The following is a 97,765-nucleotide window of genomic DNA, read 5'->3' on the forward strand; positions in this document are numbered from 1 at the left end:
CGGCGCCCAAGCCCGCGGCCCAGTCGCCGGGCCTGAACGCGCCCTGGGACCAGATGGACGTGCGCGAGCTGCAGGCCGCCATGCGCGAGGGCAAGCTCAGCTGCGAGCGCCTGACCCGCCACTACCTGCACCGCATCGAGATGCTGGACCGCCGCGGCCCGCAGCTGCGCTCGGTCATCGAGCTGAATCCGGACGCCCTCTCGCAGGCCCGCCTGCTGGACGCCGAGCGGCACAAGGCCGAGCGGGGGCCGCTCTACGGCATCCCGGTGCTCCTCAAGGACAACATCGCCACTGCCGACCGCATGGCCACGACGGCCGGCTCGCTGGCGCTGGCCGGCCTCCATGCGAAGCGGGACGCCTTCCTCGTGAAGCGCCTGCGCGAGGCGGGCGCCCTGATCCTTGGCAAGACCAACCTCAGCGAGTGGGCCAACATCCGCTCGAGCCGCTCCACCAGCGGCTGGAGCAGCCGCGGCGGCCAGACCCGCCATCCCTACCTGCTGAACCGCAACCCGAGCGGCTCCAGCTCCGGCTCCGCCGTGGCGATGGCCGCCGGCCTGTGCGCCCTGGCCGTCGGCACCGAGACCGACGGCTCCATCACCTCGCCGGCCAGCATCTGCGGGGTCGTCGGCCTCAAACCCACGCTCGGGCTGATCAGCCGCGACGGCGTCATCCCCATCGCGGCCTCGCAGGACACCGCCGGGCCCATGACCCGCTCCGTGCGCGACGCCGCACTGCTGCTCCAGGGCATGGCCGGCGTCGACACCCGCGACGCTGTCACGCAAGGCCTGCCCCCCGGCACCGCCCTGAACTTCGAGGCCGCCCTGCGCAAGGATGCGCTCAAGGGAGCCCGCATCGGCGTCATCCGTGCGGCGATGCCGCCGCAGCCCCAGGTCATGGCCCTGTTCGAGCAGGCGCTCAACGTGCTGCGCGAGCAGGGCGCCGTGCTGGTCGACAAGCTGGAGATTCCCCACCAGGCCAAGTACGCCGAGACCGAGCTGACCGTGCTGATGCACGAGCTCAAGGCCGGCCTCAAGGACTACCTGGCGGACTTCCAGCCCGATGCGCCCGTGAAGAACCTGGGTGAGCTGATCGCCTGGAACCGCCAGCATGCCGGCACCGTGATGCCCTTCTTCGACCAGGAGCTCTTCGAGCAGGCCGAGGCCACGGACGGGCTGCAGTCGACCGTCTATCAGGAGGCCCTGGCCACGAACCGTCGCTACAGCCGGGCCGAGGGCCTGGACGCGCTGTTCGCCGAGCACCAGCTGGACGCCATCGTGGCGCCGACCGGCAACGTGGCCTGGCTGACGGACCCGGTGCTGGGCGACCACTTCACGGCGGGGGGCTTCACCACGCCCTTCGCGGTGGCAGGCTATCCGCACATCACGGTCCCGATGGGCATGGTGGCGCGCCTGCCGGCGGCCCTGTCCTTCGGCGGGCTGGCCTGGCAGGACGCCAAGCTGCTGGGTCTGGCCCACGCCTACGAGCAGGCCAGCCGCCGCCGCGTGCTGCCCGCCTTTCTGAAAGACTGATAACCTGATGGATGGTGGGGTTTCGCCAAGGGTCAGTCCTTGCCTTCAGACCTGACCCGTGGCGTTTGGATCACACCGTCTGTCCGCGAAACCCCTGGGAAAACCGTGTTAACCCTGTCTCGATTTGGTCCAGATCAGAAGGGTGGGTGTAAGACTTTGTGTATGTTGTACGCGGCGTTGCATTTCACGTTTTTGATCCGGATTCGTCGCTAGACTGCGTCGACCTTGAATGAATTGAGGGAGTCGTTGGATGTTTACTGACAATGCAGGTTTCCTAGCCGCCGGGGCCGTTGACGCCCTGCGCGCGACCCTGCTGTCCGGGGGCGCCAACAGCATTGCTCCCGTGCGGGCATTCCGTATCAGTGCCGCCATGTCGGCCAGCCAGCGCCTGCAGGCCCGCGAGCTCGTGGGCCGCAAGTACGCCGCCCGTGGCTACGCCTTTGCCGCCAAGGCAGGGCAGGCCGCCGCGGCCCGCGACGGGCAGGAGGCCGACCTCCTGACGCTCACGGCCGCCCGCGAGGGGGCCGTGCTGGGCACGCTGAGCGTCCGTTTCGACGGCAGCCAGGGCCTGGCTGCAGACCAGATCTTCAAGACCGAGATGCGCCAGCTGCGCGCCGGCGGCCGCCGCCTGTGCGAGTTCACCCAGCTCGCCATGGACATCGACGAAGCCTCCAAGCGTGTCCTGGCCTGTCTCTTCCACATGGCCTATCTGCAGGCCTATCGCCAGCGTGGCGCGGAGCTGCTGGTGGTCGAGGTCAATCCCCGCCACGTCGGCTACTACCAGCGCATGCTGGGCTTCCGCGTCTGCAGCGAGGAGCGCATGAATCCCCGCGTCAACGCGCCGGCCGTGCTGATGTGCCTGGATTTCCACCACGCCCAGCAGCAGATCCTGCGCTACGGCGGCCAGCCGCATCTGGGTCCGGTGGCACGCTCGCTGTACCCGTTCGGCTACTCGCCGTCCGAAGAGGCCGTGCTGCTGGAAGAGATGGCGGCCTCCCGTCAGTAAGCGCCTCCGGCGCTCGTCCGGCCTGCGTGGCCAAGGCCGGCATCCCCCCCCGCGGCCAACGTCCCGCGCAGAGGACCATGCGCTGATGTCTGCGCGGTGATGCGGCGCGGTGACGCAGCGCCCTGATGCAGCGCCCTGATGCAGCGCCCTGATGCAGCGCCCTGACGCGCCCGATACGGGCCGGTGCGCGCCAGTCGCCCTCCAGGATCAAGTCGGCCGAGGCCGGCTTTTTCGGCCCGTCCCTGGTCGGCGCCTTGCCAGCGTCCAGTGCCTGGAACCGACCGCGCCGAGGCTCAGGCCGCCGGCGTCATGGTCTCGGGCTCTCGCCAGCCGAGCTGGCGGGACAGCTCGCGTGCGACGCGACGCAGCTCGCGGGCCGGCGTGTGGTGCTCGTCCAGCTCGAAATGGCCGCTGGGGCCGATGGCGGTGAGGCTCAGCACCATGCGTCCGCCGTCGTCGAACACGGGCGCCGCCAACGCGGAGACGCCCGCCACGACGCCGTCCCGCGACTGGGCCAGGCCCGTCGCACGCGTCTGGGCCAGGATGGCCTCGAAGGTCGGCGTGAAGCGGGCGGGCTCGGCGTCAGCGGTCTCGTTCAGGCGCAGGGCCTCCAGCACCTGGGCGGGCGGCAGATAGGCCGCGAAGAGCCGGCCTGAGGCCGTGCCCCGCAGGCTCATCACCGTGCCGTGACGCATGCTGATGTGGACGGGCGAGGGCGCCTCCGCGACCCGCACGATGGTCGGCCCCCGGTTGCCCCAGACCGCGATCGCCACCGTGTGCCCCAGGCTCAGCGCCAGTTCCTCGATGCGCGGCGTCGCCAGGCGCACGGGGTCGTACTGCTGCAGGCTGATCAGCCCGAGCTGCAGGGCCAGCGGCCCCAGCCCGTAGCGTCCGCCGCCGTTTTCCTGCTCCACGAGACCCAGCTTGATGTAGCTCACGAGGTAGGGGTGTGCCTTCGCGGGCGTCATGCCGGCCTCGCGGGCGAGGTCCTTCAGCGCCAGCGGCCGCCCGTGATGAGCCAGGGCCACCAGCAGCTGGCCGCCCACCTCCACGCTCTGGATGCCGCGCGGGCCACGGGTGTCGCTGTCTTTGCCGGGGAGGTCGAGGTCGTCAGGCATGGTGTCCGGGAAGGGGTGGCGGCGCATTATCTGCTGCGCTGGTCAGATGATTGCAAATTAGATATAGTCAAACGCATTCGCAAGGATTGAATTGACCATGAGCAAGACCTTCGCCTCGCAAGCCGACCTGGAAGAGAAGCGCGTCAGTTTCGACAAGCTCTCCGAGCACGCCTATGCCTACACCGCGGAGGGCGATCCGAACACCGGCATCGTGATCGGCGACGACGCGGTCATGGTCATCGACACGCAGGCCACGCCCGTGATGGCCGAGGACGTGATCCGCCGCATCCGCGAGGTGACGGACAAGCCCATCAAGTACGTCCTGCTGTCGCACTACCACGCCGTGCGCGTGCTGGGCGCCTCGGCCTACGAGCCGGAGCACATCATCGCGAGCCAGGACACCTACGACCTCATCGTCGAGCGTGGCGAGCAGGACAAGGCCAGCGAGATCGGCCGCTTCCCGCGCCTGTTCCGCAATGTCGAGTCCGTGCCGCCCGGCCTGACCTGGCCCACGATGACCTTCACCGGCAAGATGACCCTGTGGCTTGGCAAGCTCGAGGTGCAGATCCTCCAGCTGGGCCGTGGCCACACCAAGGGCGACACGGTGGTGTGGCTGCCGCAGGACCGCGTGCTGTTCTCGGGCGACCTGGTCGAGTTCGACGCCACCCCGTATGCCGGCGACGCCTACTTCCAGGACTGGCCGCAGACGCTGGGCAACCTGGCGGCACTGAATCCCGCCAAGCTGGTGCCCGGCCGGGGCGCCGCGCTGCAGACGCCCGAGCAGGTGCAGGCGGGCCTCGAAGGCACGCGCGCCTTCGTGTCCGAGCTCTATGCCGCCGTGAAGGCCGGCGTGGCGGCGGGCCGCGACCTCAACACCGTCTACCGCGAGGCCTACGCCGCGCTGGAGCCCACGTACGGCCGCTGGGTGATCTTCGCCCATTGCATGCCCTTCGACGTGACCCGCGCCTATGACGAGGCCAGCGGCCATACCCATCCCCGCATCTGGACCGCCGAGCGCGACGTCGAGATGTGGCGCGCCCTGGAAGGGCAGTGAGCTCGCCGCCTGCCCCTTCTGCAAGACCTGACCCCACCCGGCGCAAGACCTGACACCCCAACGAGGACCCGAGGAGAAGCCATGAAGATCGAACGCATCCACCACGTCGCCTACCGCTGCAAGGACGCCAAGACCACCGTCGAGTGGTACGTGAAGCATCTGAACATGGACTTCGTGCTGGCCATCGCCGAGGACAAGGTGCCCTCCACCCAGGCGCCGGACCCCTACATGCACCTGTTCCTGGACGCCGGCAACGGCAACATCCTGGCCTTCTTCGAGCTGCCCAACTCGCCCGACATGGGCCGTGACACCAACACGCCGGAATGGGTCCAGCACATCGCCTTCAAGGTGGACAGCGTGCAGACGCTGGAAGACACCAAGGCCCGCCTGCAGGCCGCCGGCATCGACGTCATCGGCGTGACCGACCACACCATCTTCAAGAGCATCTACTTCTTCGACCCGAACGGGCACCGCGTCGAGCTGGCCGCGGACGTGGGCACGCCCCAGATGTACAAGGCGCTGGACGCCTGCAAGTGGGAGATGCTGGAAGAGTGGAACCAGACCAAGCGCGCGCCCAAGCAGGCCGCGTGGATGCACGACAAGTCCCTGGCCGCGCCGCAGTAAGCGCCGCCCCTGTCCGGACGTTCCGCCGCCGCCGCCATCGCCCCGAACGACCATGCTCAGCACCTACCAGTACCCCAGCTTCGACTACCGACAGAGCGACGAGCAGCGCACGGGTCACCCCGAGCGGCACACCGTGGTCGTGGTGGGAGCCGGCCCCATCGGGCTGAGCCTGGCGCTGGACTGCGCGTCACGCGGCCTGCGGGTGGTGGTGCTGGATGACAACAACAGCGTCAGCATCGGCTCGCGGGCCGTCTGCTATGCCAAGCGCACGCTGGAGGTCTGGGACCGCCTGGGCGTCGCGGAACCGCTGGTGCAGCAGGGCGTGAAGTGGAAGGTCGGCAAGGTCTTCCACGGCGAAGGTCTGGCCTACCAGTTCGACCTGCTGCCGCAGGACCGGCACAAGCTGCCGGCGATGATCAATCTCCAGCAGTACTACCTGGAGGAGCGCCTCGTCGAGGCCTGCGAGGCCTCGCCGCTCGTCGAGCTGCGCTGGAAGCACCGGATGACGGCGCTGGCGCAGGACACGGCCGGCGTGCGCCTGCAGGTGGAGACGCCCGACGGCAGCTTCGAGATGCAGACGCAGTGGCTGCTGGCCTGTGACGGCGCCGGCAGCGACACCCGCCGCATGCTGGGGGCCGAGTTCCGCGGCCAGGCCTTCCAGGACCGCTTCCTGATTGCCGACGTCGTGGTGGAGCCGCAGGCGGCCGATGCGGCGGACACGGCCATCCGGGGCCACGGCGCCACGCTGCGCCGCCTGGGCGCCGAGCCGGAGCGCTGGTTCTGGTTTGATCCGCCTTTCCATCCCGGGCAGTCGGTGCTGCTGCACAAGCAGTGTGCCAATGTCTGGCGCATCGACTTCCAGCTCGGCTGGGACGCCGATCCGCAGGTCGAGAAGCAGCCCGAGCGCGTGATGCCCCGCATCCAGGCCATGCTCGGGCCGGACGTGCCCTTCGAGCTGGAGTGGGTCTCGATCTACCAGTTCGCCTGCCGCCGCATGGAGCGCTTCCGCCACGGCCGGGTGCTCTTCGCCGGCGATGCGGCGCACCAGGTGTCGCCCTTCGGCGCGCGCGGCGCGAACACCGGCGTGCAGGACGCCGAGAACCTGGCCTGGAAGCTCGCGGCCGTCGTGCACGGCGACGCTCCGGAGCGGCTGCTCGACAGCTACGACGAAGAGCGCATCTTCGCGGCCGACGACAACCTCCTGAACTCCACCCGCTCCACCGACTTCATCACGCCCAAGAGCCGCGCCTCGCGGCGCCTGCGCAATGCCGTGCTGGAGCTGGCGCGCACCGAGCCCTTCGCCCGGCCGCTGGTCAACAGCGGCCGGCTCTCCACGCCCACGCCCTATCTGGCCAGCCGCCTCAACACGGCCGATGCCGGCGATGCCGCCTTCGCACCCGCGGCCCCGCGCCCCGGCTGCCCGCTGCTGGATGCGCCCGTGCGTAGCGGTGACGCGCCCGGCTGGCTCAGCGAGCAGCTGGGCCTGGGCTTCCAGCTGCTGAGCTTCGGCCCGGCGCACACGCTGCAGGTCGACCGTCTCGCCGTGGAAGTGCTGGAGGTGGGGCGCGACCTCGTCGACACCGAAGGCCTGCTCGCGCAGCGCTACGACGCCCGTCCCGGCACCGTCTATCTCTTCCGCCCCGACCAGTACGTGGCCGCGCGCTGGCGGCAGTTCGACCCGGCCGCCGTCGAGGCCGCCGTCCGCCGGGCCCTGGCCCAGGAGCAACAGGCATGAGCGACGCCCTTCTCATCCGCGAGCCGAACCTGCCCGATCCGGACGGCTTCTACGAGCAGCTGATCGACGCCCAGCGCGAGCTCTCCGACGAACAGGCCGACCTGCTGCTCGCCAAGCTGGTGCTGATCCTGTCCAATCACATCGGCGACCGCCGAGTGCTGGCCGAGGCCCTGCAGCTCGCGCGCACCAACACGCTGGAGTCCTGAGCCCCGGCACCCGTCTCCCCGCTGCCGGACCGAGGGCCGGCGCACATGAAACCGGGCTGGGTCTCCAGCCCCATAGAACCAAGACCGACATGAGCCACATCGACCACACCCACGACCCGGCCGCCCTGAGCTGGGTGGCCAGCGCCAATGCGCCCGACACCGACTTCCCCCTGCAGAACCTGCCCTACGGCCTGTTCCGCCGCGCTGGCAGCAACGACGGCGCCCGCGTGGGCGTGGCCATCGGGGACCAGATCCTTGACCTGCGCCTGGCCGCTGCCGCTGGCAAGTGGAGCGCCGCGGACACCGTGCTGCTGCACCACCTCGCTCAGGGCGACCTGAACGCCGTGATGGCCAAGCCTGCCGCCCAGCGCCGCGCGCTGCGCCAGGCGCTCTTCGCGGCGCTGCAGGCCGGCTCGAAGCAGGAAGCCGCGCTGACGGCCTGCCTGGTGCCCCAGGCCGATGCCCAGATGGCCGTGCCGTGCCGCATTGGCGACTACACGGACTTCTACACCGGCATCCACCACGCCACCACGGTGGGCAAGCTCTTCCGCCCGGACAACCCCCTGCTGCCCAACTACAAGTGGGTGCCCATCGGCTACCACGGCCGCGTCTCCTCTATCGGCGTCAGCGGCCAGGCCGTGCGCCGCCCGCTGGGCCAGCTGAAGGCGCCCGACGCTGCCGTGCCCGTGCAAGCGGCCTGCAAGCGCCTGGACTACGAGCTGGAACTCGGCCTCTTCGTCGGCCCGGGCAACGCGTTGGGCGAGCCCATCCCGATGGCGGATTCGGAATCGCACCTCTTCGGCGTCACGTTGCTGAACGATTGGTCCGCCCGGGACGTGCAGGCCTGGGAGTACCAGCCGCTCGGTCCCTTCCTGGCCAAGAACTTCGCCACCACGATCTCCCCGTGGATCGTCACGATGGAGGCGCTCGAGCCCTTCCGCTGCGCCTTTGCCCACCCGGCCGAGGACCCGCAGCCGCTGCCCTACATCGACAGCGAGCAGAACCGCCGCGAGGGCGGCTATGACATCGAGCTGGAGGTCTGGCTGCAGACCGCGACCATGCGCGCCGCCGGCCAGCCCGCGACGCGCCTGATGCGGTCCAACTTCAAGCATGCCTACTGGACCCTGTCCCAGATGCTGACCCACCACGCCAGCAACGGCTGCAACCTGCAGCCGGGCGACCTGCTGGGCACGGGCACGCAGTCCGGCCCGAATCCGGAGGAGGGCGGCTCGCTGCTGGAGCTGAGCCTCGGCGGGAAGCAGGCACTGACCCTGCCCAACGGCGAGACGCGCACTTTCCTGCTGGATGGCGACACGGTCATCCTGCGCGGCCATGCCGTGAAGGACGGCGCCCGCCGCATCGGCTTCGGCGACTGCGCAGCGACGATCACGCCGGCGCCGGTGCTTTGATCGGATCGCCCGCACGCGCGCCAGCCCGGCGATGGCGGGCCCTGGTGCTCGGGGCGGGCGTGGCGGCCTCGGTGGCGACCCCGGCCACCCCCGCGAACCCCGTCCACGCGTCCGGCACCTGCACAGCGCCCGTCGCGTTCGCGCGCCGCGTGTTTGAGCGGCACCGCGACTTCTACGGGGATGAGGCCCCTCACGACCCCGCCCTGCTGACGCCCCGTCTCGACGCCGCACTGCGGCACGAATGGGCGGGCACGACGGGCGAGCTGGGCCCACTGGACGTCGACCCCTGGATGGGCGCGCAGGACGGGGAGATCGGCACGCCTGTCACGTTCCGGCTCCTGGCGGCGAAGGGTGGGGCGGCGACCGTGCGGATGGACTATCCCTTCCTGAGCGAACCGGGCGCCCGGCCGCAACGGCGCACGGTACGCCTGCTGCTGCGTCGTGAGATGGGCGGCTGCTGGCGGCTCGATGACCTGATCACGCCGGCCGGGCAGTCGCTGCGAACGCTCGACGCGCTCCGCCGGGGGGCTGAGCCCGCAATCCCGTGAGCCCGTGAGCTCATGCCGTCACGCCCCAGCGGAGGCAGGGCCATCGACAGCCCGGACCGGGTGGTGTCCAGACGAGCCCCTGCGCCCCAGCGCAGGGGGCCGGTGCGTCAGTCTTTGGGGGGAGTCCTGACGAAGCAGGGGCACGGCAGAATGGCGTCGCTCTGAGGAGGAACCATGAACGACGCAGCGGCCGCGGGGGCCGACGATTTTGTGCGCGTGGCCCGATGCGCCACGCCGACGGAGGCGCACCTCCTGAAGGGCGTGCTGGAGTCGGCAGGCCTGGCCCCCGTGGTGGCGGATGCCCATGTCGTCCAGGCCAATGCCTGGATGACGCAGGCCGTGGGCGGCGTCCGGGTGATGGTGCCTGCGCGCCAGAGGGAGACGGCGCTGGAGGCCATCGCCGCCTACGAGGCGGGCGCCTATGCGCTGTCCGACGAGCCGGCGGCGGCGCCCCGGTTCTCGGAGCAGCCCTGGCGGCTGTTCAGCCCCGACCGTGCGGTGGTGCTGAGCCTGGCACTCACGCCCGCCTTCGGCGCGGCGGTGCAGATCGCGAACGCCCACCGGATGGGCGACCGCGCCCATCCGGTGGGCCTGTGGGCCTGGTTCGTGGTGCTCCTGGCGGCCAGCGTGGCCGGCGTCGCGCTGATCCATGCCATCAGTCCCGGACCCACGGTGGTCTTCCGGGCGAGCTGGGGCCTGCTGTTCATCACGGCGCTCTGGTACTTCGCCTATGGGAAGGACCAGAGCAGCCGGCTGCTGGGCACCTTCGGCCCGCACTATCGCAAGCGCAGCCTCGCCCCGGCCGCCCTGCTGACCGGCCTGGGCCAGCTGGCGATCGGCTGGATCCTGAGCGAGCTGGCCTGAACCAGCGGTGGCGGTCCGGCCGGCTGCCAGTCGAGTGGCGACATCCTGAAAGATCCCGATGACTTCGAATTTCATGAGCAAGGACCCGGCAGCCGATCCGTCCGAGGGCAACGCCGTGCACGACACACCCCAGTTGTTCCGCTACCTGGGCTGGATGACGCTGGCGCAGGCCCTCGTGACGGCCTGGCTGGCACCGGTCTTCCTGGAACTGGTGCGGCTGGGCGCGGTGAACGTGCTGACCCTGCTGGCGGCGGTGCTGGGATGCGCCACGCTGTACGCGACCGTTCTTCGTGCCGTCATGAGCGGCACGTCCGGCAAGAAGGCCTTCGGGGCAGCGGCCGTCCTGTTGGGCCTGTCCTGCTGGAAATGGGGGGTGCCCTTTCTGATGGCCCTCATGGGCTATGGCGCCTTGCTGGCGGTCGGGGGCCTGCGGCTGAGTGTCCTGCGTGAGGAGCACCTGTCCGCGCCGAGTGCGTCGGATGTGCGGGCGGCAGGCCTGGACGGCGCGCCGCTGCAGGAGTGAAGGCGGACGCCCGCGGCGTCGGTCCACCTGGGGCCTGCAAAAGAAGACGCCCGATCCGCGGGGCCGCGGTCGGGCGTTGGACAGCGGGTGTTGCGGCCCTCATGTCCTGCCCTTCATGTCCTGCCATGTGAGGGCCTGGATCCGGCCTCGGGTGCTAGGCATCTGACAGACCGCCTTACATCGTGGCCACGGCCCGCATCGTGCCGTCGTTGGTCGGCTCGAACTCGCCAAAGGCGGTGGAGCCGTCCGCGAACAGGACGAGCAGGCGCGAGCCCTGGAAGTCGCCGACCCGAACGCCGGAGGAGACGTCGCCCTGGAAGTCGGGGTCGATGCCCGAGAACATGACGGTGTCGTTCGGCGAGAAGTTGGAGAAGCGAGCCGTCACCACTTCGGTGTCGACGCCGTCCGTGCCGAGCAGGACGGCCGGGCCCGAGAAGCCGCCGAACGAGTCGAACAGGATGGGGAACTTCGCCGTCCGTGCGCTGACGCCCACCTCTCGAACGTCCGAGCTGCTGGCGTTCTGCAGGGTCAGATTGATGCTGAAGCTGTTGAGCGGCCCGCTGAAGGTCGCGACAAGTTCTTGTGCCATGGTAGGTGCCTCACTGAGTTGAACAGTCGGGGCGGGGCGACCGCCCCCCCCCACCTTGCAAACAGCGCACCGTGCGCTGCGCACCCTAACTATTCAGTTCCTGTCCCTCGATGACATCCCCAAACATGCGTAGGGGGTGCAGGTTTTGACCCGCATGTGAGGGGGCGTCTGGCGGTGAACTGCGCCGGGGTGCCCGGTGTGCGAACAGGCGGCGCAGGGGGCCAAGACCCGAGGCGCGATGCCGTGCATGCGGCGCCCACGAAAAAGGGCCCCGCAGGGCCCTGTGAGGGGAGTCTGGGCTCGGCGCTCAGCGCGCGATCCATGCATCGGCCCAGGCCGCGCCCACGCCCGGTTCGTAGGCATTCGCGGAACTCGTCCAGATGTTGCACCAGCCGCTGTACGGCGCCGGGCGGCATTCGTAGACCTTGCCGTTCTTGCTCTGCAGGACGCGGGTGCCGGCCTTGTAGCTGCCGATGCCGTTGGGGAAGACGTAGTCGTAGGTCGTGCCGCCAGCGGATTTCAGCGTGAAGCCGTAGGTCTTCTGCACCACGGCGCCACCGCTTCGGGGCGTGCCCTTCACCACCAGCTGGTAGACGCCGGCGGCAGGCTTGCTCAAGGGCAGGGCGAGGGTCTGGCCGCTGTTGTTCAGCGAGGCGTTGGCGCTGGCCTTGGCGACGCCGCCGGCATCGAAGACGGTGGCATTGACGTCGAGCTGACCGACCGCCGTGACATTGACGCTCAGTGCCACATTGCCGTCGCTGCCGACGGTGTACTCGCTGGCGAGGCCGCTCACCAGCACGTCGTTGGCCGGCGGCGGGGCCTTGTCGATCTGGATCTCGACGCGCGCAAGGCCGCTGTCATCGCGCACGAAGACCTCGTTCTGGCCGTAGGCCGGGTGGATGCTCCCGTCCGCGGCCTTCTGGCCCGCCTTCAGCAGGGTCTGCTCGGCATTGACGCGGGTGGCGAGCAGGTAGGGCCAGGTGGTCTTGGCGCCGTCCCCGGCGCTGCCGATCGTGACCTTGGTGGCGAACTCCGGGCGCTCGCCCTTGGCATCGAAGACGCGCGTCGAGGCGCGGTCGCCCACGGCGAGGTCCACGCTCGGGTAGATGGTGCCCTTGGCGCTCCAGCTGTAGGTGGGCGGCGTGCCGTCGAACTGCAGGTCCAGCAGGTTGTAGAAGCTGTTGGTCGTGTCGGCCACTTCCCAGACGGCCAGCACGATCTGGTAGCCCGAGCGCGCCGGCACATGGCAGCTGTGGGTGACGGTCGAGGGCGGCTGCCGGCCGCCGCCGTCCACCTGGCAGAAGGGCGTGGACTCGAAGCTCGCGCGGCTGAGCTTCACGTTCGGGTTCCAGTCCGCACGGGTGATGTAGTAGCGCCAGTTGCGCGTGGCGTGATTGGCCGTGAAGGACCAGCTGAAGCCCTGCAGTCCGGACTTCATCGGTCGTTTGGTCCAGCGGGTGGCGGTCTGCTCGTCCAGCTCGGCGAACTGGGCCAGCCCGGCACTGGCGATGCGGCCGTCCGCCGGGCCGGTCGCGGGATAGCCGGACGGCGCCTCCAGGCTCTGGGGCTCGTACTGGATGGCCCCGCAGTTGCTGTTGCCGCCCTGCTTGCACAGCAGGGAACGCGATTCAGGGCCGCTGACGTAACCATGTGGATACGCGCTCAGCGGCAGGCCCAGTGCCAGCAGAAGTCCCCAGAGCTTTGTCCTCATCATTGCCTCCATCGTTGTGGGGACGATTGTGAAAATGGGGCGGATATCGCGCAAGTGGATCTTTGTTGGTATTTATCCGGTATTTGTTTCGGTCCGTATCGCCTAAGACCAGCACGCGCTTTCAAACAAATGACACGGAGGCTGTCTAGGCTGTTTGCTCATCGCCAAGGGAGGGCACATGAGGGAGCAGGCACAGGAGTGCGTCGACGCGGCCATGCAGCGCCAGGCCGAGGCCTTCTGGCACTGCGCCGAGACGGCGCAGGCGGTGCGGCGGCGCCACCAGTTCTTCATCTGGACGCAGGCCAGCCTCCAGCGCCTGCTGCCGCATTCATTGATGCTGTGCTGCGGGTGGTCGCCGGCCCGGCGCCAGCTGCAGCCGGAGCTGTTCAACAGCCTGCCGCTGCCGGATGCCCTGCTGCAGTGGCTGCAGGAGCCCGGCACGCAGGCCTGGCTGCAGCAGACCTGGCTGAGGCGCGGTGGCGTGGCGCTGACGCTGCCGCTGGCGCAGCCGCCTGAGCCAGCGGCCGCGCCGGCGGACCTCGTGCTGCCGGCCACGGACGCCCGCGCCCGGCAGATGCTGGCGCTGCTGGACGCCGCCGGGCTGCGCCACGTCTCGCTGGCCGGCGTCTCGCGCCCGCAGCGCGCCGAGGAGCTGGAGAGCTTCTTCGTGCTGATGTCCCGCGAGCCGCTGCCGGCGCCGCTGCTGGGCCTGTTGACGCCCTTGCTTCATGCCTGCTGGCGTCGGGTGATGGCCCAGGAGCTGCAGCTCGTGCAGGGCCAGGCGGCACAGGCGGCCTCCTCCACGCAGGGCGTCACGGCGCGCGAGCGCCAGGTGCTGGCCTGGATGCGCCAGGGCAAGAGCAACCAGGAGATCGGCCTGCTGCTGGGCATCAGTGCGCTGACCGTCAAGAACCATGTGCAGAAGATCCTGCGCAAGCTCTCGGCGAGCAATCGCGCCCAGGCGGTGGCTCAGGCCATGAGCCTGCAGCTGCTCAACGAGTCCGGTTCGTACTGAGGCGGCGCAGCGCTGCCAGGAGCGCGAGGCCGATCAGGATGCCGATGCCGTCGGCCAGCAGGTCCGCCCATTCGGCGGCACGGCCGGGCACCTGCGTCTGCAGCAGCTCGATCAGCCCGCCGTAGGCCAGCAGGCCGAGCGCCCCCAGCATCCACCGGCCGGGCCAGACGCGGCCGGCGAGCACCATCAGCGTGCCGAAGGCGCTGAAGTGGTTGAGCTTGTCCCAGCCCAGATCCGCGGCCTTCGGGGGCGTCGGGGTGAGCGCCAGATAGCTCACGGCCATGAGCACGCCCACCAGCATGACGAGAGTGCGGCGGTGAAGAGGAGGGGGCGGACGCGTCATGGCACGGCACGGGCAAGAAAAAAGCCAGGCCCTTGCGGGACTGGCTTGTTTCATTTTTTGGTGCCGGTGAAGAGAGTCGAACTCCCGACCTTCGCATTACGAATGCGCTGCTCTACCAACTGAGCTACACCGGCGAAAGACTGCGACTATAGCAGAATTTATCGGCCTTGTTCAAGATGGTATCGCGTCACGCGCTCCACCTCGTTCTTGGAGCCCAGCACCACCGAGACGCGCTCGTGCAGCTGGCTCGGCTTCAGGTCCAGGATGCGCTCGCGGGCGTTGGTGGCGGCGCCGCCGGCCTGCTCCACGAGGAAGGCCATCGGGTTGGCCTCGTACATCAGGCGCAGCTTGCCGGCCTTGTTCGGCTCGCGCTTGTCCCAGGGGTACATGAACACGCCGCCGCGGGTGAGGATGCGGTGCACGTCGGCCACCATGGAGGCGATCCAGCGCATGTTGAAGTTCTTGCCGCGCGGGCCTTCCACGCCGGCCAGGCATTCGTCGATGTAGCGCTTCACCGGGGCGTCCCAGTGGCGCATGTTCGACATGTTGATCGCGAACTCCTTGGTGTCCTCGGGGATCTTCACGTCCTCCTGCGTCAGCACGAAGCTGCCCTGCTCGCGGTCCAGCGTGAACATCGCCACGCCGTCGCCGACGGTCAGCACCAGCGTCGTCTGCGGGCCGTAGACGCAGTAGCCGGCCGCCGCTTGCGCGCTGCCGGGCTGCAGGAAGTCGTCCTCGCTGATGCCCTTGCTGCCCTCGGGCTTCTTGAGCACCGAGAAGATGGTCCCGATCGACACGTTGACGTCGATGTTGGACGAACCGTCCAGCGGGTCGAACATCAGGAGGTACTCGCCCTGCGGGAAGCGGTTGGGCACCAGGTAGATGCCCTCCATTTCCTCGGACGCCATGGCCGCCAGGTGGCCGCCCCACTCGTTGGCCTCGATCAGCACCTCGTTGGCGATGATGTCCAGCTTCTTCTGGACCTCGCCCTGCACGTTCTCGCTGCCGGCGGTGCCCAGCACGTCGCCCAGGGCGCCCTTGTTGACGCTGATGGCGATGCGCTTGCAGGCGCGGGCCACGACTTCGATCAGCAGGCGCAGCTCCTGCGGAATGTGGCCGTGCTGGCGCTGCTGCTCGATCAGGTACTGGGTGAGGCTGATGCGACGGGTCATGGGATTACCTTGGAGTTGCTGATGAGGTCGCGGCTCAGGCGGCGCTGCCGTCCGACGCCAGCGCGCGTTCCACGATCTCGCGCACGTCGTTGGACAGCTCGGGCTTGGCGGCCACGCGGGCGATGGCTTCGCGAGCGGCGCTGCGGTAGGGCTCGGCCAGTACCGTCCAGCGGTCCATGGCGCGGGCCACGCGGCCGGCCAGCTGCGGGTTGATGCCATCGAGCAGCAGCACCTGCTCGGCCCACAGCACGTAGCCGGCGGCATCGCTGCGGTGGAAGGCGGCGGGGTTGAACATGCACAGCGAGGCCAGCAGGCTGCGCGCGCGGTTCGGGTTCTTCAGCGTGAAGTCCGGATGCTGCAGCAGCTGCTTGACGCGGGCGAAGGTCTTGCCGCCGTCCTCGCTCGCGCGGGCCTGCAGGGCGAACCACTTGTCCACCACGAGGGCCTCGTGCTTGAACAGGGCATGGAAGCGCTGCAGCGCGGGCTCGGCCAGCTCGGCGTGGGCGTTCACCAGCGCGGCGAGGGCGCCGAGGCGCTCGGTCATGTTGGTGGCGTCCTTGAAGCGCTGGTAGGCGCGGCCCGGCCACACGGTGTCGCCCGTGCGCGTGGCGTGGAGCACCAGCATGGACAGGGCCAGGTTGGCCAGGGCGCGCTGGCCGGACTGCACCGGGCTCGGCTCGTAGCCGGCCTTGACCTGGTGGGCCTCGTAGGCCGCGGCCCAGTCGTCCGCCAGGGCGGCGGCGAGCTGCTGGTAGGCGGCCTCGACGGCGGCGTGGATCTCCTGCGGGTCGACCACGTCAAGCTGCTCGGCCACATAGCCTTCGCCCGGCAGCGTGAGGGCCAGCTCCTTGAAGGCGGCGTCCAGCTGCGGATCGCGCAGCACGGCGCGCATGGCCTCGAGGTAGTCGGTGTCCAGCACCAGGGCCTCGCCGGTGCGCACGGCCTGCAGGATGCGGTTCAGCGCCAGGCGCTGGCTGGCTTCCCAGCGGTTGAAGGCGTCGGCGTCGTGCTTCAGCAGGACCAGCAGCTCAGCGTCGCTCAGGCCGTCGTCCAGCACCACGGGCGCGGAGAAGCCACGCAGCAGCGAGGGCACGGGCTCGGTGGCCACGCCGGTAAACACGAAGGTCTGTTCGGCCTCGTCCAGCACCAGCACGCGCTCGGTGCCCACGGGGGCCGCCTCGCCCTGCAGCTGCAGGGGCAAGACCTGACCCTCGCGGCTCAGCAGGCCCATGGTCACGGGGATGACCTGCGGGAGCTTGCCGGGCTGGCCGGCCGTCGCCGGGTTGTGCTGCTTGAGCGTCAGCGTGAAGGTCTGGGCGGCGGCGTCGTAGCTGCCGCGGGCCTGCACGCGCGGCGTGCCGGACTGGGCGTACCAGCGCTTGAAGGCCTCGAGGCGGGTGGACAGCGCGGAGCCGGGGTTGGCGTCGGCGATGGCGGCGGCGAAGTCGTCGCAGGTCACGGCCTGGCCGTCATGGCGCTCGAAGTACAGCTTGATGCCGGCCTCGAAGCCCTTGCGGCCGACCAGCGTCTGGTACATGCGGACGACTTCCGAACCCTTCTCGTAGACGGTCGGGGTGTAGAAATTGTTGATCTCGACGTAGGAGTCCGGGCGCACCGGGTGGGCCATGGCGCCGGAGTCCTCGGGGAACTGCACGGCGCGCAGCTGGCGCACGTCCTGGATGCGGCAGACGGCACGGGCGCTCGGCGTGGCGGCCATGTCCATGCTGAATTCCTGGTCGCGGAACACGGTCAGGCCTTCCTTGAGCGACAGCTGGAACCAGTCGCGGCAGGTGACGCGATTGCCGGTCCAGTTGTGGAAGTACTCGTGGGCGACGATTGACTCGATGCGCGAGAAGTCGGCATCCGTGGCCGTGGCCGGCGAGGCCAGCAGGGCGCTGGTGTTGAAGATGTTCAGGCCCTTGTTCTCCATGGCGCCCATGTTGAAGTCGGACACGCCGACCACCATGAAGCGCTCCAGGTCCAGCGGCAGGCCGAAGCGGGCCTCGTCCCAGACGATGGAGGCGACGAGGCTGTTCATCGCGTGCTCGGTCTTCTCCAGGTCGCCACGACGGACATAGACCTGCAGCAGGTGGTCCTTGCCGGCGCGGGTGCGGATGCGCTGCTCGCGCGAGACCAGGTCCGCCGCCACGAGCGCGAACAGATAGCTCGGCTTGGGGAAGGGGTCGTGCCACTTGGCCAGATGGCGGCCGTTGTCCAGGTCGGCGGTCTCCAGCAGGTTGCCGTTGGAGAGCAGCACCGGGTACTTGGCCTTGTCGGCGCGCAGGGTGACCGTGTAGACGGCCATGACGTCGGGGCGGTCCAGGAAGTAGGTGATGCGGCGGAAGCCCTCGGCCTCGCACTGCGTGAAGAAGCCGCCACCCGAGGTGTACAGGCCCGACAGCGAGGTGTTCTTCTCGGGGGCGCAGGTGTTGCGGATCTCGAGGGAGAAGTCGGCGTCCGGGGCGCTCTCGATGATGAGCTCATGGCCTTCCTGGCGGAAGGACACGCTCTCGCCGTCGATCAGCACGCGCAGCAGGTTCAGTTCCTCGCCGTGCAGACGCAGCGGGCCGTGCGGCACGGCGGCGTTGCGCTCGACCTTCATCTTGCTGGTGACCAGCGTCTTGGCCGGATCCAGGTCGAAGGTCAGGTCGACGGTGCGGATCCAGTAGGCCGGAGCCACGTAGTCTTCGCGGCGGATCAGGGCGGCGGTGCCTTCACGCATCATGGCGGACTTCCTCGTTTTGTTTGTCGATGACCTCGGGCTCGTGGCCCCAGGCTGTTGTCATTCAGTCGGGCGAGACGCGCCTGTCGGCACGCCTCAGCCCGCATTCCCCAGCAAGTCCCGCTGATCCGGCTTTGCCGGGCAGCCGGGGCGCCCCCTGAGGGGCTTTGGTCGGACACGATCGCATCGCGATTGTGCCCAGCAAAGGGCTGGGCCTCTGGCCCAGCGCGGCCTGCAAGGCTGGCGAAGCCAGCGGGGGGGACCCTCTTCAGACGCCTTGCTTGAGCGAGGCCGTGATGAAGGCATCCAGGTCGCCGTCCAGCACCTTCTGGGTGTTGGAGACTTCCACGTTGGTGCGCAGGTCCTTGATGCGGCTCTGGTCCAGGACATAGGAGCGGATCTGGTGACCCCAGCCCACGTCCGTCTTGGTGTCCTCGAGCTTCTGCTGCTCGGCCATGCGCTTCTTCATCTCATGGTCATACAGGCGCGAACGCAGGCGGCGCCAGGCCACGTCACGGTTGCTGTGCTGCGAGCGGCCGTCCTGGCACTGCACCACGATGCCCGTGGGGATGTGGGTCAGGCGCACCGCCGAGTCGGTCTTGTTGATGTGCTGGCCGCCGGCGCCGGAGGCGCGGAAGGTGTCGGTGCGCACATCGGCCGGGTTGATGTCGATCTCGATCGAGTCATCGATTTCCGGATAGACGAACAGCGACGCGAACGAGGTGTGGCGGCCGCCCGAGGAGTCGAAGGGGCTCTTGCGCACCAGGCGGTGCACGCCGGTCTCGGTGCGCAGCAGGCCGAAGGCGTACTCGCCCTCCACCTTGATGGTCGCGCTCTTGAGGCCGGCCACATCGCCCGGCGTCTCGTCTTCCATCGTGGTCGTGAAGCCCTTGCGCTCGCAGTACTTGAGGTACTGGCGCAGCAGCATGCCGGCCCAGTCGCAGGCCTCGGTGCCGCCGGCACCGGCCTGGATGTCGATGAAGCAGTTGCTGGGGTCGGCCGGGTTGTTGAACATCCGGCGGAACTCGAGCTCCTCGACCTTCTCGGTCAGCTTGGCGGCGTCGGCTTCGATGGCCTCCAGGCCGGCGAAGTCCTGGTCGGCCTTGGACATCTCGTACAGCTCGGAGTTGTCGGAGAGATTGCTGGTCAGGTAGTTGATGGTCTCGACCACCTGCTCCAGCGAGCGCTTCTCCTTGCCCAGTTCCTGGGCGCGCTTGGGCTCGTTCCAGACGTTGGGGTTCTCCAGCGCCGCATTGACTTCATTCAACCGCAGGGATTTGCGGTCGTAGTCAAAGATACCCCCTTAGCGCGTCGGTACGCGCTGTCAGGTCGGCGAGGGTCGTGCCGATTTGGTTGATGCGTTCGATGTCCATGACGGATCCTGATGGTGCCGCCCGGGCGGGGCGCTGCGGCTCTGGCAGCGGCATGGCCGGGCAGGGTCTTTTGAGCAACCGCGCATTTTAAGCTGCGGACGGGCGATTGCAGGGCGGCTCGACGCAAGGAGGGGGTGCCCGGATGCCGGGCGAGCGCCGGCTGAGGCACACTGCGCACCGGACGCCCCCTCCCCATGGACCCCCTGCACCAGCCCCTGCCCCCCGCCCGCGAGCGCCTCCACCGGCGCTACTGGCGGGCCACGCGCCGCCTCACCCTGGCGTTGCTGGCGGGATGGACGCTGCTCAGCTTCGGCCTGACCTGGTTCGCTCGGGACCTCCGCTTCACCTTCTTCGGCTGGCCCTTCAGCTTCTGGGTGGCGTCCCAGGGGGCGCTGATCGGCTATTTGCTGATCGTCGCGCTCTATGCCTGGCTGATGGCGCGCCTGGACGACGACCACCGAGACGACGCCGGGGACTGAGCCCCGCCGGGCGCCCAGCCTTCGCGCAGGCGGTGGATCAGGGTTCCCACGGCTGTCAAGCCTGACACTTGGGCAGCTTGCCCACGCTGGCGATAGTGGATATGGGGCCCGCATGCCGGCTGCATCCGTGGTGGATGTGCGGCGCCCATTCCGGCGCCGCAATGGCCGGCTGTACTCCGTTGCGACGCTTCACCGCGGCCCTGCCGCATCTCCACCCAGAGAGACCGTCCATGAAGCGTAAGTTCACTTCCCGCGCAGTTCCCTCGACCCGCACGCCGCGCCTGATCGCGCTGCTGGCCCTGTCCCTTGGCGCCGTGGCGCCGGTCCTCGCCGCCGACGGCGCCGAGCTCGGCAGCGCCGACGCGCTGATCCGGAACCTCCGCCAGCAGCACCAGGGCCGCCAGGCGCTGAGCGTGCAGACCGCCGACGGCACCTCGCTGCCCGTGCTGGTGCGGGACTTCTTCGAGCAGGGCGGTCGGGTGTCCGTCTCGGGCCGCCACCGCGACAGCGAGGATTCGCTCTTCTTCCTCAAGGGCGACGGCAAGTCCCTGCGCGGCTTTCTCGTCCTGCATGGCCAGAAGAAGGCCTGGGAATACAGCACCGATGCGCGCGGCGTGGTCAGCGTCAAGCCCGTGCCGCTGAGCCGTGTCTACCCCGACCTGGACGAGGACTTCCAGCGCAGCAACCGCAGCACCGCCAGCCTGGCCCAGATCGCCGCGGCACACCCGGTCTACAGCCCGATGGCGCTGCGTCAGGCGCCCCACATCGGCGCCTACAACAACCAGGATGTCACCAAGCTCGAGAGCAAGCCCGGCAGTCCCTACGTCTTCTACCTGAACACCGCGGCGGTGATGAGCGGCAGCACCCCGCTCAACGGCGTGACCAAGGAGAACATGTACCGCGCCTGGCAGTCGGTGGCGGACCAGTACTCGATGCTGCAGCTCAACGTCACGACCAACAAGGCGGTCTATGACGCGGCCAAGGCGTCCAGCGTGCTGCGCACCGGCATCATCAACTTCGTCAACCAGGACGGCCGCAGCTTCGCGCCCGTCCACTCCTTCGGCACGACCTCGGCCGGGACGCTCTACCGCAACCCGGCCAGCGGCTTCGACTACGGCTACGGCATCGGCATGACCGGCGCGCACGAGGTCGGCCACCAGATGGGCATGCTGCATGACGGCGGCGGCACCGGGGGCGAGTACTACGAGGGCATCCCCGCCTATCAGTGGGGCCCCATCATGGGCAATTACTGGATGGGCGGTTCCTGGACCCACCAGCTCTTCACCTGGAGCAAGGGCGAGTACAGCACGGCCAGCAACCAGGAAGACGATCTCAGGATCATGACGGTCGATGAGGCCGTGCCCTACATGGCGGACGACAACCCCAGCGGCAAGCCCCTGGCCCTGCGCACGGGCGGCGAGATCAACCCGGCCGACAACTGGGGCCAGATCGAGCGCAACACCGACACCGACGTCTTCACCTTCAGCCTCGCCAGCGCCGGCACGCTGAACCTGCGGGTGGATCCCATCGAGTACCTGCGCATGCTGGACGTCGATGCCACCCTCACCACTGCCGCCGGCGTGCAGGTGGCGCGCAGCAACCTGGCCGTGAACCGCTCGGCGGAGTTCGTCAACCTGAACCTGGCGGCCGGCGACTACAAGCTCATCATCCAGGGCGGGGCCGAGGGCACGCCGCAGAACGGCTTCTCGAAGTACAGCTCCCTGGGCTACTACGCGATGAAGGGCACGCTGAGCGCCGGCGGCACGCCGTCGCCCATCCCGCTCACGAGCGGCGTGCCGCTGGGCAACCAGTCGGCGTCCACGGGCACGTGGACGTACTACACGATCCAGGTGCCGGCGGGCAGCACCAAGCTGGTCGTCAACCTGTCGGGCAGCAACGGGGACGCGGACCTCTTCGTCGGCGCCGGCCAGAAGCCCACGACCAGCAGCTACGCCTGCAAGTCCGATGGCTCCACGAGCACCGAGACCTGCACGGTCAATTCGCCCGTGGCGGGCACCTACTACGTGGCGGTGCAGGCCTATGCGACCTACAGCGGTCTCAGCGTCAAGGCCACCGCAAGTCCTTGACCCCCCCCTACCGGCTTCGCCGGCCCCCCCAGGGGGGCGCGCACGAGGGACCGGCGGAGCCGGATCCCCGTGCGCCGTGCGGGGCGGCTGGCTGGCGCAGCCGGAGGGGCATGCCGCGTTTGGCGCGACTGATTGGCGTGGCCGGTAGGGCGTGCGGCGCTTGGGCTGACTGCCTGGCGCGGCATCCGCGTTCAGGCGAGGAAGCCCTCCAGCACGGCGGCCAGCGCTTCCGGCGGGTCGTGGTGCAGCATGTGGGCGGCGTCGTCCAGGGGGACCGGCGGAGCCGGATCCCCGTGCGCCGTGCGGGGCGGCTGGCTGGCGCGGCTGTTGGTCGTGCGGCGCATGGGGCGGCTGCCTGGCGCGGCGTCCGCGCTCAGGCGAGGAAGCCCTCCAGCACGGCGGCCAGCGCTTCCGGCTGGTCGTGGTGCAGCATGTGGGCGGCGTCGTCCAGGCGGGCGCGCTGCAGCTGCGGCACGAGGGCGAGGCGGGCCTCGAAGTCCTCGCGCGGGTAGCGGTCGCCCCACCACTGGCTCAGTTGGGTCTGGGCGCCTTCCACCCACAGCGTGGGCGCCTGGATGGCCTGCCAGCAGGCGAGGGCCTCGGCCTTGCGGTACAGGACGGGATTGGTGCGCTTGTGGGCCGGGTCGCCGAGGATGTGGAAGGCGCCCTCACGCGGCTCCGACCAGTGCGGCGCCAGCCACGCGGCCTTGGCGGGCGCGAGGCGCGGGTTGGTCTTCATCAGCCGCTGGGCCACCGCCTCCAGGCTGTCGTAGGTCTTGAGCTGCTGCGGCTCCTTGAGCTCGTCCAGCCAGAGCCGCAGCCGCTTGGGCGCCTCCTCGCTGCGGGTCTCGGGCAGGCCGAAGCCCTCGAGGTTGACCAGACGGCGGATGCGCTCCGGCCGCACGCCGGCATAGCTCATCACCACATTGCCGCCCATGCTGTGGCCCAGCAGATCCACGGGGCGGCCGGGGCTGACGGCGTCCAGCAGGGCGTCGAGGTCGCCCAGGTAGTCGGGGAACCAGTAGGCATCGCTGGCTGTCCAGTCGCTGAGCCCGAAGCCCCGCCAGTCCATCGCCACCACATGCCGGTCCGACGGCAGGGCGTCGACCACGAACTGGAAGGACGCGCCGACGTCCATCCAGCCGTGCAGCATCACCAGCAGCGGGCGCTCGGGCGTCTCCAGCGAGGCATCGCCCCAGTGCAGCACATGGTGGTGCAGACCGCGCAGCAGCAGCATGTCGCTGCGAAAGGGGCGGCGTTCTTGGTAGGTGGCGGTGTTCATGGCGGCGACTCTAGCGCCACCCGGGCGAGGCTGCTGTCCGGGCCGGGACAAGCCCCGCGGGGCGGGCGGCTGCGTCCAGTGGAGCCGGGCTCAGCCAGAATGCCGCCATGGACTCACCGACTTTCCTCATCCGCCCCGCCGAGCCGCACGACCTCGCCGCCATCGTCGGCCTCATCCGCGAGCTGGCGGACTTCGAGCAGCTGACCCACCTGCTGCAGGTGGACGAACACCGGCTGCGGCCGCATCTGTTTGGCCCGCAGCCGAAAGCCGAAGCGATCGTCGCGGAGGCGGACGGCGGGCAGATCGTGGCCTTCGCGCTCTTCTTCCACAACTTCTCGACCTTCCTGGCTCAGCCGGGGCTCTATCTGGAAGACCTCTACGTGCAGCCCGCGTACCGCGGCACGGGGCTGGGACGACAGCTGCTGACGCATCTGGCGCGGCTGGCCGTGGCCCGCGGCTGCGGGCGCTTCGAGTGGAGCGTGCTGGATTGGAACCAGCGCGCCATCGGCTTCTACGAGGGCATGGGCGCCACGGTGATGCCGGACTGGCGCATCTGCCGCCTCAGCGGCGAGGCCCTGGCGGCGCTGGGCAAGGCCTGACCCCGGCGCGGGGACGAGGTCTCAGAGCCAGGCCTTCAGCCGCTCCGGCGGGCGTGCGATGAGCGCCTGCTCGCCGCGCACGACGATGGGGCGCTGCAGCAGCTGCGGGTGGTGCAGCAGGGCATCGAGCAGCTGGTCGTCGCCGAGCGAGGGGTCGGCCAGGCCCAGCTCGTCATAGACGGCCTCGCCGCTGCGCAGCAGCTCGCGCACGGGCAGGCCCAGCTGACGCACCAGCGCCTTCAGCGTGCCGAGATCCGGCGGGGTCTTGAGGTACTCGATGACCTCGGGCGCCTGGCCGGCCTCCTGCAGCAGTGCGAGGGCCTCGCGGGACTTGGAGCAGCGGGGGTTGTGGAAGATCTTCATGATCGCAGGGCAGGAGCAGAGGCTGCTGGTGCAAAAGAGGAAGTGTAGGCCGCCGGGCCTCGGGGAATCCATGAGCGCCGCGACGGAGCCGCTCGCTAGCATCCAACGCTCGATCGCTAGACGCAAGGAGGGCCCATGCCCCAGGTCCTGGACGCTGCCGCCGACCCTGGGCGGTCCCCGGAATTCGCGGGGGACGCCTGGGCGGCGCTGCATGCGGGCTTTCGCTGGCAGGTGCCGCCGGACTTCAGCCTGGCCGAGGCCTGCTGCGGCCGCTGGGCCCGGGAGACGCCCGATGCGCCGGCCGTGATCTTCGAGGGCGAGAGCGGCTGCAGCGCCACCTACACCTATGGCCAGCTGCAGCGCGCCGCGAACCGGCTCTCCAACGCGCTCGTGCGCCGCGGGGTCCAGCGCGGTGACCGCGTGGCGCTCGTGCTCCCGCAGCGCTTCGAGACGGCCGTCGCCCACATCGCGCTGCACCAGCTCGGAGCCGTGGCCGTACCGCTGTCCCTGCTCTTCGGCCCGGAGGCGCTGCAGTTCCGCCTGCAGGACAGCGGCGCCGTGCTGGCCATCGCTGACGGCACCGTGCTGCCGGCCCTGCGCGGCCTGCGAGAGAGCTGCCCGTCGCTGCGCGAGCTGCTGGTGGTGGGCGAGGGGGCCGCGTCGGCCGAGCCAGGTGCGGCGGCCGAATCGGCCTGGATGGGCGCGCTGCAGGCCGAGGACGCCCGCTTCACCGCCCTCGCCACGCATGCCGAGGCGGCGGCGGTCCTCATCTACACCAGCGGCACCACAGGCCCGCCCAAGGGCGCGCTGATCCCGCAGCGGGCGCTCATCGGCAACCTCAGCGGCTTCGTCGCCAGCCAGAACTGGTTCGGCTTCGATCCCTTCGATGCGGGCCGGCGCAGTGCGGCCGTGTTCTGGTCTCCCGCCGACTGGGCCTGGACCGGCGGCCTCATGGACGCGCTGCTGCCCACGCTCTACTTCGGCCGGCCCATCGTGGCCTCGCAGGGGCGCTTCTCCCCGCAGCGCGCCTTCGAGCTGATGCAGCGCCACGGCGTGACGCACACCTTCCTCTTCCCGACGGCACTCAAGGCCATGATGAAGGCCGTGCCCGAGCCGCGCCGGCACTACCGTCTGCAGCTGCAGGCCGTGATGAGCGCGGGCGAGGCCGTGGGCGATGCCGTCTTCCGCTGGTGCGAGCAGGCGCTGGGCGTCACCGTCAACGAGATGTTCGGGCAGACCGAGATCAACTACGTGGTGGGCAACTGCAGCCGCCTGTGGCCCGCGCGGCCGGGCAGCATGGGGCGCGCCTACCCGGGGCACCGCGTGGCGGTGATCGACGAGGCAGGCAAGACCTGTCCCCCGGGCGTGCCGGGCGATGTGGCGGTGCACCGGCGCGACGTGCGGGGCGACCCCGACCCGGTCTTCTTCCTGGGCTACTGGAAGCGCGACGACGCGACCGCGGCCAAGTTCACGGGCGACCCGGCCGACAGCTGGTGCCGCACGGGGGACACGGCGGTGATGGATGCGGACGGCTACCTCTGGTACCAGGGGCGCAGCGATGACGTCTTCAAGTCCGCCGGCTACCGCATCGGCCCGAGCGAGATCGAGAACTGCCTCGTCAAGCATCCCGCCGTCGCCAATGCCGCCGTGGTGCCCAAGCCCGACGCCGAGCGCGGCGCCCTGGTGAAGGCCTTTGTGGTGCTGGCGCCGGGGCATGCGGGCGATGCCGCGCTGATCGAGGCCTTGCAGTCGCTCGTGAAGGGGCAGCTCGCGCCCTACGAGTACCCCAAGGAGATCGAGTTCATCGAGGCTCTGCCCATGACCACCACGGGCAAGGTGCAGCGCGGGGTGCTGCGGCAGCTGGAGGCGCAGCGCGCCGGGCGCGCGGCCGGCTGAGGCTCAGCGGTCGCGCATCGACGCGTGCGCGCCCTTGCGCCCGCTCGGCTCGGGCGGGGGTGGTGCGGCCGGCGGCGGATTGCCCTTGGCGCACTTGCCGCTGGCCTCGGCCAGCAGGTAGAACGGGGCGCTCAGCAGGCCCATGCCGCCCCCGGCGTATTGGCCCTTGCCACAGTCGCCGTAGCCGGCCTGCTGGATCTTTCGACCGAGCTTCTCACTGGCGCTGACGCCGACCTCCTGCCCCTGCGCCTCCAGGTGCCGCTCGCCGCTCAGGGGATCGCGCGCCGACTGGCGCAGGGCGGCGCGGGTGGCGGCACTGTCGATCAGGCGATCGTGGGGCCCGGATGCGGCGGCCGTGGGCGGCAGCGCGAGGCTCGCCGGCACCTCCGCGGTGGTGGCCGGCGGCGGCGGGGCCTCGGTGGGCAGGGGCGTGGGGGCCGCGCGAGGCGGGGCGTCGGGCGCGGGCGGGCGGTCGCTGGCGCGGCGCTCGGTGACAGGCCGGGCCGGCAGGGGGGGCGTCACGGCCCGCACCCGGCGATCCGGCAGGAGCATCACCGTGACGCGCCGCGCCTCGGGGGCGGGCTCCGCCCGGCGTTTCGAGAGGCCCCATTGCAGGCCGGCCAGCAGAACGGCATGCAGCGAGATGACCAGCAGAGTCAGCGGCCACCGGCGGGGCGGGGCGGGGAGCGAAGCAGGTTCCATCGGCAGTCGCGGTCGGCACTCAGGCGGATTCGTCGGGGTCGATCGGCTCGGGGCCGGGCTCGTAGGCCAGCAGCTCGCCGGGCTGGCAGTCCAGCTCGCGGCAGATGCGGGCCAGGGTGTCGAAGCGCACGCCCTTGACCTTGCCGGACTTCAGCAGCGAGAGATTGGCCTCGGTGATGCCCACCCGCTCCGCCAGCTCCTTGGAGCGCATCTTGCGGCGGGCCAGCATGAGGTCCAGGGTGACGACGATGGGCATCAGATGAACTCCGCGTTCTCCTGCGCCACCCGCACGGACTCGCGCATGATGCGCGCCATGGCCACGAGCACGAGGCCCAGCATCAGCAGGGCGTAGTGGTCCGAGTTGATGGCCACCAGCAGCTGGCGCTGCCCCGGCGGGTTGTGCCAGCTCAGGGCCAGCACGGCCAGCGTGTGGCTCAGGGGGCGCGCCGCCGCCAGTGTCAGGAGACCCCAGCCCAGCCACTGCAGGTGGCGCACCGAGGCGAGGTCGAACACGCGTCCGGCCGCGTAGTGCCCGAACAGGCGCCACACATGCCACAGCAGCATCAGCCCGGCCACCAGCGGCAGGCTCAGCGAGACCCACAGCACGGCCAGCGTCAGCCCGTCGGGCGTGCGGTAGGGCAGCTCCGGCATCACCTCGTGCAGCACGTACTCGATCATCAGCCCCGGCGCCCAGGCCAGCTGGACGGCGTACTGCAGCAGCCCGCAGGCCCCGAGCAGGGCCAGGATCTGCACGGCACGGGCCAGGCCCTTCATGGAGAAGGGGCCGGCGGGCGGTGCGGAATGCGGGCTTGGAGAGGCAGCCATCGATCGATCCAGAGTCTGGAAATTATTGTATGACAGCAATTAATTGATGTGAAGATGAAACTCGTCAGGGGGGTGGGCGAGGCTGAGGCACACTTCCGGGCTTGCCTTGATCGCGACCGTCTGCGCATGTCCAAGAAGTCCTCCCACGTCAGCGAAACCCTCGCCACCCAGTGCCTGCGCCGCCATGGCGTCGCGTTCACCGAGCACGTCTACGACTATGTGGACCACGGCGGCACGGCCGAGTCCTCCCGCCAGCTGGGCGTGCCCGAGCACGAGGTCGTCAAGACGCTGGTGATGCAGGACGAGAAGGCGCAGCCGCTGATCGTGCTGATGCATGGCGACCGCACGGTCAGCCTGAAGGAGCTGGCGCGGCAGATCCCGTGCAAGAAGGTCGAGCCCTGCAAACCGGACGTCGCCCAGCGGCACAGTGGCTACCTGGTGGGCGGCACCTCGCCCTTCGGCACGCGCAAGGAGATGCCAGTGTTCGTGGAGTCGACGATCCTCGAGCTGCCCCGCATCTGCATCAACGGCGGGCGGCGCGGCTACCTGGTCGGCATCGAGCCCCGGGTGATCACCGAGCTGCTGTCGGCCCGTCCGGTGCAGTGCGCCAGTGCAGAATAGCGGCCCATGCAAGACCTCCTCTATCCATTGCTGGCCGCAGTTGCCGGCTACCTCCTGGGCTCGCTCTCGTTCGCCGTGATCGTCAGCCGCGTCATGGGTCTGTCGGATCCGCGCAGCTACGGCTCGGGCAACCCGGGCGCCACCAACGTCCTGCGCTCGGGCAACAAGAAGGCGGCGCTGCTGACGCTGCTCTTCGATGCGCTCAAGGGCTATGTGCCGGTGCTGCTCGTGGTGCTCTACGGCCAGCGCTTCGGCCTGGGCGAGGACAGCGCGGCCTTTGTCGGCCTGGCCGCCTTCCTGGGCCATCTGTGGCCCGTGTTCTTCAAGTTCGAGGGCGGCAAGGGCGTTGCCACCGCGGCCGGCGTGCTGCTGGCGGTCAACCCGCTGCTGGGCGGCGCCACGCTGCTCACCTGGCTGATCATTGCCTACTTCAGCCGCTATTCCTCGCTGGCCGCCATCGTGGCCGGCGTGTTCGCGCCCTTCTACCAGATGCTGATCTGGGGCGCGTCGCCCACCGTGCTGTTCGTCGGTCTGATGGGCCTGCTGCTGGTGTGGCGCCACGAGGCCAACATCAAGAAGCTGCTGAACGGCACCGAGAGCAAGATCGGCCAGAAGGCCGCCAGCGCGCCGCCCGCCGGCAGCAGCAAGAAGCACCCGCACGGCGAGGGCTACCAGGCCCGCGGGCACTCGCACCACCACGGCAAGAAGAAGCGCTGAGGATCGCGATGCGCGCCCGGCGCGCGCACGCGGCGTCTGCCCCCAGCGTCCACGCCAACGCCCGCCCATCCCCCGGCGGGCGTTGTCGTTTCAGCGCCGTCCCGCGGTGCCGGTCGGCGGTCAGAAGCGGTAGAGCCAGCCCAGGCGGGCGCCGGGGACGGTGCTGCGGTCCACCAGCGGGCTCGAGCGGATGCTGCGGCCGAGGCGGGTCACGCCCAGGTCGGCGAAGAGCGTCTGCTGGGCGTCCAGGCGCCAGTCCAGGCGCAGGCCCGCGTCGACGTTGACCGCCGAGCCCGGCGTGTAGGCGGCACGATCCGCGCGGGCCTCACCGGCCTCCACGCCGAAGTAGTACTGCACGAAGGCGGCATCGAGCCATGTCGCCGAGACCCGCGGCGTGAGGCCGAACTCACCCTGGGCGAACCGATGGTCCAGCCCCAGCTTGAGCTTGCGGCCCTTGCTGTGGCTGGCGGCGTCGCCCGACCACTCCGCCGTCAGCTGGCCGACCGGGCTGCGCAGGCTGGCGCGCAGGCCCAGCCAGGCGCTGGGGCTGCGCCGTGCCATGCCGGCGAGCACCGGCGAGTCGTCGGGCCGGTAGCCGTCGCGGGCGTAGCTGAGGGTCATGCCGAGCGCCACGGCGTCGTGGCGCAGGAGCTTGAGCTCCACGCCGGGCCCGGCCACGCGCACCCAGCGATTCTCGAAGGCGAGCAGGGGCATGAACTCGGGCTTGCGGTCGAAGTCCCGGTACGGGCGGGTGTCGGAGCTCACCCCGATGCCGAGCCCCCAGCGGGTCATGTCACCCGTCTGGCCCGCCTGGTCCGTCGAGGCGGCGGGCTCCTCGGCCTGCGCGGTCCGGGTGTGCAGCAGGCCGGCCGTGGCCAGCAGCAGGGAGAGCAGGGGCAGCAGGGCCCGTGACGAGAACCGTGTGGCGTGAGCGTGTGTGTTCATGGTCGACAAGGGGTGAAGGCAGCGGATTGTGGTGGGCGCGAGATTCCCTGCGCCGCGCGGGGGCTTTGCGGGCGCTGCCCGGTCCGGATGGCCGGGCCGCCGGCGGCATGAACCCACGCTTGCCGGCTTGCGGACCCAGCCGGGCGCAGGCGCGGGCGACAATCGGGCGAGTCCCGCTGCCTTGGCGCCTCCCTGCGCCGAGGCAGCCTGTTTGATGTCCTTCCCGATCTTTCCCAGGAGTCTTGAGAAATGAGCTCGATCGAACGCTTTGATGTGGGCGCCCGCATGTCCGAGATGGCCGTGCACGGCGGCGTGGTCTACCTGGCCGGCCAGGTGGCCTCCGATGCCAGCCTGGACATCACGGGCCAGACGGCCGACGTGCTGGCCCAGATCGACGCCCTGCTGGCGCGCGCCGGCAGCGACAAGACCAAGATCCTGCGCGCGCAGATCTACATCGCCGACGTGGCCGAGTTCGCCGGCATGAATGCCGCCTGGGACGCCTGGGTGCCGGCCGGCCACACGCCGCCCCGGGCCACCGTCGAGGCCAAGCTGGCCAAGCCGGAGTGGAAGGTCGAGATCGTCGTCACCGCGGCGGTCTGATCGCGCCTCCCGGACGACCCAAGGCAAAGGCCCCGTCAGCGTTCGCTGGCCGGGGCCTTTTTGCTGGGGCGGCTCGGACCGCTCAGGCGGGGATCTGGTACTGTGCCGAGCCCATGAGGTCGACCCCGCACTGCAGGTTCTCGGCCCAGTCGATGAACTGCTTGACGGCCGGGCCGGCCATCGGCGAGCCGTGCTGCGGCACGATCATCTTGATGTCCAGCTGGCGCACCATGGCCGCCCACAGGCGCAGGACCTTGTTGCTGACCATGTAGCGGCGGTGGAAGGCTTCCATGCGGCGCAGGTGCGGGCCGAGGTCGGTGACGGTCTCCTCGGGATTCAGGTCGGCGCCGATGGAGGCGCCCAGGTCCCCGGAGAAGAGGATGCGGGCGATCGGATCGTAGAACTGGAAGTTGCCCTCGGCGTGCAGGAAGTGGGCGGGCAGCGCGATCAGCTCGAACGCGGCGCTGCCGTCACCCAGGCGCAGGCGCTGCCCGGGGTCGGGGATGCCCACGATGCGGCCGATGGTCTTGCCGGGCTTGCAGAAGTGGGGTGCGAAGCGCTCCCAGATCTTGGAGATGTAGACGGTGGCGCTGGTCGCGGTCATCCAGCGGTCGAGCGAGGCAATGATGTCGGGGTCCGCATGCGAGGCCAGGATGGCGGCCAGCTTGTGCGGCGGGAAGTGCTGGGACATGCCGAGGTAGAGCTCGTTGTACGCCAGGTTGCCGCCCGGGTCGATGATGCAGCCGGTACCCTTGTTGACGATCAGGAACTGGTTGGACTGGACGGCCTCGCCGTCTTCGTCGCTCAGCTTGGCGAACATCAGACAGACGTGATCGTCCTTGCGGAACAACTCGATGGCCACGGGCTCTCTCCCTGCATTGGATGAGCCCCTACTCTAGGGGGGAGTTTGGGCCCCCGTCTTGAGGCATCTCAAGACGGGCGGTGAATTCTTGGCCTGGATCAAGAAGTCACGGTCGCGGGCGCCCGGGCGACAGCGCTGGGGCCCGCCTCACATGGGCAGCGATTCCCGCAGGCCGCGCGCCTGGCGCGCCGGCTCGGGGGACTTCTCCGGCGCGGGCCGGGCCAGGAGGTCGATCTTCAGCGTGCGGCCCGCCTCGCCGATCTCCACACGACCCGGCTGGCCGGCCTTGACGACCAGCCGCGGCCGGGCGACGGCCTCGGCCGCCTCGCCCTGGTAGAGCACCAGGTCCAGACGGTAGCTGGCATCGGGCAGCGCCTGAGGCGTCAGCTCGATGCGCCAGGCGGTGCCGCTGTCGGCCCCCGCCGGCTGGAAGGCCACGGTCGCCGGCTGCCCCTCCCGCGTGATGACGCGGGGCTCGCCCAGCAGCGTCTCGCCGTCGCGCACCGTCATGCGCAGGTCCACGGGCGCGCCCGTGCTCTGCGCCTGGGCCTGCCCCTGCAGGGCGTAGCCCAGCAATGACAGCAGGGCGGCGGCAACGACAGCGCCGAGGCGGATGCGCCCGGCATGGGCGACGTGGGTGCGGTGGTTCTTGAGCATCTGGACTCTCCGTTGAAGCGGATGGGAGGATTGCCAGGAGGCCGCGAGAGGCGGCCACAGGGCGGTGGAGGACGGGGCGCACCCCGTCTTGAGCAGGGCATGGGCATAGAGCGCCAGGTCGCGCGCCGGCGCGTGCTGCAGCACGACGGCATCGCAGGCGAGCTCCTGGTCCTGGGCAAAGCGGCGCAGCGCCCACCAAGCGAGCGGGTTGAACCAGTGCAGGCACACCATCAGCCGCGCCAGCAGCGTCCAGGCGTTGTCGCCACGGCGGGCGTGGGCGGCCTCGTGGGCCAGCACCAGGGCGCGCTCGGGGCCGGTGAAGCGGCGCCTGAAGTCCGCCGGCAGCACGAGCCGCGGGCGCCACAGCCCGACCAGCGCCGGGCTGCAGCCGGCCGGGCTGCGCCAGACGAGCGGCCCCCGCACGAGGCGCGTCAGCATCCGGCCCTGCGCGTGCCACTGCATCGCCAGCAGGAGGACGACGCCCGCCAGCCACATCAGCAGCACGGCGCCGGGCTCCCAGGCCTGGGGTGCCGCTGCCATCTCGCCGGCCGTGCCCGGCTGCGGGCCGAGCTGGGGGATCAGGGCCAGGACCTGCAGAGGCGGCAGGACCGTCGGCCGGGGCAGCTGCAGGGCGAGCTGCCCGAGCGGGACGGCAAGCCAGGCGGCATGCACGCCCCGCGGGCCGGCGGCCCGCATGAGCATCGGACGCAGCAGCGTCATCAGCAGCAGTGCGGCGCAGAGGAAGACCGTCTGCTGCTCCAGCCACTGCAGGCCCCGGATCGCCAGGGGCCCGGCCAGCAGCTCGATCACGGCGTCTCCCCACGGGCCTGGCGCCAGGCCCGGTCCTGCGCCTGTGTCTCCTCGCGCAGCCGGCGGAACTCGGCGGCGAAGCGCTCGGCTTCGGCCTTCTGCTCAGGCGTGAGCGCCGGGCGCGGCGTCTCGATCTCGCGCTGGAACGCAGCCGAGTAGGGGTCGCGCAGGGTGACGGTGACCTGTGCCTGAAGCGGGACGCCCAGCGGGCCAGGCAGGCGGGTCGCGAGCGTCTGCGGCCCCTGGCCGATCTGCAGCTCGACGAGGCCGGTCAACGTCTGCTGGCAGGACTTGTCGAGGATCTCGGCCATCGGGCGCACCGTGTCCGCAGGGCCGCTGTAGAAGGTGATGCCCAGACACCAGTCGCCCTGCCGGGACTGCATCGTGGTGGCGCGCGGGCTATTCAGGATGCCGTTGAGCGGCAGCACGACGCTCATGCGGCGGTGCTCCCAGGTCTGGCCGCCCTGCTGGCTGGCCAGCTCGATCAACAGGCCCTGGCCCTGCGGCGCCTCGGGCGCGGCGGCCGAGGCTGCCGATGAGCTCGATGAGCTCGATGAGGCCGGAGCGGGCACGGCGGCCTGCGAGGCGGGTGCTGCCGGCGCGGCGGTGGCGTGAGGCCCTGCGGGCGCCGGTGCGGCGGCCGGGGCCGGGGCGGTGCTGCGGACCGGTGCTGCCGGCGCGGCTGCCTGAGCCGGTGCCGCGGGCGCCAGGCTGCCGGCGGCCTGGGACAGGGCCGTCGCCCCCAGGCACAGGCCCAGCACGCCGGCGCGGCCCAGGTGGCGGCGCCAGGCCGGCTGTGCATGGCGGGCCAGCAGGCTCACGCGTTCCAGCAGGGGGTGGCGATGCGCCCATCCCGTGCTGAGCACCGGCAGATCGCGACCCGGGTGGGACTTGAGCAAGGCGTTGAGATAGACCTTCAAGAGGGACTCCTCCGAGGGCGGGTTCGTGACCGGCTGGTTGAGCACGGCGGCATCGCAGGCCAGCTCCTGGTCCTGGCGCATGCGGTGCAGCGCCCACCAGGCCAGCGGGTTGAACCACTGCAGCACCAGCAGGGCGACGGCCAGCAGGTTCCAGACGTTGTCGTGGCGCCGGGCGTGGACGGCCTCGTGCGCCAGGATCAGCGCCTGCTCGCGTGGGCTGAAGCGCTGGGTGAAGTCCTGCGGCAGCACCAGGCGCGCACGCCAGATGCCCAGCAGGGCGGGGCTGTCGCCGGCGGGCGCGATCCAGCCCTCGGGACCTCGCTGCAGGCGGGCGCCGAACCGGGCCTGGCGCCAGGCCAGCACCGCCACCACGACCAGCCCCCCGAACGCCCAGGCGCCGAGCGCGAGCCAGGGCAGGGCCGGCAGGCGCATCGCGGAGGCCACGTCGCGCTCCGGTGAAGGCGGGGCGGACGGGGCTGCGACGTCGTCGGATACCGCCACCCACGCCGGCACCAGCTCTTCCAGCATCACCGCCGGCGCAGGCAAGACCTGACCCTCGATGAAGCGCGGCAGCGCGGGGGCCAGCAGCACCAGCGGCACGAGCAGCCAGGCCAGGTAGACGGCGCCCGCATCGAAGGCGCGGCGAAGCGCCGGGCGGAGCAGGGCCATCAGCAGCACGGCGGCGCTGAACAGCAGGGTCTGCGTCGCCAGCAGGTGGAGCCAGGGATGGCAATTCATGCGAGGCCTCCTGCTTCAGCGCTGCACGCCGCGCGCCAGGCGCCAGGCACGGTCCTGGGCGGAGAGGGCGTCGGTGTTCATCGAGCTTCCTTCGATGTGCTCCAGCATGCGCTGGCGCTGCTCCGCCGGCATCTGGTCCAGCTGCCGGCGGAACATCAGCAGGAAGCGTTCCGAGCGGGGGTCTTCGACCCGGATGCTGACCTGCGCCTGCACGCCCTGCTGGGCGCCGTCAGGCAGGCGGACCTGCAGATGGGTCGGCCCTTGGCCCAGCGCCACGGGCTGGAGCTGGGTGAGGGTCTGCGTGCAGTGGGGGCCCAGAATCTCGGCCTGCGGGCGCAGATCGCCATCAGAGAACTTGTAGAGGTGCACGCCGAGGCACCAGTCTTCCATCGGCGCATGGAGATGGAACTGCGTTTGACTGTCGCGCAGGAGGTGGGCGAAGGTGAAGACCATGTCCTTGTGCTGCCAGGCCTGAGCGCCCTGCTGGCTGTCCAGCTGCACGACCAGTCCGACGGGCTTCGTCCCGGACACCGACTCCTCGCGGGCCAGGTGATCCAGCATGGCCTGGGTGAGCTCGTGGGTGCTGAGCGGCTGCGCCGCCTGCGCCAGCAGCGTCAACCCCAGGCACAGACCCGCGGCGCCGGCGCGGCCCAGCCGGCGCTGCCAGGCCGGGCGGCGGTGCAGGCGCAGGCCCTTCACGCGTTCCAGCAGCGGGTGCTGGTGGGCCCAGCCGGTGCTCAGCAGCGGCAGAGCGCGGGTGGGATGGGACTTCAGCAGTGCGTTGATGTAGGTCTTCACAAGGGGCTCCTCTCCTGAGTCGGGTGTGATCTGTTGGTTGAGGACGGCGGCGTCGCAGGCCAGTTCCTGGTCCTGGCGCATGCGGCGCAGGGCCCACCAGGCCAGCGGGTTGAACCACTGCAGGGCCAGCAAGGCCGCTGCGAGCAGGTTCCAGGCGTTGTCATGGCGGCGGGCATGCACGGCCTCGTGGGCCAGGATCAGCGAGCGCTCGCGCGGGTCGAAGCGCTGCTCGAAGTCCTGGGGAAGCACGAGCCGGGTGCGCCAGATGCCGCACAGCGCGGGGCTGTCCCCCTCGGGGGCGATCCATGCCCGCGACCCGCGCTGCAGCCGGGCATGGAACCGGGTCTGGCGCAGCGCCAGCAGCCCCAGCAGGCCGACGGCGCCGGCCATCCACAGGTCGAGCGCCAAGGGGCGACGGGCGGCCGGGGCCCGGCTGCCGGGGCCTGCCATGGCGGGGGCCGGGGCCGCCGCGGGCTCGTCGGCCTTCAGCCAGGCAGGGGCGGCCTGTGCCAGGGCCCGCGTGGGGGCCGGCAGGGCCTGACCCTGCAGCAGCCGCGGCAGGGCGGGGCTCAGCATGAGCAAGGGGACGAGCAGCCAGGCCAGGTAGACGGCGCCGGCATCGACGATGCGGCGCAGCAGGGGCCGCAGCACGGCCAGCAGCAGTACGGCGGCACTGAACAGCAGCGTCTGCGTCATGAGCAGTTGAAGGCCGGCGTGCTCAGTCATTCTCGTAGTCCCGGATCAGCTGCTTGAGGGCCTTGAGGTCGGCGTCGCTGAGCTTGCGTTCCGAGGAGAACTGGGCCACGAGCGGCGCCAGGCTCCCGCCGAAGAGCCGGTCCAGCAGGCCCATGCTCTGGCGCTTGAGCCAGTGCTCGCGCTGCAGCACCGGGCTGTAGAGATAGCGCCGGCCGTCCTTCTCGGCGCTGATCGCGCCCTTGTTGAGCAGGCGGTTGAGCAGGGTCTTGATGGTGGCCAGCTGCCAGTCCTGCCGGTCCTGCAGGGCGCTGGCAATGTCCTCGGTGCTCTGGGGGGCGCGGTCCCACAGCACTTCCATGATCTGGGCTTCGGCGTCGCTGATGTTCATGGTTAGATTACGGTTGTAAACGTTGATATTGTTTACGCGTGTAATCGATAAAGGCAAGCGCGCGGGATTAGGGAGTTACCCGAGGGTGAATGCAAAAAGCCCGCCGGGGTGGCGGGCTGGTTGAGGGGGTGGGGCGAGGGGGCTCTGGCGGCTTGGCGCCTGCATGCGCCAAGCCCTTCGGCAGGCAGCTAGGGGGCTCTGCCGCTTGAGGGCTTGCAAGCCCTCAAGCCTTCGCCAGGCACAGGACATGCCGCAGGGCATGTCCTGTGTCCGGGCTCAGTCCTCGTTCTTGAAGACGAGCTTGACTTCGTGGGTCTGCTTCTCGCCGGTGCCTTCGAAGCGCCACTCCATCAGCGCATTGGTCACGGCACGGTCGAAGATGCGCTTCGGCTCGGCCTCCAGGATCTCGACGCCCGTGACCTTGCCGTCGCCGTCGATCAGGATCTTGGCCTTGACGCTGCCACCGCTCACGCCCTTCTGCGTGGCCTCCCGCGGGAACTCGGGCGGCACCTTCTTCACGACCTTGGGGCTGGCATGGGCCGCGACGCTCAGCAGGGCCGCACCGAGAAAGGCCAGCAGCCAACGGGACAGGCCCTTCTTGTCAAACATGGAGCTCATGGCGTTGCGCTTCATCTGCATGGTTTCCCCTGAAAAATGGTGGCTCATTCGCCGGTACGGAAGAAGTCTACGGCCTGGAGCAGGCGCGTCGAGCTGTCCGTGAGGGCCTCGGTGGAGCGGGTCAGCTCGCTCACCAGGCTGGCGTTCTGTTGGGTGCTGCGGTCCAGCTCGTTCATGGCCTGATTGACCACGCCCACGCCGGTGGCCTGTTCCTGGGCGGAGTGCGAAATCTCCTCGATCAGCTGGCCCATGTTGTTGACTTCGTCGACCACACTGCGGATGGTGGCGCCGGCGTTGTTGACGTGGCCGGTGCCCTGCTCGACGCGAACCGTCGATTCCTGGATCAGCACCTTGATCTCCTTGGCGGCGGCCGCGGCGCGCGAGGCCAGGGCCCGCACTTCGGACGCCACCACGGCGAAGCCCTTGCCGTGCTCGCCGGCCCGGGCCGCTTCCACGGCGGCATTCAGGGCCAGGATGTTGGTCTGGAAGGCAATGCCGTCGATCACGCCGATGATGTCGCCGATCTTCTTGGAGCTGGCGCTGATCTCCTGCATGGTCTCGACGACCTGGGCCACGGCATTGCCGCCCGCGGAAGCCGACTGGCGGGCCTTGCCGGCGATGCTGGCCGCCTTGCGGGTCAGCTCGCTGGCGCCGCTGAGGTTGGCGGCGATCTCCTCGACGGAGGCGGCGGTGGTCTGGAGGTTGGAGGCCGAACGTGCGGTGCGTTCGGAGAGGTTGTTGTTGCCGCCGGCGATGTCGCCGGAGTTCTGGGCGACCTCGCGGGCCGCCGTGCTGACGCTGCTGACCACGCCGCGCAGCGCGCGCTGCATCTCCTGCATCGTGTCCAGCATCTGGCCCAGCTCGTCCTGACCCATGCTGCGGATGTCGTGGGTCAGGTCGCCCTGGCTGATGGCCTCGGCGGCGCTGCGGGCCTCCCGGACGGGCACGATGATGCTGCGCGTGATGAGCAGGCCGCCGCCTGCCCCCAGCACCACGGCGGCGACGACCAGCACGACGGTGATGATGACGGAGTTGCGGGCCAGCTCGCCGCCCGAGGTGGCGAGGTCATGAGCCGATTCGAACTGCAGGTCCACGAGCGACTTCAAGCCGTCCTGGTAGGCCTGCTGGGCGGGGCGGACATCGGTGATGAGGCTCTCGCGGGCCTCGTCGGGACTGCCGTCCGCCTGGATCTTCAGGAACTTGGCGACGGAGGCGAAGAACTTGGCCTGGCGCTCCTTGACGCTGTTCAGGACCTCGGTCTCCTTGGGGGTGTCGATCTGCTGCTGTAGGGCGCCCAGTTGCTTGTCGATCTCCTGCAGCGCGCCATCGATGGCGGCCTTCTGCTTCTTGATCTGGCGGGCCTCGTCCAGCAGCAGCAGGTCCCGCGAGGCGCGGGCGATGACGTTCACATTGCCTTCCAGCGCATTGGCTGCGGCGATCTTCACCAGGCTCTGGTTCGCGGTGCGGTCGAGATCCTTGGACAGCCGGTTGGCGTTGTTGGCGCCGTAGGCACCAATGATCACCAGCAGCACGATCAGCAGAAGGTAGCTGAGGGAGAGGCGCTGGCTGATGCGCAGGCTCGTCAAAAAGCTCATGTTCTTGTCCTCGCGGTTGAAGCCCGGTGGCGCTCGGAGTCACCTTCCCGGGGCGGGCACGCGATGCCGGCGGGACCGGTGCCGCATCGTGCCGTGCCTGTTGCCGATTGTGTCGGCAGCTATCCCTGCGCGGTGTGGATCAAATGCACTCAATTTGATGCGCATTTCGCAGTCCGGCGGCAAATCTGCGGCGCGCCGAGGCGTCAATCCAACTGCAGGCCCAGGCTCTGCGGGTTACCCCGCCCCTGGCGAATCAGCACCGGCTCGTCCCCGCTGAGGTCGATGACGGTCGTCGGCTGCATGGGGCAGGCTCCGGCGTCGATGATGGCCTGCAGCTGGCGGTCGAAGCGCTCGCTGATCTGGTGGGCGTCGTTCAGCGGCTCGTCCTCGCCGGGCGGGATGAGGGTCGTCGCCAGCAGCGGCTGGCCGAGCAGTTCCAGCAGGTCCAGGGTGACGCGGTGGTCGGGCACACGCAGGCCGATGGTGCGGCGCGACGGGTGCGAGACCCGCCGGGGCACTTCCTTGGTGGCCTCCAGGATGAAGGTGAACGGGCCGGGCGTGGCGTTCTTGAGCAGGCGGTACTGGCGGTTGTCCACGCGGGCGTAGTTCGCCAGCTCGCTGAGGTCCCGGCACAGCAGCGTCAGGTGGTGTTTCTCGTCGACGCCGCGCACCCGGCGCAGGGCGTCCGCCGCGGCCTTGTCGTCCAGGTGGCAGACGAGGGCGTAGCTGGAGTCCGTGGGGATCGCGACCACGCCGCCAGCATGCAGGATCTGCACGGCCTGGCGCAGGAAGCGCGGCTGGGGGTTGTCGGGGTGGACTTCAAAGATCTGGGCCATGGGAGGCATTGTGTGCCGCCCATGGCCCGCGGGTGTGGTGTGAATGCTGCGGGCAGGGTCAGTCGATGCGGAACTCGAAGTGCTGCTCGACTTCCACGCTGCCGGGCCTGGCCTTGCAGCGGTACTGGCTGATGGCCTGGCGGATCGCATTCTGGAAGGCCGGCTCGCCGTCGCTGACCCGCACGTTGACCGGATGGCCCTGCGCATCGACTTCGTAGGTGGCCTTGAACTTGAAGGTCCCCAGCAGGTTCACCACCGGCACGTCAGGGCGCACCATCGTCGGGCAGATGGCGGAGGCAGTCAGGGGCGCCTTCCCCTGGCCCCCCCCTTTGGCGGCAGGCGTGGCCTGCTCCGCGCGCAGGGCCTGGACGGCGCCAGCGGCGAGCACGGCGAGCGCGCAGACGGTCAGGCGGCCGGCGCGTCGGCGCCACAGGGACAGGGAAGCGGCGGTCTTGAGCATGTCGATCCTCTCCTTCAAGGGATGCGTGGGCTGCCAGGCCGAGGCAGCGATCGGTACGGCAAACTGGACGTCGGACTTGAGCAGGGCCCGTGCGTATCCGCGCCACTGCTCCGGTCGGGAGCGCAGGAGGGTGGCGTCGCAGGCCAGCTCCTGGTCATGGCGCAAGGCGGGCACCGCCCACCACAGCAGCGGGTTGAACCAGGCCCCGGCCTGCAGCAGCGCCGCCAGCAGCCGGACCGCGTTGTCCTGCCGGCGGGCATGAAGCGTCTCATGGGCCCGGATCCACTGCTGTTCCTGCGCGCTGAAGCGCTCCTCGAAATCCATCGGCAGCAGCAGGCGCGGCCGCCACACCCCCAGCAGTCCGGGCGAGCTGCCGCGGGGGGTGCGCAGGCAACGGCCTGCATCGACGGGCAGCCCCTTCACGAAGCGCCGGTGTCGCAGGGTCTGAACGAGCAGAAGGCCCGCAGCGCCCAATCCCCAGGCCAGCAGCCAGACGGATGGGCCAGCGGTGGCCAGGGGGGTGGACGGCAGGGCGCTGACGGCTCCCGACCAGATGACGGGGTCGAGCGCGAGCCGGGGGAGGCCGGCGTCCGGCATCAGGGCCCCGGCGAGGCACAGCAGTGGCAGCAGCCACAGCGCATAGGCCTCCTGCGCCCCGGCCAGCCGGCGCACGGGCCGTCGAAGCAGGGCCACGGCGACGAGGCCGAGACTCAGTCCCAGGTGCGCCTGCCAGAGCGTCCGTACCAGCGCGTCCAGGGTCTCAGTGCTCATCGTCGTGCTCCTTGAGCAGCTGGCGCAGGGCCTCGGCGTCCTCGGGGCTCAGCTTGCGATGGGCGGAGAAATGCGCCACCAGCGGGGAGAGCCGGCCGCCGAACACGCGGTCCACGAGCCCGAGGGACTCCTTGCCTTCCCACTGGGCCCGCTCGATCAGCGGCTCGTAGAGGTAGCGTCGGCCCTCGCGCTCAGCCTTCACCGCGCCCTTGTTGAGCAGGCGGTTCAGGAGCGTCTTCACGGTGCCCAGCTGCCAGCCGTCCTGCGCGGGCAGGGCGGCCAGGATGTCCTCGGCACTGAGCGGATGGCGGCCCCACAGGGCCTGCATGATCTGGGATTCGGCGTCGGAGATGCTGCTCATGATTCGACAACAGTTGTTGACGAATTAATTGTCAACAGGCGTTGTCGAATTGGCCAGCTATGGGAAACCCGGGGATCCTCGGCGCGCGGACGTCAGTGGGGGGGCGGAATGATGCGCTCGCGCAGCGCGTCCCAGACGGGCGTCAGCCGGCCGGAGAGTGCGGGGAGCTTGCCGAGGTCCGTGTGGCTCTCGTCGGGGCTGTGGAAGTCAGAGCCGCGCGAGGCCAGGAGGCCGAATTCCAGGGCGGTCTCGGTGTACTTCGCGGCCTCGGCGGCCGTGTGGCTGCCGGTGACGACCTCGATGCCGCGGCCGCCATGGGCCATGAACTCGGTGATGAGCGCGTATTCCTCGGTCGGCGTGAAGTCGTAGCGGCCGGGGTGGGCGATGACGGCCACGCCGCCGGCCTGGGTGACCCAGCGCACGGCATCGGCGAGGCGCGCCCAGCGGTGGGGCACGAAGCCCGGCTTGCCCTCGGTGAGGAAGCGCCGGAAGACGTCGGGCACGTCCTGGCAATGGCCGGCGTCGACGAGGAAGCGGGCGAAGTGGGTGCGGGAGATCAGCTCCGGGTTGCCGACGTACTTCAGCGCGCCTTCGTAGGCGTCCTTGATGCCGACCTTGGCGAGGCCCTCCGCCATCTCGCGTGCGCGCTCGCCGCGGCCGCCGCGGGTCTCGCGCAGGCCCTGGACCAGCGCGGCGTCCTCGTGGTCGAAACCGAGCCCCACGATGTGCACGACGCGGCCCGCGAAGGTGACGGAGATCTCGCAGCCCGTCAGGTAGTGCATGCCCAGGCGGCCGGCCGCGGCGAGGGCGCGGGCCTGGCCGCCCACCTCGTCGTGGTCGGTCAGGGCCCACAGCTCGACGCCGTTGGCGTGCGCGCGGGTGGCGACGGCCTCCGGCTCCAGCGTGCCGTCAGACACCTTGGAGTGGCAGTGGAGGTCGGCGTTGCTCAGGGCATGGATGGTGTTCACGCCGCCATTCTAGGGGGCCGATGCGCGGGGCTCGCTGCGCTGCAGCAATGTCCCTGCACCCGCCGCGGCGGGGGGCGGGGGCTTCATGCGGGCGTCATGCGGGCTTCACGCGTGCCGGGCCGTGACCCGGAAGCTGCTGATCGCGGCGCTGAGCCCCACGGCCTGGTCCCGCAGGCTGCTGGCGGCGGCCGCGCCCTGCTCGACGAGGGCGGCGTTCTGCTGCGTCATCTGGTCGAGGTTGGTGATCGCCTGCCCCACCTCGTTGATGCTGGTGCTCTGCTCCTGCGTGGAGGCCGTGATCTCGCCCATGATGTCCGTGACCCGCTGCACGGAGCTCACGATCTCGTTCATGGTCGTGCCCGCGTCCTGCACCAGGCTGGCGCCGGCCTCGATGCGGTCCATGGAGCCGGTGATCAGCGTCTTGATCTCCTTCGCGGCCTCGGCGCTGCGCTGCGCGAGCGAGCGCACCTCGCCGGCCACGACCGCGAAGCCGCGGCCCTGCTCGCCGGCGCGCGCCGCTTCCACCGCGGCGTTCAGGGCGAGGATGTTGGTCTGGAAGGCGATGCCGTCGATCACGCCGATGATGTCGCCGATCTTGCGCGAGCTCGTGCTGATCTCGCCCATGGTCTGCACGACCTGCTGGACGACGTCGCCGCCGCGCTGTGCCACGCTGGACGCGCTGCTCGCGAGCTGGTTGGCCTGGCGGGCGGCGTCGGCGTTGTGGCGCACGTTCTCCGTCAGCTGCTCCATCGAGGAGGCGGTCTCCTCCAGGCTGGCGGCGGCCTGCTCGGTGCGGGACGAGAGGTCATGGTTGCCCGTCGCGACCTCCGAGGCCGCCACCTGGATGGACTCCGAGCCCTCGCGCACCTTGATCACGATGCTGCGCAGGCCCTCCTGCATGTGCAACAGGCTCGTGGACAGCGCGGTCAGCTCGTCCTTGCCCTCGATGTGCAGGTGCTCGTCGAGATTGCCGTTCTCCACGGCCGAGGCGAAGGCCATGCCCTGCTGGATGGGCAGCAGCAGCGAGTGGGCGATGCGCCAGCCGATGAAGGCCGCGAGGCCCATGCCGGCCAGCAGCGCGACGACGATGACCGTGGTGATGGTGCCGTAGACGCCGGCGATCTTGTCGTGGGCGATCTCGATGAAGCGGTCCACCGTCTTGAGTGCCTCCTCGAGGCCCTGCTCGGCCTGGTCGACGGCCTTCTTGGCCTCGCGCGGGGCGTCCCAGGCGCCTTTGAGGTCGCTGGCCATGTCGCCCTTGGAGAGCTGGGCCATGACCGGCACCATGCCGCTGCGGTAGGCGTCGAAGTTGCTGCGGATGGTGCCCAGGCCTTCCCGGACCTTGGGGTCCTTGACCCGCTGCTCGAGGTCCTTGAGCCCGGCGTCCGCGGACTTCATGGCGGCCTCCCAGCGCTCCTGGGCGCGCTTGAAGTCAGCCACGCCGATGGCGGCGAAGATCATGTCCTTCTCGTAGCGGCGCGCGGTGAGCATGCCGGCGCGCAGGTCGTCCACGCTGCGCAGCGAGGCGACGACGGAGGTGTTGAAAGTCTCGAAGGCACCGAACATGGCCCGGGTGGCCATCCAGCCGCCGCCGCCGAGCACCAGCATGAGCAGCACCATCAGGCCGAAGGCGAGGCCGAGGCGGGCCTTGATGGACAGTTGTCGCAGCATGGCGTCTCCTTGTTATTGCATGCGTCTAGGGCGCGCCACGCCTGATGTCGTCTCAGGCCGGACCGGGCGCGGCCCTCAAGCATGCGCCAGGCGCGACTTGGGCAGCAAGGAGAAAAGAGGGGGCGCGTGGCGCCAATCCTGCAGTGACCGACCGGGCGGTCTGTGCCGTGGGCGGCGGGCCGCCGGGCCTCAGACGATCGCCTCGACCACCATCTGCACGCGCTGCTGCCCCTGGTACTCGTCCAGGCTCAGCCGGTAGGCCATGCGGGCCTGCTCGGGCACCGGGTCGGTGTGACCGAACCAGATGGCGTCCCGCAGCAGGCCGCCCTGGCGCACCCGCAGCTTGAGGTGGCGCTCGCCCACGATGCGCTGCGCCACGATCTGCACCTCGTCGCAGAACAGCGGCGCCTCGAAGGCCTGGCCCCAGACCTGGGCGTCCAGCTCCTGCACCGTCTGCGCATTGAAGGCGTCGGGCGGCAGCGGGCCGTCGGTGCGCAGGGTGCGCTGCAAGGCGCCTTCGTCCAGCCATTCGGCGGCGACGGCGGTGAGCGCCTCGCGGAAGGGCTGCACGCCGCCCTCCGCCAGCGTACAGCCGGCCGCCATCGCATGGCCGCCGAACTTCTTGAGCAGATCAGGGTGGCGCTTGGAGATCAGGTCCAGGGCGTCTCGCAGGTGGAAGCCGGCGATGGAGCGCCCGGAGCCCTTGAGCTGGCCGTCCGCGCCGCGCGCCAGCACAAAGGTGGGGCGGTGGGCGGCGTCCTTGATGCGCGAGGCCACGATGCCGACGACGCCTTCGTGGAAGTCCTCGTCGAAGATCACCAGGGCCGGCGGCGTCTGCGTCTCGAGCTGGGTGCGCAGGCGGGCGAGCTGGGCCTCGGCCTGCTCGCGCATGCCGGCCTCGATCTCGCGGCGCTCGCGGTTGATGGTGTCCAGCAGCTGCGCCAGCTCGAGGGCGCGCGCGGGATCCTCGCAGAGCAGGCATTCGATGCCCACGGTCATGTCGGACAGCCGCCCGGCCGCGTTGATGCGCGGGCCCAGCGCGAAGCCGAGGTCGAAGGCATTGGCGCGCGCGGCATCGCGGCCCGCGGCCGTGAACAGCGCCGCCACGCCGGGCTGCATGCGGCCGTTGCGCATGCGGCGCAGGCCCTGCGCCACGAGGCGGCGGTTGTTGGCGTCCAGCCTGACGACGTCGGCCACGGTGCCCAGGGCGACGAGGTCCAGCAGGCCGTCGAGGCGCGGCTGCTCGCGCCCTTCGAAGGCGCCCCGGCGGCGCAGCTCGCTGCGCAGGGCGAGCAGCACGTAGAAGGCCACGCCCACGCCGGCGAGGTTCTTGCTCTCGAAGCCGCAGCCGGGCTGGCTCGGGTTGACCAGCGCGTCGGCCTGCGGCAGCTGCACGACGTCCTCCACCAGCGCCGGGAGGTGGTGGTCGGTGACCAGCACCTTGAGCCCCAGCGCCTTCGCGTGGGCCACGCCGGCCAGGCTGGCGATGCCGTTGTCCACCGTCATCAGCAGCTGGGGCTGCAGCGGCAGGGCCAGCTCGACGATGGCCGGCGTGAGGCCGTAGCCGTGGATGGCGCGGTCCGGCACGACGTAGTGCAGGGTGTCAGGTCTTGCCCCCAGCAGGCCGAGGCCGCGCAGGGCGACGGCGCAGGCGGTGGCGCCGTCGCAGTCGTAATCGGCGACAAGGCAGATGCGGTCGCCGGCCTGCACGGCATCCGCCAGCAGCGCCGCGGCGGCCTCGATGCCCTTGAGGCCCTCGGGCGGGAGCAGCTTGTCCAGGCCGGCATCGAGCTCGTCGGCGCTGCGGACGCCGCGGGCGGCGAAGAGCCGGGCCAGCAGCGGCGTAAAGCCGGCCTGCTCCAGGGTCCAGGCCGCACGGGGCGGGGCGTCGCGGGTCACGAGGGTGGGGGCGGTGCTCACAGGCGCTCCAGCAGGCGGTTGGACAGGCCGCGGGCCGGGCGCAGGGCGGCAAGCAGGCGTTCGGGCCAGCGGCGGGGCCGAGGCTGCAGCGTGGCGGCCAGGCGTTCGCCGGCGAGGCTCAGCGTGGCGGTGCCGGCTCGCAGCGCGGGCACAAGCGGGCGCAGGCGCTCGGCGTCGAGCGCGCGCCAGGCCTCGGCCCAGGCGGCCCAGTCACCGCTGATCCAGGCGGCGCGCAGCCGCTCGTCGACCTCCACCCCTGCGGACAGGGCCTGACGGGGCGCGGGGCCGCAGCCCCAGATCCAGACGCTGTTGATCGGCCGCTGCCCCTCGGCCTCTCGGGCGGCATTGAGCGGGTGCCCATGCAGCGTCATCTGGGCCTCCATCTGCAGGCGGCGCAGCAGGCGCGGCTCCGGCAGCCAGGCATCGACATTGCGATGGATGACGCGGTCCAGGCTCGCCGTGGGCAGGCCCGCCAGCTGCTCGTGGGCCAGGAACCACTGGCCGGGCGCGAGATGGCGGCGGGTCCAGCCCTCGTCCTCGGGGAACAGCGGGGCGAGGGCGTCGAAGAAGGCCTGCGACCGGGCCTCGTCGAGGTCCAGGGCCGCCGGGTCCAGCGCCGTGACCTGGTCACTGCCGACATCGCAGTGCAGGGGGGTGAGTCGTGCCCAGGCGAGCGCGCCGGGCGCCTGCCCCGCCTGCGCCAGCGCCCACGCGGCCAGCGGGGCGGGCGTGTCGGGGGGCAGGCCGCACAGCGAGGCCAGCAGGCGTTCGTGCGGCAGCTCGAGGCTGTACTCGTCGGGCGCGCCCGTCTCGAGCGGGGCGGTACCGCCCGCCAGGCCGCCCGGGGTGAGGAAGGCCAGGGCGCTGTCCAGGGCCGGCAGGGAGAGTTCCGCCAGCGCGGCCAGGGCCTGCGGATCCGCGGCGCTGGCATAGGGAATCACGAGATGCATGGGGCGGATTATCCGGTCTCGCGCCAGGGGGCACCGGCGCGCTGTCATCGGCCGGCCATGTTCCCGACATGCCGGCGACACCTGCCAGGCGCAAGCTGCCGGGCATGCCGCACGACACCCTTCTGGCGCGCGTCGCCACGCTGGTTCCCGCTGTCGCAGTCCCGCCGGCGCCCCGCGAGCCGGGCGGGACGGACGAACCGCGGCCCCGCCTGCGGGTGCGGACCGTCTGGATCTCCGACCTGCACCTGGGCACGCCGGGCTGCCAGGCGGGCCACCTGCTGGAGTTCCTGCGCGCGGTGGAGTGTGAGCAGCTCTTCCTCGTGGGCGACATCATCGACGGCTGGCAGCTGCGGCGCAGCTGGTACTGGCCGCAGGCCCACAACGACGTCGTGCAGAAGCTGCTGCGCAAGGCGCGCAAGGGCTGCCGCGTGATCTTCATCCCCGGCAACCACGACGAGTTCGCCCGCAAGTATGTGCAGCACAGCTTCGGCGGCATCGAGGTGGCCGAGGACTGGATTCACGAGACCGCCGACGGCCGCAAGCTCTGGATCACGCACGGCGACCTCTTCGATGGCGTGATCCAGTGCGCCAAGTGGCTGGCGCACGTGGGGGATTCGCTCTACGAGTTCACGCTGCGGCTGAACCGCCACCTCAACCGCCTGCGGGCGCGGATGGGGTTGCCGTACTGGAGCCTGTCCCGCTACCTCAAGCTCAAGGTCAAGCGCGCCATGAGCTATGTCTCCCAGTTCGAGGAGGCGGTGGCCCGCGAGGCCCGGCGCCGCGGGGTGCACGGGGTGGTCTGCGGGCACATTCACCATGCCGAACTGCGCGAGATCGACGGTGTGCTCTACGCCAACGACGGCGACTGGGTCGAGAGCCTCACGGCCCTGGTCGAGCACCCGGACGGGCGGCTGGAGATCCTGGACTGGACGGCCTTCAGCCAGCGCGGCGACGCGGCATGCGAGGATCGCACGGTCACCGCGCCTGCCGGACCCCCTGCCGACCGGCGTCATGCGCCTGTCACGATGCCTTCATAAAGTGAGGCCATGACCCTGATGCCATCCGCCCTGCTGAACCGCGAACAAGCCATCCTGGAATTCAACGCCCGGGTGCTGGCCCAGGCGCAGCGCGAGGACGTGCCCCTGTTGGAGCGGCTGCGCTATGTGTGCATCGTGTCGTCCAACCTGGACGAGTTCTTCGAGGTGCGCTTCGCCGACATGCTGGACGCCGCCCGCGAGCCGGGCAGCGCCGTGAGCAACCGCGACATCGAGCGCGTGGCCGGCGAGGCCCATGCGCTGATCGACCGCCAGTACGACGTGTTCAACGAGCAGATCATGCCCAGGCTCCTGGAGCAGGGCATCGTGATCCACAACCACGCCGATCGTGACGAGGCGCAGCGACACTGGGTCTCCCGCTTCTTCGAGCGCGAGGTCAAGCCCCTGCTGGTGCCCGTGGGCCTGGACCCGGCCCATCCCTTCCCGCAGGTGGCCAACAAGTCCCTGCACTTCGTGGTGAGGCTCTCGGGCAAGGATGCCTTCGGGCGCGACAACCGCATCGCCATCGTCAAGGTGCCGCGCGTGCTGCCGCGCGTGATCAAGCTGCCGGCGCAGATCAGCGGCGGGCGGCAGGTCTTCGTGCTGCTGACCAGCGTGATCCGCGCCCACCTGGAGGACCTGTTCCCGGGGCGGCAGGTGGAGTCCTTCTCGCAGTTCCGCGTGACCCGCGATTCGGATCTGGAGGTGGACGAGGAGGAGGTGGCCAATCTGCGCCACGCCCTGCGCTCGGGCCTCACCACGCGCCACTTCGGCCGCGCCGTGCGCCTGGAGGTGGTCAACAGCTGCCCCGAGGAGCTGTCGCGCTTTCTGCTGGAGCAGTTCCAGCTGCCGCACGCGGCCCTGTACCGCGTCAACGGGCCGGTGAACCTGGTGCGGCTCAACGAGCTGATCGACCTGACCGACGCGCCCGAGCTGCGCTTCCCGCCCCACGAGCCCCTGTGGCCGCAGGCCAGCCTGCCGCGCCAGAAGCGCTGCTTCGAGCGCCTGCGCAAGGGCGACGTGCTGCTTCACCATCCCTTCGAGAGCTTCGAGCCCGTCGTGCAGTTCCTGCGCGAGGCCGTCGAGGATCCGGACGTGCTGGCCATCAAGCAGACCATCTACCGCACGGGCAGCCAGTCCGTGCTGATGGACCTGCTGATCGAGGCGGCCCGCCGTGGCAAGGAGGTGATGGCGGTGGTGGAGCTCAAGGCCCGCTTCGACGAGGAGGCCAACATCAACTGGGCGGAGCGGCTGGAGGCCGTCGGCGCGCAGGTGGTCTACGGCATCGTCGGCTTGAAGACCCACGCCAAGATGCTGCTGGTGACGCGGCGCGAGGGCAAGCCCGGCGGCAAGCACGTGCTGCGTCGCTATGCCCATCTCTCGACGGGCAACTACAACCCCAAGACCGCGCGGCTGTACACCGACATTGGCTGCCTCACCGCCGACCCGGACCTCACGTCCGACATCGACAACGTCTTTCGCCAGCTGGCCTCGCTGGGCAAGGCGCGGCCGGCGAAGCGCCTGCTGCTGGCGCCCTTCCACATGCACGAGCGCATGGTGGCCTCCCTCGCCCAGGTCGAGCAGGCCGCGCGCGAAGGCCGGACGGCGCGGGTGGTGCTCAAGGTCAATGCGCTGACGGATGCCGAGCTGATCCATGCGCTGCTGCGCTGTGGCCAGGCGGGCGCGGACATCGACCTCATCGTGCGCGGCGCCTGCATGCTGCCGCCGCAGCTGCCGGGCATCTCCGACCGCATCCGGGTGCGCTCGGTGGTGGGGCGCTTCCTGGAGCACTCGCGGGTGAGCTATTTCCGCTGGGGCGACGGCGAGGACGACGAGGCGCTGTACCTGTCGAGCGCCGACTGGATGAGCCGCAACATGTTCCGCCGCATCGAGGTGGCGTGGCCGGTGCTGGATGCGAAGCTGCGCCAGCGGCTCATCGACGAGACGCTGCAGCCCTATCTGCATGACAGTCTCGATGCCTGGGAGCAGCTGCCGGACGGGCACTACCGCCGCATCGAGGGGCCCGGGCTGAGCGCCCAGCAGGCGCTGATGCGCCGTTACGCCGTCGAGTGATCGCCGGGCGCGTCCGTGCGCCCGGCCCCGTTCACGCCTGCAGGACCAGCTTCAGCCGGCCCAGCTTGCGCCAGGCCTCCAGCTCCTCGTTGAGCAGGTACAGCGCGCGGGGATGCGCCTCCGCCCAGCCCTCGCTCATGCGCACCGTGACCTGATCCCCGTCGCGCAGCAGGCGCATGGCCTGCACGTCGATCGGCTGGCGCGCGTGGCACTTGATGAGCGCCAGGCGCAGCGCCAGCAGCTGCCAGAGCAGGGTCTCGTCCTGCAGCTCCGTCTCGAGCTTGCGCAGGCCGCCGCGCTGGCCGAGCGCGAGATCGCCCAGGCGGTGCAGCTGGTTCTGCGAGAAGCCGGGGGCGTCGACATGCGCGAGCAGGTAGGCGCTGTGGCGGTGGTGGTCATGGTGCGAGACCATCATGCCGATCTCGTGCAGCCGGGCCGCCCAGGCCAGCTCGCGCTGGCGCTCGCGCTCGGCCTTGGGCGCCAGCTGCTGGTGCAGATGCAGGGTCAGGTCTTGCACGCGCTGGGCCTGCTCGGTGTCCACGCCGAAGCGCAGTTGCAGGGCTGCCACGGACTGGTCGCGCATGTCCCGGCCGCGGCTCAGCTCGCCCTGGCTGGCCTGCAGGCGCTCCGCGAGGTCGAACACCACGCCCTGGCGCAGCGCGCCCTTGGCCGGCTGCAGGCGCTCGATCTGGAACTGCGTCAGGAGCGTGTAGAGGATGCACAGGCCGCCGCCGACGACGGCACGTCGGTCGTCCTTGAGGCCCGGCAGGTCGAGGGCGTCCATGTGCCCGGCGGCCAGGCAGCGCTCGATGCACCAGCGCAGCGCCTCGGGCGTGATCGAGCCGTCGGTGACGCCGCTGGCCGCCAGCAGCTGCGAGACGGCGCCCACCGTGCCCGAGGAGCCCAGCGCCTCCTGCCACACCGGCTGCGAGCGCTCGCGGGCGAAGAGGTTCAGCGCCTCCTCCAGCTCGGCGCCCGCGGCGACCTGTGCGGCGCGGAAGGCTTCCGGCGTGAACCGGCCGTCCGGGAAATAGCGCAGGGAGAGGCTCACGCTGCCGATCTGGAAGGACTCGGCCTTCAGCGGCTTGCGGCCCAGGCCCAGGATCATCTCGGTGGAGCGGCCGCCGATGTCGATCACCAGGCGCGGCCGCTCGGAGGGCTGCAGCCGCGCCACGCCCGCGAAGATCAGCCGGGCTTCCTCACGGCCGGAGATCACCTCGATGCCGTGCCCCAGTGTCTTCTGGGCCGTCGCGAGGAAGGCGTTGCGGTTGCGGGCCTCGCGCAGCGTCTGCGTCGCCACGGCACGCACGCGGGCGGCGGGGAAGTCCCGCAGGTGCTCCGCGAAGCCGGCCAGGCAGTCCAGGCCGCGCTGCATGGCTTCGTCGGTCAGCATGCCGTCGGCATCCAGGCCGGCGCCCAGGCGCACGGTCTTCTTCAGGTAGAGCTGGCGCTTGTACTGGCCGCGGTGCAGCTGGGCGATCTCCAGCCGGAAGCTGTTGGAGCCCATGTCGATGGCGGCCAGGGGCTCGCCAGCGCCGGCGGACGGGGCGGGCAGGGATTCGGAACGGAGCGCATTCATGGCGCAGGATTGTCGCGGCGGAAGGGGCCTGTCTTTGTGTAAGAACGCCGCTTTTGTGTCAGCGGTGTGGTGGCCGGCACGAAGCGCCCCTGCGCAACGGCCCAGGGGCGGCCACGCGCCTGTCATGCGGGCAGCGCACGCGCCGGGCGAGGGCCATTGACAGGTCTGAGAGAATCCCGGGATGTGCAAACCCTGAAGGCGCGCCACCCTGGTGCGCCTTTCGTTGTCGGGCGCCGGGAGTTGCGGCGCGCCACGCTTCACGCATGACCCTCACCTACATCCTGCTCGCGACCTTCGTCGGCGGCCTGCTCTCCGTGCTGATCGCCGCCAGCCTGACGGTGGCCCTGCTCGGGCGCGTCGTGCGCCACCTGGTGAGCCTCTCCACCGGCGTGCTGCTGGCCACGGCCCTGCTGCACGTGCTCCCCGAGGCCTTCGAGCGCCAGGCCAGCCCGCATGCGCTGTTCATGACGCTGCTGGGCGGGCTGATGTTCTTCTTCCTGCTGGAGAAGGCGGAGCTGTACCGCCACACGCACCACCACGAGGGCGATGGCCACCACCACCATCACCACTTCGATGCCGAGCAGGCGGGGCGGGGCGGGCTCTCGGTGCTGGTGGGGGACAGCATCCACAATTTCTGCGACGGCCTGATCATCGCGGCGGCCTTCCTGGCCGATCAGCACCTGGGCTGGGTGACGGCGGCGGCCATCGTCGCCCACGAGATCCCGCAGGAGGTGGGCGACTACATCGTGCTGCTCAACGCCGGCTTCAGCCGCGGCAAGGCGCTGCTGTTCAACGCGCTGTCGGGCCTGGCCGCCGTGCTGGGCGGCCTGCTGGGCTACTTCATCGTCGGGCCCTGGGAGTCGATGTTCCCGTATCTGCTGGTGCTCGCCTCCAGCAGCTTCATCTACGTGGCCGTGGCGGACCTGATTCCCCAGCTGCAGCGCCGCCTGCCCTGGAAGGAGACGGCCGCGCAGCTGTTCTGGCTGGCCGCGGGCATGGGCTTCATCGTGCTGGTGCTGGGCAGCCGCCACTGACGTGAAAAAGCCCGCCGACGGGGCGGGCTTCGGGGCGGCGCGGGCCGGGCTTCAGCGCACCACGAGGACCGGGATGGTCGAGTGGGTCAGCACCTTCTGCGTCTCGCTGCCCAGCAGCAGGGCCTGCACGCCGCGGCGGCCGTGCGAGGCCATCACCACCAGATCGGCCTCGACGCGCTTGGCGTGCTCGATGATGGCCTCCCACGGGTGCAGGGCCTCGATGCTGTGCGCCTCGGCGGGCACGCCGGCCTTCTCGGCGGCCGCCAGGACAGTCTTCAGGCGGCCCTGGGCGATGCGCTCCTGGGCGTCGAAGAACTCCTGCGGCGGCGTCGGCTGCATCTCGGACACGGCGCTGTAGGGGAAGGGTTCCTTCACGCTGATCGCGAAGATCTTGGCGCCCAGCTCCTGGGCCAGGGCGAGGGCCTGTTCGAGGGCCTTGGCGGTGATGTCGGAACCGTCGGTCGGGACGATGATGCGCTTGTACATGCGAGCCTCCTGTGAGCTGAACCTGAAAGCCTTGGGTGAAGACCTCGCCGGGCTTCTTCGGCCACCGTGTGGGGGGCTGCCGAAGTCCGGTGCTGATGCGTCAAGTGTTGCTGTTCAGTAGGCGGCGGCGCTTGCGCTATGTCAAGGCTCCGGCGGGCTTCGCCGCGGCGGCAACAGGGGCTCAGCCCTGGGCCACGGGCCGGCGCGGGTCCGCCGACCATTCGCTCCAGGAGCCCGGGTACAGGCGCGAGCCGTGCAGGCCGGCGTGCTCCATGGCCAGCAGGTTGTGGCAGGCCGTGACGCCCGAGCCGCACTGGTGCACCACCTCCGGCGCCGCGAAGGGGGGCAACAGGGCCTCGAACTCGGCACGCAGCGCCTCCGCGGGCTTGAAGCGGCCGTCGGCCTGCAGGTTGTCCTTGAAGAAGCGGTTCAGCGCGCCGGGGATGTGGCCGGCCTGCCGGTCCAGCGGCTCGACCTCGCCGCGGAAGCGCTCGCCTGCGCGGGCATCCAGCAGGCGCACGCGGCCCAGCCGGGCCTGCAGGGCGTCGGCATTCAGCGAGGGCGCGAGGGGGGCGCTCGCCTGGAAGCTGCCAGGCTGCGCAGTCGGCACCTCGGTGACGAGCGCGCCGCCAGCGGCCTGCCAGGCGGCGATGCCACCGTCTAGCACGGCGACGGCCTCGTGCCCCAGCCAGCGCAGCATCCACCACACGCGCGCGGCGTACATGCCGCCCTGGCCGTCATAGGCCACCACCTGCTGGCCGGGCTCCAGGCCGAGCGCCGCCAGGCGCTGGGCGAAGGCACTCGGCTCGGGCAGGGGATGGCGGCCGGTGAAGACCTGACCCTCGCCCGCCCTCGGGCCGCTGAGGTCGCGGTCCAGGTGCAGGTAATGGGCGCCGGGCAGGTGGCCGGCGGCATAGGCGCGTTCGCCGGCGGCGGTGTCGGCCAGGTCGAAACTCACGTCGAGCAGCAGGGGCGGGCGGGCGCCGGCCCGCAGCGCTTGCAGGTCCTCGGCGGAGATCAGGGTCGTGTGGCTCATGATTCGGTCGCGGGATGGGAGCTGTCGGGGGGAAGGCTGCGATGGCGCAGCAGCGTGGCCGCAAGGCCGGCGCCGACGATCAGCAGCATGCCCAGTATCGCAGCGGGGTTCAGGCGCTCGTCGAAGACCCAGACGCCGTAGAGGCAGGAGAAGACGATGCCCAGGTACTGCAGGCTGGCATTCACCAGCGTGCGGCCCTTGCGGTAGGCCGCGGTCATCAGCAGCTGCGCGGCGGTGGCGAGCAGGCCCACCGCCAGCAGCAGCGCGAGCCCGCGGGCGCTGTGCGCGTGCCAGGCCTGCGGCTGGCCCCATTGCTGCACCCCGTTCACCAGGGCGCCGGCCACCGCGCCGCCGCAGGAGAAGTAGAAGACGATGCGGTACTCCGGCTCACCCGCCCGGCCGAGGGCCGTCACCTGCAGGTAGGCCAGCGCCGACAGCATGCCCGACAGCAGCCCGACAAGCCCGTGCCAGGCCTGGTCCTGCTGCATGCTGGGGCGCAGCACCAGGGCCACGCCGAGGAAGCCGACCAGCACGGTGGCGATGAGCCGCCCGTCCGCCGCCCGCCCGCCCATCAGCACGGCGCCGCCGATCAGGAACAGCGCCATCCACACGGAGGACATGTAGTTCAGCGTCATGGCCGTCGGCAGGGGCAGCTTGCCGATGGCATAGAACCACAGCGACAGCGCGATGACCCCGGAGAGGCTGCGCCAGAAGTGCATGGCCGGCACGGCGGTGCGCAGGCTCAGCCCGCGCGCGAGCACGAGGCTTCCCACCATCGCCACGCCGACGAGGCCGCGGTACATGACGATCTCACCCGCGCCGTACTCGGCCGAGGCCAGCTTCACGCACACGCCCATGGTGGCGAACAGCAGGGTGGCCAGGGCCATCATGAGGGAAGCGGGCATCGTGCGGCGGACTGTATCGGCAAAGAAAAACCGCCCAGGGCGCGGGGCCGATGGGCGGTTGGCGGACGCGTGGGCGTCAGAACTTCATCTCGCGGCGGTACCACTCATGGAAGTGCTTCATGCCGTCCTCCATGGGGCTCTGGTAGGGGCCGACCTCGTTGTCGCCGCGGTCCATCAGGGCCTTGCGGCCCCAGTCCATGCGCAGCGCGATCTCGTCGTCCTCGATGCAGGTCTCCATGTAGGCGGCCTGGTTGGCCTCGACGAACTCGCGCTCGAAGGCGGCGATTTCCTCGGGGTAGTAGAACTCGACGATGTTGGTCGTCTTCTGCGGACCCTTGGGGTGCAGGGTCGAGACCACGAGCACGTGCGGGTACCACTCGACCATGATGTGCGGGTACAGCGTCAGCCAGATCGCGCCCTGCTCGGGCGGCTGGCCGTTGCGGAAGCCCAGCACCTGCTGGTGCCACTTCTTGTAGACGGGCGAGCCCGGCGTCTTCAGGTCCTTGTGGATGCCGACGGTCTGCACCGAGTGGTTGGTGCCGAACTCCCAGGCGAGGTCGTCACAGGTGACGAACTGGCCGAGGCCCGGGTGGAAGGGGCCGACGTGGTAGTCCTCGAGGTAGACCTCGATGAAGGTCTTCCAGTTGTAGTCGCACTCGTGGACCTGGACCTTGTCGAGCACATAGCCGCTGAAGTCGAGATCGCGGGCCTTGGCGATGCGCGAGAGCTCGCCGGCGATGTCGCGGCCGTTGTCCTCGAACAGCAGGCCGTTCCATTCCCGCAGCTGGTAGCGGTTCAGGTGCTGGCAGGGGTCGTGGTCGAAGTGCGGGGCGCCGACGAGCGTGCCCTTGAGGTCGTAGGTCCAGCGATGCAGCGGGCAGACGATGTTGCTCTTCGTGTTGCCACGGCCGCGCAGCATCACCGCCTGGCGGTGGCGGCAGACGTTGGAGATCAGCTCGATGCCGTCGGGCGTGCGCACGAGCGCGCGCCCCTCGCCCTCCTGGGGCAGGGCGTGGTAGTCGCCGACCTCGGGCACGCTCAGGGCATGGCCAAGGTAGCGGGGTCCGGCCTGGAAGATGAGTTCAAGTTCCCTGCGGAACAAGCCCTCGTCGAAGTAGGAAGAAACCGGCAGCTGGGTAACGCTGCTGTCAAGCGCTGAGAGAGTGAGGCTCAGGTCGGACATGATCCAAGAGGGTCTCCAAGAAACCAATGTCAACCCCCCGGGCCCGTCACCAGGGCGACGACCGCGTGGGTTGCGTCTGAGGGTGCGGAACCGGGTTTGTGTCAAAAAGCCCGGCCGATCGCAGCGCGACTGCCGGGCTCCCAAGGCTCGCGACCCATCATGGCGGGCGGCGGGCGAGGGCGGGATTGTAGCCGGGGTCGGGCGTGCCTGCCTGCTGAGCTGGATCAACCATGAGGGGCTTTGGCCGGTACGCACTCGTTACATTGCTCCAAATGGATCCGGCCGCGCCATGTTGGCACCCCACTACAATGCGCCTTTCGCATTTCTATGAGCAAAGTCACAGCGACTCCCCATCCGGCCCCCGGCAGTCCCGACGCGGCGGCCCTGGATCTCAGCTACGAGCAGGCGCTCGGGGAGCTGGAGCGACTCGTGGCTGCAATGGAGGCGGGGCAGTTGCCCCTGGATCAGCTCCTGGACAGCTACCGTCGCGGTGCGACGCTCCTGGCCCTGTGCCGGGACCGCCTGCAGGCCGTCGAGCAGCAGGTCAAGGTGCTTGAGACGGGCGAGATGCGTCCGTGGGAGGACGAATAACGAATGGATGCAGGCGTGTTTGATCAATGGGCCGCGCGCAGTCTGGCGCAGGTGGAACAGGCATTGGATGAATGGACGCCGGCCGATGCCCCGGCAGGTCTCGGCGAGGCCATGCGCTATGCCGTGCTTGGCGCCGGCAAGCGGCTGCGCCCGCTCCTGGTGCTTGCAGCGGCCGAGGCGGCCCAGTCGTCGTGCGAGGCTGCGCTGCGTGCCGCCTGCGCGGTCGAGCTGATCCACGCCTACTCCCTGGTCCATGACGACATGCCCTGCATGGACAACGACGTCCTGCGCCGCGGCAAGCCCACGGTGCACGTCCAGTTCGGCGAGGCCCAGGCCATGCTGGCGGGCGACGCCATGCAGGCCCTGGCCTTCGAGGTGCTGACGCCCGACGGCGGCATGGACGCCGCCCTGCAGGCCCGCCTGTGCCGCCTGCTGGCCCGCGCTTCCGGCCATGCCGGCATGGCGGGGGGGCAGGCCATCGACCTCGCCAGCATCGGCAAGTCCCTCGACGAGACCGCCCTGCGCGACATGCACCGCCGCAAGACGGGCGTGCTGCTGCAGGCCAGCGTGCTGATGGGCGCCGCCTGCGGCGACGTCTCCGGCGCGGCCTGGCAGTCGCTCAGCGACTACGGCGCGGCCCTGGGGCTCGCGTTCCAGGTCGTGGACGACATCCTGGACGTCACCCAGGACTCCGCCGTGCTCGGCAAGACCGCCGGCAAGGACCAGGCCTGTGACAAGCCCACCTACGTGAGCCTGATGGGCCTCGACGGTGCCCGCGCCTACGCCGAGCAGCTGCGGGCCCAGGCCCATGCGGCTCTCGCCGCCAGCGGCCTCGAGAACACCGCCTGGCTCAGCGTGCTGGCCGACAAGGTCGTGGACCGCGACAACTGACCCAAGAAGAAGAGCAGGGTTCCCTCATGAGCTTTCCCTTGCTGCAGACCATTGACAGCCCCGCTGACCTGCGTCGCCTCCCGCGTGCGCAGCTCAAGCAGCTGGCGGACGAGCTGCGCGCCTATGTGCTGGAGAGCGTGTCCAAGACGGGCGGCCACCTGGGCTCCAACCTGGGCACGGTCGAGCTGACCGTTGCGCTGCACTACGTCTTCAACACGCCGGAAGACCGCCTCGTGTGGGACGTGGGCCACCAGACCTACCCCCACAAGGTGCTGACGGGTCGCCGCGACCGCATGCCCGGCCTGCGCCAGCTTGGCGGCATCAGCGGCTTCCCGCGCCGCGACGAGAGCGAGTACGACACCTTCGGGACCGGCCATTCCTCCACCTCGATCTCGGCCGCGCATGGCATGGCCATGGCGGCCAAGATCAAGGGCGAGGACCGCAAGGCCGTGGCCATCATCGGCGACGGTGCCATGACGGCCGGCATGGCCTTCGAGGCCCTCAACAACGCGGGCGTCGCGCACGGTGGCCTGATGGGCGACGTGCTGGTGATCCTGAACGACAACGACATGTCGATCAGCCCGCCCGTCGGCGCCCTCAACAAGTACCTGGCCCGCCTGATGAGCGGCAGCTTCTATGCCGCCGCCCGCGAAGGCGCCAAGAGCGTGCTCAAGAACACGCCCCTGTACGAGTTCGCCCGCCGCTTCGAGGAGCACACCAAGGGCATGGTCGTGCCCGGCACGATCTTCGAGGAGTTCGGCTTCAACTACGTGGGCCCGATCGACGGCCACGACCTCGACTCGCTCATCCCCACGCTCGAGAACCTGCGCGACCGCGGCGGCCCGCAGTTCCTGCACGTGGTCACGAAGAAGGGCGCCGGCTACAAGCTCGCCGAGGCCGACCCGGTCAAGTACCACGCCGCCTCGGGCAAGTTCGACCCGGCGGTGGGCTTCGTCAAGTCGGCCACGCCGGCCAAGCCGACCTTCACCCAGATCTTCGGCGAGTGGCTCTGTGACATGGCCGAGCAGGACCCGCGCCTCGTCGGCATCACGCCGGCCATGCGCGAGGGCTCGGGCATGGTGGAGTTCCACAAGCGCTTCCCCACGCGCTACCACGACGTCGGCATTGCCGAGCAGCATTCGGTGACCTTCGCCGCGGGCCTGGCCTGCGAGGGCCTGAAGCCCGTGGTGGCGATCTACTCGACCTTCCTGCAGCGCGCCTATGACCAGCTGGTCCATGACGTCGCCCTGCAGAACCTGGACGTGCTCTTCGCACTCGACCGCGCCGGCCTCGTGGGCGCGGACGGCGCCACGCACGCCGGCAACTACGACATCGCCTTCACCCGCTGCATCCCGCTCATGAGCGTGCTGACCCCGGCGGACGAGAACGAATGCCGCCAGGCGCTCTACACCGGCTACCAGCACGTGGGCCCGGTCACGGTGCGCTACCCGCGCGGTGCCGGCGTGGGCACGGCTATCGAGAAGGACATGCAGGCCTGGCCCTGGGGCAAGGGCGAGATCCGTCGCGAGTCCGGCAAGGCCCAGGGCCGTGCGGGCGCGCCGCGCATCGCCATCCTGGCCTTCGGCACGGTGCTCTACCCGGCGCTGCAGGCCGCCGAGCAGCTGGACGCCACGGTGGCCAACATGCGCTTCGTGAAGCCGCTCGATGTGGACCTCGTCCGCCAGCTGGCCGAGAGCCACGACGCTTTCGTGACCGTCGAGGAAGGCTGCATCATGGGCGGCGCCGGCAGTGCCGTGATGGAGGCCCTGCAGGCGATGGGCCTGAACCTGCCCGTGCTGCAGCTGGGCCTGCCTGACCAGTTCGTCGAGCATGGCGACCCGGCCAAGCTGATGGCCCAGTGCGGGCTCGATGCCGCCGGCATCGCCCAGTCCATCCTGCAGCGTTTCGGCGCGCGACCCGAGCTGCTGCGCCCGGCCGCGAACGAGTGAGGCGGGGCCCGGGCCGCGGCTCGCGCGGCCGCCGCCTGAAGTCACGCGGTCGGCGTTTTTAGAGACCTTGCCCGCACGGGGTTTCCCCTGGCCGTGTCATGCTTGCGGCTTCCGGCGCCATCCCGGCCGGCCGCTCCAGAATTCTATGAACCAAGTCACCAGCAGCCTCCACATCCCCGACACCCAGAGCGAGCGCGACGAGCGCCACCTCGTGATCCAGCGCGTCGGGGTCAAGGAGGTGCGCTATCCGCTGCAGCTGCGCCTGGGCAAGGATGCCCAGCCGACCGTCGGGACCTGGGCGCTGGACGTGCTGCTGCCGGCCGAGAAGAAGGGCACGCACATGTCCCGCTTCGTGGCCTGGCTGGATGCGCTGAAGGACCCGCTGGACGCCGGCGTGCTGCGCAGCCTGCACGAGCAGATGCTGGCGAAGCTGGAGGCGCGCGACGGCCGCATCGAGGTGCGATTCACCTTCTTCCTGCGCAAGCGGGCGCCGGTGTCGGGCATCGAGAGTCTGCTCGACTACGAAGGCGCCTTCATCACCGAGACCCGTGACGGCCGCAGCCGTGTGTGGCTGGAAATCGCGGCGCCGGTGAAGAGCCTGTGCCCCTGCTCCAAGGAAATCTCCGACTACGGCGCCCACAACCAGCGCTCGCGGGTCACCATCCGCGTCGAGCTGCTCGACGACAGTCTGGGCCTGGCCGAGCTGGTCCGTGTGGCCGAGCAGAGCGCTTCCAGCGAGATCTGGCCGCTGCTCAAGCGCGCCGATGAGAAGTGGATCACCGAGCACGCCTACGAGAACCCCAAGTTCGTCGAGGACCTCGTGCGCGACGTGGCCCTGCGGCTGAATGCCGAGCCGCGCATCGGCGCCTACCGGGCCGAGGTCGAGAACTTCGAGTCCATCCACAACCACAGCGCCTACGCCTGCATCGAGCGCTGCTGAGGCCGCCGACGGTGGCCCGGACACCACAGCCGGGTCTCGGGACTTGCCCGAAGCTGCACCGCGAACGGTGACATTCGGCCGCTCCGCCCCCCGGAGCGGCCGAATTTTCTTCGGCGCCCCGTCCAGTCCAATCAAGGACCAGCTGGGCCCGGGGTCTGCGGGTCATCACGGAGGAGCGTCTGTGCGCTCATCGCCCAGCGACCATGGCTAGGCGGGCATGCCCGCGCCCGCGTTCGTCAATGGCGAACATGACGTTCGTCACGGGGCGCGGTTAGCGCAGTTCCTGCCGGTCCGCCAGGGGGCTGGGCCGCGAACGTGGCACGCCGGCCTCACTGTTTTGCTGCCGGAACTCAGCGAAACATTCGGCGCCCGTCTCCAAAGAATGGCGACGCCAGACAGCGGAACTCTCGAAGTCCGCGTGTGGCAAGCGCCGCATCGGTCGCCCGACCGGTGCATGGGACGAGGGACAGGCCACGCCGAGCGCGGGCCTCACGCAGGAGTACTTCCAATGAATCAGTCGTTGAGCCAGCGCCCGCGCTGGGTTCTGGGTGCCGTGGCCGCTGCGGCCCTGGCGTGCACGGCCGCCGTGGCGGACGAAGCCCCCAAGCAGCTGGAGCGCGTCGTCATCGTCGGCTCGAACCTCAAGCGCATCGACGCCGAAGGCCCGTCGCCGATCCAGGTGTACAAGCGCGCCGACATCGAGGCCACCGGGGCCACCACGCTGGTGGACGCGCTCTTCACCATGAGCTCGACCACCGGCGGCTTCGACGGCAGCGACAGCAACTCCTTTGCCCCCGGCGCCGCGGCCGTGGCGCTGCGCGGCATGGGCGAGAAGAACGTGCTCGTGCTGCTGAACGGCCGTCGCCTGGCCAACTATGGCTTTGCCCAGGGCACCGACTCGACCTTCGTGGACCTGAACAGCCTGCCGCTGTCGGCCATCGACGAAATCCAGGTCCTGCGTGACGGGGCGTCCGCCATCTACGGCTCGGACGCCGTGGCGGGCGTGATCAACTTCGTCACCCGTCGAGACTTCAAGGGCCTGGAGCTGGGGGCCAAGTACTCGCAGAACACGGCCGGGGACCTGAAGACCGGCTCGGCCAATCTGACGGCGGGCTTTGGCGACCTCGCCCGCGACCGCTTCAACCTGCTGGCCACGCTGGACCTGTTCCAGCGCGGTGCCAAGATCGCCGGCAAGCACGAGTTCACCCGCACCAATGACCTGCGCCCCCTCGGCGGCCAGGACAACCGTGCCACCACGCGGGGCCCGGGCTCCTACTACAACGCGGGGACGGGCGCGCGCCATGCCATGCCGGGTTGCGTCGCACCGTCCGTCGTGGAGGTGGATGACCGGGGCGATGAATACTGCCGCACGGACGTGGACCCGGCGACCCAGCTCTCGCCCCGGCTGAACCGGGCCACCGGCATCGTCGTCGGCACCCTGGAACTCGGCAAGGACACGCAGCTCTTCGGTGAGCTCTCGCTGAACCGCAACAAGGCGACCTGGGCCGACGGCTTCCAGAGCATCGAGACCTACCAGGCCGACCGCTACATCATGCCCGACTGGGGCTCCTACAAGGACGCGCTGGGCCAGGGCGATCCGCTCATGGTGTTCCGCTCGGTGTACGAGGCCGGCCAGTCGCAGTCGCGCATGGTGTCTGACAACAGCCGCCTGCTGGTGGGCGCGCGCGGCGCGATCGGCGCCTACGACTGGGAAGCGGCCGCCAGCGCCAGCCGCAATGCGCTGTCGCTGACCCAGGATGGCCTGCTCAAGCGCGACGCCGTCACGCAGGCCCTGGAGACCGGCAGCTACGACCCCTTCGCACTGAAGAACCCCGAATCGGCCTGGCGCCCGCTGCTGACGTCGGTGGAGCGCACCGCCTCGTCCCGGCTGAGTACCCTGGACGCGAAGATCAGCAACCCCGAGGCCTTCCAGCTCGGCGGCCCCGTGGGCGTCGCTGCAGGCGTGCAGTTCATGAGCGAGTCCATGCGTGACACGCCGGACGCCCAGATCCAGGCGCACAACATCGAGAACTACGGGGGCACCGGCTCCGACGGCAGCCGCCGCGTGAGCTCGGCCTTCGTCGAGGTGAGCCTGCAGCCGGTCAAGAAGCTGGAGGTGCAGCTGGCCCTGCGCAGCGACCACTACAGCGACTTCGGCAGCACGGTGAACCCGAAGGTGGCTGTCGCCTTCCGGCCGACGCAGAGCGTCCTGCTGCGCGGGGGCTACAACACGGCCTTCAAGGCCCCGACCCTGCCGCAGATGCACATGGCCCAGACCACGGCGTACTCCTCCGGCGTGGCCGACTGGATCCGCTGCCGCCCGCTGGGCTACGGCCCCGACCAGTGCCACTACTACCCGAAGATGCTGCTGGTCTCGAACACGGAGCTGAAGCCCGAGAAGACCAAGATCGCCTCGTTCGGCGCGGTGTTCAACCCGACCCGCGACTTCCTGCTCAGCCTGGACTACTACCACCTCGAGCAGCGTGACGCGATCCAGCTGCTGGATGGCCAGTACCTGCTGGACCACGAGTTCGACACCCCGGGCTTTGACAAGCTGGTGATCCGCGATCCGCGCAATCCGGCGCTGGAGGCGCGCTACCCCGGCCTGCGCCATGGCCGCCTCAACACCATCGTCACGCCCTTCATCAACGTGGGCCGCGTGAAGACGGACGGCATGGACCTGGAAGGCCGCTACGCCTTCGACGTGGCCGGGGGCCGGGTCTCGGTGCGCAACGAGCTGAACTACCAGTTCCACTTCAAGCAGTCGGACGTGCAGGACCAGGATCCGACCGAGCGCCTGGACAGCTACTACCGCCCCAAGTGGCGCAATGTGCTGAGCCTGGGTTACGAGCGGGGCGCCTGGGGCGGCACCCTGCGTGCCAACACCAGCGCGAGCGTGCTGAACATCGACGACCCGACGCACATCCAGGACGGCCAGACGGTGGATCGCCTGCCGAGCTACACGACGCTCGACGTCAACGTCCGGTACAAGGGCTTCAAGAACATGGTCGTGAATGCCGGCATCTCGAACCTGACGGACAAGCGCCCGCGCTTCGCCACGCAGTACGGCAGCTTCCTGGATGGCACCGACGGCCCCAACGCCTACGTCAGCGTCCGCTACAGCTTCTACTGATGCCTGCGGCGGGGCCTTCGTGGCCCCGTCCGGACAGCCAAGGCCCGCCTCGCGGGCCTTTTTCATGGCGAGTCGCCGCGGCCGCCGCCACTGGCCTCCTTGAGCTGGGTGTCCAGGCGCTGCCGGACCTCGTCGGCCTGCCGGCGCAGGCCCTGCACGAAGGCCGGCAGCTGCGCGTGCCGGCTGCGCAGCTGCGGCTGCACGAGGTACACGCGGTAGGGCACCGACACCGTGAGGCGCCGCAGCTGCAGGCCGCGCCCGCTGAAGCTCAGGGCCGTCAGCGGGTTGAGGACGCTCACGCCGAGGCCCTGGCGCACGCACTCGCAGATGGCGGCGGCGCTGGGCGTCTCGAGCTGCAGGCGCCGCCCGACGCCGGCCGCCTCGAAGAGCGCATCCAGCTGCAGGCGGTAGGGATCCTGGCTGGCGAGGCTGATGAAGGCCGCGTCGTGCAGGTCGTCCAGTGCGAGCTGTGCGCGGGCCAGCAGCGGATGCCCATCCGGCAGCACGCAGACCTCGTCGGCCTCGAACAGGAGCTCCCCCCGCGTGCCCGCGGGCGCCTGCGCCTGCTCAGTCAGCCCGAGGTCGAAGCGCTGCTCGCTGAGCCATTCCTCAAGCAGCGGCGACTCCTGTGGCGTGATGCGCACGCGACCTTCCGGGGCCAGGTCTTGCCAGCGCCGGCAGGCGCCAGGCAGCAGGGCCTGCGTGAGGGCCGGCAGGCTGAGCACCTCCAGCACCGAGTCCTGGCCCTGCGCCAGTGAACGCGCGCGCTGCACGATGCGGTCCAGACCCGCGTAGCTGCGCTGCACCTCCTCGAAGAGCACCAGCGCGGCCTGCGTCGCTTTGAGCCGGCCCCGGACGCGGTCGAAGAGGGCGTAGCCCAGCAGGTACTCCAGGCGGGCGAGCTCCCGGCTCAGTGTGGGCTGCGAGGTGTGCAGGCTGCGCGCCGCCTCGCTCACGCCGCCGCTGAGCATCAGCGCGCGGAAGATCTCGATGTGCCGGTGGCTGATCAAGGCGTGGTTCATGGCTTGAGCATATCCATTTTGAATTGATTGTGAACAAGATGCTATTTGCTGATATGGATTGCGCGCGGCATGCTGCGAGGCATCCCGATCCTTCCTGGTGCCGACCATGACCCTGCCCCTGAACCCCGCCCGCATCCAGCAACTGGCCCAGCAGTTCGGCACGCCGCTGTGGACCTACGACGCGCCCACCATCCGCGAGCGCATCAATGCACTGAAGTCCTTCGACACCATCCGCTTCGCGCAGAAGGCCTGCTCCAACACCCACCTGCTGCGCCTCATGCGCGAGCAGGGCGTGAAGGTGGATGCCGTTTCACGCGGCGAGATCCTGCGTGCCCTGGCCGCCGGCTACCAGCCCGGCACGCCCGCGCAGGAGATCGTCTTCACCGCCGACCTGCTGGATCGTGCGACGCTGGACACGGTCGTCGAGCACCGCATCCCTGTGAATGCCGGCTCCATCGACATGCTGCGCCAGCTGGGCCCGCGCTCGGCCGCTCACCCGGTGTGGCTGCGCATCAACCCCGGCTTCGGCCACGGCCACAGCAACAAGACCAACACCGGCGGCGAGCACAGCAAGCACGGGATCTGGCACGCGGAGCTGGGCGCGGCGCTGGCCGAGGTGAAGGCGCAGGGCCTGCAGCTCTACGGCCTGCACATGCACATCGGCTCCGGCGTGGACTACCGCCACCTGGCCCAGGTCTGCGACGCCATGGTCGATCTGGTGAAGCAGGTGAAGGCCGCGGGCCTGGACCTGCAGGCGATCTCCAGCGGCGGCGGGCTCTCCATTCCCTACCGCGAAGGCGATCCGGTGGTGGACACCGCGCACTACTTCGGCCTGTGGGACACCGCCCGCCAGCAGGCCGGCGCGCTGCTGGGGCACGCCCTGCACCTGGAGATCGAGCCGGGACGCTACCTGGTGGCCGAGTCCGGCAGCCTGATCACCGAGGTGCGCGCCGTCAAGGATGCGGGCCGCAATCACTTCATGATGGTGGATGCCGGCTTCAACGAGCTGATGCGCCCCGCCATGTACGGCGCCTTCCACGCCATGAGCCTGGTCCCGGCCGACGCCGCGGCGCGCCCGTCGCGCCCCACGGTCGTGGCCGGTCCGCTGTGCGAGTCGGGGGATGTCTTCACCCAGGGCGATGGTGGCGAGGTGCAGCCGCAGCCGCTGCCGCAGGCCCGCGTGGGCGACCTGCTGGTGATCCATGACACCGGGGCCTATGGCGCCTCGATGTCCAGCAACTACAACTCCCGCCCCCTGATCGCCGAGGTGCTGCTGGACGGCGAGACGGCCCGCCTCATCCGCCGCCGCCAGACGGTGGAGGAGCTGCTGGCCCTGGAAACCGGCCTGTGAAGGCCGCGTGACAGGGAATTTCTATCGAATCGTCCATTTGATAGGGGTGTTCAATAGCCAGGGCCAATAGGGGCGATTTGATAAATCAAAGCTAAGGGACTCGGGATGACCATAAGATTCAGTCCATCCCAACAACCCCACAGCGGAGATTCCCGATGTCCCTGATCAACACCCAAGTCCAGCCCTTCAAGACCGAAGCCTTCCACAACGGCAAGTTCGTTGAAGTGACCGAAGCCAGCCTGAAGGGCAAGTGGTCGGTGCTGGTGTTCATGCCCGCCGCCTTCACCTTCAACTGCCCGACCGAAGTCGAGGACGCGGCCGACCAGTACGCCGAATTCCAGAAGGCCGGTGCCGAGATCTACATCGTCACGACCGACACGCACTTCTCGCACAAGGTGTGGCACGAGACCTCCCCCGCCGTGGGCAAGGCCAAGTTCCCGCTGGTGGGCGACCCCACCCACAAGCTGACCCGCGCCTTCGGCGTGCACATCGAGGAAGAAGGCCTGGCCCTGCGCGGCACCTTCGTGATCAACCCCGAAGGCGTGATCAAGACCGCCGAAGTGCATGACAACGCCATCGCCCGCGACATGAAGGAAACGCTGCGCAAGCTGCGCGCCGCCCAGTACGTCGCCAGCCATCCCGGCCAGGTCTGCCCCGCCAAGTGGAACGAAGGCGCCAAGACCCTGACCCCCTCGCTGGACCTGGTCGGCAAGATCTGACCCCAGTGACGCCTGTCCGTTTGTCGTGAGACAGACCCCCGCCGCCGGCCCGCACGGGCTGGCGGCCCTCCCAGCGCGCATCGAGCGACGCTGAAAGCGCCCCGGCGGCCCCGGCGGGTGTTTTCAGGGTGGCTTGGATGGCCACATCTGTACGAAACACACGCAAGGAAAGAGAGCCCGCCATGTTGGACGCCGCACTGAAGGAACAGCTCAAGGCCTACCTGGAGCGCGTTCGCGAGCCCTTCGAGATCGTGGCTTCGCTGGATGACTCCGCGACGGCCGCCGAGATGAAGGAGCTGCTGCAAGAGATCGACGGCATGTGCGACAAGATCCAGCTTCGCCTGGATGGCAACGACGCCCGCAAGCCCTCGTTCAGCCTGCAGCGCCTGGGCACGCAGCAGAGCCTCCGCTTTGCCGGTCTGCCCCTGGGCCATGAATTCACCTCGCTCGTGCTGGCCCTGCTGTGGACCGGCGGCCACCCGCCCAAGGTCGAGCAGGACGTGATCGACCAGATCCAGGCGCTGGACGGCGACTTCAGCTTCGAGGTCTACATGAGCCTCAGCTGCCACAACTGCCCGGACGTGGTGCAGGCGCTGTCGCTGATGGCCGTGCTCAATCCCAAGGTGAAGACCGTGGTGATCGAGGGCGGCGCCTTCCAGGAGGAGGTGACGACCCGCGAGATCATGGCCGTGCCCTCCGTCTACCTCAACGGCCAGCACTTCGGCTCCGGCCGCATGACGGTGGAGGAGATCGTCGCCAAGCTGGACACCGGCGCCGCCGCCCGCGACGCCGCGAAGCTCAGCGCCAAGGATCCCTATGAAGTGCTGATCGTCGGCGGTGGCCCCGCCGGCGCGGCCGCGGCCGTGTACGCCGCCCGCAAGGGCATCCGCGTGGGCGTGGCGGCCGAGCGCTTCGGCGGCCAGGTCAACGACACGCTGGCCATCGAGAACTACATCTCGGTGCTGGAGACCGATGGCCCCAAGTTCGCCATGGCGCTGGAGACCCACGTGAAGGCCTATGACGTCGACATCATGAACCTGCAGCGCGCCGAGAAGCTGATTCCCGCCGCGCAGCCGGGCGGCCTGAACGAGGTGCAGCTGGCCAATGGCGCGGTGCTCAAGAGCCGCAGCGTCATCCTCTCCACCGGCGCTCGCTGGCGCAACATCAACGTGCCCGGCGAGGCCGAGTACAAGAACAAGGGCGTGGCCTACTGCCCGCACTGCGACGGCCCGCTCTTCAAGGGCAAGCGCGTGGCGGTGATCGGCGGCGGCAACTCGGGCGTCGAGGCGGCCATCGACCTGGCCGGCCTCGTGGCCCACGTCACGCTGCTGGAGTTCGGCGACCAGCTGCGCGCCGACGCCGTGCTGGTGGACAAGCTCAAGAGCCTGCCCAATGTGGTGATCCACACCCAGGCCCAGACCACCGAGCTGACCGGCGACGGCAACCGGCTGGGCGGCCTGCGCTACACCGACCGCGCGACGGGCACCGAGCATCACGTCGAGCTGGAAGGCGTCTTCGTGCAGATCGGCCTCGTGCCCAATACCGAGTGGCTCAAGGGCACGGTGGAACTGTCGAAGTTCGGCGAGATCATCGTGGACCACCATGGCCGCACCTCGCTGCCCGGCGTGTTCGCGGCGGGTGACGCGACGACCGTGCCGTTCAAGCAGATCGTCATCGCCGCGGGGGACGGTGCCAAGGCGGCATTGGGCGCCTTCGACTACCTGATCCGCACGCCGGCCGCGGCCTGAGCGAAGGGGCCCGCCGGGAGGGTCAGGTGTTGACAGGCTGGCGGCTGCGCCACCAGCCTTCGGCGCTGTAGACCGCCAGCGCGGCCCAGATCAGACCGAAGCCCAGCACACGGGCGGCCGAGAAGGGCTCCTGGTACAGCCACACGCCCAGCATGAACTGGATGCTGGGCGAGATATACTGCAGCAGCCCCAGCGTGGCCATCGGGATGCGGCGGGCGCCGGCCGCGAACAGCAGCAGCGGCGCCGCGGTGAGCGGGCCGGCCAGCAGCAGCAGGCCGATCAGGCCGGTGTCTCCGCTGCTCAGGGCGCCGTGGCCCTGATGGCCCCACCACGCCAGGCCGATGATCGCGGCGGGCGCGACGACGAGGCACTCCAGCACCAGCCCCTCCAGCGCACCGAGGACCGCGATCTTTCGCAGCAGGCCGTAGACGCCGAAGCTGCCGGCGAGGATCAGCGCGACCCAGGGCAGGCGCCCGGTCTGCAGCGTCAGCCACAGCACGCCCGCCGCGGCGAGCCCCACGGCCGCCCACTGCGCCGGCCGCGGGCGCTCGTGCAGAAAGAAGTAGCCGAGGGCCACGTTGACCAGCGGGTTGATGAAGTAGCCCAGGCTGGCATCCAGCACGTGGTCATGCTGCACGGCCCAGACATAGGTCAGCCAGTTGGCCGACAGCAGCAGCGCCGACGCCGTGAAGGCGGCCAGCACCTTGGGGCTGCGCAGCACCGGCCCGAGCCAGGCCCAGCGCCGCATCACGCTCAGCACCCCGACCATCAGCAGCAGGCACCAGACGATGCGATGCGCCACCACCTCCAGCGAAGGCACGCCGGCGAGGTGCTTGAAATAGAGCGGGAACAGGCCCCACAGAGCGTAGGCGAGGGCGGCGCTGATGACGCCTTGGCGCAGGGATGCGGTCATGGGGACGGGTGCTGCTTCGGGAAATGGGGCGGCCGGCGGCCGGGCCCCGGGGCAGCGGCGATTGTGGCCGGCCAGACCTCACTTGTCCCGCGCTGGGGCATTCGGGGGGCGCCGGTGTCCAAAGTCATGGCGGGTAATTCCGCTTCGGACGGCGACGCCTTCCCGGCCTAATGCGGAGCATGCCCCGCATCGTGTTCACGGCCCAGCTGCAGCGCTTCGTCGAGGCGCCGGACTGCGACGTCACGGCCACCGTGCTGCGCGCGGCACTGGAGCAGGCCTTCGACGCCCATCCGCGCCTGCGCGGCTATGTGCTGGACGACCAGGGCCATCTGCGGGCCAACGTGGTGATTTACGTCGAAGGTCGGGTGGTCCATGATCGCCAGCGGCTGGACCAGCCCCTGCAGCCCGCCTCCGTCGTGCACGTGCTGCAGGCGCTCTCCGGGGGCTGAGCGCCGGGCGCGGGAGTCCTCATCAAGGAGCCAAGCATGAGTCTGCAAGCCTGGGTGGCCACCCGCAAGGGCCTGTTCGAACTGCAGCACGAGGGGGCGAAGGGCTGGCGCATCGCCGGCACGAGCTTCCTGGGCGACCCGGTCAGCATGGTGCTGCCGCGCGGCGCCGGAGCCTTCGGCGAGCGGATGCTGGCGGGGCTGAACCTCGGCCACTTCGGGGTCAAGGTGCAGGCCTCCGACGATGGGGGCAAGACCTGGCACGAGCTGCCGGCACCCGTCTTTCCGCCCCAGCCGGACGGGGCCGCCGGCCCGGCCTGGAAGCTGGTGCAGATCTGGTCCATGGAGCGCGACGCCTCGCGGCTGTGGTGCGGCACGAATCCCGGCGGGCTCTTCCGCAGCGACGACGGCGGCGCCAGCTGGGCGCTGCAGCACGGCCTGTGGGATCGCACGGAGCGGCTCGAGTGGTTCGGCGGCGGCTACGACAGCCCGGGCATCCACTCCATCTGCCCGCATCCGCAGGTGCCGGACGAGCTGCTGCTGGGCATCAGCTGCGGCGGCGTCTGGCGCTCGACCGATGCCGCGGCGGGCTGGGAGCTGCTCGGCGAGGGGCTTGTGGCCGACTACATGCCGCCCGAACTGCAGACCGTGCTGAACACGCAGGATCCGCACCGCATCGTGCGCTGCGCCGCGCAGCCGGAGGTGCTCTGGTGCCAGCATCACTGCGGCATCTGGCGCAGCGCGGACAACGGCCGGCACTGGCTGCGGCTGCAGGGGCCGGTGTCGAGCTTCGGCTTCGCGGTGGCCGCGCACCCGGACGATGCCGGCACCGCCTGGTTCGTGCCGGCCGTCAAGGACCAGTGCCGGGTGCCCGTCGACGGGGCCCTGTGCGTGCAGCGCACCCGCGACGGCGGGCAGAGCTTCGAGGTGCTGCGCGCCGGCTTGCCGCACGCTGGCTGCTACGACCTGGTCTACCGCCATGGCCTGGCCGTCGACCGCAGCGGGCGTCACCTGCTGATGGGCAGCACCACCGGCGGGCTCTGGGCCAGCGACGATGGCGGCGACCATTGGCAAGACCTGACCCTGCGCCTGCCGCCCATCTATGCCGTGCGGTTCGAGGGCGGCTGAGCCGCGAACCGATCTTCTGACTCCACCACTTCCGATGATGTCCGTGAAGAGAATTGCCCCGATCTCCAGCGCCGTGGCGCTCCTGTGCCTCGCCCAGCAGGTGCTGGCCCAGACCCCGCCCGCAGCACCGGCTGCGCCCGCGCCCTACGACCTCAAGGCCAACTACACCAAGTACGAATACAAGGTGCCCACGCGTGACGGCAAGCGCCTGTTCACGGTGGTCTATGTGCCCAAGGAGGCCGAGGCCTCGGGCAAGCGCTATCCCTTCCTGATGACCCGCACGCCCTACAGCTGCGGGCCCTACGGCGTGGACCGCTACGGCAGCCGCTTCGCGCCCAGCGAGGACTTCCTCAAGGCCGGCTACATCTTCGTGTGCCAGGACGTGCGGGGGCGCTACATGTCCGAGGGCGTCTACCAGGAGATGGCACCGATCAAGCCGAACAAGGGCCCCAAGGATGCTGACGCCAGCACGGACATGCACGACACGGTGCAGTGGCTGCTGGACCATGTGAAGGGCCACAACGGCAGGCTGGGCCTGTGGGGCATTTCCTACCCGGGCTTCTACACCTCCACCGGCATCATCGACTCGCATCCGGCGATCAAGGCGGCCTCGCCGCAGGCGCCCATCGCGGACTACTTCCACCGCGATGACGGCTACCACGGCGGTGCCGTCATGCTGGCCCACAACTACGGCTTTCTCACGGCCTTCCGGCCGCAGGACAACCCGACGGTCGAGCCCAAGCGCTGGACGACCTTCGACTACAACAGCAAGGATGCCTACGACTACTTCCTGAAGCTGGGCAATCTCGACAGCATCGCCAAGTCCATCGGCAAGGAACGCAACCCCTACTTCGACGAGCTGATCGAGAACGACCGCTACAACGACTACTGGAAGGCGCGCTCGGTCGGGCCGCACCTGAAGAACATCAAGGCGGCGGTGCTGACGGTGGGCGGCTGGTTCGATGCCGAGGATCTCTCGGGCGCGCTGGCGACCTACCAGTTCATCGAGAAGCAGAACCCCGGCATCAGCAATGCGCTGGTGATGGGGCCGTGGATCCATGGCGGCTGGGTGCGCACGGTGGGCAAGGGTCTGGGCGCCGTCGACTTCGGCAGCAAGACGAGCGAGCATTTCCAGAAGCAGATCCTGCTGCCCTTCTTCGAGCAGCACCTGCGCGGCGGGGCGGATGCCAAGCTGCCCGAGGCCAGCATCTTCGAGACGGGCACCAATGTCTGGCGCCAGTACAGCGCGTGGCCGCCGGCCGAGGCCAAGGTGCGCAGCCTCTATCTGCAGGCGGGCGGCAAGCTGGCCTGGACGGCACCGGGCGCCGGCAAGGCGGAGTTCGACAGCTATGTGAGCGACCCCAGCAAGCCCGTGCCCTTCATCGGCTACGCCTCGCTGGGCATGCCGCAGGAGTACATGGTGGCGGACCAGCGCTTCGCGTCCACGCGGCCCGACGTGCTGGTCTACCAGACGGACGCGCTGGAGGAGGACGTGACGGTGGCGGGGCCGGTGAGCCCGCGGCTCTTCGTGTCCACCACGGGCACGGATGCGGACTGGGTGGTGAAGCTGATCGACGTTTACCCGCCGGACGCGGGCGAGGAGACACCGCGCAACCGGGAACAGATCGCCGACGTGCCGCCGCCGCCGGGCTTCCAGCTGGGCGGCTACCAGCAGCTGGTGCGGGGTGACCCGCTGCGCAGCCGCTTCCGCAAGAGTTTCGAGAAGCCGGAGGCCATGGTGCCGGGGCAGGTGGAGGAGATCCGCTTCGACATTCCGGACGTGGCGCACACCTTCCGGCGCGGGCACCGGATCATGGTGCAGATCCAGAGCTCCTGGTTCCCGCTGATCGACCGCAATCCGCAGACCTTCGTGCAGATCCGCAGCGCGAAGCCGGAGGACTTCAAGGCGGCGACGCAGAAGGTCTTCCACTGGAAGGAGCAGCCGTCGGCGGTGCAGCTGCGGGTGATGGACGGCGGGCGATGAACGCTTGATCCTCGTTCATGGGGCGCCTCGTACGGCGCCCCTTTTCTTTGCTGCGAATGGCGCATCGCCGGGCTGCGGGCGGGCGTGATGGCTCCGTGTCCCCCGCCGCCGCCTGCCGGCGTCGGCTCCACCTCTTACCTGCGCCATCACGCCCACCCGCATCCTGGCTCCACCGGCACCGAGCCTGCCGAAGGCAGCGAGGCGATCAGCTGCGATTGAACAGGGCGATTCGCACCTGCTCGGCATCCTCCTGCCAGCGCCAGTCGCCCCGCTTCAGCAGGTCCGCCCACTCCGGCCCCGGCGGCGCCTGAAGCGTCAGCTCCTCACCCGTCTGCGGGTGCCGCAGTGCCAGCGTCCACGCATGCAGCCACAGGCGCTGCAGGCCCAGGAACTCGGCCACCGCGCGGTTGTGTGCGCCCTTGCCATGCGTGGCGTCACCGACGAGCGGATGCGCGATGTGCTTGAAGTGCCGCCGGATCTGGTGGCGGCGGCCGCTGTGGGGCGCGGCCTCGACGAGGGCGTAGCGGCTCTCCGGGAATCTCCCGTCCACGCTGAAGGGCCAGGCGACGCGGGCCAGGCAGCGGTAGTCGGTGCGCGAGTCGAGCAAGACCTGACCCTGCGACGGCCGCTCCGGATCGCGGGCCAGGGGATGGTCGATGACGCCTGCGTCCTGCGGCCAGCCGCGCACCAGGGCCAGGTAGCGCTTGCGCGGCTCGCCCTGCTCGAAGGACTGGCCCAGGCGCGAGGCCGTGTCGGCGTCCAGCGCGAACACGAGCAGGCCGGAGGTGCCCTTGTCGAGCCGGTGTGCCGGCCAGACGGGGCGGCCGAGCTGGTCCCGCAGCATCTGCAGGGCGAAGCGCTCCTCGTGGGCATCCAGCGCGGTGCGGTGCACGAGCAGCCCGGCGGGCTTGTCGATGATGGCGAGGTGGTCGTCGAGATACCGCAGCGGCAGCGGTGCGGGGGCGGACGACGCGGCCGTGGCGTCGGGGGACGGCTCGCTCAACGCAGGTCCCCGTCCAGGTAGTGCCATTGGCCGTCCACGCGCACGAAGCGGCTGGTCTCGTGCAGCCGGAAGGCGCGACCGCCCAGCTTCGAGCGGGCGACGAACTCCACCGTGGCGTGCTCGGCGTCCTGCTGCGCGCGCGCCTTGACCTGCAGGCCCAGCCACTTCAGGCCGGGCTCGTTGGCCTCCAGTGTGGCGGGGCGGGTGTCGGGGTGCCAGGTGGCGCGCAGGTAGTCCAGCAGCTCGAGCGTGAAGGCGCTGTAGCGCGAGCGCATGAGCGTCTCGGCGTCTGGCGCATCCCAGCGGCCGGTGGCGGCGAAACGCTGGTGCAGGGCGCCGCAGCAGCGGGCGTAGGCCAGGGGCCGGGCCTTCGCATCGGTGCGGCCGCAGGGGCAGGGGGCGTCGAGGAGGGCGGCGTCAATCATGCGGGCATCATGCCAGCTGACAGGACCGGGCCGCCGGCCTCTCTAAAATGCGCGGATGACCGCCCACCCCCACGACGCCCCCGGCCCCGATTCCCTCGACGATCTCTTCGGCGATGCCCCCGCGCCGCGGCCGTCCTTCGCCGGATCGGGCCGTGGCGAGGCCCAGAACGGCCTGCTCAAGGGACTCAACCCCGAGCAGCTGGCCGCCGTCACACTGGGGCAGGAACCGGCGCTGATCCTCGCCGGGGCCGGCTCGGGCAAGACCCGCGTGCTGACCACGCGCATCGCCTGGCTGCTGAACCAGGGCCTCGCGACGCCCGGCGGCATCATGGCCGTGACCTTCACCAACAAGGCCTCGAAGGAGATGCTCACGCGGCTCTCGGCCATGCTGCCCTACAACGTGCGGGGCATGTGGATCGGCACCTTCCACGGCCTGTGCAACCGCTTCCTGCGCGCGCATTGGAAGCTGGCGGGGCTGCCGCAGGGCTTCCAGATCCTCGATGCCTCGGACACGGTCTCGGCCGTCAAGCGCGTGATCAAGGCCATGAACCTCGACGAGGAGCGCTTCGTGCCCAAGCAGGTCAGCTGGTTCATCGCCGGCGCCAAGGAGGACGGCCTGCGCCCCAAGGACATCGACCTGCGCGACGAGCAGACGCGCAAGCTCGCGGACATCTACCAGGCCTACGAGGACCAGTGCAAGCGCGAGGGCGTGGTGGACTTCGCCGAGCTCATGCTCCGTGCCTATGAGCTGCTGCGCGACAACGCCGCGCTGCGCGAGCACTACCAGCACCGCTTCCAGTACCTGCTGGTGGACGAGTTCCAGGACACCAACAAGCTGCAGTACGCCTGGCTGAAGATGTTCGCGCCGCCGGGCCGCGGGCAGGGCGTGTTCGCGGTGGGCGACGACGACCAGAGCATCTACGCCTTCCGCGGCGCCCGCGTGGGCAATATGAGCGACTTCGAGCGCGAGTACCGCGTGCACCGTGTGGTCAAGCTGGAACAGAACTACCGCAGCTACGGCCACATCCTCGATGCCGCCAACGAGCTGATCAGCCGCAACAGCCACCGCCTGGGCAAGAACCTGCGCACCGACATGGGCCCGGGCGAACCCGTGCGCGTGAACGAGGCGGCCAGCGACTTCAACGAGGCCCAGTGGCTGCTGGAGGAGGCGCAGGCGCTGCACCGCCAGGGCCTGGCGCGCTCGGAGATCGCCATCCTGTACCGCAGCAATGCGCAGTCGCGGGTGATCGAGTCGGCGCTGTTCAACGCCGGCATCCCCTACCGCGTGTACGGCGGCCTGCGCTTCTTCGAGCGTGCGGAAGTGAAGCATGCGCTGGCCTACCTGCGCCTGATCGAGAACGCCAACGACGACACCAGCTTCCTGCGCGTGGTGAACTTCCCGGCCCGCGGCATCGGCGCGCGCACGCTGGAGCTGCTGCAGGACGCCGCGCGCCAGAGCGGCCGCAGCCTCTACCAGAGCGTGGCCGCGGTGCCTGGCAAGGGCGGCAGCAATCTGGCGGCCTTCGTGAACCTGGTCGAGTCCATGCGCAACCTGACGCAAGGCCTGACCCTGCGCGAGATCATCGAGCAGATGCTGGCCACCTCGGGCCTCGCGGACTTCTACCGCACCGACAAGGACGGCGCCGAGCGGCTGGAGAATCTGGACGAACTCGTGAACGCGGCCGAGGCCTTCGTGACGCAGGAGGGCTTCGGCAAGGACGCCGTGGCGCTGCCCGTCGACGAGCTGGGCGCCGCCGGCGGCTTCACGCCGGGCCAGATCGCGGCGGGTGACCCGCCCGCCATTGCCGCCGTCACCCTCACCCCGGATGCCGAGACGGGCGAGATCGTCTCGCCGCTGGCCGCCTTCCTGACGCATGCCTCGCTCGAGGCGGGCGACAACCAGGCGCAGGCCGGGCAGGACGCCATCCAGCTCATGACCGTGCACTCGGCCAAGGGCCTGGAGTTCGACGCCGTCTTCATCACCGGCCTGGAAGAAGGGCTGTTCCCGCACGAGAACTCGCTGTCCGACGGCGACGGGCTGGAGGAAGAGCGCCGGCTGATGTACGTGGCCATCACCCGGGCCCGCCAGCGCCTCTACCTGAGCTTCAGCCAGACGCGCATGCTGCACGGCCAGACGCGCTACAACGTCAAGAGCCGCTTCCTGGACGAGCTGCCCGAGGCCTCGCTGAAGTGGCTGACGCCGCGCAACCAGGGCTTCGGCTCGGGCTTTGCGCGCGAGTACCAGCAGGCCTGGGAGCGGGGCTCCGGGCTCAAGTCCATGGTGGGTGCCGGGCGCGTCGAGCGCCAGGCGCCGGCCTGGCAGCAGGAGCGCGAGGGCAAGGACGCCCCGTCCTTCGGCGGCGCCCCCGTGCCCAAGACCATGAAGCAGGCCGCGGCCGCGAAGGTGGGCGACGAGCACGGCGGCCTGCGCGTGGGCAAGCCGGTCTTCCACAACAAGTTCGGCGAGGGCGTGCTGCTGACGCTGGAGGGCAGCGGCCCGGACGCGCGGGCCCAGGTCAACTTCGGGCGCCACGGCACCAAGTGGCTGGCGCTGGCGGTGGCGAAGCTGACGCCGATCGACTGAGGCCGGCGAAGCGCGTCGATGGTGCTGCACGGCGGCGAGCCCGCCCGCGGCGGGGCGCCTTGTGTGGCGCCGAGGAGCGCAGGGGTCCGGAGCCGCGCGCGGCAGCGCGCATCGTGGTCTGACTGGGCGCGCCTGTCCGAGCGCAATGAGCGCAGCGAATGGAGCGAGTTACGCGCCCGCTCCGGACCGCGAGCACCGCAGGGGAGGCGGCCCGTCAGGGCCGGCCGCCGCACACTGCGCCCCGCCGCGGGCGGGCTCGCTGCCGGGCCCGCTCAAGTCCTGGCAGAACGAAAAATGGCCGGGTCCCCCCGGCCATGGCGACTCACCAGCGAACGCCGCGCTCAGGCTGCGGCCGGCTTCGCATGCTCGTCGTCGAGCAGCTGGCCGAAGACCAGCTTGAAGAGCAGCAGCAGCACCGCCGCCGAGGCCACGAGACCCGCGTGCAGCGCCCAGAAGCTGGGGCCGCTCATCTCGCCCAGCAGGCCGGCGAGCCAGCCCACCAGCGTGTTGCCCAGGAAGAGGTGCAGGTAGTAGCAGCCGATCATCAGCCCGGCCATGCGCTGCGGCGCGGCGCGGGAATAGAGCGCGAGGCCCACCGGCAGGATGTTGGCGAAGCCCAGGTTGTTCAGCAGGTTGTAGCCGAGGGTCCAGACCAGGCTGACGCGGGCGTGGTCCTGCTCGATCATCCGGGCGGCCAGCACGATCAGCAGCGGCGCGGTGCAGGCCAGGGCCGAGCCCAGGGCCATCTTGGTCAGCTCGTCCGGCTCGCGGCGGCGGGTGGCCCACCAGCGCCAGAAGGCGATGGAGCCCAGCATGGTCAGCAGGCTGGTCGTGGCGTCGAGCGCCTGCAGCCAGGTCAGGGGAATGGACCAGCCGAAGAGCACCATGTCCATGTGATCCTGCGCCCACAGCGGGTAGGCGTTGTTGAACTGCTGGTTGCCGACGATGGACAGCATCAGCACCGGGATCATGCAGACGAGCAGGGCCAGGCGGGCCTTGTCCCGGCCCGTCATGGGCGCGGACGCGGCGGCATCACGGGCCTGTGCGCGGCGCGGGGCCTCGGCCGGCAGGTAGCGGCGGCCGGCCAGGTAGACCACCAGACCGATCAGCATGCCCACGCCCGCGGCGCCGAAGCCCCAGTGCCAGGCCACCTTCTCGCCCAGCGTGCCGCAGACCAGCGGCGAGGCGATCACCGCGATCTGCACGGCCAGCATGAAGATCTGGAAGGCGCTCGCCCGGCGCTTGTCCTCGGGCTTGTAGAGCGCGCCGACCTGCGCAGCGATATTGCCCTTGAACGCCCCCACGCCCACCAGCAGGCAGGCGATGGCGAGCAGGAAGCTGCGGTCGAAGGCCATCAGGAAGTGGCCCAGCGCCATCAGCGAGGCGCCGATGGTGATGGTGCGGGTGCGGCCCAGCCAGCGGTCGGCCACGATGCCGCCGAGCAGGGGCGTGAGGTAGACGAGGCCGGCATAGAGCCCGAAGACGATGGACGCGAGCTGCTGCGTCTTGCGCGGGCCGGTCACGGATTCGATCAGGGCGCGCAGGCTGTCGATGCCGGCGACGTTGCCGATGTTCTCGGGCAGGAAGAGGTAGTTGCTGAGGTACAGCACCAGCAGCGCCTGCATGCCGTAATAGGAGAAGCGCTCCCAGAACTCGCAGAAGGCGAGCCAGCCCAGGCCCACGGGGTGGCCGAGGAAGGCACGGTCCAGGCGATCGCCGGAGGCGGCCTGGGAGGAAGCGCCGCTCGAGGCGGCGTCAGAGGGAAGCACGGCGGACATGGCAGCCTTGTCTGAAAGGGAAAGGGGCTACTGCAAAGGTCCGCCACTGTCGCTGAACTGGGAAGGAAGCGCCATCCAGGCTTCCCTGGATGACGATATATCGCGATATGCGACAGAAAAGAGCCCCCGGAAGACCGGGCTCAAAGAAAAAAGCCCCCGGGACACCGGGGGCCAAACGAGACAGACGGTGTGTATCCGGTGTCAGGGTCTTTCTTGAGGTCTCCCGCGGGCTCAGACCTTGTTCAGCTTGATGCTGGAGGTCTCGCTGGTCAGGTAGCCCACGCAGGCGCCGAAGCGGTTCTTGTAGTTGGTGTTCAGCAGCGGTTCCAGCGTGCCCTTGACCACGTTGTGGATGCCGCCCCAGTCGCCCGGGTGCTGGAAGTTGCTGGTGATGTAGGTCCAGCCGTTGAGGTCGTCCACCACGCCCAGGCCGGTGGCTTCGGCGCCGGCAGGCATCGAGACCAGGCGGCTGAGCTGCTTGGTGTCGACGTTGTAGGCCCAGACGAAGTTGTTGACGTGCTGGCTGCTGTCCTCGCCGATGAAGAGGGTGCGCAGCTTTTCCGAGAACTTCAGGTTGTCCGGGTTGGCGACCTTGTCGGGGTTGCCGGTGTTGCCTAGGGCGTCGGCGGTGATGTCCTCGCCCAGCAGCAGGGCACGGGTCAGGCTGGGCACCCACTCGCTGTTGATGGCGGTGCCGGCCGTGTCCTTCTGGCTGGCGCTCAGGGTATGGGCGAACACGCCGCCGGCGTTCAGGGCCTTGTCGACGCCGACGCCGTAGGCCTCGTTGTTGGCCGCATTGCCCTTGACCATGGACGACTGGATGTTCTGCAGGGCCGAGTAGGCGATCTTGTCCTTGGCGTTGACGGTCGTGCCTTCCATCTTGGTGAAGGCCATCGAGCCACCGGCCAGCGCGGCGTAGCGGTGCGTTTCCAGGAACGCGGCGGCCTTCTCCATGCCGGCCTTCACGCGCACCCACTGGACCTTGCCGCCCAGCCAGATCTTGGTGAAGGTGGCGTCCTTCGGGTCGGTGGTGGCCACGTCCATGATGTCGGCGGGCTTGAGCGTGTCGGCCAGCTTCTCGATTTCGGCGCTGGTGGCGCTGCCCAGCTTGATCCAGGTGATCGGCGCGCCCGCGGCGGCCGGGTCCAGCGAGAAGCCGGCGCCGAACTTGGCGACGTACAGCGAGCCGGACGAGAGGTCCTTCTCCTTGTCGGCCACGAACATGAAGAAGCCGCCGTTGGTGGCGTCGTCACCCATGATGGCGGTGCGGTTGTCGGGCATCACCTGGATCAGCTCGTGCGAGATGCGGCCCAGGCAGTAGTGCTTCTTGATCGTGCCCGTGCCGTCGGGGTTGACGGTGACTTCGGGCAGGTGGCCGTAGTGGTAGGGATTGGCCTTGGTCTCGTCGCCGTACAGGTTCTTGCTGTAGGCCTTGAACATGGTGTTGGAGGCGATGGTGAAGGCGTCCGGCTCGTACTCTTCCGAGGACAGGTGGGTGCCCCAGGGCGACAGGCTGGAACCGCAGGTGATCCACAGGCCGTGGGCGGCCGAGGTGTCCACGTTGTGGTACTTCACCAGGCTCAGCTTGCCGGTGGTCTGGTCCTGGTCCAGGGTCAGCACGGCGATGGGGGAGGGCAGCTTGCCGTACATGTCGGTCTTGCCGTCCTGGGCCCAGGTCGTGTACTCGAACTGCACGACCGCGAACACGGCCTTGCCCTTCACGCCGGCCACATTGGCGTTGGGCACGCTCAGCAGCGAGGTGCCGTCCGGGGAGTCGCTGAAGAACTGGCGCTCCTTGCCGGCCACGGTCGTGTCGATGATGGCCTTGCCGGTGATGTCCACGTAGCCGCCGGCCAGCACGGTGCCGCCCTTGCCGTCCGGCACGAGGTCGCCCGTCACGAAGAAGGGCTGGTAGGCCAGCTTGAAGCTTTGCTTGCTGCTGTCGCTCAGGGTGACGTCCAGCGAGGAGGCCACCAGGGTCTTGGCCATGGAGGCGGCATCGGACAGGTTGGGCGCGGCCATCGCGGCGAAGGCGGCGGAGGCGAAGCTCGGCGTGGGCTTCGGCGCGGGGGTGTCGTCGCTGCCGCTGCCGCAGGCGCTCAGCAGGGAGGTGGCGGCCACGCCGCTCAAGGGCAGCATGAGGGGGGTACCCAGGAACTTCAGGGCTTGGCGGCGATTGGGAGTGCTGGACATGGTCTGGCTCATTCAGAAGGGTGCTCGAACCGCCTGCCGAAGGGTGGGCGGTGCTTGGGGCGGCACTCTAGGCAGGGGCCATGTCATCCCCGTGACGCTTTGATGGCGGCACTGACACAAAGCGCCAGGGAGGCAAAGCAAAGAGGCTCCCGAAGGAGCCTCTCGTGCGATGCCAGCGGCGTCGTCGGGGTCAGGTCTTGCTGTCCAGCACGTCCTTCGGGGCGCCGAACATGAAGCAGTCGACGAAGGTGAAGTAGAGCGAGGCGTAGAAGGCCGAGCCGAGCGCGTACATCGCGATGATGCCCAGCAGCGGCAGCAGTGCGCTCAGGCCCGTCAGTGCGAAGGCCGCACTGAGCATGCCACCGCCGAGGCTGGCGGCGAGCTGCACGCCCAGCCAGCCCAGCATGTAGACGGAAAAGGCGCCGCGGTTGCGCCACACGCCGAGGGTGCTGGAGAACAGCGCCTGCAGGACACCCTGGCCGCCCCAGTGGACCAGCGCGGGGGCGTGCCAGTAGGGCGTGCTGATCAGGGCGATCCAGCCCAGGCGCAGCAGGAAGCCGCTGAAGAGCACCGGGTCGGCCGATGGCATGTCGGCCGGCGGCTTGCCGTCCTGCCCGGGCTGACCGGCCTGCGCCATGGCCTCCATGAACTTGTCCAGCGCCGTGCCGAAGGCGCCGCCGTCCAGCTGGTCGGCCAGCAGCAGGCCGCCGACGGTCAGCAGTGCGAAGCTGAAGCCCAGGACGAGCTGCGTGTTGCGGCGCTCGGGGGTCAGCTGCAGCGGCGCGATGAAGACGCTGGGCACCGGCCGCTTGCCCTGCAGCACCAGGTGCGTGGCCAGCATGAAGCCCAGCGAGAACAGCGGCATCATCGCCAGCAGCAGGAAGCGCAGCGGCGCCGGCAGCGCCAGCGTGAGCAGGTTCAGCAGCATCAGGGCCGAGAAGAGGCCGACCATGCCCAGCGGCGCCCGCTGCACGATCTTGAAGCCATGGCGCACCCACAGCAGGCCGTTGGCCGCCGGGACGTTCTGCAGGTGAAGGGTCAGGGCCATTCAGCGTTCCTGAGGGGCGAGGGCGTGCCAGGCGCGCGCGAGGCGCTCGCGCAGCACGCGCTCGAAGTGGGTGGGGTCATGAGGCTTGAGCAGCGAGGCCTCGCGCGGCAAGTGGTAGTCCCACAGCCGCGAGACCCAGAAGCGCAGGGCCGCCGCCCGCAGCAGGGCGGGCATCAGGCGGTGCTCGGCGCCGGTGAGGGGCCGCACGCGCTCGTAGGCCTCCACGAAAGCCTGGGCACGGGCCTCGTCGAGGCGGCCGCTGGCGAGGTCGATGCACCAGTCGTTCAGGCACACGGCGATGTCGAACAGGAAGGTGTCGACGCCGGCGAAGTAGAAGTCGAAGAAACCGCTGAGCTGCTCGCGGCCGGGCAGGCCCTCGAACATGACGTTGTCCCGGAACAGGTCGGCGTGGATCGGGCCGCGCGGCAGCTCCGCGTAGCTCTGGGACGCCGCCAGCTGCTGCTGGAAGGCGAGCTCGCCGGACAGCAGCTCGGCCTGCTCCGGGGCGAGGAAGGGCAGCACCACGGGCACCGTCTCGGTCCACCAGGGCAGGCCCCGCAGATTGGGCTGGCTGAGGGTGTAGTCCTGGCCGGCCAGGTGCATGCGGGCGAGCATGGCCCCAACCTGCTCGCAGTGGAAGAGATCGGGCGCGAGCTGGTGGCCGCCGCGCAGCTTGTTCACGACGGCCGCAGGCTTGCCCTGCACCGTGTGCAGGATCTCGCCCGCGGCGTCGGCCTGCGGGTCCGGCACGGGAATGCCGCGGCCCGCCAGGTGCTTCATCAGGCGCAGGTAGAAGGGCAGCTGCTCGAAGCCCAGGCGCTCGAAGATCGTCAGCACATAGTCGCCGCGCTCGGTGCTGACGAAGTAGTTGGTGTTCTCAATGCCGGCGGTGATGCCGCGCAGCGCGGTGACGGCGCCCAGCTGCAGGCGGTCCATCAGGACCTGGGCCTGCTCGACGGTGACTTGGGTGAAAACGGCCATGGGAAGTGGGGCTGGACACGGCGGGCGCCGTGCCGGAGGGGAACTTAGAAGCTGAACAGGCGCCAGACGCGCTGGCCGGCCCCGGCCTTGGCCGATGCGGCGCCGGGGCTCAGGTCGCGGCCGGGCTCGCCCAGCAGGATCTCGTACTCCGCGGCGCGGCCCTTGGGCTTGACCTTGGCGCTGACCGTCTGGCCGCGCACCCGGAGTTCCTCGATGCGGATGCTGTCATCTTCCAGCCGGATCTCCTGCACCGCCGGTTCGGAGGGATCCTGGGGAAGCGGCGGCGCGGCCGGGGTGTCGGCGGCGTGCGCAACGGTGGCCAGCGAGGCGATCAGCGCGCCGGCCAGGGACAGGGCAACCCGGGCCGCGGTCCGGGCCGGCGATGACGGAGGAAGGCGGGTCGGGTTTTGCATCCGGCAATTCTATGCGGGGCCACCCGCCGCCTGCCGGCCGCGTGCTGACAGGTTCCGGCGCCGCCTTGCGTGACAATGCGCCCCCATGAGCAAACCCATCCTGCTGCTGGTCGACGGCTCCAGCTTCCTCTACCGGGCCTTCCACGCCCTGCCGGACCTGCGCGGCCCCGAAGGCCAGCCCACGGGCGCCGTGCACGGCTTCGTGGCGATGATGAAGAAGCTGCGCGAGGACATCGGGGCGGAGCACGCGGTCTGCGTGTTCGATGCCAAGGGTCCGACCTTCCGCGACGAGTGGTATCCCGAGTACAAGGCGCATCGCCCGCCCATGCCGGACGACCTGCGTCTGCAGATCGCCCCCATCCACGAGGTGGTGAAGCTCCTGGGCTGGCCGCTGCTGGAGGTGCCGGGCATCGAGGCGGACGACGCCATCGGCACGCTGGCCCGGATCGGCGCCGAGAGCGGCCACCAGGTGGTGGTGGCCACGGGCGACAAGGACCTGGCCCAGCTCGTCAATGCCGATGTGAGCCTGATCAACACCATGGCCAAGCCGCCGGAGCGCCTGGACGTGCCGGGCGTGCTGGAGAAGTTCGGCGTGCCGCCGGACCGCATCATCGACTACCTGACGCTGATGGGCGACACGGTGGACAACGTCCCCGGTGTCGAGAAGGTGGGCCCGAAGACGGCCGCCAAGTGGATCGCCGAGTACGGCTCGCTGGACGGCGTGATCGCCAGCAGCGACAAGATCAAGGGCGTGGCCGGCGAGAACCTGCGCAAGGCGCTGGACTGGCTGCCCATGGGCCGCCGGCTCGTGACGGTCAAGCTGGACTGCGACCTGGCCGGCCACGTGCCCCAGTGGCCGACGCTGGAGGCCCTCGCGCTGCAGGCCCCGGACAAGCCCGGCCTGCTCGACTTCTTCACCCGCTACGGCTTCCGCACGCTCAAGCGCGAGCTGGAGGCGGAGCTGGGCGGCGGTGCCGCCGAGAAGCCGGCCCCGGCCGCCCGGCCGGCCGCCGGCACGACGGGTGACCTGTTCGCCGATGTCGAGCCGCCGGCCGAAGCCGCGCAGGTCGAACGCCGCTACGACACCGTCCTCGACTGGGCCGGCTTCGACGCCTGGCTGGCCCGCATCCAGGCCGCGCCGCTCGTGGCGCTGGACACCGAGACCGATTCCCTGGATCCCATGGCGGCCCGCATCGTGGGCCTGTCCTTTGCCGACAAGCCGGGCGAGGCCTGCTACATCCCGCTGCGCCACAGCGGCCCGGATGCCCCCGAGCAGCTGCCGATGGACGAGGTGCTGGCCCGTCTCAAGCCCTGGCTGGAAGACGGCAGTCGGCCCAAGCTGGGCCAGAACGTCAAGTACGACCTGCATGTCTTTGCCAACCACGGCATCGCCGTGCAGGGCTACGCGCACGACACCATGCTGGAAAGCTATGTGCTCGAGGCGCACAAAACGCACGGCCTCGGCGCCCTCGCGGAACGCCACCTGGGCCGCCTCGGCCTGAGCTACGAGGACCTCTGCGGCAAGGGCGTCCACCAGATCCCCTTTGCCCAGGTCGACGTGGCCAAGGCGTCGGAGTACTCGAGCGAGGACTCCGAGATGTGCCTGCACGTGCACGAGCTGCTGGAGCCCCGCCTCCAGGCCGACGCCGGGCTGGACTTCGTCTACCGCCAGATCGAGATGCCGGTCTCGCTGCTGCTGGCGCGCATCGAGCGCAACGGCGTGCTGATCGACGCCGCCCGCCTGCAGGCGCAGAGCCACGAGCTGGCGCAGCGCCTCGTCGCGCTGGAGCAGCAGGCCTACGAGATCGCCGGTCAGCCCTTCAACATGGGCAGCCCCAAGCAGATCGGCGAGATCCTCTTCAACAAGCTGGGCCTGCCCGTCGTGAAGAAGACCGCCACCGGGGCGCCGTCGACAGACGAGGAGGTGCTGGACAAGCTGGCGGCCGACTACCCGCTGCCCGCCAAGATCCTCGAGTACCGCGGACTGGCCAAGCTCAAGAGCACCTACACGGACAAGCTGCCTCAGATGGTGAACGCCACCACGGGTCGCGTGCACACCTCCTATTCGCAGGCCGTGGCGGTGACGGGACGGCTGTCGAGCAACGACCCGAACCTGCAGAACATCCCGGTGCGCACCGCCGAGGGCCGCCGCGTGCGCGAGGCCTTCGTGGCGCCGCCGGGGCATGTGATCGTCAGCGCCGACTACTCGCAGATCGAGCTGCGCATCATGGCCCACATCAGCGAGGACCCGGGCCTGCTCAAGGCCTTCCAGGACGGACTGGACGTGCACCGCGCCACGGCCTCGGAAGTCTTCGGCGTGGCGGTGGACGAGGTGACGAGCGAGCAGCGCCGCTATGCCAAGACCATCAACTTCGGCCTGATCTACGGCATGGGCGCCTTCGGGCTGGCCCAGTCCCTGGGCATCGAGCAGAAGGCGGCCAAGGACTACATCGACCGCTACTTCACGCGCTTCGCCGGCGTGAAGACCTATATGGATGTGACGCGGCAGTCGGCCAAGGACCTGGGCTACGTCAAGACCTACTTCGGCCGCCGCATCTACCTGCCCGAGATCAATGGCGGCAACGGCCCGCGCAAGGCCGGTGCCGAGCGGCAGGCCATCAACGCGCCCATGCAGGGCACGGCGGCCGACCTCATCAAGCTGGCCATGATCGCGGTGCAGAAGGCGCTGGACGAGGCGGGCAAGCGCAGCCGCATCGTGATGCAGGTGCATGACGAGCTGGTCTTCGAGGTGCCCGAGGCGGAGCTGGACTGGATTCGCACCGAAGTGCCGCGCCTGATGGCGGGCGTGGCCGCGCTGAAGGTGCCGCTGCTGGCCGAGGTGGGTGTCGGGGCCAATTGGGACGAAGCACATTGACCTCCCCTGCCGGCTGCGCCGGCCCCCCAGGGGGCGAGCCCGGAGGCCCGGCAAAGCCGGATCCTCGGGCTCTGGGCGTGACGCCGGGCTGCGCCGGCGAGAGGGGCGGGTGCGATGCGGGCGTCGTTCGCCCCTCAAGTGGGCGAGCCCCTCGGCAAGGCTGGCTCTTCGGGCATCACAGGTTCAAGGCCGCGCAGGCGGCGCATGCAAGGTGATTGATGGATTTACCGTATGAATGGCAGATCGGCTGGCGCTACACGCGTGCGGGCCGGGGCGGGCGGCGCAACCGCTTCATTTCCTTCATCTCCGGGGTGTCGATGCTGGGCATCGCCCTGGGGGTGGCGGCGCTGATCATCGTGCTGTCGGTGATGAACGGCTTCCAGAAGGAGGTGCGGGACCGCATGTTGTCGGTGGTGTCGCACATCGAGCTGATGGGCTGGCAGGGCGAGTCCTTCCCGGACTGGCAGCAGCTCGCGACGCAGGCGCAGCGCAACCCGGCCGTAAAGGCGGCGGCGCCCTTCGTGGCGAACCAGGTGCTGGTCGGGCGCGGGGAGGACATGCGCGGCGCCATCGTGCGGGGCATCGACCCGACCCTGGAGCCGTCCATCACGCCGCTGGCGGCGGAGCTCAAGGACACGGCGCTCAAGCGCCTGGTGCCCGGCGAGTTCGGCGTGCTGATCGGCGTGGAGCTGGCCCGCATGCTGCAGGTGCGCGAAGGTGACCGGATCACGCTGGCCGCCCTGATCGGCGACGTGACCCCGGCCGGCGTCACGCCCCGCTTCAGGCAGTTCAAGGTGGTGGGCATCTTCACGGCCGGCCACTACGAGTACGACAGCGCGCTGGCGCTCGTGCACCTCCAGGACGCCCAGCGCTTCTTCCGCGTGGACGGCCCGACCGGCGTGCAGCTGCGTCTGGCGGACGTGCACCAGGCCCGCGAGGTGGGCGACGCGCTCGCCAAGAGCTTCGGCCCGGCGATCCGGGTGCGGGACTGGACCCGCACCAACGCCAGCTGGTACGACGCCGTGCAGCTCGAGAAGCGCATGATGCGCATCATCCTGACGCTCATCGTCGCCGTGGCGGCCTTCAATCTCGTCTCGACGCTCGTGATGACGGTGACGGACAAGCAGAGCGACATCGCCATCCTGCGCACGCTCGGCGCGAGCCCGCGCTCCATCATGGGCATCTTCATGGTCCAGGGCGCGGCCTCCGGCATCATCGGCACGCTCGGCGGCACGCTGCTCGGCCTGCTCACGGCCTTCAACATCGACGTGCTCGTGCCGGCCCTGGAGCGGCTCTTCAACACCAGCTTCCTGCCCAGCAGCGTCTACGTGATCAGCCACATGCCCAGCGATCCGCAATGGTCGGACATCGTCCCCATCGCGCTCACCTCGCTCGTGCTGGCCTTCCTGGCCACGATCTACCCGAGCTGGCGTGCCAGCCGCGTGCAACCGGCGGAGGCGCTGCGCTATGAGTGACCGTTCGAACGAGCTCGTGCTGCAAGGCACGGGGCTGGGCCGCCGCTTCGAGGAAGGGCCGCTCGATGTGACCGTGCTGTCCGGCGTGGACATCACCGTGCGACGCGGCCAGACCCTGGCCATCGTCGGGGCCTCGGGCTCGGGCAAGAGCACGCTGCTGCACCTGCTGGGCGGCCTGGATGCGCCCACCCAGGGGCGTGTGCAGCTGATGGGCCGGGACTTCGCCCAGATGAATGCGGCCGAGCAGGGCCGCTGGCGCAACGAGCACCTGGGCTTCATCTACCAGTTCCACCACCTGCTGCCCGAGTTCACGGCCCTGGACAACGTGGCCATGCCGCTGCGCATCCGCCGCCTGCCCGAGGCCGAGGCCCGGGCCCAGGCGAAGGCCATGCTCGAGCGCGTGGGGCTGGGGCAGCGCGTCCTGCATCGCCCCTCGGAGCTGTCCGGCGGCGAGCGCCAGCGCGTGGCCATCGCCCGGGCCCTGGTCAGCCGCCCGGCCTGTGTGCTGGCGGACGAGCCCACCGGCAACCTGGACCGCGGGACCGCCGACGCCGTCTTCGGCCTGATGCTGGAGCTGGCCGCGAGCCAGGGCACCGCCTTCGTGATGGTGAGCCACGACCAGCAGCTGGCCGCACGCTGCGAAACCCGCCTGAACCTCGTCGGCGGCCGACTCCAGCAGGATTGAGGGCGGGCTGCAGTAGGATCGGTGCCCCACTGTCCTGGAGGCCCCATGTCTGCTGTCCCGCCCCGCTACATTCTCAAGCTCAGCTGCCCCGATCAGGCCGGCATCGTGCATGCCGTGACGGGTTTCCTGCTGGCACAGGGCGGCAACATCCTGACCTCGGCCCAGCACGGCGACGCCGACCACCGGCGCTTCTTCATGCGCATCGAGTTCGAGTGCAGCCAGGCCACGCCCGTGCCGGCGCTGCAGGCCGCCTTCGCGCCGCTGGCCCAGCAGCTGCAGATGGACTGGGAGCTGGTCGGCCGCGAGACCAAGACGCGCGTGCTGCTGCTCGTGTCCAAGCTGGGGCACTGCCTCAATGACCTGCTGTTCCGCGTGCAGACGGGCCACCTGCCCATCGAGATTCCGGCCATCGTCTCCAACCACCGGGACTTCTACCAGCTGGCCGCCTCGCACGACATTCCCTTCCACCACTTCCCGCTGCTGAACTCCACCGCGGAGCAGAAGGCAGCCCAGGAGCGCAAGATCCGCGAGGTGATCGAGGAGAACCGCATCGACCTCGTCGTGCTGGCGCGCTACATGCAGATCCTCTCGGGCGAGATGTGCGAGTACCTGTCGGGCCGCGCCATCAACATCCACCACAGCTTCCTGCCCAGCTTCAAGGGCGCGCGGCCCTATCACCAGGCCCATGAGCGCGGCGTGAAGCTGATCGGCGCCACGGCGCACTACGTCACCTCCGACCTCGACGAGGGCCCGATCATCGAGCAGGAGGTCGCCCGCATCGACCACAGCATGCCGCCCGAGCAGCTGGTGGCCATCGGCCGGGACACCGAGTGCGTCACGCTCGCGCGGGCCATCCAGTGGCATGCCGAGCACCGCGTGCTGATGAACGGCAACCGGACCGTCGTCTTCCGCTGAGCCGAGGGCTGCAGGCATGTGGATCGACACCCACTGCCACCTCGATGCGCCCGAGTTCGAGGCGGACCGCGACGCCGTGGTCGCCCGTGCCCGCGAGGCCGGCGTGCAGCAGATCGTCCTCCCGGCCGTCGCGGCGTTCGACTTCGACACGGTGCATGAGTTGGCGCATCGCCACGGCTTTGCCTACGCCCTGGGCATCCATCCGCTCTACGTGATGCAGGCCGAGGCGCAAGACCTGACCCTGCTGGCCGACCGGCTCCACACCTGGCGCGACGACCCGCGGCTGGTCGCCGTCGGAGAGATCGGACTCGACTTCTTCGTGCCGGGCCTGGACGCCGCTGTGCAGCTGCAGTACTACACGGCGCAGCTCCAGCTGGCCCGCGCGCAGGGGCTGCCGGTGCTGCTGCACGTGCGCCGCAGTGCCGATCAGCTGCTGGCGGGGCTGCGCCGCATCCCCGTCCCCGGTGGCATCGCCCATGCCTTCAACGGCAGCGAGCAGCAGGCGCAGGCCTTCTGCGACCTGGGATTCCGGCTGGGCTTCGGCGGCACGCTGACCTTCGATCGCTCGCTGCAGATCCGGCGGCTGGCGGCCTCGCTGCCGGCCGAGACGCTGGTGCTGGAGACCGATGCCCCCGACATCCCTCCGCACTGGCTGTACAAGACGGCGGCGCAGCGGGCGGCGGGGGAGGGCAGTCGCAACGAGCCCGCCGAGCTGCCGCGCATCGGGGCCGAACTGGCCCGGCTGCGCGGCCTCGGTCCGGCCGAGACCGCGGCCCTCACCGCTGCGAACGCACGGGCCGCCCTGCCGCGGCTCTCGGCGCTCTGAACAAGGGGCCACCATGGCGCGCATCGGCCTGCTGACCTGGGGAAGCCACGGGGACATCCGCCCCTTCCTGGCGCTGACCGACGGGCTGCAGGCGGCGGGGCACGAGGTGCACCTGGTGGTCATCGCGCTGGACGAGACCCACGCCGGGCTGCAGTCCTCGCAGGGGGCCCGCGTCACGGTCCTGACACCCCTGAGCCTCACGCCCGAGCAGGCGAGGGCGTATGGCGAGGCGGCCTATCGGGAACGCAACCCGCTGAGGCAGCTGGACGCCATCCTGCGCCTGTGCTTCGCGCCCGCGCAGGGCGCCATCTTCGAGGCGGCGCGGCAGCTGTGTGCGGCGTCCGACGTGGTGCTCGGCCATTACGTCATGCATCCGCTGCAGATCGCGGCCGCGCTGTCGGCGACGCCCTACGTGGGCGTGCAGCTCTCGCCGGTCGGCATTCCCAGCGCCTACGCCCACCCTTCGGCGCCGGCGTGGCTTGGCCGCTTCGGACATCGCCTGCTGTGGCGGCTCACGCGCCTGGCGGTGCATCGCGTGGTCGCCCCTTACGTCAACGGCCTGCGTCGCGAGGTGGGGCTGCCGCCGGTGCGGGATGTGCTGCGCGAGGTCTGGCTGTCGCCGACGCTGAACCTGGTGGCGGTCAGCCCCCAGCTGTGCCCCCGGCCGCCGGACTGGCCCGCGCACCTCGAGGTCTGCGGCTTCCTGGACATGCCCAACCAGGGCCTGGAGGGCACGATGCCGCCTGGCGTGGAGGACTTCCTGGCCGCGGGCGAGGCGCCCGTCTACATGACGCTGGGCAGCTGGATGCCCCGCGAGATCGAGGCGCAGACCCGGGTGCTGGCGTTGCTGACCGAGGCCGCGGCGCGGGCCGGCTGCCGCGCGATCATCCAGTGCCACGATGCCGCGCTCTGCGGCTATGCGTCGGACGCGCAGCGGCTGTTTGTGCCGACCGCGCCGCACCAGCGGATCTTTCCGCGCTGCCGGGCCGTGGTCCACCATGGCGGGGCGGGCACGACGCAGTCCGCGACGCAGGCGGGCGTGCCGTCCGTGGTCATTGCCCACATCAGCGAGCAGCGCTTCTGGGCGTCGGCCCTGCGGCGGCTGGGCGTCGGGCACCGGGCGCTGGACCGGCGCAACGTCACGCCGCGCAGGCTGGCGGCGGCCCTGCGGCGCGTGCTGGCGGATCCGCAGAGGGCGGTGCGCGCCCGCGAGGCGGCGCTGGCGATGCGCAGCGAGGACGGCGTGGCCACGGCGGTGCGCATCCTCACGTCCCGCTTCGGCCGCAGCGGCCCTTGAACCCTCAGCGGTTGCGCGGCGTGATCGGCGTTTCCGGCACCGGGTAGCCGGCTGCCCCGAAGGTGGCCACCACGGCCTTGTGCGTGTCGAAGTAGACCTGCCAGTAGTGGTCGGTGTGCGTGTAGGGGCGCACGCACAGCAGAGGGCCTTCCGGCGTGAAGCTCAGGATCTCGACATCGGGCGCCGGCGAGGTGGCCACGTTGGGGATCTGCGCCAGGGCCGCCTTCAGTCGCGCGATGGCGTCCAGCGGGTCCACGCTGTTGGCGATCTTGGCTACGCAGTCCACCCGACGGTGCGGGAGCGTCGAGTAGTTCTGGATGGTGTCCGAGAAGATCTTGTTGTTGCCGATGATGGTCTGCACGTTGTCCGGCGTGACCAGCGTGGTGCCGAAGAGCCCGATCTCGAGCACCGTCCCCGTGACGCCGCCCACCTGCACGAAGTCGCCCACCTTGAAGGGGCGCAGGACCTGCATGAAGACGCCCGCGGCGAAGTGGGTCAGCAGACCGCCCCAGGCCGTGCCGATGGCCAGGCCCGCGCCCGCCAGGAGTGCGGCGAAGGACGTGGTGCGGATGCCGAAGATGTCCAGGATGGCCAGCACCAGGACGATGTTCAGAATGACCGAGAGAATGGAGCGCAGGTAGTGGGAGAGCGTCGAGTCGATGCGCTTGCCTCGCTCCATGGCGGCGCCCATCAGGTGGATCACGACGCCGATGAGCCAGCGTCCGACGATCCATGCCGCCAGCGCGGCCAGCACCTTGAGTCCAAAATCCGTGCCCTGGGTGCGCAGGAACTCCCAGATGGCTTCGGTATTCAGCATGGCAATCCTCCGTGTACTTTCTTGAGTGGATGTGATTGAGATGGCACGACGAACGCAGCCGGCCACCCGCCGGATGACAGCGGCCCCCATTGAAGCGGCTGGGACGCCTCCCGTGCTGCAGGGTTTGCCCGCCCTGGCCTCGCCGGGCGCGCGGCTGCTCGTGCTGGGCAGCTTCCCGAGTGTCGCCTCGCTCACGGCACAGCAGTATTACGGTCACCCGCGCAACCAGTTCTGGCCGCTGCTTTCCGCGCTGTGGGGTCAGGACTTGCGTGCGCTGCCCTACGAGGCCCGCTGCGCCTATGCCTGCTCGCGCGGCCTCGCTGTCTGGGACGTCTATGCGAGCTGCCAGCGTGAGGGCAGCCTCGACGCCGACATCCGAGCCGCAGCGCCCAATGATTTGCAAGCGCTGGTGAACACCCTGCCGCAGCTGCGGGCAATCGCACACAATGGCGGGGAATCGGCGCGCAGCCTGCGCGTCACGCAAGCCCTCGGCCTGCCCGTGTTCCGCCTGCCCTCGTCCAGCCCGGCCAACGCCAGCTGGAGCTTCGAGCGCAAGCTCGCGGCCTGGCGCGAGGCGTTTGCCTTTGCCGGATTGCTGGATGAACACGAAGAAGAAGTCGGCGGGCCGCTCCGCCAGCCCTGAATGGACGCCTGCGACGCTGTCGGAATTCGACGGCGTGCGTTTCCTGCACCTCGACAGCATCTGGGTGCAGGGCGCCATGCGCATCCGCAAGCCGCAGGTGCTGGAGCTGGAATACATCCAGCGCATGATGGCCTGGATGCTCTGGCGGGACAGCGAATCCCTGCGCGAGGGCCACGCCGTGCAGCTGGGCCTCGGCGCCGCCGCCATCACCCGCTTCTGCCACAAGGTGCTGCGCATGCAGACGACCGCGGTGGAGATCAACCCGACGGTCATCGCTGCCTGCCGCAGCTGGTTCCACCTGCCCGAGGACGACGAGCGCCTGACCGTGATCAACCAGGACGCCGCCCGCTGGGTGGCCGACCCGGCCCATCTCCAGACGGTGCAGGTGCTCAACGTGGACCTGTACGACCACGAGGCGGCGTCTCCGGTCCTGGACGACGAGGCCTTCTATGCCGCCTGCCACGGCGTGCTGGCCGACGGCGGCGTGATGACCGTCAACCTCTTCGGCCGGGCCGCGAGCTTCGCGCGCAGTGCGGCTCGCATCGCCCGGGTCTTCGGCAGCGACCAGGTCTGGAGCCTGGCCCCGACGCGTGAGGGCAACACCGTGGTGGTGGCGGCCCGGGGCGTGCAGGTGCCCGACCGCGAGGAACTGGAGCGCCGCGCCGATAAGATCGAGGAGCGCTACGGCAGCCATGGCCTGCCGGCCCGCAAGTGGCTGCGGCTGGTGCGCCCGCTGCCGATGAGCATCCTCAACCAGATGTCGGAGCTGCCCTGATGAACAGTGCCACGAGGAGCGAGGCCGCCGCGGTGTCCCATCCCGCCGGCCGCCTGGAATGGCGCCCGCTGCTGCGCTGGCTGCAGGAGGACGGCGTGATCGACGCCGAGACCGCCCAGCGCGTGGAGCAGCGCTTCGGCGCGGGCGACAGCGCCCAGCACCCGCTGCTGCGTCTGGCCGGGGCCTCCATGCATCGTGTCTCCAACGGCAAGCTGCTCGACATCGAGGCGCTCACCGCCTGGCTGGCCGAGCGCGCCCGCATCCCCTATCTGCGCATCGATCCGCTGAAGGTGGACGTCGGCCGGGTCTCGGACGTGATGTCCGTCGGCTATGCCGAGGCCAAGCGCTGCCTGCCGGTGCAGTTCGGCCTGATGGACATCACCGTCGCGACCTGCGAGCCCTTCGACATCGGCTGGGTCGAGCAGATCTCGGCCCACACGCGCAAGCAGATCAAGCTGGTGGTGGCGAGCCCCAACGAGATCTCGCGCTACACGACCGAGTTCTTCACGCTGGCCAAGTCCGTGCGCGAGGCCGCCAAGTCCGGCGCCACGGCACCGTCGGCGAGCTTCGAGCAGCTCGTCGAGCTGGGCCGCTCGAACAAGCAGCTCGACGCCAACGACCAGGGCATCGTCCAGGTCGTGGACTGGCTGTGGCAGTACGCCTTCGACCAGCGCGCCAGCGACATCCACCTGGAGCCCCGCCGCGAGCTCGGGCTGATCCGCTTCCGGATCGACGGCGTGCTGCACACCGTCTACCAGCTGCCGCCCACGGTGCTCAGCGCGATGGTCTCGCGCATCAAGCTGCTCGGCCGGATGGATGTCGTGGAGCGGCGCCGGCCGCTGGACGGCCGCATCAAGACACGCAACCCGATCGGCGAGGAGGTCGAGATGCGGCTGTCCACGCTGCCGACCGCCTTCGGCGAGAAGATGGTCATGCGCATCTTCGACCCCGACAACGCCGTCAAGGACCTCAGCGAGCTGGGCTTCTCCCGCCACGATGCCGAGCGCTGGAACCGCCTGGTGGCCAAGCCGCACGGCATCATCCTCGTCACCGGCCCCACGGGCAGCGGCAAGACGACCACCCTCTACTCGACGCTCAAGCGTCTGGCGACGGACGAGGTCAACGTCTGCACCATCGAGGACCCGATCGAAATGATCGAGCCCGCCTTCAACCAGACGCAGGTGCAGTCGGCGATCGACTTCAACTTCGCGGAAGGCCTGCGGGCGCTCATGCGCCAGGACCCGGACATCATCATGGTCGGCGAAATCCGGGATCTCGAAACCGCGGAGATGGCCATCCAGGCCTCGCTGACGGGCCATCTGGTGTTCAGCACCCTGCACACGAACGACTCCGTCTCCGCCGTGACCCGCCTGCTGGACCTCGGCGTGCCGCCCTATCTGATCAACGCGACCGTGATCGGCGTGCTGGCCCAGCGGCTGGTGCGCACGCTGTGCGAGCACTGCAAGCAGCCGGATGACAGCGTCACGGCCGACATCCTCAACGACACCCTCAAGCCCTGGCGCATGAACGGCAAGGTCCGGGCCTGCAAGCCCGTGGGCTGTCTCGAGTGCCGCAACACCGGCTTCCGTGGTCGGGCCGGCCTGTACGAACTGCTGATGTTCGACGAGGCTGTCCGCAAGCACCTTCACGCCGAGGCCGACACCACGGCCATCCGCCGGCAGGCCATGCAGGAAGGCCTCCGGCCCCTGCGCCTGGCGGGCGCGATGAAGGTGGCCGAGGGGGTCACCACGCTGGACGAGGTGCTGCGCAGCACACCGGAGTGGGTGCATTGAGTCGAAATGCCGGCTTGTGGTGCCTTACGTGGAAACCACAGCCGGGCCCTCGGGGGCGCTGCCTAGAATCAATCGACAACATCAAGAGAGGCGCTCTGTGAAGATCAAGAGCCAACGAGACTTCTGGTCCGGTCTGCTGTTTCTGCTGGTCGGCCTGACCTTTGCCTGGGGCGCCACGGAGTACCAGTTCGGTTCCTCCGCAAAGCCCGGCCCCGGCTACTTCCCCTTCAGCCTGGGGGTGCTGCTCGCGCTGCTGGGCGGGATGGTGCTGTTCAAGGCCGTCACGATCGAATCGGCCGAAGGGGATCCCATCGGCCCCATCGCCTGGCGCCCGTTGCTGGTGATCGTCGGCGCCATCGCCCTGTTCGGCCTGGCGCTGCCCCGGCTGGGTTTGGTGGTGACGCTGCCGCTGCTGGTCTTCATCTCCTCGCTCGCGGGCGACGAGTTCCACTGGAGGGACGCCCTGATCAGCGCGGTGGTGCTGACCGCCGGCAGCTGGCTGATCTTCGTGTGGGGGCTGAAGCTCACCATTCCGGTCTGGCCCGTGTTCCTGGCTTGAGGAGTGACCATGAGCCTGATTGACAACCTCCTGCTCGGATTCCAGACGGCGCTGACGCTCCAGAATCTGCTCTATGCCTTCCTGGGCGCCATGCTGGGCACGCTGATCGGCGTGCTGCCGGGCCTCGGGCCGGTCGCGACGATCGCGATGCTGCTGCCCTCGATCTACTCGCTGGATGCCACGCCGGCCCTCATCATGCTGGCCGGCATCTATTACGGCGCGCAGTACGGTGGCTCCACCACCGCCATCCTCATCAACGTGCCGGGCGAGTCCAGCTCCGTGGTGACGGCCATCGACGGCTACCAGATGGCCCGCCAGGGGCGCGCGGGGGCTGCGCTGGCCGTGGCGGGGCTCGGCTCCTTCTTTGCCGGCTGTGTGGGCACGATCATCATCGCCGCCTTTGCGCCCCCGCTGACCGAGATGGCCTTCAAGTTCGGCCCGGCAGAGTACTTCTCCCTGATGGTCCTGGGCCTCATCGGGGCGGTGGTCCTGGCGTCCGGCTCGCTGGTGAAGGCCATCAGCATGATCGTCCTCGGGCTGCTCCTGGGGCAGATCAACACCGATGTGATCTCCGGCACGCCGCGCTTCTCCTTTGACATTCCCGAGCTCTCGGATGGCATCGGCTTCGTGGTGATCGCCATGGGTGTCTTCGGTTTTGGCGAGATCATCGCCAACCTGGGCCAGCCGGCGGAGCACCGCGAGGTGTTCACCAAGGAAGTGAAGGGCCTGTGGCCGACCAAGGAGGACTTCCAGGACGCCTGGCCGGCCGTCTTGCGCGGGACCGCGTTGGGCTCGGTGCTGGGCGTGCTGCCCGGCGGCGGCGCGCTGCTGGCCTCCTTCGCGGCGTACACCTTGGAGAAGAAGGTGGCGCGCAAGCCCCGTCATGCTTTCGGCAAGGGGGCCATCCAGGGGGTTGCCGGACCGGAGAGCGCCAACAACGCCGGCGCGCAGACCAGCTTCATCCCGATGCTGACGCTGGGCATTCCGCCCAATGCCGTGATGGCGCTGATGGTGGGCGCGATGACAATCAAGGGCATTCAGCCCGGCCCGCAGGTCATGACGAGCAATCCGGAGCTGTTCTGGGGCCTGATCGCCTCGATGTGGGTGGGCAACCTGATGCTGGTCGTGCTGAACCTGCCGCTGATCGGCATGTGGATCAAGCTGCTGTCGGTTCCCTACCGCTTCCTGTTCCCGGCGATCGTGGTGTTCTGCTGCATCGGCACCTACACGCTGAACAACAACGCCTTCGACGTCTACCTGACGGCGGGCTTCGCACTGCTGGGCTATGTCTTCTACAAGCTCAGCTGCGAGCCGGCGCCTCTGCTGCTGGGGTTCATCCTCGGCCCGATGATGGAAGAGAACCTGCGTCGCGCGCTGCTGCTGTCGCGAGGGGACTGGGGCACCTTTGTCAGCCGGCCGCTGTCTGCCGGGCTGCTGGCGGCGGCGTTCCTGCTCATCCTGGTGGTGATGCTGCCTTCCATCCGCTCCAAGCGGGAAGAGGCCTTCCAGGAAGACTGACCGGCACGGGAGTGCGGGTGCCGGCCGCATGCGAGAAGAGGGCCGGGAGGCCCTCTTCAAGAATTTCTTCCGAAAGTCTTGCGTTGGCCGAAAAAGCTGTGCTACAGTCTAAGGCTTCGCTGCTGATGCAGTGCTTCGAAACGAAGCGCAAAACAGAGGTGGCGGGGCGCAGAGAGATTTCGGTCTTGATGCGCGGCGAGATCTGAATGTTTCGCCAGGCGGTTTGAAAGTTTCGAAAATAAATTTTCAAAAATGCTTGACGATACGAAAGAAATTCAGTCATAATCTCGCTTCTCTGCTGATGACAAGTCAGCGACGCGAAACGAAGCGGCAGGCAGCGA

Annotated in this window: 88 protein-coding genes and 1 tRNA gene (1 of these 89 only partly in view); 44 read left to right on the top strand and 45 right to left on the bottom strand. The window is 69.8% G+C overall.

Features of this window, described 5'->3' with window-relative positions:
* Positions 1 to 1,529 carry the 3' portion of an amidase gene (locus tag QRD43_RS14015; RefSeq protein WP_342399043.1) on the top strand. It extends 82 nt beyond the left edge of the window, so only the last 1,529 of its 1,611 coding nucleotides appear in the window; its start codon lies beyond the left edge, outside the window; it ends in the stop codon at positions 1,527 to 1,529.
* Between the two features lie 250 nt (positions 1,530 to 1,779).
* Complete coding sequence (locus QRD43_RS14020) at positions 1,780 to 2,535, top strand: N-acyl amino acid synthase FeeM domain-containing protein (RefSeq protein ID WP_285983084.1); 756 nt, start codon at positions 1,780 to 1,782, stop codon at positions 2,533 to 2,535.
* 293 nt (positions 2,536 to 2,828) lie between these two features.
* Here QRD43_RS14020 and QRD43_RS14025 read toward each other — a convergent pair whose 3' ends face one another.
* Entirely contained in the window at positions 2,829 to 3,680 is an 852-nt protein-coding gene (locus QRD43_RS14025) for an IclR family transcriptional regulator (RefSeq protein ID WP_434063879.1), read from the bottom strand.
* Positions 3,681 to 3,750: 70 nt separating this feature from the next.
* On the opposite strand from QRD43_RS14025, the gene QRD43_RS14030 reads away from it, so the two are divergent.
* From QRD43_RS14030 to QRD43_RS14065, 8 genes are all read left to right on the top strand, one after another.
* Positions 3,751 to 4,707 carry an MBL fold metallo-hydrolase gene (locus QRD43_RS14030; RefSeq protein WP_285983085.1) on the top strand — a complete coding sequence of 319 codons (957 nt, stop codon included), beginning with the start codon at positions 3,751 to 3,753 and terminating at the stop codon, positions 4,705 to 4,707.
* An 81-nt stretch (positions 4,708 to 4,788) separates the two neighbouring features.
* The gene (locus QRD43_RS14035; protein ID WP_285983086.1) at positions 4,789 to 5,331 is read left to right on the top strand and encodes a VOC family protein; all 543 of its coding nucleotides are present in this window, start codon (positions 4,789 to 4,791) and stop codon (positions 5,329 to 5,331) included.
* 52 nt (positions 5,332 to 5,383) lie between these two features.
* Positions 5,384 to 7,066, top strand: a complete 1,683-nt coding sequence (locus tag QRD43_RS14040) for an FAD-dependent oxidoreductase (RefSeq protein WP_285983087.1) — start codon at positions 5,384 to 5,386, stop codon at positions 7,064 to 7,066.
* Positions 7,063 to 7,272 carry a DUF2783 domain-containing protein gene (locus QRD43_RS14045; RefSeq protein ID WP_285983088.1) on the top strand — a complete coding sequence of 70 codons (210 nt, stop codon included), beginning with the start codon at positions 7,063 to 7,065 and terminating at the stop codon, positions 7,270 to 7,272. The genes QRD43_RS14040 and QRD43_RS14045 overlap by 4 nt, the downstream gene beginning before the upstream one ends.
* Positions 7,273 to 7,361: 89 nt before the next feature.
* Positions 7,362 to 8,681, top strand: a complete 1,320-nt coding sequence (gene fahA / locus QRD43_RS14050) for a fumarylacetoacetase (RefSeq protein WP_285983089.1) — start codon at positions 7,362 to 7,364, stop codon at positions 8,679 to 8,681.
* Between the two features lie 71 nt (positions 8,682 to 8,752).
* Positions 8,753 to 9,229 (top strand): hypothetical protein, encoded by a 477-nt coding sequence (locus QRD43_RS14055; protein WP_285983090.1) that lies wholly within the window; start codon positions 8,753 to 8,755, stop codon positions 9,227 to 9,229.
* Between the two features lie 174 nt (positions 9,230 to 9,403).
* On the top strand, positions 9,404 to 10,093 hold the full coding sequence (locus QRD43_RS14060; protein ID WP_285983091.1) for a putative signal transducing protein: 690 nt from the start codon (positions 9,404 to 9,406) through the stop codon (positions 10,091 to 10,093).
* 58 nt (positions 10,094 to 10,151) lie between these two features.
* Positions 10,152 to 10,616 carry a hypothetical protein gene (locus QRD43_RS14065; protein ID WP_285983092.1) on the top strand — a complete coding sequence of 155 codons (465 nt, stop codon included), beginning with the start codon at positions 10,152 to 10,154 and terminating at the stop codon, positions 10,614 to 10,616.
* A 175-nt stretch (positions 10,617 to 10,791) separates the two neighbouring features.
* On the opposite strand, the gene QRD43_RS14070 is transcribed toward QRD43_RS14065, so the two are convergent.
* Positions 10,792 to 11,205 (bottom strand): hypothetical protein, encoded by a 414-nt coding sequence (locus QRD43_RS14070; protein WP_285983093.1) that lies wholly within the window; start codon positions 11,203 to 11,205, stop codon positions 10,792 to 10,794.
* Positions 11,206 to 11,512: 307 nt separating this feature from the next.
* Positions 11,513 to 12,916, bottom strand: a complete 1,404-nt coding sequence (gene gbpA, locus QRD43_RS14075; RefSeq protein WP_285983094.1) for an N-acetylglucosamine-binding protein GbpA — start codon at positions 12,914 to 12,916, stop codon at positions 11,513 to 11,515.
* Positions 12,917 to 13,094: 178 nt separating this feature from the next.
* Between gbpA and QRD43_RS14080 the strand changes: the two genes are divergently transcribed.
* Positions 13,095 to 13,931: a helix-turn-helix transcriptional regulator gene (locus tag QRD43_RS14080; protein ID WP_285983095.1), complete on the top strand. Its 837-nt coding sequence runs from the start codon at positions 13,095 to 13,097 to the stop codon at positions 13,929 to 13,931.
* On the opposite strand, the gene QRD43_RS14085 is transcribed toward QRD43_RS14080, so the two are convergent.
* The 5 genes from QRD43_RS14085 to prfB form a co-directional block, all read right to left on the bottom strand.
* Positions 13,909 to 14,274, bottom strand: coding sequence for a VanZ family protein (locus QRD43_RS14085; RefSeq protein ID WP_285983096.1), 366 nt, complete (start codon positions 14,272 to 14,274; stop codon positions 13,909 to 13,911). The two genes, QRD43_RS14080 and QRD43_RS14085, sit on opposite strands and share 23 nt — an antisense overlap.
* 58 nt (positions 14,275 to 14,332) lie before the next feature.
* Positions 14,333 to 14,408, bottom strand: a tRNA-Thr gene (locus QRD43_RS14090).
* A gap of 24 nt (positions 14,409 to 14,432) precedes the next feature.
* A complete protein-coding gene (locus QRD43_RS14095; protein ID WP_285983097.1) occupies positions 14,433 to 15,446 on the bottom strand; it encodes a class 1 fructose-bisphosphatase in 1,014 nt (337 codons plus the stop codon).
* 34 nt (positions 15,447 to 15,480) lie between these two features.
* Positions 15,481 to 18,168: an aminopeptidase N gene (gene pepN / locus QRD43_RS14100; RefSeq protein ID WP_285983200.1), complete on the bottom strand. Its 2,688-nt coding sequence runs from the start codon at positions 18,166 to 18,168 to the stop codon at positions 15,481 to 15,483.
* Between the two features lie 268 nt (positions 18,169 to 18,436).
* Positions 18,437 to 19,541 (bottom strand): peptide chain release factor 2 gene (gene prfB, locus QRD43_RS14105; RefSeq protein ID WP_285983098.1). Its coding sequence is split into 2 segments (ribosomal slippage): positions 18,437 to 19,459 and positions 19,461 to 19,541, totalling 1,104 coding nucleotides; the frame shifts between segments, so codons are not numbered across the junction.
* Between the two features lie 194 nt (positions 19,542 to 19,735).
* Between prfB and QRD43_RS14110 the strand changes: the two genes are divergently transcribed.
* Both QRD43_RS14110 and QRD43_RS14115 read left to right on the top strand, forming a co-directional pair.
* Positions 19,736 to 20,020 (top strand): DUF4212 domain-containing protein, encoded by a 285-nt coding sequence (locus tag QRD43_RS14110; RefSeq protein ID WP_285983099.1) that lies wholly within the window; start codon positions 19,736 to 19,738, stop codon positions 20,018 to 20,020.
* A gap of 230 nt (positions 20,021 to 20,250) precedes the next feature.
* Positions 20,251 to 22,107 carry a pre-peptidase C-terminal domain-containing protein gene (locus tag QRD43_RS14115; RefSeq protein ID WP_285983100.1) on the top strand — a complete coding sequence of 619 codons (1,857 nt, stop codon included), beginning with the start codon at positions 20,251 to 20,253 and terminating at the stop codon, positions 22,105 to 22,107.
* A 191-nt stretch (positions 22,108 to 22,298) separates the two neighbouring features.
* Here the strand turns inward: QRD43_RS14115 and QRD43_RS14120 are convergent, their stop codons facing one another.
* Both QRD43_RS14120 and QRD43_RS14125 read right to left on the bottom strand, forming a co-directional pair.
* Positions 22,299 to 22,451 carry a hypothetical protein gene (locus QRD43_RS14120; protein ID WP_285983101.1) on the bottom strand — a complete coding sequence of 51 codons (153 nt, stop codon included), beginning with the start codon at positions 22,449 to 22,451 and terminating at the stop codon, positions 22,299 to 22,301.
* Positions 22,452 to 22,480: 29 nt separating this feature from the next.
* Positions 22,481 to 23,389, bottom strand: a complete 909-nt coding sequence (locus QRD43_RS14125; protein WP_285983102.1) for an alpha/beta fold hydrolase — start codon at positions 23,387 to 23,389, stop codon at positions 22,481 to 22,483.
* Positions 23,390 to 23,496: 107 nt separating this feature from the next.
* Between QRD43_RS14125 and QRD43_RS14130 the strand changes: the two genes are divergently transcribed.
* Positions 23,497 to 23,988: a GNAT family N-acetyltransferase gene (locus QRD43_RS14130; RefSeq protein ID WP_285983103.1), complete on the top strand. Its 492-nt coding sequence runs from the start codon at positions 23,497 to 23,499 to the stop codon at positions 23,986 to 23,988.
* A 21-nt stretch (positions 23,989 to 24,009) separates the two neighbouring features.
* On the opposite strand, the gene arsC is transcribed toward QRD43_RS14130, so the two are convergent.
* Positions 24,010 to 24,354: an arsenate reductase (glutaredoxin) gene (gene arsC, locus QRD43_RS14135; protein ID WP_285983201.1), complete on the bottom strand. Its 345-nt coding sequence runs from the start codon at positions 24,352 to 24,354 to the stop codon at positions 24,010 to 24,012.
* A gap of 132 nt (positions 24,355 to 24,486) precedes the next feature.
* Here arsC and QRD43_RS14140 point away from each other — a divergent pair, with 132 nt between their 5' ends.
* A complete protein-coding gene (locus tag QRD43_RS14140) occupies positions 24,487 to 26,247 on the top strand; it encodes an acetate--CoA ligase (RefSeq protein WP_285983104.1) in 1,761 nt (586 codons plus the stop codon).
* A gap of 3 nt (positions 26,248 to 26,250) precedes the next feature.
* Here the strand turns inward: QRD43_RS14140 and QRD43_RS14145 are convergent, their stop codons facing one another.
* Genes QRD43_RS14145 through QRD43_RS14155 form a run of 3 tightly spaced genes read right to left on the bottom strand, consistent with a single transcriptional unit; the run spans position 26,251 to position 27,774 of the window.
* Positions 26,251 to 26,949, bottom strand: coding sequence for a hypothetical protein (locus QRD43_RS14145; protein WP_285983105.1), 699 nt, complete (start codon positions 26,947 to 26,949; stop codon positions 26,251 to 26,253).
* Positions 26,950 to 26,968: 19 nt separating this feature from the next.
* Positions 26,969 to 27,205: a helix-turn-helix domain-containing protein gene (locus tag QRD43_RS14150; RefSeq protein ID WP_285983106.1), complete on the bottom strand. Its 237-nt coding sequence runs from the start codon at positions 27,203 to 27,205 to the stop codon at positions 26,969 to 26,971.
* On the bottom strand, positions 27,205 to 27,774 hold the full coding sequence (locus QRD43_RS14155) for a DUF2975 domain-containing protein (protein ID WP_285983107.1): 570 nt from the start codon (positions 27,772 to 27,774) through the stop codon (positions 27,205 to 27,207). Before QRD43_RS14155 ends, QRD43_RS14150 begins: the two co-directional genes overlap by 1 nt.
* Before the next feature lie 126 nt (positions 27,775 to 27,900).
* Between QRD43_RS14155 and QRD43_RS14160 the strand changes: the two genes are divergently transcribed.
* Entirely contained in the window at positions 27,901 to 28,395 is a 495-nt protein-coding gene (locus QRD43_RS14160) for an aminoacyl-tRNA deacylase (RefSeq protein WP_285983108.1), read from the top strand.
* Between the two features lie 6 nt (positions 28,396 to 28,401).
* Positions 28,402 to 29,112, top strand: a complete 711-nt coding sequence (plsY, locus tag QRD43_RS14165) for a glycerol-3-phosphate 1-O-acyltransferase PlsY (RefSeq protein WP_285983109.1) — start codon at positions 28,402 to 28,404, stop codon at positions 29,110 to 29,112.
* A gap of 120 nt (positions 29,113 to 29,232) precedes the next feature.
* Here the strand turns inward: plsY and QRD43_RS14170 are convergent, their stop codons facing one another.
* Positions 29,233 to 30,057 (bottom strand): MipA/OmpV family protein, encoded by an 825-nt coding sequence (locus QRD43_RS14170; protein WP_285983110.1) that lies wholly within the window; start codon positions 30,055 to 30,057, stop codon positions 29,233 to 29,235.
* Between the two features lie 249 nt (positions 30,058 to 30,306).
* Between QRD43_RS14170 and QRD43_RS14175 the strand changes: the two genes are divergently transcribed.
* Positions 30,307 to 30,657: a RidA family protein gene (locus QRD43_RS14175; RefSeq protein WP_285983111.1), complete on the top strand. Its 351-nt coding sequence runs from the start codon at positions 30,307 to 30,309 to the stop codon at positions 30,655 to 30,657.
* An 82-nt stretch (positions 30,658 to 30,739) separates the two neighbouring features.
* Here the strand turns inward: QRD43_RS14175 and QRD43_RS14180 are convergent, their stop codons facing one another.
* The 14 genes from QRD43_RS14180 to QRD43_RS14245 all read right to left on the bottom strand — a co-directional run bounded on the left by QRD43_RS14180 (position 30,740) and on the right by QRD43_RS14245 (position 46,676).
* Positions 30,740 to 31,519 carry an oxygen-binding di-iron domain-containing protein gene (locus tag QRD43_RS14180; protein ID WP_285983112.1) on the bottom strand — a complete coding sequence of 260 codons (780 nt, stop codon included), beginning with the start codon at positions 31,517 to 31,519 and terminating at the stop codon, positions 30,740 to 30,742.
* Positions 31,520 to 31,666: 147 nt separating this feature from the next.
* A complete protein-coding gene (locus QRD43_RS14185; protein ID WP_285983113.1) occupies positions 31,667 to 32,986 on the bottom strand; it encodes a M56 family metallopeptidase in 1,320 nt (439 codons plus the stop codon).
* On the bottom strand, positions 32,983 to 34,644 hold the full coding sequence (locus QRD43_RS14190; RefSeq protein ID WP_285983114.1) for a M56 family metallopeptidase: 1,662 nt from the start codon (positions 34,642 to 34,644) through the stop codon (positions 32,983 to 32,985). Before QRD43_RS14190 ends, QRD43_RS14185 begins: the two co-directional genes overlap by 4 nt.
* Positions 34,645 to 34,659: 15 nt before the next feature.
* Positions 34,660 to 36,168: a M56 family metallopeptidase gene (locus tag QRD43_RS14195; protein WP_285983115.1), complete on the bottom strand. Its 1,509-nt coding sequence runs from the start codon at positions 36,166 to 36,168 to the stop codon at positions 34,660 to 34,662.
* Positions 36,161 to 36,526, bottom strand: coding sequence for a BlaI/MecI/CopY family transcriptional regulator (locus QRD43_RS14200; RefSeq protein WP_285983116.1), 366 nt, complete (start codon positions 36,524 to 36,526; stop codon positions 36,161 to 36,163). Before QRD43_RS14200 ends, QRD43_RS14195 begins: the two co-directional genes overlap by 8 nt.
* A 276-nt stretch (positions 36,527 to 36,802) precedes the next feature.
* The gene (locus QRD43_RS14205) at positions 36,803 to 37,144 is read right to left on the bottom strand and encodes a TonB family protein (RefSeq protein ID WP_285983117.1); all 342 of its coding nucleotides are present in this window, start codon (positions 37,142 to 37,144) and stop codon (positions 36,803 to 36,805) included.
* Positions 37,145 to 37,188: 44 nt separating this feature from the next.
* On the bottom strand, positions 37,189 to 38,739 hold the full coding sequence (locus QRD43_RS14210) for a methyl-accepting chemotaxis protein (RefSeq protein WP_285983118.1): 1,551 nt from the start codon (positions 38,737 to 38,739) through the stop codon (positions 37,189 to 37,191).
* A 203-nt stretch (positions 38,740 to 38,942) separates the two neighbouring features.
* Complete coding sequence (locus QRD43_RS14215) at positions 38,943 to 39,575, bottom strand: L-threonylcarbamoyladenylate synthase (RefSeq protein WP_285983119.1); 633 nt, start codon at positions 39,573 to 39,575, stop codon at positions 38,943 to 38,945.
* A 58-nt stretch (positions 39,576 to 39,633) separates the two neighbouring features.
* The gene (locus tag QRD43_RS14220; protein ID WP_285983120.1) at positions 39,634 to 40,806 is read right to left on the bottom strand and encodes a M56 family metallopeptidase; all 1,173 of its coding nucleotides are present in this window, start codon (positions 40,804 to 40,806) and stop codon (positions 39,634 to 39,636) included.
* Entirely contained in the window at positions 40,796 to 41,167 is a 372-nt protein-coding gene (locus QRD43_RS14225) for a BlaI/MecI/CopY family transcriptional regulator (protein ID WP_285983121.1), read from the bottom strand. Before QRD43_RS14225 ends, QRD43_RS14220 begins: the two co-directional genes overlap by 11 nt.
* A 92-nt stretch (positions 41,168 to 41,259) precedes the next feature.
* Positions 41,260 to 42,126 (bottom strand): 3',5'-nucleoside bisphosphate phosphatase, encoded by an 867-nt coding sequence (locus QRD43_RS14230; RefSeq protein WP_285983202.1) that lies wholly within the window; start codon positions 42,124 to 42,126, stop codon positions 41,260 to 41,262.
* Between the two features lie 114 nt (positions 42,127 to 42,240).
* Complete coding sequence (locus QRD43_RS14235) at positions 42,241 to 43,806, bottom strand: methyl-accepting chemotaxis protein (RefSeq protein ID WP_285983122.1); 1,566 nt, start codon at positions 43,804 to 43,806, stop codon at positions 42,241 to 42,243.
* Between the two features lie 189 nt (positions 43,807 to 43,995).
* Positions 43,996 to 45,726, bottom strand: a complete 1,731-nt coding sequence (gene recJ, locus QRD43_RS14240) for a single-stranded-DNA-specific exonuclease RecJ (protein ID WP_285983123.1) — start codon at positions 45,724 to 45,726, stop codon at positions 43,996 to 43,998.
* The gene (locus tag QRD43_RS14245) at positions 45,723 to 46,676 is read right to left on the bottom strand and encodes a hypothetical protein (protein WP_285983124.1); all 954 of its coding nucleotides are present in this window, start codon (positions 46,674 to 46,676) and stop codon (positions 45,723 to 45,725) included. The genes recJ and QRD43_RS14245 overlap by 4 nt, the downstream gene beginning before the upstream one ends.
* 104 nt (positions 46,677 to 46,780) lie before the next feature.
* Here QRD43_RS14245 and QRD43_RS14250 point away from each other — a divergent pair, with 104 nt between their 5' ends.
* The gene (locus tag QRD43_RS14250; protein ID WP_285983125.1) at positions 46,781 to 47,713 is read left to right on the top strand and encodes a UDP-2,3-diacylglucosamine diphosphatase; all 933 of its coding nucleotides are present in this window, start codon (positions 46,781 to 46,783) and stop codon (positions 47,711 to 47,713) included.
* Between the two features lie 9 nt (positions 47,714 to 47,722).
* The gene (ppk1, locus tag QRD43_RS14255) at positions 47,723 to 49,783 is read left to right on the top strand and encodes a polyphosphate kinase 1 (protein WP_285983126.1); all 2,061 of its coding nucleotides are present in this window, start codon (positions 47,723 to 47,725) and stop codon (positions 49,781 to 49,783) included.
* Between the two features lie 31 nt (positions 49,784 to 49,814).
* Here ppk1 and QRD43_RS14260 read toward each other — a convergent pair whose 3' ends face one another.
* Complete coding sequence (locus tag QRD43_RS14260; protein WP_285983127.1) at positions 49,815 to 51,362, bottom strand: Ppx/GppA phosphatase family protein; 1,548 nt, start codon at positions 51,360 to 51,362, stop codon at positions 49,815 to 49,817.
* A 263-nt stretch (positions 51,363 to 51,625) separates the two neighbouring features.
* On the opposite strand from QRD43_RS14260, the gene QRD43_RS14265 reads away from it, so the two are divergent.
* Positions 51,626 to 52,396 carry a ZIP family metal transporter gene (locus tag QRD43_RS14265; RefSeq protein ID WP_285983128.1) on the top strand — a complete coding sequence of 257 codons (771 nt, stop codon included), beginning with the start codon at positions 51,626 to 51,628 and terminating at the stop codon, positions 52,394 to 52,396.
* A 51-nt stretch (positions 52,397 to 52,447) separates the two neighbouring features.
* Here the strand turns inward: QRD43_RS14265 and QRD43_RS14270 are convergent, their stop codons facing one another.
* The 4 genes from QRD43_RS14270 to QRD43_RS14285 all read right to left on the bottom strand — a co-directional run bounded on the left by QRD43_RS14270 (position 52,448) and on the right by QRD43_RS14285 (position 56,006).
* Complete coding sequence (locus QRD43_RS14270; RefSeq protein ID WP_285983129.1) at positions 52,448 to 52,882, bottom strand: universal stress protein; 435 nt, start codon at positions 52,880 to 52,882, stop codon at positions 52,448 to 52,450.
* A gap of 181 nt (positions 52,883 to 53,063) precedes the next feature.
* Positions 53,064 to 53,918, bottom strand: a complete 855-nt coding sequence (locus QRD43_RS14275) for a sulfurtransferase (protein ID WP_285983130.1) — start codon at positions 53,916 to 53,918, stop codon at positions 53,064 to 53,066.
* Positions 53,915 to 54,823 (bottom strand): DMT family transporter, encoded by a 909-nt coding sequence (locus QRD43_RS14280; protein WP_285983131.1) that lies wholly within the window; start codon positions 54,821 to 54,823, stop codon positions 53,915 to 53,917. Before QRD43_RS14280 ends, QRD43_RS14275 begins: the two co-directional genes overlap by 4 nt.
* 76 nt (positions 54,824 to 54,899) lie before the next feature.
* Positions 54,900 to 56,006 (bottom strand): aromatic ring-hydroxylating oxygenase subunit alpha, encoded by a 1,107-nt coding sequence (locus QRD43_RS14285; RefSeq protein ID WP_285983132.1) that lies wholly within the window; start codon positions 56,004 to 56,006, stop codon positions 54,900 to 54,902.
* A 327-nt stretch (positions 56,007 to 56,333) separates the two neighbouring features.
* On the opposite strand from QRD43_RS14285, the gene xseB reads away from it, so the two are divergent.
* From xseB to QRD43_RS14310, 5 genes are all read left to right on the top strand, one after another.
* On the top strand, positions 56,334 to 56,597 hold the full coding sequence (xseB, locus tag QRD43_RS14290) for an exodeoxyribonuclease VII small subunit (RefSeq protein WP_285983133.1): 264 nt from the start codon (positions 56,334 to 56,336) through the stop codon (positions 56,595 to 56,597).
* A 3-nt stretch (positions 56,598 to 56,600) separates the two neighbouring features.
* Positions 56,601 to 57,488: a polyprenyl synthetase family protein gene (locus QRD43_RS14295; RefSeq protein WP_285983134.1), complete on the top strand. Its 888-nt coding sequence runs from the start codon at positions 56,601 to 56,603 to the stop codon at positions 57,486 to 57,488.
* 26 nt (positions 57,489 to 57,514) lie between these two features.
* Positions 57,515 to 59,437 (top strand): 1-deoxy-D-xylulose-5-phosphate synthase, encoded by a 1,923-nt coding sequence (gene dxs / locus QRD43_RS14300; protein ID WP_285983135.1) that lies wholly within the window; start codon positions 57,515 to 57,517, stop codon positions 59,435 to 59,437.
* A gap of 145 nt (positions 59,438 to 59,582) precedes the next feature.
* Positions 59,583 to 60,377: a GTP cyclohydrolase FolE2 gene (gene folE2, locus QRD43_RS14305; RefSeq protein ID WP_285983136.1), complete on the top strand. Its 795-nt coding sequence runs from the start codon at positions 59,583 to 59,585 to the stop codon at positions 60,375 to 60,377.
* Positions 60,378 to 60,885: 508 nt separating this feature from the next.
* Positions 60,886 to 63,510 (top strand): TonB-dependent receptor plug domain-containing protein, encoded by a 2,625-nt coding sequence (locus tag QRD43_RS14310; protein WP_285983137.1) that lies wholly within the window; start codon positions 60,886 to 60,888, stop codon positions 63,508 to 63,510.
* 62 nt (positions 63,511 to 63,572) lie between these two features.
* Here the strand turns inward: QRD43_RS14310 and QRD43_RS14315 are convergent, their stop codons facing one another.
* Positions 63,573 to 64,532 (bottom strand): LysR family transcriptional regulator, encoded by a 960-nt coding sequence (locus QRD43_RS14315; protein ID WP_285983138.1) that lies wholly within the window; start codon positions 64,530 to 64,532, stop codon positions 63,573 to 63,575.
* Between the two features lie 106 nt (positions 64,533 to 64,638).
* Between QRD43_RS14315 and lysA the strand changes: the two genes are divergently transcribed.
* The 3 genes from lysA (at position 64,639) to ahpF (ending at position 68,350) form a co-directional block, all read left to right on the top strand.
* Positions 64,639 to 65,883 carry a diaminopimelate decarboxylase gene (gene lysA, locus QRD43_RS14320; protein WP_285983139.1) on the top strand — a complete coding sequence of 415 codons (1,245 nt, stop codon included), beginning with the start codon at positions 64,639 to 64,641 and terminating at the stop codon, positions 65,881 to 65,883.
* A 155-nt stretch (positions 65,884 to 66,038) separates the two neighbouring features.
* Entirely contained in the window at positions 66,039 to 66,602 is a 564-nt protein-coding gene (gene ahpC, locus QRD43_RS14325; protein WP_285983140.1) for an alkyl hydroperoxide reductase subunit C, read from the top strand.
* A 182-nt stretch (positions 66,603 to 66,784) separates the two neighbouring features.
* On the top strand, positions 66,785 to 68,350 hold the full coding sequence (gene ahpF, locus QRD43_RS14330; RefSeq protein WP_285983141.1) for an alkyl hydroperoxide reductase subunit F: 1,566 nt from the start codon (positions 66,785 to 66,787) through the stop codon (positions 68,348 to 68,350).
* A gap of 22 nt (positions 68,351 to 68,372) precedes the next feature.
* Here ahpF and rarD read toward each other — a convergent pair whose 3' ends face one another.
* Complete coding sequence (rarD, locus tag QRD43_RS14335) at positions 68,373 to 69,263, bottom strand: EamA family transporter RarD (RefSeq protein WP_285983142.1); 891 nt, start codon at positions 69,261 to 69,263, stop codon at positions 68,373 to 68,375.
* Between the two features lie 179 nt (positions 69,264 to 69,442).
* Here rarD and QRD43_RS14340 point away from each other — a divergent pair, with 179 nt between their 5' ends.
* Genes QRD43_RS14340 through QRD43_RS14350 form a run of 3 tightly spaced genes read left to right on the top strand, consistent with a single transcriptional unit; the run spans position 69,443 to position 72,821 of the window.
* Positions 69,443 to 69,712, top strand: a complete 270-nt coding sequence (locus tag QRD43_RS14340) for a MoaD/ThiS family protein (protein WP_285983143.1) — start codon at positions 69,443 to 69,445, stop codon at positions 69,710 to 69,712.
* 36 nt (positions 69,713 to 69,748) lie between these two features.
* The gene (locus QRD43_RS14345) at positions 69,749 to 70,837 is read left to right on the top strand and encodes a WD40/YVTN/BNR-like repeat-containing protein (protein WP_285983144.1); all 1,089 of its coding nucleotides are present in this window, start codon (positions 69,749 to 69,751) and stop codon (positions 70,835 to 70,837) included.
* Between the two features lie 37 nt (positions 70,838 to 70,874).
* Positions 70,875 to 72,821: a CocE/NonD family hydrolase gene (locus tag QRD43_RS14350; RefSeq protein ID WP_434063880.1), complete on the top strand. Its 1,947-nt coding sequence runs from the start codon at positions 70,875 to 70,877 to the stop codon at positions 72,819 to 72,821.
* Between the two features lie 205 nt (positions 72,822 to 73,026).
* Here the strand turns inward: QRD43_RS14350 and QRD43_RS14355 are convergent, their stop codons facing one another.
* Positions 73,027 to 73,824, bottom strand: coding sequence for a pseudouridine synthase (locus QRD43_RS14355; RefSeq protein WP_285983146.1), 798 nt, complete (start codon positions 73,822 to 73,824; stop codon positions 73,027 to 73,029).
* Positions 73,821 to 74,249: a YchJ family protein gene (locus tag QRD43_RS14360; RefSeq protein ID WP_285983147.1), complete on the bottom strand. Its 429-nt coding sequence runs from the start codon at positions 74,247 to 74,249 to the stop codon at positions 73,821 to 73,823. Before QRD43_RS14360 ends, QRD43_RS14355 begins: the two co-directional genes overlap by 4 nt.
* Positions 74,250 to 74,304: 55 nt before the next feature.
* Between QRD43_RS14360 and QRD43_RS14365 the strand changes: the two genes are divergently transcribed.
* Positions 74,305 to 76,833: a UvrD-helicase domain-containing protein gene (locus QRD43_RS14365; protein ID WP_285983148.1), complete on the top strand. Its 2,529-nt coding sequence runs from the start codon at positions 74,305 to 74,307 to the stop codon at positions 76,831 to 76,833.
* 341 nt (positions 76,834 to 77,174) lie between these two features.
* Here QRD43_RS14365 and QRD43_RS14370 read toward each other — a convergent pair whose 3' ends face one another.
* The 5 genes from QRD43_RS14370 to QRD43_RS14390 all read right to left on the bottom strand — a co-directional run bounded on the left by QRD43_RS14370 (position 77,175) and on the right by QRD43_RS14390 (position 83,246).
* Positions 77,175 to 78,611, bottom strand: coding sequence for a peptide MFS transporter (locus QRD43_RS14370; protein ID WP_285983149.1), 1,437 nt, complete (start codon positions 78,609 to 78,611; stop codon positions 77,175 to 77,177).
* Between the two features lie 231 nt (positions 78,612 to 78,842).
* Complete coding sequence (locus QRD43_RS14375) at positions 78,843 to 80,804, bottom strand: PhoX family protein (protein WP_434063881.1); 1,962 nt, start codon at positions 80,802 to 80,804, stop codon at positions 78,843 to 78,845.
* A gap of 190 nt (positions 80,805 to 80,994) precedes the next feature.
* Complete coding sequence (locus tag QRD43_RS14380; protein ID WP_285983151.1) at positions 80,995 to 81,852, bottom strand: BPSS1780 family membrane protein; 858 nt, start codon at positions 81,850 to 81,852, stop codon at positions 80,995 to 80,997.
* Positions 81,853 to 82,833, bottom strand: a complete 981-nt coding sequence (locus QRD43_RS14385) for a homoserine kinase (RefSeq protein ID WP_285983152.1) — start codon at positions 82,831 to 82,833, stop codon at positions 81,853 to 81,855.
* Between the two features lie 44 nt (positions 82,834 to 82,877).
* Entirely contained in the window at positions 82,878 to 83,246 is a 369-nt protein-coding gene (locus tag QRD43_RS14390; protein WP_285983153.1) for a hypothetical protein, read from the bottom strand.
* Positions 83,247 to 83,331: 85 nt separating this feature from the next.
* Between QRD43_RS14390 and polA the strand changes: the two genes are divergently transcribed.
* The 6 genes from polA to QRD43_RS14420 all read left to right on the top strand — a co-directional run bounded on the left by polA (position 83,332) and on the right by QRD43_RS14420 (position 91,319).
* The gene (polA, locus tag QRD43_RS14395; protein ID WP_285983154.1) at positions 83,332 to 86,121 is read left to right on the top strand and encodes a DNA polymerase I; all 2,790 of its coding nucleotides are present in this window, start codon (positions 83,332 to 83,334) and stop codon (positions 86,119 to 86,121) included.
* A 218-nt stretch (positions 86,122 to 86,339) separates the two neighbouring features.
* A complete protein-coding gene (locus QRD43_RS14400; protein WP_285983155.1) occupies positions 86,340 to 87,596 on the top strand; it encodes a lipoprotein-releasing ABC transporter permease subunit in 1,257 nt (418 codons plus the stop codon).
* Entirely contained in the window at positions 87,589 to 88,281 is a 693-nt protein-coding gene (locus QRD43_RS14405; RefSeq protein WP_285983156.1) for an ABC transporter ATP-binding protein, read from the top strand. The genes QRD43_RS14400 and QRD43_RS14405 overlap by 8 nt, the downstream gene beginning before the upstream one ends.
* Before the next feature lie 45 nt (positions 88,282 to 88,326).
* Entirely contained in the window at positions 88,327 to 89,196 is an 870-nt protein-coding gene (gene purU / locus QRD43_RS14410) for a formyltetrahydrofolate deformylase (RefSeq protein ID WP_285983157.1), read from the top strand.
* Positions 89,197 to 89,212: 16 nt separating this feature from the next.
* On the top strand, positions 89,213 to 90,022 hold the full coding sequence (locus tag QRD43_RS14415) for a TatD family hydrolase (RefSeq protein ID WP_285983158.1): 810 nt from the start codon (positions 89,213 to 89,215) through the stop codon (positions 90,020 to 90,022).
* A 13-nt stretch (positions 90,023 to 90,035) separates the two neighbouring features.
* Positions 90,036 to 91,319 carry a glycosyltransferase gene (locus QRD43_RS14420; protein WP_285983159.1) on the top strand — a complete coding sequence of 428 codons (1,284 nt, stop codon included), beginning with the start codon at positions 90,036 to 90,038 and terminating at the stop codon, positions 91,317 to 91,319.
* 4 nt (positions 91,320 to 91,323) lie between these two features.
* On the opposite strand, the gene QRD43_RS14425 is transcribed toward QRD43_RS14420, so the two are convergent.
* Positions 91,324 to 92,136, bottom strand: a complete 813-nt coding sequence (locus tag QRD43_RS14425; protein WP_434063882.1) for a mechanosensitive ion channel family protein — start codon at positions 92,134 to 92,136, stop codon at positions 91,324 to 91,326.
* Between the two features lie 73 nt (positions 92,137 to 92,209).
* Between QRD43_RS14425 and QRD43_RS14430 the strand changes: the two genes are divergently transcribed.
* The 5 genes from QRD43_RS14430 to QRD43_RS14450 all read left to right on the top strand — a co-directional run bounded on the left by QRD43_RS14430 (position 92,210) and on the right by QRD43_RS14450 (position 97,424).
* Positions 92,210 to 92,779, top strand: coding sequence for a DNA-deoxyinosine glycosylase (locus QRD43_RS14430; protein WP_434063885.1), 570 nt, complete (start codon positions 92,210 to 92,212; stop codon positions 92,777 to 92,779).
* On the top strand, positions 92,736 to 93,554 hold the full coding sequence (locus QRD43_RS14435) for a spermine/spermidine synthase domain-containing protein (RefSeq protein WP_285983160.1): 819 nt from the start codon (positions 92,736 to 92,738) through the stop codon (positions 93,552 to 93,554). The genes QRD43_RS14430 and QRD43_RS14435 overlap by 44 nt, the downstream gene beginning before the upstream one ends.
* A complete protein-coding gene (gene tfpB, locus QRD43_RS14440; protein WP_285983161.1) occupies positions 93,554 to 95,347 on the top strand; it encodes a type IV pilus assembly ATPase TfpB in 1,794 nt (597 codons plus the stop codon). Before QRD43_RS14435 ends, tfpB begins: the two co-directional genes overlap by 1 nt.
* A gap of 97 nt (positions 95,348 to 95,444) precedes the next feature.
* Positions 95,445 to 95,906 (top strand): tripartite tricarboxylate transporter TctB family protein, encoded by a 462-nt coding sequence (locus QRD43_RS14445; protein WP_285983162.1) that lies wholly within the window; start codon positions 95,445 to 95,447, stop codon positions 95,904 to 95,906.
* Positions 95,907 to 95,915: 9 nt separating this feature from the next.
* A complete protein-coding gene (locus QRD43_RS14450; RefSeq protein WP_285983163.1) occupies positions 95,916 to 97,424 on the top strand; it encodes a tripartite tricarboxylate transporter permease in 1,509 nt (502 codons plus the stop codon).
* On the opposite strand, the gene QRD43_RS14455 is transcribed toward QRD43_RS14450, so the two are convergent.
* Positions 97,360 to 97,765, bottom strand: a 406-nt coding sequence (locus tag QRD43_RS14455) for a hypothetical protein (RefSeq protein WP_285983164.1), incomplete at its 5' end; no start/stop codon positions are given. The genes QRD43_RS14450 and QRD43_RS14455 overlap by 65 nt on opposite strands.

This window comes from Roseateles subflavus, from assembly GCF_030285365.1.
Classification (GTDB): Bacteria; Pseudomonadota; Gammaproteobacteria; order Burkholderiales; family Burkholderiaceae_C; genus Roseateles_B; species Roseateles_B subflavus.

What these genes read in the sequence shown, in the direction of transcription:
- QRD43_RS14020 (WP_285983084.1), top strand. Translation starts at nt 1,780, where the DNA reads ATGTTTACTGACAATGCAGGTTTCCTAGCCGCCGGGGCCGTTGACGCC.
- QRD43_RS14025 (WP_434063879.1), bottom strand. Translation starts at nt 3,680, where the DNA reads ATGCGCCGCCACCCCTTCCCGGACACCATGCCTGACGACCTCGACCTC.
- QRD43_RS14030 (WP_285983085.1), top strand. Translation starts at nt 3,751, where the DNA reads ATGAGCAAGACCTTCGCCTCGCAAGCCGACCTGGAAGAGAAGCGCGTC.
- QRD43_RS14035 (WP_285983086.1), top strand. Translation starts at nt 4,789, where the DNA reads ATGAAGATCGAACGCATCCACCACGTCGCCTACCGCTGCAAGGACGCC.
- QRD43_RS14040 (WP_285983087.1), top strand. Translation starts at nt 5,384, where the DNA reads ATGCTCAGCACCTACCAGTACCCCAGCTTCGACTACCGACAGAGCGAC.
- QRD43_RS14045 (WP_285983088.1), top strand. Translation starts at nt 7,063, where the DNA reads ATGAGCGACGCCCTTCTCATCCGCGAGCCGAACCTGCCCGATCCGGAC.
- fahA (WP_285983089.1), top strand. Translation starts at nt 7,362, where the DNA reads ATGAGCCACATCGACCACACCCACGACCCGGCCGCCCTGAGCTGGGTG.
- QRD43_RS14060 (WP_285983091.1), top strand. Translation starts at nt 9,404, where the DNA reads ATGAACGACGCAGCGGCCGCGGGGGCCGACGATTTTGTGCGCGTGGCC.
- QRD43_RS14065 (WP_285983092.1), top strand. Translation starts at nt 10,152, where the DNA reads ATGACTTCGAATTTCATGAGCAAGGACCCGGCAGCCGATCCGTCCGAG.
- QRD43_RS14070 (WP_285983093.1), bottom strand. Translation starts at nt 11,205, where the DNA reads ATGGCACAAGAACTTGTCGCGACCTTCAGCGGGCCGCTCAACAGCTTC.
- gbpA (WP_285983094.1), bottom strand. Translation starts at nt 12,916, where the DNA reads ATGAGGACAAAGCTCTGGGGACTTCTGCTGGCACTGGGCCTGCCGCTG.
- QRD43_RS14080 (WP_285983095.1), top strand. Translation starts at nt 13,095, where the DNA reads ATGAGGGAGCAGGCACAGGAGTGCGTCGACGCGGCCATGCAGCGCCAG.
- QRD43_RS14085 (WP_285983096.1), bottom strand. Translation starts at nt 14,274, where the DNA reads ATGACGCGTCCGCCCCCTCCTCTTCACCGCCGCACTCTCGTCATGCTG.
- QRD43_RS14095 (WP_285983097.1), bottom strand. Translation starts at nt 15,446, where the DNA reads ATGACCCGTCGCATCAGCCTCACCCAGTACCTGATCGAGCAGCAGCGC.
- pepN (WP_285983200.1), bottom strand. Translation starts at nt 18,168, where the DNA reads ATGCGTGAAGGCACCGCCGCCCTGATCCGCCGCGAAGACTACGTGGCT.
- QRD43_RS14110 (WP_285983099.1), top strand. Translation starts at nt 19,736, where the DNA reads ATGGACCCCCTGCACCAGCCCCTGCCCCCCGCCCGCGAGCGCCTCCAC.
- QRD43_RS14115 (WP_285983100.1), top strand. Translation starts at nt 20,251, where the DNA reads ATGAAGCGTAAGTTCACTTCCCGCGCAGTTCCCTCGACCCGCACGCCG.
- QRD43_RS14120 (WP_285983101.1), bottom strand. Translation starts at nt 22,451, where the DNA reads ATGCGCCGCACGACCAACAGCCGCGCCAGCCAGCCGCCCCGCACGGCG.
- QRD43_RS14125 (WP_285983102.1), bottom strand. Translation starts at nt 23,389, where the DNA reads ATGAACACCGCCACCTACCAAGAACGCCGCCCCTTTCGCAGCGACATG.
- QRD43_RS14130 (WP_285983103.1), top strand. Translation starts at nt 23,497, where the DNA reads ATGGACTCACCGACTTTCCTCATCCGCCCCGCCGAGCCGCACGACCTC.
- QRD43_RS14140 (WP_285983104.1), top strand. Translation starts at nt 24,487, where the DNA reads ATGCCCCAGGTCCTGGACGCTGCCGCCGACCCTGGGCGGTCCCCGGAA.
- QRD43_RS14145 (WP_285983105.1), bottom strand. Translation starts at nt 26,949, where the DNA reads ATGGAACCTGCTTCGCTCCCCGCCCCGCCCCGCCGGTGGCCGCTGACT.
- QRD43_RS14150 (WP_285983106.1), bottom strand. Translation starts at nt 27,205, where the DNA reads ATGCCCATCGTCGTCACCCTGGACCTCATGCTGGCCCGCCGCAAGATG.
- QRD43_RS14155 (WP_285983107.1), bottom strand. Translation starts at nt 27,774, where the DNA reads ATGGCTGCCTCTCCAAGCCCGCATTCCGCACCGCCCGCCGGCCCCTTC.
- QRD43_RS14160 (WP_285983108.1), top strand. Translation starts at nt 27,901, where the DNA reads ATGTCCAAGAAGTCCTCCCACGTCAGCGAAACCCTCGCCACCCAGTGC.
- plsY (WP_285983109.1), top strand. Translation starts at nt 28,402, where the DNA reads ATGCAAGACCTCCTCTATCCATTGCTGGCCGCAGTTGCCGGCTACCTC.
- QRD43_RS14170 (WP_285983110.1), bottom strand. Translation starts at nt 30,057, where the DNA reads ATGAACACACACGCTCACGCCACACGGTTCTCGTCACGGGCCCTGCTG.
- QRD43_RS14175 (WP_285983111.1), top strand. Translation starts at nt 30,307, where the DNA reads ATGAGCTCGATCGAACGCTTTGATGTGGGCGCCCGCATGTCCGAGATG.
- QRD43_RS14190 (WP_285983114.1), bottom strand. Translation starts at nt 34,644, where the DNA reads ATGAATTGCCATCCCTGGCTCCACCTGCTGGCGACGCAGACCCTGCTG.
- QRD43_RS14195 (WP_285983115.1), bottom strand. Translation starts at nt 36,168, where the DNA reads ATGACTGAGCACGCCGGCCTTCAACTGCTCATGACGCAGACGCTGCTG.
- QRD43_RS14200 (WP_285983116.1), bottom strand. Translation starts at nt 36,526, where the DNA reads ATGAACATCAGCGACGCCGAAGCCCAGATCATGGAAGTGCTGTGGGAC.
- QRD43_RS14205 (WP_285983117.1), bottom strand. Translation starts at nt 37,144, where the DNA reads ATGAGCTCCATGTTTGACAAGAAGGGCCTGTCCCGTTGGCTGCTGGCC.
- QRD43_RS14210 (WP_285983118.1), bottom strand. Translation starts at nt 38,739, where the DNA reads ATGAGCTTTTTGACGAGCCTGCGCATCAGCCAGCGCCTCTCCCTCAGC.
- QRD43_RS14215 (WP_285983119.1), bottom strand. Translation starts at nt 39,575, where the DNA reads ATGGCCCAGATCTTTGAAGTCCACCCCGACAACCCCCAGCCGCGCTTC.
- QRD43_RS14220 (WP_285983120.1), bottom strand. Translation starts at nt 40,806, where the DNA reads ATGAGCACTGAGACCCTGGACGCGCTGGTACGGACGCTCTGGCAGGCG.
- QRD43_RS14225 (WP_285983121.1), bottom strand. Translation starts at nt 41,167, where the DNA reads ATGAGCAGCATCTCCGACGCCGAATCCCAGATCATGCAGGCCCTGTGG.
- QRD43_RS14235 (WP_285983122.1), bottom strand. Translation starts at nt 43,806, where the DNA reads ATGCTGCGACAACTGTCCATCAAGGCCCGCCTCGGCCTCGCCTTCGGC.
- QRD43_RS14245 (WP_285983124.1), bottom strand. Translation starts at nt 46,676, where the DNA reads ATGCATCTCGTGATTCCCTATGCCAGCGCCGCGGATCCGCAGGCCCTG.
- QRD43_RS14250 (WP_285983125.1), top strand. Translation starts at nt 46,781, where the DNA reads ATGCCGCACGACACCCTTCTGGCGCGCGTCGCCACGCTGGTTCCCGCT.
- ppk1 (WP_285983126.1), top strand. Translation starts at nt 47,723, where the DNA reads ATGACCCTGATGCCATCCGCCCTGCTGAACCGCGAACAAGCCATCCTG.
- QRD43_RS14260 (WP_285983127.1), bottom strand. Translation starts at nt 51,362, where the DNA reads ATGAATGCGCTCCGTTCCGAATCCCTGCCCGCCCCGTCCGCCGGCGCT.
- QRD43_RS14265 (WP_285983128.1), top strand. Translation starts at nt 51,626, where the DNA reads ATGACCCTCACCTACATCCTGCTCGCGACCTTCGTCGGCGGCCTGCTC.
- QRD43_RS14270 (WP_285983129.1), bottom strand. Translation starts at nt 52,882, where the DNA reads ATGTACAAGCGCATCATCGTCCCGACCGACGGTTCCGACATCACCGCC.
- QRD43_RS14275 (WP_285983130.1), bottom strand. Translation starts at nt 53,918, where the DNA reads ATGAGCCACACGACCCTGATCTCCGCCGAGGACCTGCAAGCGCTGCGG.
- QRD43_RS14280 (WP_285983131.1), bottom strand. Translation starts at nt 54,823, where the DNA reads ATGCCCGCTTCCCTCATGATGGCCCTGGCCACCCTGCTGTTCGCCACC.
- QRD43_RS14285 (WP_285983132.1), bottom strand. Translation starts at nt 56,006, where the DNA reads ATGTCCGACCTGAGCCTCACTCTCTCAGCGCTTGACAGCAGCGTTACC.
- xseB (WP_285983133.1), top strand. Translation starts at nt 56,334, where the DNA reads ATGAGCAAAGTCACAGCGACTCCCCATCCGGCCCCCGGCAGTCCCGAC.
- QRD43_RS14295 (WP_285983134.1), top strand. Translation starts at nt 56,601, where the DNA reads ATGGATGCAGGCGTGTTTGATCAATGGGCCGCGCGCAGTCTGGCGCAG.
- dxs (WP_285983135.1), top strand. Translation starts at nt 57,515, where the DNA reads ATGAGCTTTCCCTTGCTGCAGACCATTGACAGCCCCGCTGACCTGCGT.
- folE2 (WP_285983136.1), top strand. Translation starts at nt 59,583, where the DNA reads ATGAACCAAGTCACCAGCAGCCTCCACATCCCCGACACCCAGAGCGAG.
- QRD43_RS14310 (WP_285983137.1), top strand. Translation starts at nt 60,886, where the DNA reads ATGAATCAGTCGTTGAGCCAGCGCCCGCGCTGGGTTCTGGGTGCCGTG.
- QRD43_RS14315 (WP_285983138.1), bottom strand. Translation starts at nt 64,532, where the DNA reads ATGAACCACGCCTTGATCAGCCACCGGCACATCGAGATCTTCCGCGCG.
- lysA (WP_285983139.1), top strand. Translation starts at nt 64,639, where the DNA reads ATGACCCTGCCCCTGAACCCCGCCCGCATCCAGCAACTGGCCCAGCAG.
- ahpC (WP_285983140.1), top strand. Translation starts at nt 66,039, where the DNA reads ATGTCCCTGATCAACACCCAAGTCCAGCCCTTCAAGACCGAAGCCTTC.
- ahpF (WP_285983141.1), top strand. Translation starts at nt 66,785, where the DNA reads ATGTTGGACGCCGCACTGAAGGAACAGCTCAAGGCCTACCTGGAGCGC.
- rarD (WP_285983142.1), bottom strand. Translation starts at nt 69,263, where the DNA reads ATGACCGCATCCCTGCGCCAAGGCGTCATCAGCGCCGCCCTCGCCTAC.
- QRD43_RS14340 (WP_285983143.1), top strand. Translation starts at nt 69,443, where the DNA reads ATGCCCCGCATCGTGTTCACGGCCCAGCTGCAGCGCTTCGTCGAGGCG.
- QRD43_RS14345 (WP_285983144.1), top strand. Translation starts at nt 69,749, where the DNA reads ATGAGTCTGCAAGCCTGGGTGGCCACCCGCAAGGGCCTGTTCGAACTG.
- QRD43_RS14350 (WP_434063880.1), top strand. Translation starts at nt 70,875, where the DNA reads ATGTCCGTGAAGAGAATTGCCCCGATCTCCAGCGCCGTGGCGCTCCTG.
- QRD43_RS14360 (WP_285983147.1), bottom strand. Translation starts at nt 74,249, where the DNA reads ATGATTGACGCCGCCCTCCTCGACGCCCCCTGCCCCTGCGGCCGCACC.
- QRD43_RS14365 (WP_285983148.1), top strand. Translation starts at nt 74,305, where the DNA reads ATGACCGCCCACCCCCACGACGCCCCCGGCCCCGATTCCCTCGACGAT.
- QRD43_RS14370 (WP_285983149.1), bottom strand. Translation starts at nt 78,611, where the DNA reads ATGTCCGCCGTGCTTCCCTCTGACGCCGCCTCGAGCGGCGCTTCCTCC.
- QRD43_RS14375 (WP_434063881.1), bottom strand. Translation starts at nt 80,804, where the DNA reads ATGTCCAGCACTCCCAATCGCCGCCAAGCCCTGAAGTTCCTGGGTACC.
- QRD43_RS14380 (WP_285983151.1), bottom strand. Translation starts at nt 81,852, where the DNA reads ATGGCCCTGACCCTTCACCTGCAGAACGTCCCGGCGGCCAACGGCCTG.
- QRD43_RS14385 (WP_285983152.1), bottom strand. Translation starts at nt 82,833, where the DNA reads ATGGCCGTTTTCACCCAAGTCACCGTCGAGCAGGCCCAGGTCCTGATG.
- QRD43_RS14390 (WP_285983153.1), bottom strand. Translation starts at nt 83,246, where the DNA reads ATGCAAAACCCGACCCGCCTTCCTCCGTCATCGCCGGCCCGGACCGCG.
- polA (WP_285983154.1), top strand. Translation starts at nt 83,332, where the DNA reads ATGAGCAAACCCATCCTGCTGCTGGTCGACGGCTCCAGCTTCCTCTAC.
- QRD43_RS14400 (WP_285983155.1), top strand. Translation starts at nt 86,340, where the DNA reads ATGGATTTACCGTATGAATGGCAGATCGGCTGGCGCTACACGCGTGCG.
- QRD43_RS14405 (WP_285983156.1), top strand. Translation starts at nt 87,589, where the DNA reads ATGAGTGACCGTTCGAACGAGCTCGTGCTGCAAGGCACGGGGCTGGGC.
- purU (WP_285983157.1), top strand. Translation starts at nt 88,327, where the DNA reads ATGTCTGCTGTCCCGCCCCGCTACATTCTCAAGCTCAGCTGCCCCGAT.
- QRD43_RS14415 (WP_285983158.1), top strand. Translation starts at nt 89,213, where the DNA reads ATGTGGATCGACACCCACTGCCACCTCGATGCGCCCGAGTTCGAGGCG.
- QRD43_RS14420 (WP_285983159.1), top strand. Translation starts at nt 90,036, where the DNA reads ATGGCGCGCATCGGCCTGCTGACCTGGGGAAGCCACGGGGACATCCGC.
- QRD43_RS14425 (WP_434063882.1), bottom strand. Translation starts at nt 92,136, where the DNA reads ATGCTGAATACCGAAGCCATCTGGGAGTTCCTGCGCACCCAGGGCACG.
- QRD43_RS14430 (WP_434063885.1), top strand. Translation starts at nt 92,210, where the DNA reads ATGACAGCGGCCCCCATTGAAGCGGCTGGGACGCCTCCCGTGCTGCAG.
- QRD43_RS14435 (WP_285983160.1), top strand. Translation starts at nt 92,736, where the DNA reads ATGAACACGAAGAAGAAGTCGGCGGGCCGCTCCGCCAGCCCTGAATGG.
- tfpB (WP_285983161.1), top strand. Translation starts at nt 93,554, where the DNA reads ATGAACAGTGCCACGAGGAGCGAGGCCGCCGCGGTGTCCCATCCCGCC.
- QRD43_RS14450 (WP_285983163.1), top strand. Translation starts at nt 95,916, where the DNA reads ATGAGCCTGATTGACAACCTCCTGCTCGGATTCCAGACGGCGCTGACG.